The organism is Streptococcus sp. CF8_St5-17, assembly GCF_024295665.1.
Lineage (GTDB): Bacteria > Bacillota > Bacilli > Lactobacillales > Streptococcaceae > Streptococcus.
Window position 1 is genome coordinate 1 of record NZ_JANCOU010000004.1, and the last position, 114,792, is coordinate 114,792.

The 114,792-nt window shown below is 37.5% G+C and carries 121 protein-coding genes, 1 tRNA gene, 6 pseudogenes and 1 riboswitch (1 of these 129 only partly in view); of the genes and pseudogenes, 36 read left to right on the forward strand and 92 right to left on the reverse strand.

From position 1 onward, the window contains the following. Nucleotides 1-1,013: collagen binding domain-containing protein (locus NMM19_RS04420; protein WP_254730159.1), on the reverse strand; the 1,013-nt coding region annotated here is incomplete at its 3' end. Between the two features lie 342 nt (nucleotides 1,014-1,355). After that, a complete protein-coding gene (locus NMM19_RS04425; protein ID WP_254730162.1) occupies nucleotides 1,356-3,452 on the reverse strand; it encodes an Ig-like domain-containing protein in 2,097 nt (698 codons plus the stop codon). A gap of 532 nt (nucleotides 3,453-3,984) precedes the next feature. Between NMM19_RS04425 and NMM19_RS04430 the strand changes: the two genes are divergently transcribed. The 12 genes from NMM19_RS04430 to NMM19_RS04485 all read left to right on the forward strand — a co-directional run bounded on the left by NMM19_RS04430 (nucleotide 3,985) and on the right by NMM19_RS04485 (nucleotide 16,373). After that, on the forward strand, nucleotides 3,985-4,677 hold the full coding sequence (locus NMM19_RS04430; RefSeq protein WP_254730165.1) for a YjjG family noncanonical pyrimidine nucleotidase: 693 nt from the start codon (nucleotides 3,985-3,987) through the stop codon (nucleotides 4,675-4,677). A 64-nt stretch (nucleotides 4,678-4,741) separates the two neighbouring features. Then, nucleotides 4,742-5,497 (forward strand): DUF4336 domain-containing protein, encoded by a 756-nt coding sequence (locus NMM19_RS04435; RefSeq protein WP_254730168.1) that lies wholly within the window; start codon nucleotides 4,742-4,744, stop codon nucleotides 5,495-5,497. 11 nt (nucleotides 5,498-5,508) lie between these two features. Then, a complete protein-coding gene (locus NMM19_RS04440; protein ID WP_254730171.1) occupies nucleotides 5,509-6,162 on the forward strand; it encodes a uracil-DNA glycosylase in 654 nt (217 codons plus the stop codon). Between the two features lie 9 nt (nucleotides 6,163-6,171). Next, nucleotides 6,172-6,636, forward strand: coding sequence for an 8-oxo-dGTP diphosphatase (locus NMM19_RS04445; protein WP_254730173.1), 465 nt, complete (start codon nucleotides 6,172-6,174; stop codon nucleotides 6,634-6,636). A 12-nt stretch (nucleotides 6,637-6,648) separates the two neighbouring features. After that, complete coding sequence (locus tag NMM19_RS04450; RefSeq protein ID WP_254730176.1) at nucleotides 6,649-7,917, forward strand: dihydroorotase; 1,269 nt, start codon at nucleotides 6,649-6,651, stop codon at nucleotides 7,915-7,917. A 43-nt stretch (nucleotides 7,918-7,960) separates the two neighbouring features. Beyond that, nucleotides 7,961-9,301, forward strand: coding sequence for an MATE family efflux transporter (locus tag NMM19_RS04455; protein WP_254730179.1), 1,341 nt, complete (start codon nucleotides 7,961-7,963; stop codon nucleotides 9,299-9,301). 181 nt (nucleotides 9,302-9,482) lie between these two features. Beyond that, nucleotides 9,483-10,451, forward strand: a complete 969-nt coding sequence (locus tag NMM19_RS04460; protein ID WP_254730182.1) for a thiamine pyrophosphate-dependent dehydrogenase E1 component subunit alpha — start codon at nucleotides 9,483-9,485, stop codon at nucleotides 10,449-10,451. A gap of 16 nt (nucleotides 10,452-10,467) precedes the next feature. After that, on the forward strand, nucleotides 10,468-11,460 hold the full coding sequence (locus NMM19_RS04465; protein WP_254730185.1) for an alpha-ketoacid dehydrogenase subunit beta: 993 nt from the start codon (nucleotides 10,468-10,470) through the stop codon (nucleotides 11,458-11,460). A 329-nt stretch (nucleotides 11,461-11,789) separates the two neighbouring features. After that, nucleotides 11,790-12,833, forward strand: coding sequence for a dihydrolipoamide acetyltransferase (locus tag NMM19_RS04470; RefSeq protein ID WP_006145563.1), 1,044 nt, complete (start codon nucleotides 11,790-11,792; stop codon nucleotides 12,831-12,833). A gap of 38 nt (nucleotides 12,834-12,871) precedes the next feature. Then, nucleotides 12,872-14,575, forward strand: a complete 1,704-nt coding sequence (lpdA, locus tag NMM19_RS04475; RefSeq protein ID WP_006145562.1) for a dihydrolipoyl dehydrogenase — start codon at nucleotides 12,872-12,874, stop codon at nucleotides 14,573-14,575. Nucleotides 14,576-14,633: 58 nt separating this feature from the next. Next, entirely contained in the window at nucleotides 14,634-15,623 is a 990-nt protein-coding gene (locus tag NMM19_RS04480; protein WP_006145561.1) for a lipoate--protein ligase, read from the forward strand. Between the two features lie 108 nt (nucleotides 15,624-15,731). After that, nucleotides 15,732-16,373 carry a hypothetical protein gene (locus tag NMM19_RS04485; RefSeq protein ID WP_254730188.1) on the forward strand — a complete coding sequence of 214 codons (642 nt, stop codon included), beginning with the start codon at nucleotides 15,732-15,734 and terminating at the stop codon, nucleotides 16,371-16,373. Between the two features lie 75 nt (nucleotides 16,374-16,448). Here NMM19_RS04485 and xerS read toward each other — a convergent pair whose 3' ends face one another. Beyond that, the gene (xerS, locus tag NMM19_RS04490; RefSeq protein WP_049509685.1) at nucleotides 16,449-17,519 is read right to left on the reverse strand and encodes a tyrosine recombinase XerS; all 1,071 of its coding nucleotides are present in this window, start codon (nucleotides 17,517-17,519) and stop codon (nucleotides 16,449-16,451) included. A 336-nt stretch (nucleotides 17,520-17,855) separates the two neighbouring features. Further along, nucleotides 17,856-18,083, reverse strand: coding sequence for a zinc-ribbon domain-containing protein (locus NMM19_RS04495; protein ID WP_178895009.1), 228 nt, complete (start codon nucleotides 18,081-18,083; stop codon nucleotides 17,856-17,858). Nucleotides 18,084-18,235: 152 nt separating this feature from the next. On the opposite strand from NMM19_RS04495, the gene NMM19_RS04500 reads away from it, so the two are divergent. Continuing rightward, nucleotides 18,236-19,258, forward strand: a complete 1,023-nt coding sequence (locus tag NMM19_RS04500) for a hypothetical protein (protein ID WP_178895010.1) — start codon at nucleotides 18,236-18,238, stop codon at nucleotides 19,256-19,258. A gap of 505 nt (nucleotides 19,259-19,763) precedes the next feature. After that, a pseudogene (locus tag NMM19_RS04505) lies at nucleotides 19,764-20,065 on the forward strand (transposase); the annotation flags it as partial. Nucleotides 20,066-20,589: 524 nt separating this feature from the next. On the opposite strand, the gene NMM19_RS04510 reads toward NMM19_RS04505, so the two are convergent. The 8 genes from NMM19_RS04510 to NMM19_RS04545 form a co-directional block, all read right to left on the reverse strand. Then, nucleotides 20,590-21,333 (reverse strand): CPBP family intramembrane glutamic endopeptidase, encoded by a 744-nt coding sequence (locus tag NMM19_RS04510; RefSeq protein WP_254730191.1) that lies wholly within the window; start codon nucleotides 21,331-21,333, stop codon nucleotides 20,590-20,592. A gap of 60 nt (nucleotides 21,334-21,393) precedes the next feature. Further along, entirely contained in the window at nucleotides 21,394-22,944 is a 1,551-nt protein-coding gene (locus tag NMM19_RS04515; RefSeq protein WP_178895012.1) for a ClC family H(+)/Cl(-) exchange transporter, read from the reverse strand. 15 nt (nucleotides 22,945-22,959) lie between these two features. Further along, a complete protein-coding gene (locus NMM19_RS04520) occupies nucleotides 22,960-23,739 on the reverse strand; it encodes a ribonuclease HII (protein WP_178895013.1) in 780 nt (259 codons plus the stop codon). Further along, a complete protein-coding gene (gene ylqF / locus NMM19_RS04525) occupies nucleotides 23,726-24,577 on the reverse strand; it encodes a ribosome biogenesis GTPase YlqF (RefSeq protein ID WP_036754008.1) in 852 nt (283 codons plus the stop codon). The genes NMM19_RS04520 and ylqF overlap by 14 nt, the downstream gene beginning before the upstream one ends. A 148-nt stretch (nucleotides 24,578-24,725) precedes the next feature. After that, nucleotides 24,726-25,700 carry a phosphate acetyltransferase gene (gene pta / locus NMM19_RS04530; RefSeq protein WP_178895014.1) on the reverse strand — a complete coding sequence of 325 codons (975 nt, stop codon included), beginning with the start codon at nucleotides 25,698-25,700 and terminating at the stop codon, nucleotides 24,726-24,728. A 15-nt stretch (nucleotides 25,701-25,715) separates the two neighbouring features. After that, entirely contained in the window at nucleotides 25,716-26,615 is a 900-nt protein-coding gene (locus NMM19_RS04535; RefSeq protein WP_178895015.1) for an RluA family pseudouridine synthase, read from the reverse strand. Then, entirely contained in the window at nucleotides 26,612-27,430 is an 819-nt protein-coding gene (locus NMM19_RS04540; RefSeq protein WP_004252947.1) for an NAD kinase, read from the reverse strand. The genes NMM19_RS04535 and NMM19_RS04540 overlap by 4 nt, the downstream gene beginning before the upstream one ends. Then, complete coding sequence (locus NMM19_RS04545; RefSeq protein WP_178895016.1) at nucleotides 27,414-28,085, reverse strand: GTP pyrophosphokinase family protein; 672 nt, start codon at nucleotides 28,083-28,085, stop codon at nucleotides 27,414-27,416. Before NMM19_RS04545 ends, NMM19_RS04540 begins: the two co-directional genes overlap by 17 nt. A 133-nt stretch (nucleotides 28,086-28,218) precedes the next feature. Between NMM19_RS04545 and NMM19_RS04550 the strand changes: the two genes are divergently transcribed. From NMM19_RS04550 to NMM19_RS04580, 7 genes are all read left to right on the forward strand, one after another. After that, entirely contained in the window at nucleotides 28,219-28,788 is a 570-nt protein-coding gene (locus NMM19_RS04550; RefSeq protein WP_178895017.1) for a CYTH domain-containing protein, read from the forward strand. A gap of 123 nt (nucleotides 28,789-28,911) precedes the next feature. Beyond that, nucleotides 28,912-29,862, forward strand: a complete 951-nt coding sequence (locus NMM19_RS04555; protein WP_016465844.1) for a ribose-phosphate diphosphokinase — start codon at nucleotides 28,912-28,914, stop codon at nucleotides 29,860-29,862. Between the two features lie 15 nt (nucleotides 29,863-29,877). Beyond that, nucleotides 29,878-30,993, forward strand: coding sequence for a cysteine desulfurase family protein (locus tag NMM19_RS04560; protein WP_254730194.1), 1,116 nt, complete (start codon nucleotides 29,878-29,880; stop codon nucleotides 30,991-30,993). 5 nt (nucleotides 30,994-30,998) lie between these two features. Beyond that, nucleotides 30,999-31,346, forward strand: a complete 348-nt coding sequence (locus NMM19_RS04565) for a DUF1831 domain-containing protein (protein ID WP_254730197.1) — start codon at nucleotides 30,999-31,001, stop codon at nucleotides 31,344-31,346. Nucleotides 31,347-31,355: 9 nt separating this feature from the next. Further along, complete coding sequence (locus NMM19_RS04570; protein WP_254730200.1) at nucleotides 31,356-31,571, forward strand: DUF4649 family protein; 216 nt, start codon at nucleotides 31,356-31,358, stop codon at nucleotides 31,569-31,571. An 82-nt stretch (nucleotides 31,572-31,653) separates the two neighbouring features. Further along, entirely contained in the window at nucleotides 31,654-32,295 is a 642-nt protein-coding gene (locus tag NMM19_RS04575) for a redox-sensing transcriptional repressor Rex (protein ID WP_254730203.1), read from the forward strand. A 15-nt stretch (nucleotides 32,296-32,310) separates the two neighbouring features. Then, entirely contained in the window at nucleotides 32,311-33,000 is a 690-nt protein-coding gene (locus NMM19_RS04580; protein WP_254730206.1) for a gamma-glutamyl-gamma-aminobutyrate hydrolase family protein, read from the forward strand. Nucleotides 33,001-33,024: 24 nt separating this feature from the next. Here the strand turns inward: NMM19_RS04580 and radC are convergent, their stop codons facing one another. Together radC and NMM19_RS04590 are read right to left on the reverse strand one after the other, a co-directional pair. Then, nucleotides 33,025-33,705, reverse strand: coding sequence for a DNA repair protein RadC (gene radC, locus NMM19_RS04585; protein ID WP_254730209.1), 681 nt, complete (start codon nucleotides 33,703-33,705; stop codon nucleotides 33,025-33,027). Nucleotides 33,706-33,769: 64 nt separating this feature from the next. Then, nucleotides 33,770-35,050, reverse strand: a complete 1,281-nt coding sequence (locus NMM19_RS04590; RefSeq protein WP_254730212.1) for an O-acetylhomoserine aminocarboxypropyltransferase/cysteine synthase family protein — start codon at nucleotides 35,048-35,050, stop codon at nucleotides 33,770-33,772. A gap of 191 nt (nucleotides 35,051-35,241) precedes the next feature. Between NMM19_RS04590 and NMM19_RS04595 the strand changes: the two genes are divergently transcribed. Further along, entirely contained in the window at nucleotides 35,242-35,937 is a 696-nt protein-coding gene (locus NMM19_RS04595) for a VIT family protein (RefSeq protein ID WP_178895023.1), read from the forward strand. 38 nt (nucleotides 35,938-35,975) lie between these two features. Here the strand turns inward: NMM19_RS04595 and NMM19_RS04600 are convergent, their stop codons facing one another. The 5 genes from NMM19_RS04600 to NMM19_RS04620 all read right to left on the reverse strand — a co-directional run bounded on the left by NMM19_RS04600 (nucleotide 35,976) and on the right by NMM19_RS04620 (nucleotide 41,966). After that, the gene (locus NMM19_RS04600; RefSeq protein ID WP_254730214.1) at nucleotides 35,976-37,967 is read right to left on the reverse strand and encodes an ABC transporter permease; all 1,992 of its coding nucleotides are present in this window, start codon (nucleotides 37,965-37,967) and stop codon (nucleotides 35,976-35,978) included. 1 nt (nucleotide 37,968) lies between these two features. Next, entirely contained in the window at nucleotides 37,969-38,727 is a 759-nt protein-coding gene (locus tag NMM19_RS04605) for an ABC transporter ATP-binding protein (protein WP_006145535.1), read from the reverse strand. A 341-nt stretch (nucleotides 38,728-39,068) separates the two neighbouring features. Further along, nucleotides 39,069-39,341 carry a PspC domain-containing protein gene (locus NMM19_RS04610; RefSeq protein WP_178895025.1) on the reverse strand — a complete coding sequence of 91 codons (273 nt, stop codon included), beginning with the start codon at nucleotides 39,339-39,341 and terminating at the stop codon, nucleotides 39,069-39,071. 59 nt (nucleotides 39,342-39,400) lie between these two features. Further along, entirely contained in the window at nucleotides 39,401-39,850 is a 450-nt protein-coding gene (locus tag NMM19_RS04615; protein ID WP_178895026.1) for a SprT family protein, read from the reverse strand. Further along, nucleotides 39,837-41,966, reverse strand: coding sequence for a Tex family protein (locus tag NMM19_RS04620; RefSeq protein ID WP_178895027.1), 2,130 nt, complete (start codon nucleotides 41,964-41,966; stop codon nucleotides 39,837-39,839). The genes NMM19_RS04615 and NMM19_RS04620 overlap by 14 nt, the downstream gene beginning before the upstream one ends. 155 nt (nucleotides 41,967-42,121) lie before the next feature. Between NMM19_RS04620 and NMM19_RS04625 the strand changes: the two genes are divergently transcribed. The 3 genes from NMM19_RS04625 to NMM19_RS04635 are packed head-to-tail and all read left to right on the forward strand — an operon-like array spanning nucleotide 42,122 to nucleotide 43,971. Further along, nucleotides 42,122-42,253, forward strand: a complete 132-nt coding sequence (locus tag NMM19_RS04625) for an SPJ_0845 family protein (protein WP_148131582.1) — start codon at nucleotides 42,122-42,124, stop codon at nucleotides 42,251-42,253. Further along, nucleotides 42,254-43,159, forward strand: coding sequence for a permease (locus NMM19_RS04630; protein WP_178895028.1), 906 nt, complete (start codon nucleotides 42,254-42,256; stop codon nucleotides 43,157-43,159). It abuts the gene before it with no gap. Further along, nucleotides 43,156-43,971 carry a TIGR03943 family protein gene (locus NMM19_RS04635; protein WP_178895029.1) on the forward strand — a complete coding sequence of 272 codons (816 nt, stop codon included), beginning with the start codon at nucleotides 43,156-43,158 and terminating at the stop codon, nucleotides 43,969-43,971. Before NMM19_RS04630 ends, NMM19_RS04635 begins: the two co-directional genes overlap by 4 nt. A gap of 31 nt (nucleotides 43,972-44,002) precedes the next feature. On the opposite strand, the gene aguB is transcribed toward NMM19_RS04635, so the two are convergent. From aguB to NMM19_RS04705, 14 genes are all read right to left on the reverse strand, one after another. After that, nucleotides 44,003-44,878: an N-carbamoylputrescine amidase gene (aguB, locus tag NMM19_RS04640; protein WP_178895030.1), complete on the reverse strand. Its 876-nt coding sequence runs from the start codon at nucleotides 44,876-44,878 to the stop codon at nucleotides 44,003-44,005. Nucleotides 44,879-44,887: 9 nt separating this feature from the next. After that, the gene (aguA, locus tag NMM19_RS04645) at nucleotides 44,888-45,973 is read right to left on the reverse strand and encodes an agmatine deiminase (protein WP_178895031.1); all 1,086 of its coding nucleotides are present in this window, start codon (nucleotides 45,971-45,973) and stop codon (nucleotides 44,888-44,890) included. After that, nucleotides 45,970-47,097: a carboxynorspermidine decarboxylase gene (gene nspC, locus NMM19_RS04650; RefSeq protein ID WP_178895032.1), complete on the reverse strand. Its 1,128-nt coding sequence runs from the start codon at nucleotides 47,095-47,097 to the stop codon at nucleotides 45,970-45,972. The genes aguA and nspC overlap by 4 nt, the downstream gene beginning before the upstream one ends. Further along, nucleotides 47,097-48,356 carry a saccharopine dehydrogenase family protein gene (locus NMM19_RS04655; protein WP_254730217.1) on the reverse strand — a complete coding sequence of 420 codons (1,260 nt, stop codon included), beginning with the start codon at nucleotides 48,354-48,356 and terminating at the stop codon, nucleotides 47,097-47,099. Before NMM19_RS04655 ends, nspC begins: the two co-directional genes overlap by 1 nt. Continuing rightward, nucleotides 48,353-49,213, reverse strand: a complete 861-nt coding sequence (speE, locus tag NMM19_RS04660) for a polyamine aminopropyltransferase (RefSeq protein WP_178895034.1) — start codon at nucleotides 49,211-49,213, stop codon at nucleotides 48,353-48,355. The genes NMM19_RS04655 and speE overlap by 4 nt, the downstream gene beginning before the upstream one ends. Continuing rightward, on the reverse strand, nucleotides 49,214-50,668 hold the full coding sequence (locus NMM19_RS04665) for an aminotransferase class I/II-fold pyridoxal phosphate-dependent enzyme (protein WP_178895035.1): 1,455 nt from the start codon (nucleotides 50,666-50,668) through the stop codon (nucleotides 49,214-49,216). A gap of 598 nt (nucleotides 50,669-51,266) precedes the next feature. Further along, nucleotides 51,267-52,283 (reverse strand): hypothetical protein, encoded by a 1,017-nt coding sequence (locus NMM19_RS04670; RefSeq protein ID WP_178895036.1) that lies wholly within the window; start codon nucleotides 52,281-52,283, stop codon nucleotides 51,267-51,269. Further along, nucleotides 52,276-52,743, reverse strand: a complete 468-nt coding sequence (locus NMM19_RS04675) for a hypothetical protein (protein ID WP_178895037.1) — start codon at nucleotides 52,741-52,743, stop codon at nucleotides 52,276-52,278. The genes NMM19_RS04670 and NMM19_RS04675 overlap by 8 nt, the downstream gene beginning before the upstream one ends. Nucleotides 52,744-52,786: 43 nt before the next feature. Continuing rightward, the gene (locus tag NMM19_RS04680) at nucleotides 52,787-53,581 is read right to left on the reverse strand and encodes a DUF4261 domain-containing protein (protein ID WP_178895038.1); all 795 of its coding nucleotides are present in this window, start codon (nucleotides 53,579-53,581) and stop codon (nucleotides 52,787-52,789) included. 47 nt (nucleotides 53,582-53,628) lie between these two features. Further along, on the reverse strand, nucleotides 53,629-54,126 hold the full coding sequence (locus NMM19_RS04685) for a hypothetical protein (RefSeq protein ID WP_178895039.1): 498 nt from the start codon (nucleotides 54,124-54,126) through the stop codon (nucleotides 53,629-53,631). 10 nt (nucleotides 54,127-54,136) lie between these two features. Continuing rightward, entirely contained in the window at nucleotides 54,137-54,691 is a 555-nt protein-coding gene (locus tag NMM19_RS04690; RefSeq protein WP_178895040.1) for a hypothetical protein, read from the reverse strand. A 16-nt stretch (nucleotides 54,692-54,707) separates the two neighbouring features. After that, nucleotides 54,708-55,190, reverse strand: a complete 483-nt coding sequence (locus NMM19_RS04695; RefSeq protein ID WP_178895041.1) for a hypothetical protein — start codon at nucleotides 55,188-55,190, stop codon at nucleotides 54,708-54,710. An 18-nt stretch (nucleotides 55,191-55,208) separates the two neighbouring features. Next, complete coding sequence (locus tag NMM19_RS04700) at nucleotides 55,209-56,060, reverse strand: CbrC family protein (protein WP_178895042.1); 852 nt, start codon at nucleotides 56,058-56,060, stop codon at nucleotides 55,209-55,211. Between the two features lie 32 nt (nucleotides 56,061-56,092). After that, on the reverse strand, nucleotides 56,093-56,599 hold the full coding sequence (locus tag NMM19_RS04705) for a YfbM family protein (RefSeq protein ID WP_178895043.1): 507 nt from the start codon (nucleotides 56,597-56,599) through the stop codon (nucleotides 56,093-56,095). A 118-nt stretch (nucleotides 56,600-56,717) separates the two neighbouring features. On the opposite strand from NMM19_RS04705, the gene NMM19_RS04710 reads away from it, so the two are divergent. Beyond that, nucleotides 56,718-57,737, forward strand: a complete 1,020-nt coding sequence (locus NMM19_RS04710) for a hypothetical protein (protein ID WP_178895044.1) — start codon at nucleotides 56,718-56,720, stop codon at nucleotides 57,735-57,737. Between the two features lie 30 nt (nucleotides 57,738-57,767). On the opposite strand, the gene NMM19_RS04715 is transcribed toward NMM19_RS04710, so the two are convergent. The 22 genes and pseudogenes from NMM19_RS04715 to NMM19_RS04820 all read right to left on the reverse strand — a co-directional run. Beyond that, entirely contained in the window at nucleotides 57,768-58,574 is an 807-nt protein-coding gene (locus tag NMM19_RS04715) for a hypothetical protein (protein WP_178895045.1), read from the reverse strand. A 48-nt stretch (nucleotides 58,575-58,622) separates the two neighbouring features. Continuing rightward, a complete protein-coding gene (locus NMM19_RS04720) occupies nucleotides 58,623-58,934 on the reverse strand; it encodes a hypothetical protein (protein ID WP_178895046.1) in 312 nt (103 codons plus the stop codon). A gap of 4 nt (nucleotides 58,935-58,938) precedes the next feature. Then, nucleotides 58,939-59,121, reverse strand: coding sequence for a hypothetical protein (locus NMM19_RS04725; RefSeq protein ID WP_178895047.1), 183 nt, complete (start codon nucleotides 59,119-59,121; stop codon nucleotides 58,939-58,941). 14 nt (nucleotides 59,122-59,135) lie between these two features. Then, nucleotides 59,136-60,020, reverse strand: a complete 885-nt coding sequence (locus tag NMM19_RS04730) for a DUF4300 family protein (RefSeq protein ID WP_178895048.1) — start codon at nucleotides 60,018-60,020, stop codon at nucleotides 59,136-59,138. A gap of 174 nt (nucleotides 60,021-60,194) precedes the next feature. Then, the gene (locus NMM19_RS04735; protein ID WP_178895049.1) at nucleotides 60,195-60,716 is read right to left on the reverse strand and encodes an RDD family protein; all 522 of its coding nucleotides are present in this window, start codon (nucleotides 60,714-60,716) and stop codon (nucleotides 60,195-60,197) included. A gap of 39 nt (nucleotides 60,717-60,755) precedes the next feature. Further along, a complete protein-coding gene (locus tag NMM19_RS04740) occupies nucleotides 60,756-61,637 on the reverse strand; it encodes a diacylglycerol kinase family protein (protein WP_178895050.1) in 882 nt (293 codons plus the stop codon). A 45-nt stretch (nucleotides 61,638-61,682) separates the two neighbouring features. Then, nucleotides 61,683-62,069, reverse strand: coding sequence for a hypothetical protein (locus tag NMM19_RS04745; RefSeq protein WP_178895051.1), 387 nt, complete (start codon nucleotides 62,067-62,069; stop codon nucleotides 61,683-61,685). Between the two features lie 267 nt (nucleotides 62,070-62,336). Beyond that, nucleotides 62,337-62,744 carry a hypothetical protein gene (locus NMM19_RS04750; RefSeq protein WP_178895052.1) on the reverse strand — a complete coding sequence of 136 codons (408 nt, stop codon included), beginning with the start codon at nucleotides 62,742-62,744 and terminating at the stop codon, nucleotides 62,337-62,339. Nucleotides 62,745-62,806: 62 nt separating this feature from the next. Further along, entirely contained in the window at nucleotides 62,807-63,232 is a 426-nt protein-coding gene (locus NMM19_RS04755) for a hypothetical protein (RefSeq protein ID WP_178895053.1), read from the reverse strand. Nucleotides 63,233-63,331: 99 nt separating this feature from the next. Next, nucleotides 63,332-63,574 (reverse strand): phosphohydrolase, encoded by a 243-nt coding sequence (locus tag NMM19_RS04760; protein WP_178895054.1) that lies wholly within the window; start codon nucleotides 63,572-63,574, stop codon nucleotides 63,332-63,334. 105 nt (nucleotides 63,575-63,679) lie between these two features. Beyond that, the gene (locus tag NMM19_RS04765) at nucleotides 63,680-64,246 is read right to left on the reverse strand and encodes a hypothetical protein (protein ID WP_178895055.1); all 567 of its coding nucleotides are present in this window, start codon (nucleotides 64,244-64,246) and stop codon (nucleotides 63,680-63,682) included. A gap of 11 nt (nucleotides 64,247-64,257) precedes the next feature. Further along, the gene (locus tag NMM19_RS04770; protein WP_178895056.1) at nucleotides 64,258-65,043 is read right to left on the reverse strand and encodes a hypothetical protein; all 786 of its coding nucleotides are present in this window, start codon (nucleotides 65,041-65,043) and stop codon (nucleotides 64,258-64,260) included. Between the two features lie 66 nt (nucleotides 65,044-65,109). After that, nucleotides 65,110-65,958 carry an ADP-ribosylglycohydrolase family protein gene (locus tag NMM19_RS04775; RefSeq protein ID WP_178895057.1) on the reverse strand — a complete coding sequence of 283 codons (849 nt, stop codon included), beginning with the start codon at nucleotides 65,956-65,958 and terminating at the stop codon, nucleotides 65,110-65,112. 14 nt (nucleotides 65,959-65,972) lie between these two features. Beyond that, complete coding sequence (locus tag NMM19_RS04780; protein ID WP_178895058.1) at nucleotides 65,973-66,776, reverse strand: alpha/beta fold hydrolase; 804 nt, start codon at nucleotides 66,774-66,776, stop codon at nucleotides 65,973-65,975. Nucleotides 66,777-66,946: 170 nt separating this feature from the next. Next, on the reverse strand, nucleotides 66,947-67,267 hold the full coding sequence (locus tag NMM19_RS04785; protein ID WP_178895059.1) for a TfoX/Sxy family protein: 321 nt from the start codon (nucleotides 67,265-67,267) through the stop codon (nucleotides 66,947-66,949). Nucleotides 67,268-67,636: 369 nt separating this feature from the next. Continuing rightward, entirely contained in the window at nucleotides 67,637-68,080 is a 444-nt protein-coding gene (locus NMM19_RS04790; protein WP_178895060.1) for an SMI1/KNR4 family protein, read from the reverse strand. A 217-nt stretch (nucleotides 68,081-68,297) separates the two neighbouring features. Next, nucleotides 68,298-68,390: pseudogene (locus NMM19_RS04795) on the reverse strand (CPBP family intramembrane glutamate endopeptidase); the annotation flags it as partial. Between the two features lie 39 nt (nucleotides 68,391-68,429). After that, entirely contained in the window at nucleotides 68,430-68,921 is a 492-nt protein-coding gene (locus NMM19_RS04800; RefSeq protein ID WP_178895061.1) for a phosphoribosylanthranilate isomerase, read from the reverse strand. 88 nt (nucleotides 68,922-69,009) lie between these two features. Continuing rightward, nucleotides 69,010-69,762: a CPBP family intramembrane glutamic endopeptidase gene (locus NMM19_RS04805; protein WP_178895062.1), complete on the reverse strand. Its 753-nt coding sequence runs from the start codon at nucleotides 69,760-69,762 to the stop codon at nucleotides 69,010-69,012. 567 nt (nucleotides 69,763-70,329) lie between these two features. Then, the gene (locus tag NMM19_RS04810; RefSeq protein ID WP_001005371.1) at nucleotides 70,330-70,914 is read right to left on the reverse strand and encodes a hypothetical protein; all 585 of its coding nucleotides are present in this window, start codon (nucleotides 70,912-70,914) and stop codon (nucleotides 70,330-70,332) included. 5 nt (nucleotides 70,915-70,919) lie between these two features. Next, nucleotides 70,920-71,807, reverse strand: coding sequence for a nucleotidyltransferase (locus NMM19_RS04815; protein WP_001270697.1), 888 nt, complete (start codon nucleotides 71,805-71,807; stop codon nucleotides 70,920-70,922). 134 nt (nucleotides 71,808-71,941) lie between these two features. Continuing rightward, nucleotides 71,942-72,379 (reverse strand): annotated as a pseudogene (locus NMM19_RS04820) (zinc ribbon domain-containing protein); the annotation flags it as partial. Here NMM19_RS04820 and NMM19_RS04825 point away from each other — a divergent pair. The 3 genes and pseudogenes from NMM19_RS04825 to NMM19_RS04835 form a co-directional block, all read left to right on the forward strand. After that, a pseudogene (locus NMM19_RS04825) lies at nucleotides 72,374-72,550 on the forward strand (DNA polymerase); the annotation flags it as partial. The pseudogenes NMM19_RS04820 and NMM19_RS04825 sit on opposite strands and share 6 nt — an antisense overlap. Further along, nucleotides 72,547-72,915, forward strand: coding sequence for a hypothetical protein (locus NMM19_RS04830; RefSeq protein WP_000567198.1), 369 nt, complete (start codon nucleotides 72,547-72,549; stop codon nucleotides 72,913-72,915). The pseudogene NMM19_RS04825 and the gene NMM19_RS04830, both read left to right, overlap by 4 nt. Next, nucleotides 72,902-73,201, forward strand: a complete 300-nt coding sequence (locus NMM19_RS04835) for a DUF5960 family protein (RefSeq protein WP_070697132.1) — start codon at nucleotides 72,902-72,904, stop codon at nucleotides 73,199-73,201. Before NMM19_RS04830 ends, NMM19_RS04835 begins: the two co-directional genes overlap by 14 nt. Before the next feature lie 117 nt (nucleotides 73,202-73,318). Here the strand turns inward: NMM19_RS04835 and msr(D) are convergent, their stop codons facing one another. The 13 genes from msr(D) to NMM19_RS04900 form a co-directional block, all read right to left on the reverse strand. Continuing rightward, nucleotides 73,319-74,782, reverse strand: a complete 1,464-nt coding sequence (gene msr(D), locus NMM19_RS04840) for an ABC-F type ribosomal protection protein Msr(D) (protein ID WP_254730220.1) — start codon at nucleotides 74,780-74,782, stop codon at nucleotides 73,319-73,321. A 119-nt stretch (nucleotides 74,783-74,901) separates the two neighbouring features. Then, the gene (gene mef(A), locus NMM19_RS04845) at nucleotides 74,902-76,119 is read right to left on the reverse strand and encodes a macrolide efflux MFS transporter Mef(A) (protein WP_000417519.1); all 1,218 of its coding nucleotides are present in this window, start codon (nucleotides 76,117-76,119) and stop codon (nucleotides 74,902-74,904) included. A 385-nt stretch (nucleotides 76,120-76,504) separates the two neighbouring features. After that, on the reverse strand, nucleotides 76,505-76,675 hold the full coding sequence (locus tag NMM19_RS04850) for a hypothetical protein (RefSeq protein WP_000873143.1): 171 nt from the start codon (nucleotides 76,673-76,675) through the stop codon (nucleotides 76,505-76,507). A 391-nt stretch (nucleotides 76,676-77,066) separates the two neighbouring features. After that, nucleotides 77,067-78,422: a 23S rRNA (uracil(1939)-C(5))-methyltransferase RlmD gene (gene rlmD / locus NMM19_RS04855; RefSeq protein WP_178895063.1), complete on the reverse strand. Its 1,356-nt coding sequence runs from the start codon at nucleotides 78,420-78,422 to the stop codon at nucleotides 77,067-77,069. A gap of 74 nt (nucleotides 78,423-78,496) precedes the next feature. Then, nucleotides 78,497-79,471, reverse strand: a complete 975-nt coding sequence (locus NMM19_RS04860; RefSeq protein ID WP_178895064.1) for a DUF1002 domain-containing protein — start codon at nucleotides 79,469-79,471, stop codon at nucleotides 78,497-78,499. Between the two features lie 81 nt (nucleotides 79,472-79,552). Further along, the gene (locus NMM19_RS04865) at nucleotides 79,553-80,155 is read right to left on the reverse strand and encodes a lysozyme family protein (protein ID WP_178895065.1); all 603 of its coding nucleotides are present in this window, start codon (nucleotides 80,153-80,155) and stop codon (nucleotides 79,553-79,555) included. After that, a complete protein-coding gene (locus NMM19_RS04870) occupies nucleotides 80,155-81,129 on the reverse strand; it encodes a nucleoid-associated protein (RefSeq protein WP_178895066.1) in 975 nt (324 codons plus the stop codon). Before NMM19_RS04870 ends, NMM19_RS04865 begins: the two co-directional genes overlap by 1 nt. Nucleotides 81,130-81,135: 6 nt before the next feature. After that, nucleotides 81,136-82,392 (reverse strand): serine hydroxymethyltransferase, encoded by a 1,257-nt coding sequence (gene glyA / locus NMM19_RS04875; protein ID WP_178895067.1) that lies wholly within the window; start codon nucleotides 82,390-82,392, stop codon nucleotides 81,136-81,138. After that, nucleotides 82,389-82,835, reverse strand: coding sequence for a GNAT family N-acetyltransferase (locus NMM19_RS04880; RefSeq protein WP_178895068.1), 447 nt, complete (start codon nucleotides 82,833-82,835; stop codon nucleotides 82,389-82,391). Before NMM19_RS04880 ends, glyA begins: the two co-directional genes overlap by 4 nt. A gap of 1 nt (nucleotide 82,836) precedes the next feature. Next, on the reverse strand, nucleotides 82,837-83,439 hold the full coding sequence (locus NMM19_RS04885) for an L-threonylcarbamoyladenylate synthase (protein ID WP_178895069.1): 603 nt from the start codon (nucleotides 83,437-83,439) through the stop codon (nucleotides 82,837-82,839). Beyond that, nucleotides 83,423-84,259, reverse strand: coding sequence for a peptide chain release factor N(5)-glutamine methyltransferase (gene prmC / locus NMM19_RS04890; protein ID WP_178895070.1), 837 nt, complete (start codon nucleotides 84,257-84,259; stop codon nucleotides 83,423-83,425). Before prmC ends, NMM19_RS04885 begins: the two co-directional genes overlap by 17 nt. Next, on the reverse strand, nucleotides 84,259-85,338 hold the full coding sequence (gene prfA / locus NMM19_RS04895; protein WP_178895071.1) for a peptide chain release factor 1: 1,080 nt from the start codon (nucleotides 85,336-85,338) through the stop codon (nucleotides 84,259-84,261). Before prfA ends, prmC begins: the two co-directional genes overlap by 1 nt. After that, complete coding sequence (locus NMM19_RS04900) at nucleotides 85,335-85,925, reverse strand: thymidine kinase (protein WP_016465889.1); 591 nt, start codon at nucleotides 85,923-85,925, stop codon at nucleotides 85,335-85,337. The genes prfA and NMM19_RS04900 overlap by 4 nt, the downstream gene beginning before the upstream one ends. Before the next feature lie 123 nt (nucleotides 85,926-86,048). On the opposite strand from NMM19_RS04900, the gene NMM19_RS04905 reads away from it, so the two are divergent. After that, on the forward strand, nucleotides 86,049-86,231 hold the full coding sequence (locus tag NMM19_RS04905; protein WP_001117401.1) for a 4-oxalocrotonate tautomerase: 183 nt from the start codon (nucleotides 86,049-86,051) through the stop codon (nucleotides 86,229-86,231). Between the two features lie 114 nt (nucleotides 86,232-86,345). Beyond that, complete coding sequence (gene mnmE, locus NMM19_RS04910) at nucleotides 86,346-87,719, forward strand: tRNA uridine-5-carboxymethylaminomethyl(34) synthesis GTPase MnmE (protein ID WP_178895072.1); 1,374 nt, start codon at nucleotides 86,346-86,348, stop codon at nucleotides 87,717-87,719. Nucleotides 87,720-88,005: 286 nt separating this feature from the next. Here mnmE and hemH read toward each other — a convergent pair whose 3' ends face one another. Then, complete coding sequence (gene hemH / locus NMM19_RS04915; protein ID WP_178895073.1) at nucleotides 88,006-89,100, reverse strand: ferrochelatase; 1,095 nt, start codon at nucleotides 89,098-89,100, stop codon at nucleotides 88,006-88,008. 154 nt (nucleotides 89,101-89,254) lie between these two features. On the opposite strand from hemH, the gene pepT reads away from it, so the two are divergent. After that, nucleotides 89,255-90,478 (forward strand): peptidase T, encoded by a 1,224-nt coding sequence (pepT, locus tag NMM19_RS04920; protein ID WP_178895074.1) that lies wholly within the window; start codon nucleotides 89,255-89,257, stop codon nucleotides 90,476-90,478. Nucleotides 90,479-90,674: 196 nt separating this feature from the next. Here the strand turns inward: pepT and NMM19_RS04925 are convergent. From NMM19_RS04925 to NMM19_RS04975, 11 genes and pseudogenes are all read right to left on the reverse strand, one after another. Continuing rightward, nucleotides 90,675-93,839: pseudogene (locus NMM19_RS04925) on the reverse strand (pneumococcal-type histidine triad protein); the annotation flags it as partial. A gap of 7 nt (nucleotides 93,840-93,846) precedes the next feature. Continuing rightward, nucleotides 93,847-94,776 (reverse strand): metal ABC transporter solute-binding protein, Zn/Mn family, encoded by a 930-nt coding sequence (locus NMM19_RS04930; protein WP_178895076.1) that lies wholly within the window; start codon nucleotides 94,774-94,776, stop codon nucleotides 93,847-93,849. Between the two features lie 138 nt (nucleotides 94,777-94,914). Continuing rightward, nucleotides 94,915-95,874, reverse strand: a complete 960-nt coding sequence (locus NMM19_RS04935) for a hypothetical protein (RefSeq protein ID WP_178895077.1) — start codon at nucleotides 95,872-95,874, stop codon at nucleotides 94,915-94,917. Between the two features lie 124 nt (nucleotides 95,875-95,998). After that, nucleotides 95,999-96,910, reverse strand: a complete 912-nt coding sequence (locus tag NMM19_RS04940; RefSeq protein WP_178895078.1) for a bifunctional riboflavin kinase/FAD synthetase — start codon at nucleotides 96,908-96,910, stop codon at nucleotides 95,999-96,001. A 55-nt stretch (nucleotides 96,911-96,965) separates the two neighbouring features. Further along, nucleotides 96,966-97,949, reverse strand: coding sequence for a dihydroorotate dehydrogenase (locus tag NMM19_RS04945; protein WP_178895654.1), 984 nt, complete (start codon nucleotides 97,947-97,949; stop codon nucleotides 96,966-96,968). Then, nucleotides 97,912-98,712: a dihydroorotate dehydrogenase electron transfer subunit gene (locus NMM19_RS04950; protein WP_178895079.1), complete on the reverse strand. Its 801-nt coding sequence runs from the start codon at nucleotides 98,710-98,712 to the stop codon at nucleotides 97,912-97,914. Before NMM19_RS04950 ends, NMM19_RS04945 begins: the two co-directional genes overlap by 38 nt. 248 nt (nucleotides 98,713-98,960) lie before the next feature. Beyond that, on the reverse strand, nucleotides 98,961-99,650 hold the full coding sequence (locus tag NMM19_RS04955) for a sugar phosphate nucleotidyltransferase (protein WP_006152268.1): 690 nt from the start codon (nucleotides 99,648-99,650) through the stop codon (nucleotides 98,961-98,963). A gap of 12 nt (nucleotides 99,651-99,662) precedes the next feature. After that, nucleotides 99,663-100,541 (reverse strand): DMT family transporter, encoded by an 879-nt coding sequence (locus NMM19_RS04960; RefSeq protein WP_036752746.1) that lies wholly within the window; start codon nucleotides 100,539-100,541, stop codon nucleotides 99,663-99,665. Beyond that, nucleotides 100,531-101,400 carry a phosphotransferase family protein gene (locus NMM19_RS04965; protein ID WP_178895080.1) on the reverse strand — a complete coding sequence of 290 codons (870 nt, stop codon included), beginning with the start codon at nucleotides 101,398-101,400 and terminating at the stop codon, nucleotides 100,531-100,533. Before NMM19_RS04965 ends, NMM19_RS04960 begins: the two co-directional genes overlap by 11 nt. A gap of 12 nt (nucleotides 101,401-101,412) precedes the next feature. Then, nucleotides 101,413-102,435 carry a ribitol-5-phosphate dehydrogenase gene (locus NMM19_RS04970; protein ID WP_178895081.1) on the reverse strand — a complete coding sequence of 341 codons (1,023 nt, stop codon included), beginning with the start codon at nucleotides 102,433-102,435 and terminating at the stop codon, nucleotides 101,413-101,415. 4 nt (nucleotides 102,436-102,439) lie between these two features. Next, nucleotides 102,440-103,147 carry a 2-C-methyl-D-erythritol 4-phosphate cytidylyltransferase gene (locus NMM19_RS04975; RefSeq protein ID WP_036752755.1) on the reverse strand — a complete coding sequence of 236 codons (708 nt, stop codon included), beginning with the start codon at nucleotides 103,145-103,147 and terminating at the stop codon, nucleotides 102,440-102,442. Nucleotides 103,148-103,467: 320 nt separating this feature from the next. Between NMM19_RS04975 and NMM19_RS04980 the strand changes: the two genes are divergently transcribed. Beyond that, nucleotides 103,468-103,767 (forward strand): YbaB/EbfC family nucleoid-associated protein, encoded by a 300-nt coding sequence (locus tag NMM19_RS04980; protein ID WP_142557396.1) that lies wholly within the window; start codon nucleotides 103,468-103,470, stop codon nucleotides 103,765-103,767. A gap of 46 nt (nucleotides 103,768-103,813) precedes the next feature. Here the strand turns inward: NMM19_RS04980 and NMM19_RS04985 are convergent, their stop codons facing one another. From NMM19_RS04985 to NMM19_RS05035, 11 genes and pseudogenes are all read right to left on the reverse strand, one after another. Beyond that, on the reverse strand, nucleotides 103,814-105,577 hold the full coding sequence (locus tag NMM19_RS04985) for a glycerophosphoryl diester phosphodiesterase membrane domain-containing protein (protein WP_178895082.1): 1,764 nt from the start codon (nucleotides 105,575-105,577) through the stop codon (nucleotides 103,814-103,816). A gap of 8 nt (nucleotides 105,578-105,585) precedes the next feature. Continuing rightward, nucleotides 105,586-106,176 carry a 3'-5' exonuclease gene (locus tag NMM19_RS04990; RefSeq protein WP_178895083.1) on the reverse strand — a complete coding sequence of 197 codons (591 nt, stop codon included), beginning with the start codon at nucleotides 106,174-106,176 and terminating at the stop codon, nucleotides 105,586-105,588. Between the two features lie 69 nt (nucleotides 106,177-106,245). Next, entirely contained in the window at nucleotides 106,246-106,737 is a 492-nt protein-coding gene (locus NMM19_RS04995; RefSeq protein ID WP_004252719.1) for a DUF536 domain-containing protein, read from the reverse strand. Nucleotides 106,738-106,930: 193 nt separating this feature from the next. Then, nucleotides 106,931-107,809: a tRNA pseudouridine(55) synthase TruB gene (gene truB, locus NMM19_RS05000; RefSeq protein ID WP_178895084.1), complete on the reverse strand. Its 879-nt coding sequence runs from the start codon at nucleotides 107,807-107,809 to the stop codon at nucleotides 106,931-106,933. A 3-nt stretch (nucleotides 107,810-107,812) separates the two neighbouring features. Beyond that, complete coding sequence (locus NMM19_RS05005) at nucleotides 107,813-108,571, reverse strand: alpha/beta fold hydrolase (protein WP_178895085.1); 759 nt, start codon at nucleotides 108,569-108,571, stop codon at nucleotides 107,813-107,815. A 48-nt stretch (nucleotides 108,572-108,619) separates the two neighbouring features. Then, nucleotides 108,620-109,894: a DUF2130 domain-containing protein gene (locus tag NMM19_RS05010; RefSeq protein ID WP_254730223.1), complete on the reverse strand. Its 1,275-nt coding sequence runs from the start codon at nucleotides 109,892-109,894 to the stop codon at nucleotides 108,620-108,622. A gap of 80 nt (nucleotides 109,895-109,974) precedes the next feature. Then, nucleotides 109,975-110,772: a formate/nitrite transporter family protein gene (locus tag NMM19_RS05015; protein WP_254730226.1), complete on the reverse strand. Its 798-nt coding sequence runs from the start codon at nucleotides 110,770-110,772 to the stop codon at nucleotides 109,975-109,977. Between the two features lie 257 nt (nucleotides 110,773-111,029). Further along, a pseudogene (locus NMM19_RS05020) lies at nucleotides 111,030-111,503 on the reverse strand (formate/nitrite transporter family protein); the annotation flags it as partial. Nucleotides 111,504-111,520: 17 nt separating this feature from the next. Then, nucleotides 111,521-112,168, reverse strand: a complete 648-nt coding sequence (locus NMM19_RS05025) for a hypothetical protein (RefSeq protein ID WP_178895088.1) — start codon at nucleotides 112,166-112,168, stop codon at nucleotides 111,521-111,523. 66 nt (nucleotides 112,169-112,234) lie between these two features. Next, nucleotides 112,235-112,708, reverse strand: coding sequence for a hypothetical protein (locus NMM19_RS05030; RefSeq protein WP_148131272.1), 474 nt, complete (start codon nucleotides 112,706-112,708; stop codon nucleotides 112,235-112,237). Nucleotides 112,709-112,768: 60 nt separating this feature from the next. Next, entirely contained in the window at nucleotides 112,769-113,278 is a 510-nt protein-coding gene (locus NMM19_RS05035) for a QueT transporter family protein (protein WP_004252705.1), read from the reverse strand. Then, nucleotides 113,276-113,373: riboswitch (PreQ1 riboswitch) on the reverse strand. Its footprint overlaps the gene before it by 3 nt. A 28-nt stretch (nucleotides 113,374-113,401) precedes the next feature. Between NMM19_RS05035 and NMM19_RS05040 the strand changes: the two genes are divergently transcribed. The 3 genes from NMM19_RS05040 (at nucleotide 113,402) to NMM19_RS05050 (ending at nucleotide 114,471) form a co-directional block, all read left to right on the forward strand. Then, nucleotides 113,402-113,836, forward strand: coding sequence for a GtrA family protein (locus tag NMM19_RS05040; protein ID WP_178895089.1), 435 nt, complete (start codon nucleotides 113,402-113,404; stop codon nucleotides 113,834-113,836). A gap of 81 nt (nucleotides 113,837-113,917) precedes the next feature. After that, nucleotides 113,918-114,295 carry a large conductance mechanosensitive channel protein MscL gene (mscL, locus tag NMM19_RS05045; RefSeq protein WP_178895090.1) on the forward strand — a complete coding sequence of 126 codons (378 nt, stop codon included), beginning with the start codon at nucleotides 113,918-113,920 and terminating at the stop codon, nucleotides 114,293-114,295. Nucleotides 114,296-114,399: 104 nt separating this feature from the next. Then, nucleotides 114,400-114,471 (forward strand) — tRNA-Arg (locus NMM19_RS05050). A gap of 40 nt (nucleotides 114,472-114,511) precedes the next feature. Here NMM19_RS05050 and NMM19_RS05055 read toward each other — a convergent pair. Further along, on the reverse strand, nucleotides 114,512-114,792 hold the 3' portion of the coding sequence (locus NMM19_RS05055) for an ABC-F family ATP-binding cassette domain-containing protein (protein ID WP_178895091.1). It continues 1,627 nt past the right edge of the window; only the last 281 of its 1,908 coding nucleotides appear in the window; the start codon falls outside the window, past its right edge; its stop codon occupies nucleotides 114,512-114,514.

Sequence of the window (114,792 nt, forward strand, 5' to 3'; positions counted from 1 at the left end):
GTTGTAGTTGTAGTAGTTGAAGTTTGATCGCCATCCACACCACCGTTTGCATTGATGTTTGCCACAGATGCGTTTACTTCTTTGGCCACAACCGCAGTTTCACCTTTGACTTGGTACCAAACTTTTGTGTTGTTCTTGAAGTCTTTTTGCTTTTCATTTTCTAATTTTGTACGATAGAAAATTAGAACGCCAGTCTTGTTGATCAAGTCTTTTGGAATTGTAACAGTGATTTTTCCTGAAGCATCTACTGTAAATGTTGATCCAGGGAAGGCTGTTTTGAAGTCTTCAATAGCTGTATCGCCAGCAAAGTATCCAGGTTTATTACCTGTTGTAGTAATACTGAAGCTATCTTTTACAAGTGAATGACCACCTTGGATTTCATCTTCCACACGAACGTCGCCGTCCACTTCTAAGTTCATTGCGTTGATTGTCAATGTCCAAAGAATGTGTTCAGGATCATTAGCGTGCATATCCCCAGCTTTTAAGTAGAATGGAGCGTGGTTTTCGCCAGTCGCCTCTTTCTTAACGCTTAGATCTACTGTCTTATCTCCACTGATGATAGTAAATTTACCAACATGTTCTTTATCAGTTGCTGTATTATTATGAACTTCAATCTCAAATTCACCCCAACCACGGATGTTTTGAAGGTTTTTGATAGCTTCGTTAAAAGTAACAGTAGCAGAGCCATCAGTAATGACCATGTCACCAACGTAAGTTCCTTCAATGCTTAGAGGAATAGTCTTTTTAAAACCTACCCCATAGACTGTACCAGAACTAGTCCAATTAACTTTTAATGTATCACCTGGTTGGATTTTTTGTGCGTGCTCGTCAAATGTAAACTTAACAGTTGTTTGTCCACCATCTGAGATTTCATTTGATGAAACAGTCAGTGAACTTATATTGTTACTGACATCTCCAGCTTTTACAACATCAGATTTCGATAATACTATGAATATTAATGGTAAAAATACAAGAAAGAAGACTTTAGCAAGTCTACTTAATTTATTTTTCATTTTCTTCTCCTATTTGTCTCAAAAATTTTACTCTTATTTGTATGTTAAAACTTAAACTCACAAATATATGAGTAATTCTATAGGTTGCTTTTTCAAGACAATACAAACTAAAATGCACCTCCTTCTAGTCAATAATAAAAAAAACCTCCTATGTAGTTGATTATATCATAAATATATAAAATTTCAATTATTTAGATGTTTCAAGTAAAAAAAATACCAATTTTACAGAAAAGATTATACATCCATTTTGATTTATGTTTTTAATCAAAGATCCATTAATTTTGTAAATAAAAAAGGACTATTTTTGAAATAGTCCTTTATATAGTTAATCAATCTTTAACCTTATTCTTTTTCATTTTTACGTAAGAATGCAATGGCACCTATTGATGAAATGAGAGTTACAAAACCAATGATAGTAACCAATGTTCCTTTTCCTTCACCGGTATTTGGAAGTCCTGGTTTGTCATTTGTTGTTGTGACTGTAGATTTTGGTTCTTCAGTTGTAGTTGTTGTAGTTGTTGTGCTTGAAGTAGTCTTAGGCTCTTCAGTTGTAGTTGTTGTACTTGAAGTAGTCTTAGGCTCTTCAGTTGTAGTTGTTGTGCTTGAAGTAGTCTTAGGTTCTTCAGTTGTAGTTGTTGTGCTTGAAGTAGTCTTAGGCTCTTCAGTTGTAGTTGTTGTAGTTGAAGTAGTCTTAGGCTCTTCAGTTGTAGTTGTTGTACTTGAAGTAGTCTTAGGCTCTTCAGTTGTTGTTGTGGTTGAAGTAGTTGTAGGTTCTTCAGTTGTTGTAGTTGAAGTAGTTGTAGGCTCTTCAGTAGTTGTAGTTGAAGTAGTTGTAGGCTCTTCAGTAGTTGTAGTTGAAGTAGTTGTAGACTCTTCAGTTGTGGTTGTAGTTGAAGTAGTTGTAGGCTCTTCAGTTGTGGTTGTAGTTGAAGTAGTTGTAGGCTCTTCAGTTGTAGTTGTAGTTGAAGTAGTTGTAGACTCTTCAGTTGTAGTTGTAGTTGAAGTGGTTGTAGGCTCTTCAGTCGTAGTTGTTGTTGAAGTAGTTGTAGGCTCTTCAGTTGTAGTTGTAGTTGTTGAAGTAGTTGTAGGCTCTTCAGTTGTAGTTGTAGTTGTAGTTGTTGAAGTAGTTGTTGAAGTAGTTGTTTCCTCTTTTGGATTCACAATAGTTTTAGTCACAGTTTGATCTGTACCAAAATCTTCCGCATTAACTTCTGTATCTGCAACTTTGATGACATAACCTGATGGTGCTTCAACTTCAGTGATGATATATTTGTCTTTTAACAGTTTGTTAACAGCAATATTACCATTATCATCTGATACGAACTCACCAATAACTTGATTGTTAGCTTGACGAACTACTTTAAATTTAGCACCCTTAAGTGGTTGGTTAGCCTCATCTACTTTATGGATATTGATTGAGTAAACATAACCAACACCAGCACCACCAGCAATTTGAACTGCAGCAGCATTAGTTACGCTGGTACTTTCAATACCAACACCTTTAAGGGTTGCTTCATTTCTCAAGACCTCACCATCTACAGGATCATAATTTAAACGAACCTTATAAGAAATACGATACTGGTCTTCTTCTGTAATGTCCCCTAGTTCAATAACGAAGGATTGACCGTCTTCACTAACGGTAATCTTGTGTTGATCAGTTACGTCAACACTATTCGAGAATACCCAATCACCAGTTTCGAAAGAGAATTTACCTTTGGAAACTTTAATACTATCTTTTACATAGCTAGCATTTGTAAATTTCAAGTGATCCTCAATCGTCACCCCTTTGATATTTTGTTTTGTACGATTGACTGAAATAGTATATTGGACCTCTCTTGGGTCACCAACGTTAACCCAACTAGTCTTTGTTAAAACTTGAGGATTTCCGTCTCCGATACCTTTAAATGTAATCTTCCCGGCAGGTTTTGATTCTTTGTTTATCGTAATCTCAATTGGAATTTCTCCTTGTTGAGGGTGTTTTTTGAAATCGACACGAGCATAGAAGAAGAAAGATCCGTGAGTATTTGAGTGTTTTTCAACATAATCTGTATAAGTTAAAGAAATGGACTTGTTATCCGCACTTACTTTAGCGTGCGCGATAATCTCATTTGTATTGATATCTTTAATTTCGAATGATTGTGAAGTAATCATCAAAGCGTCTGGTACAGTCATAACAGTAGTATCCCCTGCTTTGACATCTTTTTTTCCAGTTAAATCATACTTTGCATCGATACGGAATGTAGCCCATTGCTCTAAATCCCAAGTTAGATCTCCACCTTCATTATTTACAACTTTGACATCTGTAATTGCATCTACAAATTTTCCAGTTACTGAAATCTCAGGAGTTTCAGCAAATGTCTTATTCAAACTAAATATAAAGACAGTTGTCAATAAGCAAATAATAAAAGAAAAGATTCCAAATTTCTTCTTGTTCTTCATTATTTTCCTTCCCTTTTGTTAGATTGGTATTCTTAAGATACAAAAAAATATTGTACTTTAAGTAATACTCCCTGAGTAAATTATTATATATAGGATGATTTTATAGACACCCTTATTGCTGGCCTCCTCCTAGTCTATTACTAAAACTATCCTATAGGTGAATTATATCACATTATAATGTGTACATCAATAATATATATGCAGAATTTGCTATAAATTAAAAAAATCACAAAAACTTATAAATTATCTGTCTCTTAAGAATTAAAACAATATAAAAACCGCTTACATTCTTTGTTTTATCACGTTTAAACTTTTTAGTGTTTTATCTAATGATAATAAAAATCATTTCAACAGTTTACAAAAATCTAAGAATTATCTATTTTTGAATACTAGAAATTTTATATTAAATTTTATTATATTTTTAAAATTACTTATTTGAAAATCAATCGTGTGAGAATTTATTATTCTATCTGTTTGTGCTATACTTTGAAGTATATTATATAAAGAATACTGAATACAGGACAATGAATTGATGATTTATAAATTTTTACTCTTCGACCTCGATCATACTTTACTTGATTTTGATGCTGCTGAGGATGTAGCATTATCGCACCTCCTAAAAGAAGAAGGAGTTGAGGATATCCAAGCATACAAGGATTATTATGTGCCAATGAACAAAACACTTTGGAAGGATTTGGAGCTGAAAAAGATTACAAAACAAGAACTAGTCAATACACGTTTTGCAAAATTGTTTGCTCATTTTGGCATTGAAAAAGATGGTGCCTACTTAGCAGAGCGTTACCAGTTTTTCCTGTCTAAACAGGGACAGATTTTCCCAGGTGTGGAAGATTTATTAAAAAAATTGATACATCAGGGATTTGAACTCTATGCTGCGACAAATGGAATTACCTTTATTCAGACAGGCCGTTTGGAACAATCTGGTATTGCACCCTATTTCAAGGAAATCTTCATTTCTGAGCAACTCCATACCCAAAAACCAGATGCAGCATTTTATGAGAAAATTGGAGCTCGAATCCCTAACTTTGATAAAGATCATGCCCTTATGATTGGCGACTCCTTATCAGCTGATATTCAGGGGGGGAATAATGCTGGCATCGATACTATCTGGTACAATCCTCATCATCTTGAAAACAAGACCCAAGCCCAGCCAACTTATGAAGTCGACTCTTATCAGGCTTTGCTAGAAATCTTAGATAAACTGTAAAAAGTGGTTTAGATAGCCACTTTTTGCTATAATAGAGGCAGTATTAAGGAAGGAGTAGTTAACGATGTCAAGGCCAGAACTTTCTCTTTATGAACCATTGTATACACTAAAGGAAGTTGATCAAAATATCTGGATAGTAGATGGTGATTTGATTCAAATGGATATGAAGATCTTCAAGCTTCCTTTTCAGACACGTATGACGGTGGTTAAGTTAAATGATGGCAAACTTTGGATTCACTCTCCGATTGCGCCAAATAAGGGACTATTTACTGAACTAGACGCTTTGGGCAAAGTCGCTTACCTGATTTCACCAAATAAGATTCACTACGCCTATATTGCAGATTGGAGAAAAAGATATCCTCATGCGCAAGCATGGTCTAGTCCAGGAGTTGAAGAGAGAGCGAAAAGTCAGAATGTCAAGGTAGAATTTGATGCTCCTTTAACAGATATGGCTCCCGACCTATGGTCTGATGAGATTGAACAGCTTATTTTTAAGGGAAGTTCTGTCATTGAAGAGGTCGTGTTTTTTCATAAATCAACTAAAACACTTATTGTAACAGACCTTATAGAGAATTTTGAACCAGAAAAAATAGCTAGTCCAATCCGCAGAAAATTCTATCGTTTAGCTCGTGTAACAGCCCCTGATGGTCAAACTCCTATCGATTATCGGATGACTTTTTTAGGAAGACAAAGGGAAGCAAAGGTTTCCCTTTCCCGTATGTTAAACTGGAAACCGGATAAGATCATTCTTGCACATGGTTTATGCTTTTTTAAAAATGGTACGGATGAATTAAGACGTGCTTTTAGATGGATACTATAAAGGAGATTAAGATGCAACACTCATCCTGGCATGCTTTGATTAAGGAGCAATTACCTGAAGGTTATTTTGGGAAAATTAATCATTTTATGGAACAGACCTATGCTCAGGGAACTGTTTATCCTCCTAAGGAAAAGGTTTTTCAGGCTCTTTTGACGACTCCTCTGGAAGAGGTTAAGGTAGTGATTCTGGGGCAGGATCCCTATCATGGACCTGGTCAAGCTCAGGGATTAAGTTTTTCAGTTCCTGATTCGATTCCAGCACCGCCTTCGCTTCAAAATATTCTGAAAGAACTTTCTGATGACATCGGAGTTAAGAAATCCCATGACTTGACCTCTTGGGCTGAGCAGGGAGTCTTACTCCTTAATACATGTTTAACAGTGCCAGCAGGTCAAGCAAATGGGCATGCTGGTCAGATTTGGGAACCATTTACAGATGCTGTTATTAAGGTCGTCAATAACCTAGATAGACCCGTAGTTTTTGTACTTTGGGGAGCCTACGCCCGTAAGAAGAAGTCTTTGGTTACTAATCCTCAGCATTTGATTATTGAATCAGCCCACCCGAGTCCCCTTTCCGTTTACAGAGGATTTTGGGGTTCCAAGCCTTTTTCCAAGGCCAATGCATTCTTAAACGAAACAGGACAAGAGCCAATCGATTGGCTTAGATAAGGAGAGAATATGCCTCAGTTAGCGACGATTTGCTACATTGATAACGGGAAAGAACTGCTCATGCTTCATCGTAATAAAAAGCCTAATGATGTCCATGAAGGAAAATGGATCGGTGTAGGTGGAAAGTTAGAGCGCGGGGAAACTCCACAAGAATGTGCTGCACGTGAGATTTTAGAAGAAACGGGTCTGAAAGCAAAACCAGTACTAAAGGGAGTTATCACCTTTCCTGAGTTTACACCAAACCTAGACTGGTACACCTATGTATTTAAGGTGACTGAGTTTGAGGGGGAATTGATTGATTGTAATGAAGGGACTTTAGAATGGGTTCCTTATGATGAGGTTTTAAGCAAACCAACTTGGGAAGGAGACCACACCTTTGTCGAGTGGCTTTTAGAAGATAAACCATTCTTTTCAGCCAAGTTTGTTTATGATGGTGATAAGTTATTGGATACCCAAGTGGATTTCTACGAATAAAGGAGAAAGCAGATGTTACTAATTAAAAATGGTCGAGTAATGGATCCTAAGTCTGGTTTGGATCGAGTGTGTGATGTTTTGGTTGAAGACGGTAAAATTGTTCAAATTGCTCCTGAAATCCAGGAAGAAGGCGCTCAAGTAATAGATGCTACTGGTCTTGTAGTTGCGCCTGGTTTGGTGGATATTCATGTTCATTTCCGCGAACCTGGTCAAACTCATAAAGAAGACATCCATACAGGTGCACTGGCAGCAGCAGCTGGTGGTTTTACGACAGTTGTCATGATGGCTAATACCAATCCAACCGTTTCAGATGTTGAGACTTTGCAGGAAGTTCTTCAGTCTGCTGCTAAGGAAAAAATTAATGTTAAGTCTATAGCAACGATTACCAAGAACTTTAATGGCCAAGACTTGACTGACTTTAAGGCGCTTTTAGAAGCTGGAGCCGTTGGTTTTTCTGATGATGGTATTCCTCTTGAAAGTAGTAAAGTAGTTAAAGAAGCATTTGAAACTGCTAAAAAGCTTGGAACCTTTGTATGCCTTCATGAGGAAGATCCAGGTTTGAATGGAATTCTCGGTTTCAATGAAAATGTTGCTAAAGAACACTTCCATATCTGTGGGGCAACAGGAGTGGCTGAGTATGCAATGATTGCACGTGATGTCATGATCGCCTATGCAACCAAGGCTCATGTTCATATTCAGCATTTATCTAAGGAAGAAAGTGTCAAGGTTGTGGAGTTTGCTCAAAATTTGGGAGCCAACGTAACTGCAGAAGTTGCTCCACAGCATTTTTCGAAGACTGAAGCTCTTCTCTTGACTAAGGGAAGTAATGCTAAGATGAATCCACCACTTCGCTTGGAGTCTGACCGCCGTGCAGTTATTAAAGGTTTAAAATCTGGAATCATTTCTGTCATTGCTACTGACCACGCGCCTCACCATGCTGACGAAAAAAATGTTGAGGATATTACCAAAGCGCCATCAGGTATGACAGGTTTGGAAACTTCTTTGTCACTAGGCTTAACTTACTTGGTCGAAGCTGGTGAGCTAAGCTTGATGGAATTATTAGAAAAAATGACAGTTAACCCAGCCAAACTGTATAACTTTGAAGCAGGTTATTTGGCTGAAAATGGGCCAGCTGATATTACGATTTTCGATGATAAAGCTGACCGAATTGTAGACACACATTTTGCTTCTAAAGCAGCTAATTCACCATTCATCGGTGAAACTTTAAAAGGGCAGGTCAAATACACCATTTGTAATGGACAGATTGTCTATAAAAACTAAATAGAATACTGCTCTATAAAATTAAAATTTAGAGAGAGTCTGTATGTATCCAACCCATCATTTTAAAGACAAGTTCATTTTATTTCTTAAGATTTTCTTCCCTATTTTGGTTTATCAATTCGCAAATTATTCGGCTTCTTTTGTTGATACGACAATGACTGGCCAGTATAATACGATAGATTTAGCTGGCGTATCAATGGCGACTAGTTTGTGGAATCCTTTCTTTACTTTTTTAACTGGGATTGTTTCGGCTTTAGTTCCAATAGTTGGACATCATTTGGGTCGAGGAAAGAAAAATGAAGTGGCTTCTGATTTTTATCAATTTCTTTATCTTTCACTTGGTTTATCAATTGTTCTATTTGCATTAGTTTTTCTTGCTGCGCCACTAATTCTAAACAATATGGGGCTAGAAGCAGCAGTGGCAGATATAGCAATTCGTTATCTATGGCTTTTAGCTATTGGAATTATTCCTCTATTACTCTTTAGTGTTATTCGTTCATTACTTGATGCACTGGGATTAACTAAGCTATCCATGTATTTAATGCTTTTATTGCTACCTCTCAATAGTGGTTTTAACTACCTCCTAATCTACGGAGCTTTTGGCTTCCCTGAGTTAGGAGGTGCAGGAGCAGGTCTGGGTACATCTTTAGCTTATTGGGCGTTGTTGGGGATTTCCATACTAGTCCTTCTTAAACAGGAAAAATTGAAAGAACTGCATTTAGAGAAACGATTACCCTTAGACGGAAATAAAATAAAAGAAGCAATCAAATTAGGCTTACCGATAGGTGGAACCGTATTTGCAGAGGTTGCTATTTTTTCAGCCGTTGGCTTGATTATGGCGAAGTTTTCATCGTTGATAATAGCTAGTCATCAGTCTGCCATGAACTTTTCATCTCTCATGTATGCCTTTCCTATGAGTGTTTCAACAGCAATGGCAATTGTTGTTTCTTACGAAGTTGGAGCCAAACGATTAGAAGATGCTAAAAAATATATTAAAATCGGTCGACTATCAGCTATGGCATTCGCAATTTTGACACTTTCCTTTCTATATGTTTTTAGAGAAAATGTTGCCAGTCTATATGGTCATGATCCAGAGTTCATTCAATTAACTGCAAGTTTTATGACCTATAGCTTGTTTTTCCAGTTAGCTGACACATTTGCAGCGCCATTACAAGGAATTTTACGAGGTTACAAAGATACTGTCATACCTTTCTACCTTGGTCTCCTTGGATACTGGGGAGTTGCTATACCTCTTGGTGTGTTTCTAGATTATTCAACAAATCTCGATGCTTACTCATATTGGATAGGTCTCATCGTAAGTTTAATTGTCAGTGGTCTTCTTTATCAGTGGCGTTTGCAAGTTATTATGAAAAGAAATCGATAATTCATTGAAAAAATAATGAAAATTGAGTTTGTGAAATAGTTTTTTTAAGTAAAGAAAAGTCTTGATTTCATTGACTTTTCTTTTTTTATATTGTGAAAAAATAGCAAGCATATTCTTTGACTCTCATTAACCTATAAGTTAGAATAGAAATGTAAGAAATTAAACATAGAAAGGCAAGATTATGTCAACTCTAGATAAAAATCTTCTGCTTGAAATGTTCCGAAAGATGGAAGAAATCCGTCGCATGGACTTGAAGATTGCACAATTAGTAAAAAAAGGGAAAGTACCAGGAATGACGCACTTTTCTGTTGGTGAGGAGGCAGCTAACGTTGGGGCTATGTTAGCTCTTAATGAAGATGACTTGATTACATCAAACCACCGTGGACACGGACAAGCCATTGCTAAAGGAATCGATTTGAACGGCATGATGGCTGAGATCCTTGGTAAGTATACGGGTACTTGTAAGGGGAAAGGTGGCTCCATGCATATCGCTGACCTGGATGCGGGTAACCTTGGTGCCAACGGGATCGTTGGTGGTGGTATGGGAATTGCCGTAGGTGCTGCCCTTACTCAGCAAATGAAAAAGACTGGTAAGATTGTCGTCTGCTTCTTTGGCGACGGCGCAACCAACGAAGGTGTCTTCCACGAAGCTGTTAATATGGCCTCAATTTGGAATCTTCCCGTTATTTTCTACTGTATCAATAACGGTTATGGAATTTCTGCTGACATCAAGAAAATGACTAATGTCCAGCATATTCACGAGCGTAGCGCTGCTTACGGTATTCCTGGTATGTTTATTCCTGATGGAAACAATGTAATTGATGTATACGAAGGATTTAAGAAAGCAGTTGACCATGTTCGTTCTGGCAAAGGCCCTGTCTTAATCGAAAGTGTAACTTACCGTTGGCTTGGTCACTCATCATCAGACCCTGGTAAATATCGTACACGTGAAGAAGTAGAAGAGTGGAAGGAAAAAGATCCAATCGAAAATCTTCGCAAGTACCTTGTTGAGAATAAGATTGCAAGTTCAGAAGAACTTGAAGAAATTCAAGCACAAGTTAAGGAAGCGGTGGAAGCATCTGTTAAATTTGCAGAAGAAAGTCCATTCCCTCCACTAGAATCAGCTTTTGAAGATATTTACGCAGACTAAGGAGAAGTATAGAAATATGGAAACAAAATTAATGTCTTTCCGCGATACCATTATCCTTGCAATGTCTGAGGAAATGCGTCGTGATGAAAATGTGCTTTTGATGGGTGAGGATGTCGGAGTTTTCGGTGGAGACTTCGGAACTTCTGTAGGTATGTTAGAGGAGTTTGGGCCAGAACGTGTACGTGACTGTCCTATTTCAGAAGCTGCTATTTCTGGTGCTGCTGCTGGTGCTGCTATGACTGGACTTCGCCCAATCGTTGATATGACTTTCATGGACTTTTCAGTTATTGCCATGGATAATATCGTCAACCAAGCAGCTAAAACTCGCTACATGTTTGGTGGTAAAGGTCAAGTGCCTATGACAATCCGCTGTGCCGCTGGTAATGGGGTAGGTTCTGCTGCTCAACACTCACAATCATTGGAATCTTGGTTTACTCATATCCCAGGATTGAAGGTTGTAGCTCCAGGTACACCTGCTGATATGAAGGGTCTTCTTAAGTCTTCAATCCGAGACAACAATCCTGTTATTATTCTTGAATACAAATCAGAATTTAACCAAAAAGGTGAAGTACCTGTTGATCCAGACTATACTATCCCACTTGGTGTTGGAGAAATCAAACGCGAAGGAACTGATGTAACAGTAGTAACATACGGTAAGATGCTTCGTCGTGTCATGCAAGCAGCTGAAGAATTGGCTGAAGAAGGCATCTCAGTCGAAGTAGTAGACCCACGTACTTTGGTTCCACTTGATAAAGATATCATCATTAATTCAGTTAAGAAGACTGGAAAAGTAGTTCTTGTCAACGATGCCCACAAAACAAGTGGCTATATTGGTGAAATCTCAGCTATCATTTCTGAATCAGAAGCATTTGATTACTTGGACGCACCAATCCGTCGCTGTGCAGGTGAGGATGTACCAATGCCTTACGCACAAAATTTAGAAAATGCAATGATTCCGACAGTTGAAAGCATCAAAGATGCCATTCGTAAAACTCATAACAAACAATAATGCATAATATAAGTTATGTAAATTAATTGATAAGACGAGAAACTTTGTACTTTTTAGGTGCAGAGTTCTCTGCGTACTTGATATCTTAGATTAGAGCACGGGCTAAAAGCTCGGAAAAAAGATAAATCTCCTTGACTTCATCGAAGTCTGTGTAGATTTCCTATTTTTCAGTCGCTTTTAAACGCCCTTTGCATCATATAATTGAACTCGGGCTAAAGTCTGTGTGAAAAAGATAAACTTTCCTAGAAACTAAAGTTTCTTTGTCAAGTTTCCTATTTTCACTGAGACTTTTGACGCCCTTAGTATCTTATAATAGAATAGGAGAGGTCATGGCTGATGATAAGCTAAGAGCGACTCCTGCGGCTAGAAAATTAGCAGATGATTTAGGGATTAATCTCTACGACATTTCTGGCTCAGGCGCAAACGGTCGTGTCCACAAAGAAGACGTGGAAACATATAAAGACACTAACGTGGTTCGCATTTCACCACTCGCAAAACGAATTGCACTAGAGCATAATATTGCTTGGCAGGAAATCCAAGGAACTGGTCACCGTGGTAAAATCATGAAGAAGGACGTTTTGGCCTATCTTCCTGAAAATATCGAAAATGACACCATTAAATCACCTGCTCAAATTGAGAAAGTGGAAGAAGTTCCAGACAACGTAACGCCTTATGGAGAAATCGAACGCATTCCGATGACTCCTATGCGTAAGGTTATTGCTCAACGTATGGTTGAATCATATTTAACTGCACCAACCTTCACGCTTAACTACGATGTAGATATGTCTGAAATGCTTGCGCTTCGTAAGAAAGTTCTTGATCCAATTATGGAAGCAACTGGTAAGAAAATCACTGTGACAGACTTGCTTTCACTCGCAGTTGTTAAGACGCTTATGAAACACCCTTACATCAACGCTTCATTGACAGAAGATGGTAAGACTATTATCACTCACAACTATGTCAACCTTGCGATGGCAGTTGGTATGGATAACGGTCTTATGACACCAGTTGTCTACAATGCTGAAAAGATGACCTTGTCTGAATTGGTTGTTGCATTTAAAGATGTCATTGGACGTACTTTAGATGGTAAACTAGCTCCTAGCGAATTGCAAAATTCAACTTTCACCATCAGTAACTTGGGAATGTTTGGGGTTCAATCATTTGGTCCTATCATTAACCAACCAAACTCAGCAATTCTTGGGGTTAGCTCAACAGTTGAGAAACCAGTTGTAGTAAATGGTGAAATCGTAATTCGTCCAATTATGAGTCTTGGATTGACAATTGACCACCGTGTCGTAGATGGCATGGCTGGTGCTAAGTTTATGAAAGACTTAAAAGCTTTGATTGAAAACCCAATCTCAATGTTGGTTTAAAATATTTGTTTTAGAAATATAGATAGAGGAAGTAAGATATGGCCTTAGAAGTAATTATGCCAAAAGCCGGCGTGGATATGACAGAAGGACAAATCGTCCAATGGAATAAGAAAGTCGGAGAATTTGTAAAAGAAGGAGAAATCCTTTTGGAAATCATGACTGACAAAGTCAGCATGGAATTGGAAGCAGAAGAAGACGGTTACTTGATCGCTATCCTTAAAGGTGATGGAGAAACTGTCCCTGTTACTGAAGTTATCGGTTATCTTGGTGAAGAAGGGGAAAATATCCCAACAGCTGGAGCAGCTGCACCAGAAGCTAGCCCAGCACCTGCAGCAAGTGCCTCAAACGACGATGGTAAGAGCAATGATGCTTATGATGTTGTTGTAATCGGTGGTGGACCTGCTGGCTATGTATCTGCTATTAAAGCAGCTCAGTTAGGTGGTAAGGTTGCTCTTGTTGAGAAATCTGAACTTGGTGGAACTTGTTTGAACCGTGGATGTATCCCAACTAAGACTTACCTTCACAACGCCGAAATTATTGAAAATATCGGTCATGCAGCTAATCGTGGTATCGTAATTGAAAATCCTAATTTTACAGTTGATATGGAGAAACTTTTAGAAACAAAATCTAAAGTTGTCAATACCCTTGTTGGTGGTGTTGCAGGACTTCTTCGTAGCTATGGAGTTGATGTTCATAAAGGTATCGGTACTATTACTAAAGATAAGAATGTCTTGGTAAATGGTTCTGAATTGCTTGAAACTAAGAAGATCATCCTTGCTGGTGGTTCTAAAGTCAGCAAGATTAATGTTCCAGGTATGGAATCACCACTTGTGATGACTAGTGACGATATTCTTGAAATGAATGAAGTTCCAGAAAGCCTTGTGATTATTGGTGGTGGTGTCGTTGGTATCGAACTTGGTCAAGCCTTTATGACATTTGGTTCAAAAGTTACTGTTATCGAAATGATGGACCGCATTGTACCAGCTATGGATGCTGAAGTATCTAAGAACCTTCGTTTAATCCTTGAACGTAAAGGTATGACGATCTTGACAGGTACTAAACTCCAAGAAATCATTGAAGAAGATGGCAAACTCCGTATCAAGGTTGAAGGAAAAGATGATATTATCGCGAATAAAGCCCTTCTTTCAATCGGTCGTGTTCCAGATCTTGAAGGTATCGGAGATGTTGAGTTTGAATTAGACCGTGGTCGTATTAAGGTTAATGAATACATGGAAACTTCTGTTCCAGGTATCTATGCGCCAGGTGATATCAACGGTACTAAGATGTTGGCTCACGCTGCCTTCCGTATGGGTGAAGTAGCAGCTGAAAATGCTCTTAAAGGAAACCACGTTGTTGCTAAATTGAACTTGACTCCTGCAGCTATCTACACACTTCCAGAAGTAGCAGCAGTTGGTTTAACAGAAGAACAAGCTCGTGAGAAATACGATGTCCAAATCGGTAAATTCAACTTTGCTGCAAACGGACGTGCCATTGCATCAGATGCAGCTCAAGGATTCGTTAAGGTTATTGCCGATAAGAAATATGGCGAAATCCTTGGAGTTCACATCATTGGTCCTGCAGCAGCAGAATTGATCAACGAAGCGTCAAGCATCATCGAAATGGAAATCACTGTTGAAGAAATGCTTAAGACAATCCACGGACACCCAACATACTCTGAAGTTATGTACGAAGCGTTTGCGGATGTTCTTGGAATGGCCATCCATTCACCTAAGAAAAAATAAAAATAGATAGACTAGACTGGAATTATTTTCCAGTCTCTATCGTATTAGAAGGTATCTTATGAAATACATTATCAATCATTCAAATGACACTGCCTTTAATATTGCTTTAGAGGAATATGCTTTTAAACATCTTTTGGACGAGGATCAAATCTTCCTTCTTTGGATTAACAAACCATCTATTATTGTAGGACGTCACCAAAATACGATTGAAGAAATTAACCGTGACTATGTTCGTGAAAATGGAATTGAAGTAGTCCGTCGAATCAGTGGTGGTGGAGCTGTTTACCATGATTTGAACAACCTTAACTATACAATCATTTCAAAAGAAGATGAAAACAAGGCCTTTGACTTCAAGAGCTTCTCTACTCCAGTTATCAATACTTTAGCTGAACTTGGTGTTAAAGCTGAATTTACAGGCCGTAACGATTTAGAAATCGACGGTAAGAAATTCTGTGGAAATGCACAAGCCTATATCAATGGCCGTATCATGCACCATGGTTGTCTTCTCTTTGACGTGGATTTGTCAGTCCTAGCTAATGCACTTAAAGTGTCTAAAGATAAGTTTGAATCAAAAGGTGTTAAATCAGTCCGTGCTCGAGTAACTAATATTATCGATGAGTTACCAGAAAAGATCACTGTTGAAGAGTTCCGTGACTTGCTTTTGGAATACATGAAAAAAGAATACCCTGAAATGACAGAGTATGTGTTCTCAGATGAAGAATTGGCTGAAATCAATCGAATCAAAGAAACTAAGTTTGGAACTTGGGACTGGAATTATGGGAAATCACCTGAATACAATGTCCGTCGTGGAACTAAATTCCCAAGCGGTAAGGTTGAAATCTTCGCTAACGTCATTGAATCAAAAATCCAAGACATCAAGATTTATGGTGACTTCTTCGGTATCGAAGACGTTGCAGCAGTAGAAGATGTTCTTCGTGGTGTCAAATACGAACGTGAGGATGTCCTCAAAGCCCTTCAAACCATTAACCTAGGTCGTTACTTCGCAGGAATCACTGCAGAAGAAATTGCTGAAGCAGTTGTAGAATAAAATCAAAAGAGATCCATATGCTATGGATTTCTTTTTTTAAAACTTGATAATCAATCATTATGAGAGTATAATGTAGTGGAAATTTAAAATAAAAGAGGCCTAACATCAATGATAAAGATTCCAATTGAAAATCTCGGACTATTTGAACAGTTAGATCGTACTGTGGTAGCTTTTTTTAAAAACCAAGAATCTACAAATCCTTACGATTTGCATATTAGTATCACACAAGAACACTTCGATAAGAAAAGACAAGAGTTAGAACCTTTAGGTTTTCAAGCTGTACAAATCCCTCTGGGAATGGCCTTAGACAATGTTATTCAGCAAGCTCATTTTAAAGACTTGATTATTGGGGGTCTTACTCCTGAGGAAATCATCGTGAGCAAAGAAGCGTTAATGCCAATGAAAGACATCGTGGATAGTTTTTGTATTATGTACGCAGCAGCGAATAACCGACTTGAAAGTTGTAAAGCTTATGAATTAATGAAAGATAAAACGGTCTACTTTATTGGAAAACTTCTTACTGACAGTCCTCAAAAAGGTGATGAAATTGCTTATATGGGTATTGATCGTACAGCTAGTGATGGTACGCGATATGAAGCTGTTAAATGTTTTTTAACGAAAGAAAGTGCTGAGAAGTACAACGAAGAGAAAAGACCTGTTAGCCCTGCGAATCTGGCTTATCTAAAGTCATTTTGGGGAAAGCCAGTCATAATTGAGCCACACAGAAATTATTGGATTGAATTTTTATAGAATAATAAAAGAGCGTTAGATAATCAAAAATCTATCGCTCTATTTTAAACATTACATAAATTATATTATGTATTATTATAAACTATCCAAGGCATTTTTCTGCTCATCATTAACGATATGGGTATACAAGTCGGTAACTTGTGTGCTAGCATGTCCTAGCTGGTGACTGACCAGAACCTGTGATTTGGTCGCATCATAGAGACGAGTTGCTAGTGTATGACGCAGTTTATGGGGTGTTACGCGTACTTTGAAGTCTTCTGAATACTTGGCTACCATCTTTTCGACACTAGAAGCGTCAATACGGTTTGGAACACCTCTATATAAAGTTAGAAAGAGAGCTGTATCAGTCTTTTCTGTCTTATAACGTTTGTCTCGAATAGCGAGATATTGCTCTAAATAAGGTTTAGCAAAGGCAGCAACATTGACCGAGTCTCGTTTTCCACCTTTTCGAGTTACATCAATCACCATCATCTTGAGATTAAGGTCTCGAAGATCCAGATTTACTGCCTCAGAGAGACGTACACCAGAGGCAAGAAGGAGTGCAATAATTGCCAAATCTCGCTCTTTATTCTTATTAAAAGAGGATAGGGCACGATTTGAGAGAGTTTTGGGGTATTCCTCATCGATATAATTCAAAAAACCCTCTGTTTCATCGCCTAAAAAGAGCTTTTGCTTGATATTTTCGGCTCGAGCAGCCAAAGTTTCTTTCTTTTTCTTGGTAGCAACTTTCTTCATAACATTGCGGTAGAAATAAGGTTCCCCTTGCTCGTTTTCAACCTCCTCAGTCAAATACTTATAAAGGCTAGAAAGTGCTGATAAAGTTCGGTTAATAGTTGTTTGGGAGACACCATTCTTTGTCGTATTAGCATTGAGTAAAGGACGTTCACGTAAGTAAAGAATAAAAGATTCCATGTCTTTCTTGGTCATGTTCTCAAGAACATCCAAAGGAATATTTGCCATAGTATCAGCATCCGATATACCAGATTCCAAGACCCAGGTAAAAAATCGATCGTATTCCTTTAAGTATTCGTACAAGGTCGTAAAACTGTATGGAACAGCTAGTTTTGATTGATAGTATTCCAGAACATACCAGGGCATGACTTGTTTAAGTTTATCAATCCGTTCTAATAATATTTCACGTTTCATCTTTTTCTCCAAATCTTTCTATACTAGTAGTATAGCATAGCTAGATATATTTTTCAAGAAAATTATAGTTTTTCGGAAAGATGTTATAGGGGATATATGCAATATCTAAATCTTTGCTAGTATAACCAAAAATTTTTTTAGAGCTAATTATTCTTAATTATGTACTTTATTTAAGTGAACACTGAAAATTTTGACTACTCTCAATTCAGACGAAAATGTACTTTATTTAAGTGAAAACTAAAAATTTTTAAAATGTACATTTTGACAACAAAAAACACTCTATAATCAATTTAATGAACTTTAGAGTGTTTTTACTTTGTTTTATTTTAGTATTCTCTAGTATATCTTTAATCTAACAAAATGCTCCTGTTTTCTTCTTAAACCTTTGCAAATTGGGCAACTTATTAATGAGCGCTTTTTATACTTAATTTTTTCATTAATTTTAAGTTTGTATCGATGATTTGAGTTTTCTTTACATATCCACCATACATTAGTATTACTTAATTCAGTTATTTCAGTTGGATTTGCTATTAGGAGGTTATTTAAATAATCCCACTCATGCATTAGAGTTTGTTGTGTCGTTGCTAAGTCGTTAAATCCTTTTAAAACTTTTTGATTCGTGCACAAGTATGTAAATATTGTAAAACAATTTCAAAATGTGGTAGACTAGATATGAATTTTGATGAACGATAATTAGGTCAGAGAAAAGGTTACAGATGGAAAGATTAGTTTTTATTGGGTTGCTAGTGTTCTTGGCAGTTGTGTTTATTGGAATATTGTTTTGGCTGCGTTTTAGAATGAAGAACACCTTTGAGAACGGTGTTCCAGTGTACGATGCCCCAGCAAATAATCAGACTAGGACGAGTAAGCTAAGCGTAGGAGAGTATGCAGTGCACATAGTTTTAATACTAATTAGCGCTGTAATTGCCTTTAAGGTCATGGGCATGTTCCGTCATGGGGCGGCGCCAATTGGTGCTGCTATAATCACGCCTTCTATAATGGCGCTTTTCAATGCACGAAAGAGAACCGGGAAATCTTGGATAGGTATCGTTGCAGTTCTTATGATATTCGTGTTTTTGATGTTTGTATATATAATTATAGGTCTACCTGATAACGCACCTCCACTTAAAATTGACAGAACTGAAATTCATCTTACAGAGACTAAGATTTCGGATTTGATAGACCAGGGGTTTGAAATCTATGTGTCAAATGGTAGACATGATTATCCTAATTATAATGAGCTTTTGACATCGGGAAGCTATTATAAATACCAAGGTTCCGGTGTAACAGTGCCAAGCGGATTTAAGTCATATGACTCTGCAGTCACACGATCGACTTATCTTCTTGTAAAGAAGAATGTAGTAGTTGGCTGCATAGGTGTTTACGGGCATAAAAAGAGGTATGAGGAACTGAAGGACTGTGTAGTTACGCAGGTTTGCTTCGATTCTGAATGCACAGCTGCTGCTAAAGAATATGGAATCTCATATAATATAGATGGTATAGATTTGCTAGAGAAGCTTGATGAAAATAAGTTTAAGGAAGTATTTGGTAAAAAAATATGGCTGACTCCAAGCAATCCGAGAGGTGAATATTTGGGACATTACGGTGTGCAGTGGGGAGCAGGTAACAATGAATTCTTTTGGAATCATTATTTTATGAATTTAGACCTTGATTCGAATAATAATATAGTTAATTTTAGTTTTAAAGTTCATATTGCAGGTGAACGAGAGAATAATTAGCAAGGATAGTTAGATAAAATGAAAAAGAAAAAAATACTGAGCAAGACAAAGTATGCTATTTATCTTCTAGTGGTCCACCTTATATGCATACTTTTCACTATAAGCAAAATAATGATACCTTCATGGGGGCACTGGTTAGAGACGACACGCTTTCTTTGGACAAGCTTTCCTACCTATGTATGCGTGTTAATAGCCGTTTTCCCAATGATATGCTTTTGGCCATATTTGATTAGTGCAGATTTTAAGCCGGGTACAGCAAATACCTTGCTTGCGACTTTTGGTCTAATAGTAGGTAACGTGACTCTGATTTTGATATATACGACTATTTTGCACAAGGTATTATAGGTATAAAAAAATCCCTTTATAGGGATTTTTTGATTGCTTCAAGTAGCTCGTCATATTCTTCAAATGCTGGAACCTCTGGGTGATCCTTCTTGATTGATTCGGTGCTTCTAAACAAGAATCCTTGTGGGTGTCTCCTTGAAAGAAGTCGGTTTAATCGACGGTCAAGGCAGTTGATGACTTACTAGAAAATTGTTCTCAACCCTATGTTTTAGCTGATTTAGCTTATCTTAGCTATAAACTTAGAGAACAGTTGAAACAGAAAGGTTACCATCTATGGCAAGAGCTAAACAACATAATCATTGGAAACTAATGGCTATGAGACGGATTATTGAAACTCGATTTTCAGAACTTTGTACTTTTTTTGATGTCGAACAAACACTAGCTAGAGGCTTAACAGGATTGCAGTTGAGAATGGAGCAAATTATACTGACTAATAATCTGATATACTTTGAGATTAACTAGCACCACGAGTAAAAATCTATATCTTACTATCAATAAGACCTTAAATGAGTAGACAAAAATGTACAATTGAACCACTACTTCTTCTGCACCTATTAGAGTAAAAATGTACAAATCAATTCCTTAAATCAGATGATGTGATGAACTAGAAAATATACAAAATAACACTTCAAAATAATGTACAAAATAAAAATAAAGTACACTCCTTAAAGAATGTACTTTATGATTTTTATGATTCTAATTCAGTTGTATCAATAGTTTAGCTCACGTTAAGTCAATTGTACATAAACTTTTAGTTTTGCTAGTGTATAGTTTGTAACCAAAAATTTTTTTAGTATTCTTTTAATTAATTTATTATGATTAAAATTTTTTATACTTTTTGCTAAATGTTCCTTCGTCATCTTCAACTCTAATAAATGTAATTCAAGTAAAATTTGATTCTTATTATCATAAAAACCAAATCATATTTGATTTGGTTTTGGAGTTTTATATTTCATTTTATTAAAATGAAAAGTTTACCAATACAATCAGTTACGACTATATTCTTCTTTTTTATTCATTACCATATAGCACGAAACTAAGATGACGAAGATTTTTATCAAGAAAGTTTCGTATTGATTAGTATCTATGGTTAGTTGAGACAAGACATTAATAATTGAATGAGTCATTACACAAATCCAGAGATTGTTTGTTTTAATATAAAGTGCTGATAGTATGAAAGAATTTGTCAGTAATCCAAATAAAAACGGCGTCAATTGTAATATTGCCAGAGAACCATCTATGTAAAAGTACAACAGATGCCAAATAGCCCAACTAAAAAAGGTTAAGATTGTTGAGAGGAAATACGGCAAATTTTCTTGTAAAATTGGTTGAAATACATATCGCCATCCAATCTCTTCTATTCCTCCAAATAAAATAAATTTGAAGAACATCAAAAAAGGGAGATACCAGTTAAATTCTAACATTTTCCCACCAAACAATATGAAAGAAAAATCAAATATAATTAGGAAGAAAGATAATAAATAGTGTTTATAACTAGTATGAATGTTAAAAAAATCTTTTAAAATCTTCTTAAAATGAATATGAAAATATCGATTAGCAACAATTATTCCCCAAAGAGCTGAAGAAATTCCACCTAGAATGATTCCTGAAATAGTTAATACATTAGACTGAACAGAATAACGATTCAATAGAAAGAAAACTAGACAAACTGATACTAATTGGATAAATGTTCCTAGCAAATATACCAAAATTGCCTTATTTTTTTTCATAGAAAACCTTTCAAAATATATTATAACTTTTCGTAATAAAAATTATGTAAATCAATACTTCTATAAAAGCAAATCTTTCACTTTTCCAATTTCACTTTTTGGAATCACGAGATGGATCATATCACCTAGATACATCCTTGTAGAACCATTAACTGTCTTACTTTTACCGTTATGTACCTGGGTTGTGATAAGTACATTATGTGGTAAATTGAGTTCATGTACCTGCTTACCAGCTATCTTATCAGAAACCGGGATTTCTATCAGTGTAACTTCTCCATCATCAGTTGCTGATTCAGGTAGCATTTTTTCTAGCATGGCTTCGTAAACAGGTGCTCCTTTGAGCATATCCATGACAATATAGGCAACTAGGGTCACCATGCCTAAAGGCATGAGATTTCGGATGTCACCAACCATTTCAGTCACAAGTATCATAGCTGTCAAAGGTGCTTTTGAGATAGCCCCAAAATAACCGCTCATTCCAAGAATTACAAATATAGGAAATTGCTGTTGGGTAACAAGGCCAAGATTGACACAAATAACGCCTACTAGGGCACCAAGTAAGGATCCTAAAGCTAAAATCGGTAAGAAAATACCACCTGGCAGTCCACTTCCGTAACTGATCATGCTCCAGATAAAGCGAATGATAAAGTAAATTAAGAGAATTTGAAAACTATAATCTTGTTCTGTTAAGGATAAGACAACCTGATTGCCCCCACCAAGTATTTGTGGTAGAAATATTCCTACTGGAATGATTAGGATAAAAGCAAAAATTGGATGATAAGCTTTATTAATGTGAACCTTTTGGCCAATCCAATCATAGACTTTTCCGACATTCAGAACGGCTTTTTCATAAAGGAAACCTGAGAGTCCAAGAAAAATCCCCATAACAAGATAAATCCAATATTGACTCAAACTCATGAGAGGGATGTCATCCGGCATATCCAAAACAGGTGTTAAGCCAAAGATGAGAAGGGAAACGAAGTTTGCTACTAGACTAGCAGCCAAGGTAGAAACCCAGAAGAATCGTGAAAAATGGTGATACACTTCTTCTACTACAAATAATAACCCCGCAATCGGTGCATTAAAGGCTGCAGCAAGACCAGCCGCAGCTCCGCTAGCAATCAAAGAACGCTCCTCAACAGGGCTAGACTTGAGCCATTTGGCAATTCCTTTTCCTCCAGCGGCACCTAGCTGAATACTGGGACCTTCACGCCCTAACATGAGTCCACTAGCAATTGCTAAAATACCAAGAATATATTTCTTCCAGAGGACACTCCACCAGTTGAGAGACATGAGACCTTTTAACTCGGCTTCAACTTGAGGAATACCAGAACCTTTGATATCTTTTTCTGAACGTGTTAATTTGGCACTAAGTAAGCAAATGAGGATATAAAACAATAAAATAATCAATAGATTCCGTATCAGATTCACTTGGTCTTGATAAAATCCTTGAACGATATGAAAGCCTTTTTCGATCAAAAATCGAAATGATCCGACAATAATTCCTACGACTAATCCGACAATAATACCTCGCCCTACTTGAGCTAAGATCGTACTGGACGCGAAGGCAAATTCTTTCTTGGAACTAAGTATTTCCGATTGTTCCTCCATAATTCTCTCCTTTAATTATCTTTTACTAGTTTCTGAAACGATCGTTTTAATCGGTTCAAAACTGGTGCGATGAATAGGTGTGACACCGTGCTTTTCAATTCCTACGAGATGCTTAGCAGTTCCATAGCCAGCATTTTGAGCAAAATCATAGCCTGGAAATTCTTCGTCATAGTTAGCCATGATCTTATCTCTGGTAACTTTAGCTATAATCGATGCTGCTGCAATAGATAAGGAATTCGCATCTCCTTTGATGATGGATGTCTGAGAAATCGGCAAGTCCAACTTCATAGCATCAATCAAGAGGTGCTCTGGTTGAGGTTCAAGTTGAGAGATAGCTTCCTTCATGGCTAGTTTCGTCGCTTCGTAGATATTGACTTGATCAATGACTTGATTGTCCATAATTCCAATACCGATTGCTAGTGCATTGTCCTTAACGGCCTGAAAAATCTCTTCATGTTTTTTCTTGGGAATCTTTTTACTGTCATTCAAGCCTTTAATTTTACAATTTTGAGGTAAAATCACTGCAGCAGCCACCACTGGACCAGCTAGCGGACCACGTCCAACCTCATCTACACCTGCAATTAGAGATATCCCTTTACTATATAGATCTTTTTCATAGCGAAGCATGGCTTCTAAGCGAAGATTTTCATCAATTTCTGCTTGAAGGGCTTTTTTCCGCTTTTCAATTTCTTTTTGGACACCTGAACGAGAATCTTTTTCAAATTCCTTAAACAAAGGACTTTCAAGATCAGTTATCTTTGCTAATTCTTCTTTGATTTCTTTAATCGTTGCCATTAAGATCATCCAATGTATCTAAGGTATAGTTACCAAGTTTTCCATCACGAACTTCTTTGACAAAGAGGTTGTAAAAACGGTCGTAATCATCACGAAAACCAAGGATACGTGTCATATCCATAATAATTTCAGGAGCTTCATCGTCCAGATTCATTTGTTTGAAACGTTCTTGAAGCTTTTCAGGATAATGCGTTTTAAAGTAATTGAGACCGAAAATCGTTACCTCATCCATTGGAAGTAACTGATCCTTGATTGCTCCCGTAAGCGCAAGTTTGAGTGCTACGGTTTCATCTTCAAATTTTGGCCATAGAATCCCTGGAGTATCCAAGATTTCCAAATCTTTATTTGTTTTGAGCCATTGTTGGCCTTTTGTCACACCAGGTTTATTACCAACTACAGCAATTTTCTTACCTGCCAAACGGTTCATCAGCGTTGATTTACCAGCGTTTGGAATCCCGATAATCATGGTGCGTAAGGTTTCAATTTGAATCCCACGTTCCTTTTGACGAGCTATCTTATCTGCCATAAGTTTCTTGGCGGCATCCGTTACGACTTTTACAGTAATTTGTTCTTTAGAATTAATGGCCAGTGTTTGAATGCCTTGTGATTCAAAATGTTGACGCCATTCTTTTGTTAATACTGGATCTGCAAGGTCTGCCTTGTTCAAAATTAATAGTCTTGGCTTATCTCCGATGATTTTAGTCAGCATCGGATTTTGACTAGACAAGGGCAAACGTGCATCAACTAAAACCGTCACAAAATCAACAAATTTTAAATTTTCCTGAACTTGACGACGCGCCTTAGACATATGTCCAGGAAACCATTGAATAGTTGCCATTTTATTTCCTTTTCTTCATACAAACTTATTCTATAAAACAAAGATGATTACTGACTATTTTACCATATTTTGGCTATTTTTGCAGTTGAATGATATCTCAATAAAAGGGAAATCCCCCTTTACCAAGAGGAAAAGAGGGATAAAATTCTTATTGATGAACAGCTTGAGCTGCTGTGATTAGAGTTAGTTTATAAACATCGTCAGAGTTACATCCGCGAGAAAGGTCATTTACAGGTTTGTTAAGTCCTTGCAATACAGGTCCAACTGCAGCAAATCCGCCAAGACGCTCTGCCATCTTGTAACCAATGTTACCAGCTTCAATACCTGGGAAGATAAAGACATTAGCTTGTCCAGCTACATTACTTCCTGGTGCTTTAAGAGCTGCAGTTTCTGGAACGAAGGCAGCATCAAATTGCAATTCCCCATCAATTTCAAGGTCTGGACGAAGCTCATGAGCGATTTTTGTTGCTTCAACAACCTTATCAACACTTTCACCAAAACCTGAACCTTTAGTTGAATAGCTAAGCATAGCAATTTTAGGTTCGATACCAAACATCTTAGCTGTGATAGCTGAGTTAATCGCAATTTCAGCTAGAGCATCAGCATCTGGGTTGATGTTGATAGCACAGTCACCGAAAAGGTATCGTTCTGTTCCACGAACCATAAGGAAGGCACCTGATGTACGGCTAACATTTGGACGAGTCTTGATAATTTGAAGAGCTGGACGAACTGTTGAAGCTGTAGAGTGAATAGCACCTGAAACCATACCATCAACCAAGCCCATATAAACTAACATAACACCAAAATAGTTTACATCGTTGCTGAGCACTTCTCTCGCTTCTTCTTCAGTCATTTTTCCTTTACGACGTTCAACGAGTGAAGCGACCATATCTTCAAATTGTGGGTAATGTTCTGGATCGATGACTTCGTAACCTTCTGTAATTCCTTCGATTTCGAGATAGATTTTAATCTTGTCAGGGTTTCCTAGAAGAACTGGGATAACTTCTGTTTCTTTAACCAAACGCTTCGTTGCTTGTAGGATACGTGGTTCTTCACCTTCAGGTAGAACGATGCGAGCATTTTTACCAACTAGGTTGGCTTTCAAACTTTCAAAAACTTCCATGAGTTTTGACTCCTTTTAAGATAAATTATTATTTGATAACTGTGTAATAAGTGTTTCGAAATCATCCGGCAGCGGGCATTCTAGCACTAACTGTTCTTCTAAGAATGGATGATAGAACGATAAGTAATGACAATGAAGCGCTTGACGCTCTATGCCGTGGTCTAAACTTCCACCATAAAGGTCATCTCCGAGCAATGGAAATCCAATATGAGAGAAATGAACCCGAATCTGGTGAGTTCTCCCAGTATGGAGACGAATATCAACTAAGTGAATATTCCCATAAGATGCCACGATTTGATAGGACGTATGGGCATATTTCCCACCCTTTGCTACTCGTCGAGTGATGATAGAATCTTCATCTCGGGCTATCGGAGCGATGATTTCTTCCTGAGGTTCCAGATGACCATCTCCCTTGACTAGGGCGTAATACCGCTTTTCAATAGCCTTTCTTTGCAATTGCTTGTCTAACCTAGCATGCGCATAGCCGTGTTTAGCAAAAAGCATCAAACCTGATGTATCTCTATCAAGCCTCGTCACAATGTGGACCTGCTGATTCTCATAGTTTTGTTTTACATAATAACCTTTGATAAAGTTGGCAATGGTATTGGAATGATTGACACTAGGGATTGAAGCGACTCCAGAGGGTTTGTTAATAATCAAGAAATGATCATCTTCGAATAGAATATCTAGAGGATAATCAATTGCTTCAAGTGTCTCGAATCCTTCCTCTGGCGGAATATCAATGACGACCTCATCTCCGATATCTAAGAGATAGGTTGCATTCTGCGGATGCCCGTTGACTCGAATATCACCACCTCGAAACTTAATCTTGGCAAGTAACCCTTTTGAAACTTCATGTTTTTTCAGAAAGGTTTTGACCTTGACATGTTCGTCGGCAATAAACTGAAACCTCATTCGTCCACCTCGCCAATAAAGGCATCTTTAACACGATTCCAAAAACTGGTGTGGCTTGGTGTGGCTACAAAATGAATCTTGTGGTGATCAATCTGATACTCTATTTTCTCAATATTTCGGAAAGAATAGATACTATTATCGATTGAGATTGTGTGATAGTCATTTCGAGTTGGTATCAATTCAATCTTGTCTTTTTTAGGAACAATAATTGATGAACCAAGTGTTCGGTAGATTCGATTGTTCAAACTGGCGATTTCAGCTAATTGAAGGGCTTCTATGGTAGGATGCAGTACTGCTCCACCAAGTGATTTATTATAAGCTGTACTTCCAGTCGGCGTTGAAACTGTTAGGCCGTCACCACGGAAACGTTCGAAGGGAACATGGTTAATAATGACATCAGCAACCATAGTTCGATCCGCTCGACGAATGCTAGCTTCGTTTAGTGCTCGGAAAGACTTGACTTCACCGTTTTCAAGAAAGATTTTAACACTTAGGAGTGGATAAGAAACTTGAGCTCCATTATCCAACTGTAAATTTGTAACCAATTGGTCCAACTCAAAATCACGATAATCCGTATAAAAACCTAAATGTCCCGTATGAACCCCAACAAAACGAACCTTATCCAGTTGGTTTTCATACTTATGAAAAGCAGATAACAACATGCCATCACCACCAATAGAGACGACGATATCTGGATTTTTATCGTTCAGAATAAAATTATTCTTTTTTAATCGTTCTTTTAACTCGAATAGAACTTTCTGACTCTGAGGCTTACGGTTGGCAATTAGGTCAATTCGTTTACCTGTATTCTTCATCGGTATCGTCACTGTTTCCTACCCCGTCATTTAACTTTCTGTGCAAAGGATCAAAGAGCGCTTGTGCTTCCTGGATATCAGCACGTATTTTACTCATTTCTTCATCAAGCTGATGTGAAATTCTGGCTGTAATCTCAAGTCGTTCCTTGATTTCTTCTGGGAAATCTCCTTGATATTTATAATTGAGAGAATGCTCGATTGTAGCCCAAAAGTTCATAGCCAAGGTACGAATTTGAATCTCAACTAGAATAGTTTTCGCACCGTAAATCGTATCAACCGTATACTCAATAATCACATGGTAAGAACGATAACCCGATGCCTTTCGATGAGTAATATAATCTCGTTCTTGAACAACTCTCATATCCTGTCTTTTACGAAGGATAGAAACAACCTCGTTTACGTCGTCTACGAATTGAACCATGACACGTAAACCTGCAATGTCTTGCAAATCCTGTTCAAGTGTGTCATAGCCAATACCCCGGCGTGCCATTTTTTCTTTGATACTTTCAATCGGTTTAACCCGACCCGTGACAAACTCAATAGGAGAATGTTTATTTTGTTTTCGATATTGTTTTCGGATACCTCGGAGTTTAATTTTCAATTCTCCGACAGCTTGAATGTAAGGATCTAAAAATTCTTCCCATTCTGTAATCATATAACTCTTACGTCCAATTCTCTATGCAGTTTAATTTATCTAATTTTTGATTTTCTCATGAAAATCATATACAATAAATACAATGCTTATTATACCATAAATCGCTTTCAAATATAAAGAAAAGGTTGTAAAAATGAAACATTTAGAAATTGAAATGAAAACACTTCTCAGTGAAGAAGAATATGACCGTTTGCTAGCTCAGTTTTCAGAAGTCACTCCTATTACACAAAAAAATTACTACCTCGATACGCCTGATTTTTACCTTCGACAGCATAAAATCGCTATTCGCATTCGTACATTTGAAAATAGTGCCGAATTGACCATAAAAATCCCACAAACAGTTGGAAATATGGAATACAATCAAGCTCTCACTCTAGAAGAGGCAAAGAAATGTTTAGAAGAATGTAAACTTCCTCAGGGAATGATTTTAGAAGAACTTTCAAATCGTGGTGTTTCACCAAGTGGCTGGGTTGTCTTAGGTTGTTTAACTACTGTTCGTTATGAGAAAGAGACGTCTATCGGACTGATGGCACTTGATCAAAGTAGCTACTTCGATGTTGTTGATTATGAACTAGAGTTGGAAGTCGAAAATGGAGACCAGGGAAGTCTTGATTTTCAGGAGTTTTTACAGGCAAATGATATCGAATATAAGAAAGCACCTTCAAAATTAGTTCGATTTATAGAAAATATGAAAAATAACTGAAATAATCAACTTTTTTTGATAAAATATAAGAGATAAAAAATAATAGAATCTGTAATGGACTACAGTTGTTAATAAAATGTTTCCTTTTACTGATTCACATAGTTTATAGAGGACGGTTTATCAATGTCAGATACAAAGAATATGAAGCTTTTTTCACTTTCATCAAATCATGAAATTGCTCAAAAAATTGCGGATGCTGCAGGTGTTCCGCTTGGAAAATTATCATCACGTCAATTTTCAGATGGTGAAATCCAAGTTAACATCGAAGAAAGTGTTCGTGGCTATGATGTTTATATCATCCAGTCTACTTCTTATCCTGTTAGCAATCATTTGATGGAACTTTTAATCACTGTTGATGCCTGTGTTCGTGCTAGTGCAAATACAATCAATGTTGTCATGCCTTATTTTGGTTATGCTCGTCAAGACCGTATCGCTTCTTCTCGCGAACCTCTTACGGCTAAACTTGTTGCAAATATGTTGGTTAAAGCTGGAGTTAGTCGTGTATTGACACTTGATCTTCACGCTGTTCAGGTTCAAGGTTTCTTTGATATTCCTGTTGACAACCTCTATACAATTCCTCTTTTTGCAAAACATTACTGCGATAAAGGCTTGACTGGTTCAGATGTGGTTGTTGTCAGCCCTAAAAACTCAGGTGTAAAACGTGCTCGTAGCCTTGCTGAATACCTTGATGCTCCGATTGCTATCATCGACTATGCTCAAGATGATTCTGAACGTAGCCAAGGATATATTATCGGTGAGGTTGAAGGCAAGAAAGCAATCTTGATTGATGATATTCTAAATACAGGCCGGACTTTCTCTGAAGCTGCTAAAATCCTAGAACGCGATGGAGCGACTGAAATCTATGCAGTTTCAAGTCACGGACTATTCGTTGACGGCGCTGCAGAATTGCTTGATGCAGCTAATATCAAAGAAATCTTGGTTACAGATTCTGTTGTAACAGAAAGTAAAAAACCTAAAAACGTACAATACATTACTGCAAGCGAATTAATTGGTGATGCCATGGTTCGTATTCATGAAAGAAAACCAGTTAGTCCACTATTTAAGTTTAAATAGAAATTAGGTGAGTTTTTGATATATTTAGATAATGCTGCTACGACTCCAATGTCACCTGCAGCTATCTCAGCGATGACTCAAGTCATGCAAGAAACATATGGGAACCCTTCTAGTATTCATAGTCATGGACGCCAAGCAGGTAAATTATTACGAGAAGCGCGTCAAGAGTTAGCGAGTTTACTAGGAACAAAGCCACAGCATGTTTTCTTCACCTCTGGTGGTACAGAAAGTAATAATACTGCAATTATCGGCTACTGCCTTCGCCACCAAGGGCGTGGGAAACACATCATTACTACTGCTATTGAGCATCACGCAGTTCTTGAACCAATTGAATATTTGGTTGAAAATTTCGGGTTTGAAGTAACTATTTTGAAACCTGTAAATCAAGAAATCACAGCAGAGCAAGTCAAAAATGCACTCCGTGAAGATACCATTCTAGTTTCAACTATGTTTGCAAACAATGAAACAGGAACTCTATTACCGATTGCTGAAATTGGTGAGGTTTTAAAAAATCATCCAGCTTCTTATCATGTTGATGCAGTTCAGGCGATTGGTAAAGTAGAGATTCTTCCCGAAGAATTGGGAATTGATTTTCTTAGCGCTTCTGCACATAAATTCTATGGTCCCAAAGGCGTAGGTTTCCTATACGCTTCTTCTACAGATTTTGATTCTTATCTACACGGTGGAGATCAAGAACAGAAAAAAAGAGCAGGAACAGAAAATCTTCCTGCAATTATAGGGATGGTCGCGGCACTTAAGGATGATCTTGAACATTTAGAAAGTAATTTTGAAAAAGTTCAAAAGTTACAAGAAACATTTCTAACTGAAATGGATGGATTAAACTACTATCTAAACCAAAGTAAAGAGCAACTTCCCTATGTCCTCAACATTGGTTTCCCAGGACAACGAAATGATCTGCTACTACTTCGCCTGGATCTAGAAGGCATTTCTATTTCAACAGGTTCAGCATGTACCGCTGGTATTGTTCAGGTTAGTCATGTTCTTCAGGCTTTTTATGGAGAAGACTCGCCTCGCTTACACGAGTCTGTTCGCGTCAGCATTTCACCTCAAAATACAGAACAAGAAATGATAACTCTTGCTAAAACTCTTAAAAATATCATCGGAGGATAAACTTAATGGCATTTGAACAAACGATTAAACTAAAAAATTGTCGTTACGATTACACACTTAGCCCAACTGTTAAAAAATTTACACTTAAAGATAATACTTTTTTTGAAACTAAAGTTGGTAACTATGAATTAACACGTCTTCTTGAAAAAGTACCAAATAGTGGAGATGGATTCCAACTTAAGATTATCATTAACAAAGACTTAACAGGTGCAAAAATCAATATTACTGATAAATTTGGTCTACGTTTAGTTGATATCTTCAAATCAGAAGAAACTCATATCCACCAAGAGAAATTCTACTTCTTGATGGATAGTCTTGTTGAGCGTGGCGTATTTACAAAAAGTGAAAGATAAAAGGTCGTTATGTTTCGATTAACTTACAAGGACTCCTATCAAGTAGAGCGTGTGCAAGAATATGAAGATTATGAAGCACTCATGCTCTCTCTATCGGGTTGTGTAACCCTTCCTGATACGACTCTTATCACTTCATTAACTCACAATGGAGTTGAAATCTATCAAGGGCTTCTAGGTAATCTCTACCGCTTTTTAAGGACTTACCACGAAACTAAGATAAACTAAGATTTTTTCTTAGTTTTTTTTCGTTATTGTTGCAATTTTCACAAACTTTCTATAAAATAGTAAATAGAAAGGTTGTGATTTTGTGAAAGAAAAACAGTCTGCTATTCCTAAAGCAACAGCAAAGAGACTTTCTCTCTATTACCGTATTTTTAAAAGATTTAATGCTGAGAAAATTGAAAGAGCCAATTCAAAACAAATTGCAGAAGCGATTGGAATTGATTCTGCCACTGTTCGCCGTGATTTCTCTTACTTTGGGGAACTTGGACGTCGTGGATTTGGCTACGATGTCAAAAAGCTCATGAACTTTTTCGCTGATCTTTTAAATGATAATTCTATAACTAATGTTATGTTGGTAGGTATCGGAAATATGGGGCATGCCCTCCTCCACTACCGTTTTCATGAGCGTAACAAGATGAAAATCATCATGGCTTTTGACCTAGATGATCATCCTGAGGTTGGTACCCAAACTCCTGATGGTGTTCCAATCTATGGAATCTCACAAATAAAGGACAAAATCAAGGATAGTGATGTTAAAACTGCTATTCTTACTGTTCCTAGTGTTAAATCTCAAGAAGTTGCAGAACTATTAGTCGACGCCGGTATCAAAGGTATTCTTAGTTTTTCTCCTGTTCACCTACATCTTCCTAAAGACGTAGTTGTTCAGTATGTCGATCTTACAAGCGAACTTCAAACCCTCCTCTATTTCATGCGTAAAGAGGATTAGAAAGTGTAAATATTTATGAATAAACCAGTTATTGGGATTACAGGAAATGAAACCCCGCATCCAGATGATGATCTTATGATGAGTTATGCTGCCAAAGGCTTTGTTGAAGGAGTTAAGGAAGCTGGAGGTATCCCCATTATCCTACCAATTGGTGATGAAGAAATGGCCAGTTACTACATTAGTTTAATTGATAAACTTATTCTAACTGGTGGACAAAACGTTGACCCTAAATACTATGGTGAGCCAAAAGCCATTGATAGCGACGACTACCACCTTCAACGTGATATTTTTGAGTTAGCACTCATTAAAGAAGCAATCAAGCAAAATAAACCAATTTTTTCTGTCTGTCGTGGTACTCAACTTTTTAACGTAGCCATGGGCGGGTCTCTTTATCAAGATATTGAAGATCATTGGCAAGATACTTCCGCTGAATACACCACTCAGCGGCTTGTTACCGAACCAGATACTGTTCTTCGAGAAATTTATGGAGAAATCTCTCATATCAATTCTTTCCACCATCAGAGCATCAAAGATTTAGCTCCTAATCTTCAGGTTGTAGCACATGATCCTAAAGATGGTATTATCGAGGCTGTAACAAGTACAGATGGTTTCCCTTATCTCGGTGTTCAATGGCATCCAGAATTTCTCTTTGAAAATCGCCCCAAAGATAAAACGCTTTTTGACTATGTTGTCAATGAATTGTGAAACCTGTATATGATGCAGGTTTTTTTATATCATATCCGTCTTCTCACGGTAACTAAAATAATCTGAATGTGAGACAATTAGATGGTCCAATAAGACCAATCCCATTATCTCGCAGGCTTCTTTAACAAGCTTGGTAACATGGTCGTCATTGGGGCTAGGAACTACTGCACCTGATGGATGATTGTGAACCAGAATCACAGATGTTGCCATGTGCTTTAGGGCATAGTGGAGAATTTCTCTCGGTTCAGCAATGCTTCTTGTTGCAGACCCTATAAAAATAGTCTTCTGGTGAATGATTTGATTTTGTGAATTCAGATAGAGCGCCACTAAGTGCTCTTGTTTTTTATCTCCAAGCTCAGCTTGCATCTTTTTAGCTAATTTACGACTGCTAAGAATGCTCTCCATTTCCACTGTTTCCCTTTTATGGATACGGTAGCCTAATTCGATAACAGCTTGTAATTCGATTGCCTTTACATGTCCAATACCCGATAGAGTCTGCAATTCCTGTAGACTCATTCTTTTTAGGTCGGTTAAACATGTTAACTGATTTAAGACCTTCTGTGCTATTTCAAAAACATTGGCCTGTTTTGTTCCTGTTCTTAGCAAAATAGCTAGTAATTCTTGATTGCTGAGAGCCTCTACTCCTTCCCTAACAAGTCTTTCTCTTGGTAAGAGCGAATCTTCCTGAAATGAAATACTATACATAAAAAATCCTCCTCACTTTATTATTCGTGAGAAGGATCTTAAATCAGATAAATTTTAAGTGTTTTTAAATCTTTTCAAGAGCTAGTCGCAAATCTTCAATCAAATCATCGACATTTTCAAGACCGATTGAGAGACGGATTTGATTTTTAGTTACTCCTGCTGCTTCTAGATCAGAGTCTGACAACTGAGCATGTGTTGTAGTTGCGGGATGAACCACCAATGATTTAGCATCTGCTACATTGGCTAAGTTTGAAAAGATTTCCAAGTTGTCAATCACTTTACGAGCTTCTGCTTCTCCGCCTTTAACATGGAAGGTAAAGATTGAACCAACACCTTTTGGTAAATATTTCTCAGCTAATGCGTGGTAAGGGCTATCTGGAAGTTTTGGATAGTTGACCTTTTCAACCTTTGGATGGTTCACAAGGAAATCAACGATTTTCTCAGCATTTTGAACATGGCGTTCAACTCGAAGAGAAAGTGTTTCAAGACCTTGTAAGAGTAAGAATGAGTTAAACGGTGAAAGGGCAGCTCCCATATCACGAAGCAATTGCACGCGAGCAGCCACGATAAAGGCTGCAGCACCAACATCACGAGTATAACTGATATTGTGGTAGCTTGGGTCCTCATCGACCAATTGAGGGAATTTCCCTGAAGCAGCCCAGTCAAACTTACCACTGTCAACAATGACACCACCAATAGTTGTACCGTGACCACCGATAAACTTAGTTGCAGAGTGAACTGCGATATCTACACCGTGAGAAAAGACATTGATAAGATAAGGTGTTGCGAAGGTATTGTCAGCAACCAAAGGAATCTGGTGTTTGTGAGCAATTTCAGCGATTTTTTCGATATCTGGAATATTGATAACTGGATTTCCCAAAGTTTCAATCAAGACAAGCTTGGTATTATCTTTAATCGCTGCTTCTACTTCTTCTAGATTATCAATATCAACAAAAGTTGTGGTGATTCCATAACGAGGAAGTGTTTCTTTCAAGAGGTTAAAGGTACCACCATAGATGGTTGATGCTGCAACGACGTGGTCTCCTGCGTGGGCTAGAGCTAAAATTGTGTAGGTAATAGCAGCCATACCTGATGCAGTTGCAAGTGCACCTACACCACCTTCAAGAGCTGCGATACGCTCTTCAAAGGCTGATGTTGTTGGGTTAGTGATACGAGTATAGATATTACCAGCCTTTTGAAGGGCAAAAAGTTCAGCTCCTTCTTGGGTATCTTCAAATACAAAAGATGTTGTTTGGTAAATAGGAACAGCACGAGATTTTGTAGTCGCGTCTACTACTTGACCAGCATGCAATTGAAGTGTTTCAAATTTAAATTCACGAGTCATTGTGAGTCCTCCAAAGATTTCATTAGGTTCATTGTATCACCTAATTCGTTCAGTTACAAATACAACTTTGTTATATATTGGCATAAGAAATAGCTATTGCTATTATTAGAATTGTAGAACTTTTTTCAGATAGTTTAAAATGTTTGTCTTCACTGCTCATATACTTTATAATGTTTAGAAAGGAGAAAACTATGTCAGAAATTACTCATGAAATTGATGCAAACTTTGCTGGTCGTTTAAATATCTTGCGTGCTGGTGTACTGGGAGCAAATGATGGAATCATCTCTATCGCTGGAGTTGTTATCGGGGTAGCCAGTGCTACAACGAATATCTGGATCATCTTCCTCTCAGGATTGGCTGCTATTCTTGCTGGTGCCTTTTCTATGGCTGGAGGCGAGTATGTATCTGTATCTACTCAGAAAGACACGGAGGAAGCTGCTGTAGCTCGTGAACAACTACTTTTGGATAAAGATATGGAGGCTGCTAAAAAATCACTCTACGCATCCTATCTTCAAAATGGTGAGTGTGAAACTTCAGCTCAACTATTAGTTAACAAAGCTTTTTTGAAAAATCCACTAAAAGCCTTAGTCGAGGAAAAATATGGTATCGAGTATGAAGAATTCACCAATCCATGGCATGCTGCAGCATCTAGCTTTATTTCCTTTGTCCTCGGAAGTCTCCCGCCAATGCTTTCAATAACCATCTTTCCAAGTGACTATCGAATCCCTGCTACTGTTATCATTGTAGCAATTTCACTTCTAGTCACTGGATATACAAGTGCCAAACTTGGAAAAGCCCCAACCAAAACAGCTATGATTCGTAACCTTTGCATCGGCCTTTTGACCATGGGTGTTACTTATCTATTTGGACAATTGTTTAGCATTTAAATCATAAAAACACCTCGAAAATATCGAGGTATTTTTTATTATAGCTGGATAATTTTGCGATAACTTCTTGAAGTAATCATAAAGATTAGTACGTAGATAAGGGCAAAGATACCACAAATAGAAAGTGTTACACTTAACATCATAGCTGTATCTACTACCCCAATGACCTTAAGAATCAAACTCAACATATGATAGGCAAATGCTAAGTGAAGAAAGGCGAAGATTACTGGAAGGAAGAAAACAGTCAAGACTTGCTTGTTAATGGTTTGCTTGATTTGTTTTTGGTCCAAGCCAACTTTTTGCAGGATGACAAAGCGTTCACGATCCTCATAACCTTCTGAGATTTGTTTATAGTAGATAACAAGTACTGTTCCCATCATAAAGATGATAGAGAGGAAAATACCAATAAAGAGAACTCCTCCAAAGAGAGCATTCATTTGTGCAATTGCATCACTTGCAGTGCCTCCACCATAAACCATACCGTCTTTATTTTTGAGATTATGACTAAAATTATTTGCAAACTCCTCAAAATCATCAGATAGCTTTAACTGTTCCTCTAGACTAGCTGTTACATCCATACCACCGTAGAGCTGTGTGTATATAGCTGAATCCTGGTACTGTTCCAAAAAGCTTTGAATATCAGCTACTACAAGATAGTTATAATCTGACACCAATAGTACATAAGGATTGGAAACATGATTAGCAATAAAATCCTGCTGGATTGCTTCCTTGATCGTATAGTTCTGATTGTTTAGACTAAATGCTCTCTGTCCTTTAAGTTGGTCATTTCGAGCCCAAAGCCCTACTTCATCTCCAGTGAGATTTAATTTCTGACCAGTCATCTTTTCGTAATCTTTTTGGTCGAAAACTAAGAAGACAGTCTTGGGCATAACACTATTTTGCCCTTTTTCAAAGATGGTTAATTTGGTCCCATCTTGACTAGAAAGGCCGAAGCTAGCATAGCTGAGTACATCTTTGTTACTAATCGTTAAGCTCTTTTCACTTGCATACTGAGTCAAAAGTTTGTCTAAATCCTCAACTTCTACATTTTGCCCCTTGACATCAAAATCGTGAGGATATAGGAGTTTTTTCATATTTTCAGAACCGTTGTAGATGCTGGTTGCTGCTGACATGGTGATTAAAACCATGGTTGAAAGGATAGCAATGGTTGCTAATCCGACAGCATTTTTTTTCATACGGAAGATGAGGTTAGAAACAGAGATGAGGTTGTTGGGTTGGTAGTAATATCTCTTGTTTTTCTTGAGCAACTGTAAGAAGACTGTAATACCAGCATTGAATAAGAGATAGGTTCCTACAATAACTAACATGACCGCAATAAAGAAAGTAGCGACAGCTTTAAATGCATCTGTTACGCTTAGTGCTAAGTAGTAGCCACCACCTAGTGCAATGAGCCCTACTAAAGTTTGAAGAACTAGGAAACGCCCCTTCTTCTCACCTTTTGCTTTCTCACGAGAGAGTTGGAGAGCATCCATACGGATGATACGTATAGCGTTTAAGAAAACGATAACTAAAAAGATAAAACCGAATACCAGAAGGATTGAAAGCACTACGGACCATTGGAAAGTTGCAACTAACTCTACCTTCATCTTCGCAAGTTTAAGCAATAATGCAAAGATGAGATTATCAAAGAGGGCGCCTATCCCAATACCGGCAGTGACTGTTACTAGCCCAAAAATCAAGAGTTCCTTGAAGGTCATACCAATCAAATGGCGTTTTTCTAAGCCCAACATGCCATATACACCCAGTTCTTTGGAACGGTTTTTCATGACAAAACTGTTGGCATAAAGCACGATAATGGCAGATGCAAGTGTCACTACGACAAGCCCTAGTTGTAGGGTAAATTGTATAGCAGATGCACCACGCAAATCCACAATTTTTGGATTAAAAGCTAGGGAGTAAAAGAGATAGCTAATCGTGACTGCCAAAATGACAGACAAAGCAAAAGGGTAATAGAGTTTGCGGTTTTTGATTAAGTTGGATATGGCCAACTTATTGGTTAATCGAAACATACTAGTTCACCTCACTTGCCATAACAGTTAAGGTGTCAGAGATTTCTTGGAACATCTGACGATCAGTTTTTTCACCACGGTAGATTTGGTTATAGAGAATGCCATCCTTGATGAAAAGGACACGTTTTGCACGGCTAGCTGCTGCTGTTGAGTGGGTTACCATGAGAATGGTTTGCCCTTGCTCGTTGATCTGATCAAAGATATCAAGGAGAGCTGCAGACGATTTAGAGTCTAGGGCACCTGTTGGCTCGTCCGCAAGGAGAATTTCTGGGTCTGTGATGATAGCCCGTGCAACTGCAACCCGTTGTTTTTGCCCTCCAGAGATTTCATAAGGGTACTTCTCCTGCAATTGATTGATGCCAAGATTTTCAGCCGTCACCACCAATTTTTTCATCATTTCTGTAATAGGCTTTCTAGACAATACCAAAGGGAGTAAGATATTGTCTTTAACAGAAAGCGTATCTAACAAATTAAAGTCTTGGAAGACAAAGCCTAACTTTTCACGACGGAAACTTGATGCTTCAGAATTTTTAATGGTAGCTGTGTCTGTTCCGTTAAGGAAAACCTGGCCACGAGTTGGCTTGTCTAGCATGGCGAGAATATTGAGTAAAGTAGATTTCCCAGAACCAGATTCACCCATGATAGCAACGTAATCGCCTTTTTCTACAGTAAAGTGAATATCTTTCAAGGCTTCTACTTGGTTGCCTTGAAAGCGAGTTTTATAAATCTTTTGAACGTGTTTTACATCTAATAGCGTCATTTTAACATCTCCTTTTTAATATCCCATTAATTGAAACTGAGCCTGCATAATAGCGCAACCGAGCTGAACTCGCTCGATATCCTTTGGACTCGGCTTACTTGTATGTTTCTTCTGTAAAATATTTTTCATAGTTTTGCTCCTTTATCTTTATGATATAAGTGTACTCTAAAGAAAGAGTTGGTTCCATAACATAACCTTACAAATGGAGCTTTAATCTTACATTTTTGTAAGATAGAGATATTTTTTGAAATCAACTACTATTAGTTTACCACAAATTTTCAAGCAAAAGAAAAACCCTTGTAATTACAAGGGTTTAATACTTCAAATGAATGGTAAGATGGTTACCAAAACCAACCTTTGTCATCATCGATTGGCTCAGCTTCTTTCATTTTGCGTGGGCCTGTTCCGTACATGTCAGCTTCGATATCTTCCTTAGTTGGTAGGATATAAGCTAGGATAATGTAGATGATGATTCCGAGTCCAAAATTTGCGATTGTAAAGATAGCAAAAATAAAGCGCACGAGTGTCACATCAAGATCCCATCTATCAGATAGTCCAGCAAGAACTCCTGATATCATCCGATTTCGTCTCATTTTGTAAAATTTTCTATTCATGATTTGTACCTCTTTCGGTATTCTTGAAACAAGTATAACATGAACTTAAACACCCTGCATCAGTCCTTAGGCGGATTTTGTAGGATAAGTTTTCCATGACATAGACCACAACGATAACGTTTGGTGTCGATTTGTCGTTTTCTTTGATAGGGTTGGCCACAAGAGTAACATTTATAAACCAAAGCTGGTTTTTGACGAACGCTTGATAAGGGAGGAACAAAGCGGAGCCCATCTACTTCTTTTAACAGTTCTTTAAAAGCTATATCTTTATGCTTATAACCCTTACCTTCATAGTATAGATGGTAATGACAGAGTTCGTGACGGACAATCTTCCGAAAAACTTCTACCCCTAGCTCTTGATAGACTTTTGGATTAAAATCCAAATGCCCATCCTTAGGGAAAAATCGTCCACCTGTCGACCGCAGACGAGTATTCCATTGAGCTTGGTGTTTGAAAGGTTTTCCGAAGTCTTCTAAAGAGACTTGTTTAACGTAATCAGTTAGATTCATCTGGTGCAAGGAGCGACAGATTTACTTTTTCACGTTGGACATCGATTGTCTTCACCCATACAGTTACCAAATCCCCAACGGATACGACTTGACTTGGATGCTTGATAAATTTCTTACTCATGTGAGAAATATGAATGAGACCATCCTCATGGATACCAATGTCAACAAAGGCACCAAAGTCTACAACGTTCCGAACGACCCCTTCAAGCTTTTGACCGACTTTTAAGTCCTTGATATCCAAGACATCCTGACGAAGAACTGGAGCATCAAAAGAATCACGGAAATCACGACCTGGTTTGAGAAGATCAGCAATAATATCTTTAAGTGTTTCTTGACCAAGGTCTAGCTCTTGAGCCATTTCTTTGATTGATACAGACTTGAGCTTAGCTTGTGCTTCTTCGTTTACGTCCTTAATGTCCAAACGTTTGAAGAGTTCTTTGACAGCACCATAGTTTTCCGGGTGAACACCTGTGTTGTCAAGGATATTGCTACTTTCAGGGATACGGAGGAAACCGGCAGCCTGTTCAAACGCTTTAGCACCTAAACGAGGAACTTTCTTGATTTGGGCCCGTGAAGTGATTTTACCTTCTTCTTCACGATACTTCACGATATTTTCAGATATCGTTTTGTTAAGTCCTGCGACATGTGAAAGTAAGGCTGGACTAGCTGTGTTGACATTGACACCGACTTGGTTAACGACTGTATCTACGACAAAGTCCAGACTTTCAGACAATTTCTTTTGACTAACATCGTGCTGGTATTGACCAACACCGATAGATTTGGGATCAATTTTAACCAATTCTGCAAGTGGGTCTTGCAAACGACGAGCGATAGAAATGGCTGAACGTTTTTCAACGGTTAAGTCAGGAAACTCTTGACGAGCAAGTTCACTAGCTGAGTAGACAGACGCACCGCTCTCATTAACGATGACATAACTAACTTCTGGAAAATCCTTAAGCACTTCAGCAACAAAAGCTTCGCTCTCACGACTGGCAGTACCATTTCCGATAGCAATAATTTCAACACCGTATTGGCCAATCAAATCAGCCAAATCACGCTTGGCTTCCTCAATCTGACGAGCTGAAGCTGGTTTGACTGGATAAATGACCTGCGTTGTCAACATCTTCCCAGTTGCATCAACGACTGCAAGCTTTGCACCTGTACGAAAGGCAGGGTCAAATCCAAGTACCACGCGCCCTTTAAGAGGAGCAACAAGGAGAAGATTGCGAAGGTTTTCTGAGAAGAGTTGGATAGCTCCTTCTTCTGCCTTTTCTGTTAATTCTGTACGAATACGACGCTCAATAGCTGGTAATACTTTTTTCTTAACAGATTGCTGAATAACTTCGTCAATATAAGCATTCTTAACCTTGAAACGAGCAGCAAAGAATGCTTGGATACGATCAACTGCATGCTCAAATCCAATCTTCAAAATGCCTAGCTTTTCACCACGATTAAGGGCAAGCGTACGGTAACCTTGCATGTTTGCAACTGTTTCTGAGAAATCGTAATAAATCTGAAAGACTTGTTTTTCATCAAGACTCTCATCTTTGACTTGAGAAGTAATCTTAGAGCGTCTATGTACCTCTTGATATGTCATTGAACGCAAATGAACATCCTCGGATAGTGCTTCAACCAAGATGTCTACAGCCCCAGCCAAAGCTTCTTGAGGAGTTTCGAAACCTTCGCAGACAAATGCTTCTGCTTCTTTTTCTAGGTTAGAAACATTTTGTAAAATTAAACGAGCAAGTGGAAAAAGTCCAGCCTCACGCGCAATCGTTGCCTTGGTCCGACGTTTCTCCTTATAGGGAAGATAGAGTTCTTCTACATCTGCGAGTTTTTCAGCTGCTAAAATAGCTTCTTCCAATTCCTTTGTTAGCTTACCTTGCTCTTTGATTTTTGCTAAGACCGCTTCCTTACGATCATTTAGAGCAGTTAAACTCTTATCGAGGTCGATAATAGCCTTAATGGCTACTTCATCTAGACTTCCGGTCATATCTTTCCGATAACGGGCGATAAAGGGGATAGTTGCTCCTTCTGCTGTCAAAGACAAGACAGTATCAATCTGCTTTAAAGTTACACCCAAATCTTGGGAAATTTTTTCATATTTTTTATCCATGAAACTATTATACCATAAGCAGGAAAGCTTGTTTTCATTAATTTGTTGCTTTATTTCAACTTTATAAAGATAAAAGCTATGTTTATTTTAAAATCCAACTATTTCTTAGAAATAATAGTATAATAGTGATAACTAAAAGAATCGAGGTATGCCTTATGGCTGTTAAATTTACAAAAACTGATGACTTAGATAAGATGTTCGAAGAATTCGCTAAACTACCTGATTTAAAGCAAGTAACATTTCCAGATGACAAAGAAAAGAAAGAAAAAGCAGAAAAGAAAAAATAGATGGATCTCTTTCAAAACCTACCTTCAAGTGTTTTACAAGCTGGTGCCATTTTTCTATCAATCATTATTGAAGCCCTACCCTTTGTCTTAATTGGTAGCATCATCTCTGGTGCTATTGAAGTCTACATCACTCCTGAGAAGGTTTATACATTTCTCCCTAAAAATCGCTTGGGGAGAATCTTTTTTGGTACCTTCATTGGTTTTCTCTTTCCCTCTTGTGAGTGTGGGATTGTCCCTATCATCAATCGTTTCTTGGAGAAGAAGGTTCCAAGCTATACAGCTGTTCCCTTTCTAGTAACGGCTCCAATCATTAATCCCATCGTACTTTTTGCGACCTATTCAGCTTTTGGTAATTCATTTAAAATGGTCTTACTCCGCGCTTTAGGTTCGATTCTTGTTGCTACTATTTTGGGTATCTTTCTTGGATTTTTCTGGGAGGGACCTATTCAAAAGGAATATAGATTGGCTTGTCATGAGCATGATTTTTCTCACTTGAGTAAAGGTCAAAAAATCCTTCAGGTCTTTATCCAAGCTATTGATGAATTCTTCGATATGGGGCGTTACTTGGTCTTTGGCTGTCTTTTTGCAAGTCTAGTTCAAGTCTATGTACCAACTCGAATCTTGACATCTATCAGCTCTTCCCCACTGCTTGCTATTGTTCTATTGATGCTCTTATCCTTCCTACTATCACTCTGTAGTGAGGCGGATGCTTTTATCGGCTCTTCGCTTCTCTCCAGTTTTGGCTTTGCTCCAGTTCTTGCCTTTCTGGTTATAGGTCCTATACTTGATGTTAAGAACTTACTCATGATGAAAAATTATCTCAAAACTCGCTTTATTTGGCAGTTTATGACTATTGTAACTCTCGTTGTACTTATTTATGCTTATCTAGTCGGGGTGATGCTATGATACGATTTCTTATTTTGATGAGTTATTTTTTCTTAACCCTTTATCTACATCTATCAGGTAAGCTCAATCAATATCTAAATCTCCACTACTCTTATCTGGCTTATATCACCATGGTTTTATCTTTGATACTAGCCATCGTTCAAGCCTATATTTGTTTCAAACGTTCGAAAGAACATAGTCACTTACAGAGTTTTTCAGCCAAACTTGCTAGTTTTGTCCTCTTAAGTTTGCCTTTGTTAGTTGGATTCACTTTTCCAACAGTTACTCTGGATTCACAAACAGTATCGGCAAAAGGATATTATTTCCCTTTGTCGGAAGGAACTGACAAGGCAATCCAAGCAAGTGAAGGTACTAGCAGTCAGTATCTCAAGCCGGATACCAGTCGGTTTTATTCAAAGACAGCTTATGAAAAAATTGTTAGGAAATCTGCTGATAAATACTTAGCTCAATCTAGTATTGTCATCACCGATGATAATTACTTAGAAGTCATGGAAGCTATTTATGACTATCAAAATGAGTTTGAAGGTAAGGAAATCGAGTTCACAGGCTTTATTTACAATGATCCCAGTCACAGCGATAGTCAATTTGTTTTTCGCTTTGGTATTATGCACTGTATAGCTGATTCAGGGGTTTTTGGGCTATTGACCATAGGAAATACCAATCATTATGACAATAACACCTGGGTGAGAGTTAAAGGAAAGATTAGCAATCGCTACCACAAGGAACTTAACCAAGTCCTTCCAACAATCGAAGTCCAGTCTTTCATAAAAGTGGACAAACCAGAGAATCCTTATGTTTATAAAGAATTTTAAAAAAGTAGCCTGAGCTGGCTACTTTTTGTTATTATCTGACAATATCTTTATACATATCTGGTCTTCTATCTCTAAACAAGCCCCAGTTTAGGCGTTCATTTGCTCCCTTGTCAAGGTCATAAGTTATTAACAAGATAGCTTCGCCTTGTCGTTCTGCTTTGGTCAAGATAGCTCCTGTTTCATCGGTCATAAAGGATGAACCATAGAAGTTAAGGCTAGAACTTTGTCCCCCATTTTCCTCGCAAGGTTGGACTTCTTCCAAGCCATAACGATTAGCAGCAATAACTGGCACAATATTTGCTGCTGCGTGCCCTTGCATCGTACGTTGCCAATGTCCACAACTATCTGTATCCAAAATTGGTTCCGAACCAATGGCTGTTGGATAAAAGAGAAATTCTGCACCATTTAAGGCAAGGCAACGGGCTGTTTCAGGGAACCACTGATCCCAACAGATCCCAATACCGATTTTCGCATAGCGAGTATCCCAAACTTTGAATCCTGTGTTGCCAGGCGTGAAATAAAACTTTTCTTGATAATAATGGTCATCTGGTATGTGTGTCTTCCGATAAACGCCTAGCACTTCTCCATCTGCATCAATGACAGCTATCGAATTATATAAGACATTACCATCTTTTTCATAGAAACTGATTGGTAAAACGACCTTTAATTCCTTGGCAATCACTTTGAAATGCTGAATTGCCGTATTTTCTGACACCGACTGGGCATACTGGTAGTAGTCATATTGACGTTCCTGACAGAAATAGGGACGTTCAAACAACTCAGGTAAGAGAATAATTTGCGCACCTTGATCTGTAGCTTGACGGACCAAACGTTCAGCTGTTTGGATATTCGTTTCCACATCCTTAGCGCATTGCATCTGAATAGCTGCAACCTTTACATTTCTCATCTTTTTCTCCTATTCTGGAATTTGTTGGGTAATACAGTGGATATTTCCACCACCTAAAAGAATATCTCTTGCAGGGATTCCGACAACTTCACGGTCTGGGAAACACTTACTCAGGATATCCAAGGCCACTTGGTCGTTTTCATCCTGAAATTGTGGCACCAAGACAGACTTATTAGCAATATAGAAGTTCACATAGGATGCTGCTAAACGCTCACCAGCATAGCGTTCCTCTTCGCCTTCTTCATAAGTATAGCCCGGCAAATCTTCTTCCGTCACTACTTGATGGATAGCTGGAATCGGAAGTTTATGAATGGTAAAGGAACGCCCCTTTGCATCTGTTTCCGTCTCTAAAAGAGCTAAATCGGCCGCAGACATGGCATACTGGGGATCGTCTTGGTCGTCCGTCCAAGCTAAGACAATCTCTGCTGGGCCAACAAAAGCTGCTACATTGTCGACGTGTTCATTGGTTTCGTCCTGATAAATACCGTAAGGTAGCCAGATGACTTTTTCAGCTCCAAGGCTCTCTAGTAAGGTATTTTCAATCTCTTCTTTAGTCATATGAGGATTGCGACCCGGACTGAGCAAGCAGCTTTCTGTGACAAGTATGGTTCCTTGACCGTCACTGTGTATAGCTCCACCTTCTAGTACAAATGGTTTTGCATCGTAAACAGGTACCTCTAAGAATTCTGCAAAACGACTGGCCACTTGGTCATCTGCTTCATAGTCTTGATAGAGTCCATCCACAGAACCTCCCCAAGCATTGAAAGACCAATCTACCGCTAATTTTTCCCTTTTATCATTAAGGAGAATGGTCGGACCTGTATCACGAGCCCAGGCATCATTTGTTGGGATATCTAGATAGACGACCTTGTCTCCAAGATAGGATTGGGCTTCAGATAGATAGTCCTCCTCCACCAAAAGGTAGACTGTTTCCCCTTGAGCAATGGTTTTAATAATCTGACTAAAAGCTGTTTTTGCAGCCTTGCCTTGAAAAGGCCAAGACCCTGGTCGAGTAGGCCATATCATGAGAGTCCCATGATGGGGTTCATACTCTGCAGGCATACGATAACCTAATTTCTTTGGGCTGTCCATCATGATAATCTCTCCTTAAAGTCTTGGTAGCCAAATGATTTGACTAGACTGCACTCACCCTCTTTATCCATGAGATATAAACTGGGAAGTCCAATCCCGTTAAAAGTATTATTTTTGACAAAGGAGTAGATTGCCATGTCTTCAAAATAGAGGCGATCGCCGATTTCAATCGGTTTTTCAAAGCTGTAATCCCCAATGATATCACCTGTTAGGCAAGTATTTGAAGAGAGTCTATAAGTATAAGGTTTTTCTTGCGGTTCAAAACCATCTCTCAATGGAGGACGATAGGGCATCTCAAGGACATCTGGCATATGACAACTTGCTGAAGCGTCTAGCACTAAGGTCTCAATCCCATTTTCAACGATGTCTAAGACTTCAGTAGCTAGATAGCCCGCATTAAGAGCAATCGCTTCTCCGGGTTCGATATAGACGTCAAGGTTATAAGTTTCTCGAATTTGCTTAATCTCAGAAATCAGTAAGTCCACATCATAGTCGTCTCGGGTAATGTGGTGTCCGCCGCCCATATTGAGCCATTTGACCTCATGCAAATAAGGCCCAAACTGCTCTTCTACTGCTTTCAAGGTTGTCGCTAAATCATCTGCCCCTTGCTCACAAAGAGTATGAAAATGAAGCCCATCCACCAAGTCCAGCAAATCACTTGGTATCTTATCTGAAGTCACTCCAAAACGGGATCCAGGAGCGCAAGGGTCATAGAGCGCGTGATCTCCCTGAGTAGAATACTGAGGATTGAGGCGTAGACCAACACTGATACCAGCTTCACGACAAGTTTCACCGTATTTTCGTAATTGTCTCTCTGAGTTAAAAACAATATGATTAGATATTTGAAGCAACTCTTCCATATCTGCTTCCTTAAAAGCAGGCGCAAATACATGGACTTCCCCCGGAAATTCTTCCCTAGCCAGCTTCGCTTCATAGAGTCCACTAGCTGTCGTACCAGAAAGATACTGGCTAATTAAAGGATAGGTTTTATAGAGGGAATAAGCCTTTTGGGCAAGCAAAACCTTGCAACCAGCTTCTTCTTGAACATACTGTAGAATACGGCAGTTGGCTTCTAACTTTCCCAAGTCAATGATATAAGAAGGTGTTGGTACTTGTTCTAACTTCATTAGTCCACCATTTGTGGATTTTCAACCACAACCCATGGCAAACCGTATTTATTTAAAGCTTCCATGAATGGGTCAGGATCCAACTCTTCAAGGTTATAAACTCCAGGCTGTTTCCATGTACCATCCATCACTAATTTTGTCCCAATCATAGCAGGAACACCTGTTGTATAAGAAATTGCTTGTGATCCTACTTCTGCGTAGCATTCCTGATGGTCGCAAACATTGTAGATGTAGATGGTCTTTTCAACTCCATCTTTGACACCAGTAAAGATACAACCGATATTGGTTTTTCCAACAGTGCGTGGTCCAAGGCTTGCAGGATCGGGAAGCAAAGCTTTCAAGAATTGGATAGGAACAATTTCTTGTCCATTAAAATTAATGGCATCTGTACGAAGAAGCCCGACGTTTTCCAAGCATTTCATGTGCGTTAGATAAGATTGGCCAAAAGTCATAAAGAAACGAATGCGTTTAACACCTGGAATATTCTTTGCTAATGATTCGATTTCTTCATGGTGGAGGAGGTACATGTCTTTTTGACCAACTTGAGGGAAATCATACTCACGTTTGATAGACATAGCTTCGACCTCAACCCATTTTCCATCTTCCCAGTATGAACCTGGTGCAGAAACCTCACGTAGATTGATTTCTGGGTTAAAGTTTGTCGCAAATGGATAACCGTGGTCACCACCATTACAGTCTAAAATGTCGATATAGTGGATTTCATCAAAATAGTGTTTCAAAGCATAAGCTGAAAAGACACTGGTTACACCTGGGTCAAAACCAGAACCAAGAAGAGCTGTCAAACCTGCTTCCTTGAATTTTTCTTGGTAAGCCCATTGCCATGAGTAATCAAAGTAGGCTGTAAAACCAAGTTCCTTGCAACGTTTCTCATAAATAGCACGCCATTCAGGGTCTTCTGTATCTTCAGCCTCATAGTTGGCTGTGTCGATATAGTGAACTCCCGTTGCCAAACATGCATCCATAATGGTCAAATCTTGGTATGGTAAAGCTACGTTCAAAACGGCTTCTGGTTTGTAGCTTTCAATCAAGGCAATCACTTCTTCTACCTTGTCTGCATCAAGAGCAGCTGTCTCAATCTTAGTATTTGTTTTGCCTTCTAATTTAGCCTTCAAGTCATCACATTTTGACTTGGTACGGCTAGCAATCATAATTTCTTTAAAAGTATCGCTATCTTGGCAAATCTTTGATATAGCAACTTGGGCGACTCCCCCACATCCAATAACTAATAAACGACTCATTTTTTTCCTTCCTCTTCTTCTAAAATGTCTTCTACATACTTAGGCAACATAAAGGCACCCACATGTAAGTTTGCAGTGTAGTATTCTGTGAAAAGCTGGCGTTTTTTCCAGCCTTCCTTATCAAAATCTTTGACAGGGTGATATTTTTTCGAAGCAAATCCAAACAACCAATAACCAGCAGGACTAGTTGGGATATGTGCCTGGTAAACCCGGCTGATTGGAAAGGCTTGATTGACCTTGCGGTGCATGCTTCGGCAAGCCGACTCATCTTCGTCAAAGAAGGGACTACCATGCTGGTAAATCATAATACCGTCTTCTTTCAGAGCACGGTAACTATTGCCGTAAAATTCCTTGGTAAAAAGACCTTCTGTATGTCCAAATGGATCTGTCGCATCATTGATGATAATGTCATAATCATCTTCACAATTTCTCAAAAAACGAAGTCCATTTTGATAATAAATGGTAACACGAGGATCATCTAGCCCTGCAGCAAAGTCTGGAAAATACTCACGACAGACCTCAACTAACATCTCATCCGGTTCCACGATATCAATTTGCTCCAGCTCTGGATATAGAGTTAATACCTGGGCAACACCTCCGTCACCACCCCCGATAACCAAGACTTTCTTTGGATTAGGATGGACAGCCATGGGCACATGAACTGTCATTTCATTGTAGACAAAGTCATCTGCATCTGAAAATAGGACATGCCCATTTAAAATCAATATCTTCCCAAAAGCTGGTGTATCTAATACTTCAATATCCTGCCATTCACTTTGACCAGAATACAGTTGCTTGGCTGTTCTCAAGGACAATTTCACATCTGGAGTATGAACTTCAGAAAACCATAAATCCATTTAGTTCTCCTTTCTCTCAATAACATTGATGTGATTGACCTCTGGATCTTCCGTTCCTTGGAGGGAACAACCACGTTCTTTGGCAAATTGGATATAATCAACAATTTCGCGTGTGATCCGTTCACCTGGCGCTAGAATTGGAATACCTGGAGGATAGCACATGACAAATTCCCCACAGACTTGCCCCACAGACTCGTCCAAGGTTAAGCTTCTTCTCTCTGAATAAAAGGCTTCCTGAGGAGACAGCACCAGCTCAGGCTGAATATATTCTCCAGCAATCAAGTCCTTCCCATCTCGTGAGTAGAGTCTCTTGATATCAGCTAGAGCACCGACCAAGCGTTCAATGTCTTGGATACGGTCACCAATCGAAATATAAGCTAAGATATTGCCAATATCACCAAACTCGATCTGAATATCATATTCATCCCGTAAGAGATCATAAACTTCAATACCTGTTAGGCCAATACCTTGGGTGTAAACTGACAGCTTGGTCACGTCAAAATCGCAAACGGACACACCGTCTACTAACTCTTTTGAGTAGGCATAGTAACCACCGATAGCATTGATTTCACGACGAGCGTACTCAGATAGCTCAATGACCTTCTCAAAGGACTCTTTCCCACGAAGGGCTAAGTTTCTACGAGAAACATCCAGACTAGCCATTAACAGGTAAGATGCAGATGTTGACTGGGTTAGGTTAATAATTTGACGAACGTACTCAGGATTCATCTGATCCCCAACTAAAAGAAGTGAACTTTGTGTCAAGCTGCCACCAGACTTATGCATGGATACAGCTGACATATCAGCTCCTGCGTCCATAGCAGATAGGGGAAGTTTATCTGTAAAATGTAGATGGGCCCCGTGCGCTTCATCTACTAAAACTTTCATTCCTGCAGCGTGAGCCATCTCTGTTAGCCCCTTAAGGTCTGAACAAATCCCATAATAGGTTGGATTGTTGATTAGGATTGCCTTGGCATCTGGATGTTCTTGAATAGCATGTGCTACACGCTCATTTTCAAGCCCCAAAGCAATACCGATTTTTGGATCTACACTCATCTCGATATAGATGGGAATAGCGCCACACAAAACGAGTGCATTAATGGCTGACTTATGAACATTTCGAGGAAGAATGATTTTATCACCTGCTTTACAGGTGGAGAGAATCATGGTTTGTACTGATGATGTTGTTCCCCCAATCATTAAAAAAGCATGAGCCGCTCCAAAAGCTTCTGCAGCCAGTTCCTCAGCTTCTCGGATAATCGAAATGGGATGTCCCAAATTGTCCAAGGGCTTCATAGAGTTAACATCTATACCTACACATTTTTCCCCTAAAAGTTCAACCAACTCTGGGTTACCGCGGCCACGCTTGTGACCAGGTACGTCAAATGGTACAATTCTTTTCTTTCGTAACTTGACCAACCCCTCATAGATGGGAGCTTGGTTTTGATTTAACATTATAAAGACATACTCCTTTATCATATTTTTTACACCTTAACCATGTAAGGCTCTAAAGGATACTTATGAAAAAAGAGCAGGTTGGCACCTGCTCTACAATCTACTGACGTGTTTATGTTTGTTTCTTTTGAGTATGTCTGTTCCTGATGTTTCCTAACTCTCTAGTAGCAAATATTACGTACTTTATTGATCGTTTCACAAGATGACGTGTGCTTTCACCACACTAACAAATCTATACGAATTAGAACTAATGTCCTAACATCAACTTATAAAAGTAGGCTTTTAACCCTATCAATAATGTGGCTTTTCAACCACGCTTCGGCATTCAACCCTGCCTGTCCGTAGGCATTTTTTACTCGGGTTTATATTTGCTAGAAAACATCATCTCATTTTCTAAGCTTAATTACTATATCATGTTTTCGTATTCTTGTAAAGTATTTTTAGAAACTTTTTTAAATAAATTCATTTTTTTGTTCGTGAAATTTATTTAACTTAAAAATGGAAATCGTTTTAAATTTAAATCAAAAAACAAAAAAGAAACTAAATAGATTAGTTTCTTTAATGAATCATAAGAATAATCAACTATTCAAAATCCTATCTAGTCATCTCGTGCTACTTGAACAGCTAGCTCAAAATCAGTCATCAAGTAATTTTCATCCAGACGGATAAGACTGTAATACTCATTCCAAAATAGAGAGTCACTGTTACTTGACCACTGTAATCCATACCACAATTGAGTGACATCACTTGTATGTGATGGGGGGATTGACCATAGATGCTTTTTGAAAGTTTCTTGAACAAGCGGGATATCAAGTCTAGTAGTCAAGTCAAGTTCATCTAATTTCAAAGTGATAGAATGTTTTTTTGCCGCCTCAATACTTTCCTTGTTAAATCGAACCTGAATAATCTTAGAATCTTCTAAAGCCACATTCTGGTCCTCAGCACCGTAAAAGGAAATACTACCCAGTACTATGCCATCTTTTGCAAGAAGATAGGGAGCGTAAGGGATCGCATTGCTATCAAGTCTGAAACCTTTTTCGATAGTGACTGATTTATCTCCTGAATACTTTTGGAAATTGCCATCTGTCAGGAGGTCTTCGTAGTCGCTAGCACCATCCCCCTGTCTTACATAGATATCAAATCCAGCTTCCATCAGATCACTTGCTTTGGTTTCTACTAAAATGATTTTACTTTCATTAATTTGCAAAATTGGTGCTTGAGGTGGCAAACCAATCGTGAGATTAAACATGACTCCTACTAAAAAGACCATAAAGGTTATAAGGAGGGCAAGCATAGACTTCCCAGTTCGTTTTCTTGCATTGAAAAGAGCCATTAGTGCAGGTAAGAGAATCATTTTGGCTAAAATAGAATTCCCAACACCACCTCTATTTAAGGTCTGAAAAGCAAAGATCCCCGCGATGGCAATCAGGGACAGGTAGACTAAAATCTCGCCTAGACCCAGTTTTTCTGTTCGAGTTTGTTGATTTACAGGGGTTTCGTACAATGACTGCCCATTCTCTTTCCTCTTTTTTAGAAAGAGATAAAACCCCAGACCAAGTAGCAGATTAAAGATTGCAAAAACTATTAAAGTACCTATTATCGCCGTTCTAGCCATGGCTCTCTACTCCTTTATGTTCTCTCTCAAACCTTATCTTTCTCTTTAGTACCCAATTCCCAATCAATAAAACCAGCAAGAAGAAGGGGCCACCTTCTATCAGCACAATCGGTAAAGCCAGTAGAGCAATCATCAAAAAACTAGCTTTCTTTTGACGCCAACTACCACCCCATTCTCCGTTTATCAGTACCCCCAAATAGTCGATGTAGTCAGTAAACCAAGTCACTAAGGGATTTTGAAAATCATTGAGCCTAAGGTAAATGAACATAGCAGAATTAAGCAAAACATAAAGAATTCCTAAGACTAGAATAATCTTTTGACTAGTTCGAGTAGCCTCTAGAACGATTTTTTCTCTCTTCTCTGACTCTATTTCCTTGAGACTTGGATTCTTACAAGAGAGTTTTTCAAATCTATAGACCAGAAAACGGTAGAGATAATACTTTTTTATATCAGGATTCATAAAACCTCCAATCTAGGTAGGACACTTATTTATAAATCATGGTCTAAACATCTAATTTCAAGGAATTACCTTCCAAATAGACGGCTTTTGACTCAGTGATTTTGATTTTTTGATCTTCTGAAAAACCAATGGTTTCACCGTCCTTTAAGGTGACATCACTGCCTAAAACATACTGAAGAATAGACAAGAGAAAATAATATAAGTCATCGCTATCCATAGGGGAGTCGATAATTTCAATCTCAGTTTTTCCAAACTCTTTTAAACCATAAGTGTAAATGCTAGTTTTATCTCCTTGGTTGATAATCCCCATATAGATCCAGAGTTGAAGGGGAAGCATTTCTGCTTTCAAAAGGTCAGCTAGGTCTAGATAAAGATCTTTGGGCAAGAGCAAGGTGGTAGAACCCTGATAAATACCAATAGCTGATGGACTTGTTTTTAGGATAGAGGCATTGACTTTAGTCAATAAGGAATAAGTCTCTACTGGCGAAAGATTGTCAGACAAAATAGAAACAATGGCGTGTTGTGTGTGCTCCTGCGTTTCCTTCTCAACATCCTGCCAGAGGTAAGAATAGGCATACAATTCTTCAAATTCTTGACTTGGGATAGGAAGATCCATCAATGCTAAAGCAACGAGAGCACCATCAATCACAAAGGTTGCACTAGAATCATCCCCAGAAACTTCAGAAATTTCAAGCCCCCAGTGAGATTTTAAATCCTGAACGACCTGGTCTAAAGAATAAGCCTGCTTGCCTTTGAAGAGGGGCATGGACAAGATAAGTTGTTTTTTCTTCTCTGACTTTTCTTTCTTACTAGCAAATAGATTTTTCAAAAATTTCATAGGACTTCTCCTTTTTTCATATCAGTTGGGAAGCATAGCTATCTTGGTCAAATTGAGTCGAGATACCAAGTTTCTTCATCCTCAAAACCGTAGAATTTCTGGTCAAGCAACCAATTTCCATCCACCAATCTAAGTACAAACTGATGCTTCATTTCTAAAGCTTCTTGAAAATGGGTGATAATTCTTGCTTCTTCAGCTTTTGTCATGATGAAATCTACAGAAAAATCATTCCTTTTAACATAGTTATACTCACTTGGGGAGCCATAAGAATTTCGAACTCCTCCTTCCAAGCATTTTTGAGTCACTCGTCCAGTTAGAAGTTGCATTTGCCTCTGAAAATAGTCATCCATAAGTTCATTCCACATAGGATGAAGCTGATTTGCTGGGATGCCAAGGCCTTCTTTTTTCTTATCCAGTGCTCTGTTACGATCAAAAATTTCCTCTTCTAACATGGTTAAACTTTTGAGTAAATCAAGCAAGGGTGGGATGATAATTTCTGCAAGAGTTTGATATTTTTCAGGGGTATTTTTATAGTTCACTCTCATGATTACTCTCTTAACTCTCCTGGATTAATTGCTTTAATTCTAAGTCTGAAAGTTGTCCTTCCATGTAGAGTTTCCTAAGTAAATCTTTATCTACGGTAATTTCATAATAGTCAGTCACAAACTCATGAAATCTCTCAAAGCTATCAAAAAGGTATGAAAGCAACCATTCTCCGCCATCCTGGTCTTGGTAAGTCTGTTGATGTGCGTGACCGTCATACCAGATAAAGAAGGTTGTTTCATCTTTTTGGTCTTCGGAATAAAGCGAGATATACTTCTCATCCAGTCCTTTATAAAAACCATCAATGACGTCTTGATTCCACTCGTCAGCAGCAAACTGGCTTAAACTACTTTCATGATCAAAGCCTTTTATAAGAATCATTTTATCAGTCAAAATCACATCTAGAGAATCACCAGAGCCATTGTCAATAAGGTAGCGGAGTCCATAGTCTTCCTCAGTCTTAATCACGAGTCTGAGCCAATCCTCACTCGGATCTGTCAAATACTCATCAATGACCAGCAAGGCATCTAAGCGAGTTTTTATCTTGTCCCAATCAATCTTTCTCATCCTAAAAACCTCCTTCTTATTCTCGCAATTTATCAAGTTCACAAGCCCTATAACGAGCTGTTAAATAGCCTGAAAAGCTAATCTGAGGGATATTCCACTCATTAGGTAAATAAATTGAACAATCTACCTGATCACCTAGAGAGGAACTTGCTGAAAAGACATATCTTCCCAAATCCTCATTATTAGGATTTCTTTCAACCAGACTCAATCTGCTAGCATTGAACCAGTCTTTAAACAGTAACCAGATTTGCTCGGCATCTTCGTTTAATAGGGATACTTTCAAGTTGTAGCTGATTCCGACCCTACATCTTTTTTTGAATCCTGACTCATCAGCCCTACAAACTTTTATCAATCCCTTATCATACTGCCAGTTATCACTATCTAATAAGGGAAATTGAACAGATAGATTGTCTTTAAATCCCTGCATAGTATCAAATAAATCTTTGGAGGCAGCTTCGAATAATTCTAGTTCTTCCATAGTCTTCTCTTTAATTTTCATAGCGAATCAAATTTCGATTTAATCTGCATCAACCCAGATCTGGTATTTTTGACAATGGAGACATCTGAAAAGGTAACCACAGATAGGCCCGTCTTTGACCAAGTAGTCTTCTACCTCTTGATATTCTTCACGCGCTTCATAGTCTGCCAAGACTTGCTCAGCGATTCCCATATCCTTCAATTCTCGAGTTCCAACTGTACCCAGGTAAGCACAATAATCTTGGCAACAAGAAAGCCAATATTCTCCCTGCCAACTAGAGTAGCCTGGGGTCTGACAAAAAAGCAGCTGATTCTTTTCTGGATCCAATTCACCCTGCCACTCGGCATCTTGGATAAATTCTGCATCGAATTTTTTGGCTGCTTGACCGTTTGCAATACAAAATGGACAAAGGTATTCTATATCCTCTATACTATAAGGTATAAGGGCATAATAAACATTGCTTTCTTTCCCACAAGATGGACAAACCTTAGCTTCTCCTTCAACAAATGAACCTGTAGCCAAGGGATCTGGATGATAGAGAAAATGAGGCAAATTTTTTAACAAGTCCTGTCTTTGCTTCTTCTCTTCTTTTCTTAGAGGACGAGGAAGGGCAAAACGATTGCCATGACTCTGACTCATTTCTTGTAAACGGCTCAGTTTCTTTATCTGTTTTCGATCAGGTTTGTCTAAAATTTCAGTAAATAAGCTATAGGCACTAGTGTAGAGACCCAATTGTTCATAGAGGTCAACTAAGACTTTCTTAGCTTCTAAATCATCAGATTTAGCTAATTCATCAGCCAAATCATAGAGAGCCGCAACACTTGAAGGCTTTCCATCTTGGTCCAGATATTGCTTTTTTAAAGTGATATACTTTTGTAGAAATGGATTCATGGAACTACCTTTCTAATGGATGACATAAAATCTTAACAAATGGTAACAAGGACATTTCCATTGAGCTCCAAAATCTTTTTGTAAAACTCTTTCATATTTACAAAGCAGGTTAAAATGTCATCCTTGATTTCTTCCTCTTCCTCAAGATAATCCCAAATATCAGGATACAAGTCGGCTTTCTTACAGGCTTCCATACTAAAGTCAGTCATAGCCCTATCCATGTCAAAACTTTCTAAAGCTTCTACAATCTCGGCTATCCTGTTTTTTTCAGTATAGGCGATATATTCAGATACATCCTCTAGAGGAGTCACCCCTAAAACAGCCTCTCTCAAGGGATTATCATCCAAAAATTCTGAACTACTAAAACCTGTCAAGACAAAGACCAAGGCATCCCACATTTTGTCGATATCTATTAAGATATCATGACTATCAGAGGAATCCTCAGCAAAATCTAACGAGTCATCTTCTTGATTGGAAAGACCTTTTAATTGTTTAAATTCATCGTCTGGTAAATATTGATAATTGGCAATCATTCCCATGATTTTACTCCTTTTAATCAGTTAGTATCATACGGATATTTTTAGCTCTATTTCCCTAGAAAATGCTATAATGGAGCTAAGAAATTGTTTTATTGAATGTTAATAGGGGGAAGTAGTCATGTTCACTAGTATTGTTTTAGGTTTTTATGCTCTTTTCTTTCTATCCTTGTCCTTTAGCATCTATCTCTATATTAGACTTGTAGTTGCGGTTAAAAAAGGCAAAGACATTCCCAAATGGATTTATAAACTTGGCCAAGCTGTTCAAGGAAGAATTCACGTCGACTATGAAGAAATCACTGATGCTAATGCCCTTAAAGAGATTCATTGGTTCTTGCTGATCTATTTAATCGTAAATCTACTCGTATTGGCTGGTTTCTACTATCATGTTAATAGCTTTCCTCAAGCCATTTATGAATGTTTGAAAAAACAATTTTTCATCGTACTTGTTAGTATGGTTTTAAAAAGTCTTGGAAAATTTGTTGTACTAGCTATAAGAAAAAACTTTCATAACAGTCATGTCTATGCATCAACCAACGCTTTTATCGGGACAGCTTTTTTAACGAGTTATGTTTTTATGTTTTGCATGATGATGAGTGGCCTTCCAGCTCAACCTGTTCCAGTAACCATTCAAGATACCACTATCATTATCGGGGAGACCAAGGCTTCCGAGCTTTTAGACCAAGGCTATACCTTTGGAGATAAAGGCGCAGAGAGCTCCATCACCAATCCCAAAAACGACCACTTCTACTACGGTCAGCTTCTCGAAGTCAAGCGGGATAATCAGTCCTTTGGCTTTATGAGCCTCACTCCCACAGGTAAAGATACTGATCAGCTCAAAAATTGTGTCATCACCTATTACAGAACACCTAAGGATAGTAATCAACTAGAAGAAATTTCCATCAATCATATCAAGCTAGCAAATCTCAAGCTCCAAGACTTTCAAACACGAAAATTTATCGATATCTTTGAAGTCAATCCTGCTGATTATAATGTCTCTGATAAGGATACCAACTTTATCCTAACCATCCAAACAGCAGATTACGACCTCTGGAAAAGGTACCGTATTGAATCCAAGTTCAATTCAGATGGTTCCCTAGATAGCTATGGTGTTAGAGCCCAGCACAGCATGTGGGAATGATTGACCATCTCCCCCTTTATCACATAAGCATTAAACTGGAAAAATATCGTCGACAAGTTTATAGGTTTCGATGAATCGAATGCCAGAGGAACCTTTATCTCTAGTGATTTCTTGATAAATATCTTCTAAATTTTGGGCAGGTGCCAGCATCCAAAGACTAAAAGGTCTGAGTTCCACCTGTCCAATTTTTTCAATATTTTCTAATAATTGCCCTAAATCTTTGTGATTGAACCAGCAGTCTGTAACGAGAGCAAACTTTGTATTTTCCATCTTACAGGAGATTTGACTGGTCAAAAAATCATCGATGGTGGGCTTTTTTGTCTGTAAGAGGCGCGTGCAAGCCAGATGATACTCAAGCTTTCTAGGACTCTGATCAACCATAGATACAAAGATAAGACCATACTGGTCTTTGAACTTAACAGCAAGGAGATCCCCTTCTACAAAGTAGGGTTTGCGTTTAGCTTTGGTCTTGAGGACCTTTAGAGGTCTAGGATTTTCAGTTTTCAACTGGATAGCAAGTTTATACAAGACCTTTTGCCTTTGCTTCAAAGCCTTTGAATCTATTTCCAACCAAAATGGATCAGCCCCTTTTTTGATAAGCTCCAAGGTTTTATCTCTGATATCGTCTGTCAGGTGACCAATCTTCCACAGTGAGTAGGCAAGAGCAGTCCAATAAATTTCTGTAAAAAAGTCTGTTTGACAGTAATCTTTTTCTGCATCGAGGATATCCTTGATAATATCGGACACATGATCACCGTCTCTATAGCGACCGACTACTTCATTATAAATATCATAACCTTGATCACTGTCAATGATTTTAACGCCATCAATAGCCATACTAAACTCCTAATGCTCAATCGACACCTTATTGATAAATCTCAAAACTTATTTAATCTTATGCTTGTTCATTTTTTCTTGGAAAATATCTGTAAGAATTTGGCGCAATTCTTGGGCTTCTTTTTCAGGAAGTTGGCCTTCTTGTTCAGCTACAGCATACAACTCTGGATACTCTAGCGAGATTCTCTTAACAGTACGAGTAATGGCATGTTTTCTAACAAAAAATGGAATCAGTTTAATCATATCCTGAGGGATTAAGGCGATAATCTTATCGGCTGTTTCCTTATCGTTCAGCTTAGAGAAAGTTAGTCCCTTTTTAATCATTTCTTGTTCTTTTTCTGTAAAATCTTGTAATTCCATATGTCTACTCCTCATCTTCTGTCACTTCCCAAACTTCAGCTTGGTAAGGTTCTCCATCTTCATCGTATCGATTGATATAACCAATAAACCTCTCATTTTTTCTTGGTCTCTGCTGATTTCCTTTGATAACCCAAACAGCCCATACTCCGACTAGGACAAAAATTATGAATGTCAGTACTTCTTCCAATTCAGTGCCTTCCTTTAAAATTGAACCCACTTATCATTATCCATAATAAATGGTTTAGCTAGACCTTCACCTGTATAGTTTTCATATTTTGTATCTAAATATTTGTAGCAATCTTCCTTGGTCGCAAATTTGATGGCTTGATAAGGTTCCTCAAAGGTCAACTTTTCGATAAAGAGGTAGCCATCCTCGCTTGGTACAAGAATCCCAACATGGCCTATAAAGAGAGATTGACCATCTAAGTCATCATGGACAACTACGGAGAGCATTCTTGCATTCTCATTAAACTTAAATTGAGAGAGGAATTGTTCCATCTTTGCTGCATGAACCTTAACATCTGTCGTTGCTTCGGTCTTGACTCTTGAGAATAAAATATCGAAGGCGTCCTTATCTTCTGTACCAAAGACCTTTCCTTTATCAATGGCGTCATTATCGACAAACAAGAGGGAATCATCTTTCTCTAACTTAGGAATTTCGATGGAATTTTTTAATAAGCAATAACTGTTAATACGACAGTTAGTACCGACAAAATCACCTTTTTTGGGAGTCCATAGGTGACTAATTTTTTCCACATCATAGTCTGTTTTTGTAAAGGTAGAAAAATCTCCAGTTAATCCAACTGAACCGACAGTATTGTTATAATCATTTACAAGGTTGAAAAATGCATCCACACTGTCCTTATCCAAATGTGCAGCCAAGGCTTTTCGAACTTCTTCTTCGCTTGCCTTGCTATTGAGATTGCTATAGGTTCCTTTATAGCTTTCTTTATCTGAGCTAACCAACTTAGTAGTTGAACCATTCTGTTGTTCCATAGATTGGTTTTGGTTTGTACTACAGGCAGCTAAAGTAAAGATAGCTAAACCACAGCAGCTCATTAATCTAATTTTTTTAGATACTTTCATAAAATGTTTCCTTTTTAACTAAGATTTTTCAAGTCGATTAGCTTCTCCTATATTATAGTTCAAATTTATTTTAAGTCCAAGCATTTTGCTAAGAAAGTAATTTTAAATCATTAAAAAGGAAGCTGGCACACAGCACGCTCCCTAATAATTGAAATAACTATGAAATATTTAATTTTAATCACCTTTTAGCTGTACCTGTGTATGAGCTATAAGGTCACCTAGATGTCGCTTATCTTTCCTGAAAACCTTCATTGCTAGTAAGGCAACTGCGAGGAGAGTAGCTAAAAACGAGAGGATAACAGATAAGAAATCAAAATCACTATAGAAACCATGTATCGTGCCCATATGACCTATTTGCCAAGGTAAAAATTTAATGGTGTTTCTAATCAAGCTAGCTTGCACTGTTTTTTTCTTGTAAACCAATTGAAGTCCTGCTTTCGCCTTCCCAAAACTCCCATTCTTTGTATAATCTAAGAATGTAAAAAGTAGAGTGATTGGCAAAACAGAGGTAAAAAAAACAAGACACTGCGACTGAATTTCTGTGAACTCTGGGACGCCATTAAAAAGAATAATGTAAATAAGCATCGAACCTAAAAACAGAAGTACTAAATAAGCTAGAATGAAAAGATAATCAAATAGTAATTCAATCATTCTTTTTTTAAACGAAATAGAATTAATTACTAAAATCTTCATCATCATCAGCTCCTTTATTATCTACTATTCTTTTCAAAAGTTTTATTCTTTCGGTTGAGAATAAACTTCGATATGCTGCCCTAGTACCTTAATTTCTACTGGTAAGTCATCAGATTTGTCACCATCAACATCCGTTTCTAATTCACTATCTGAAGAGATTTTGATGTGACGAGCTTTCATATATTCGATATTCTCATTCACGACAACATCCCCTTTTAATAAATCAGGGATAACTGACAATTTGGTAAGAATAGATGCATCTTTTAAAATCAAAATATTAGCATAACCATCTTTGTCCTCATCAAAGATTTTTTTGTCAGCGAAATAATTGGTGAGGAGAACTAAAACATGACTGGCTGGTCCAATGTAATTTCCATTCTCAGTCTCAACTGTAATGTTAAATGCTTGATCTGTAAGCACAGACTTCATGGTATTAATCGCATAGGCGAGCATGCCAAACTTTGTTTTATCCTCTATCCCAACGTTATGGATGGCTTCTGGTAGTGAACCAATACTAAAAATATAGCCAAAATAGTTTCCATTTGATTTTCCGATATCAATCTTATTGGTAGAACTAAAATCAAGCTCGTCAATCGCACCGTCAATATCTTGATCGATTTCTAATAGTTTCGTAATGAGATTTCCAGTTCCTCCTGGAATAATCGCAAGTTTTGGAATGTAGTCTTTTTCCGCGATACCAGAAATTACTTCATTAACAGTACCATCTCCACCGAATACAAGAACTGCATCATAGTGCTCCCGAGACGCTTCTTCTGCAAAGTTTGTGGCGTCTTGCGCTTTTTCCGTAATATTAATCTCCACATCTTCAAAATAGTCTCTAGCTTTATTCTCCAGCTTCACCTTATAATCCAAAGCTTTTTCGCCACCAGAGGTTGGATTGATGATTACCATGATTTTATTCATTTATAATTCTCCTGTCATTAGATTTCCTTACTTTAACTAGCTTTCTTAAGTTTCTTCAAGATACATTTTGACTGCTAGGTATTCCTGTTCTTTAGCATAGGCAAATACTTCTGAATTTCTAATGTAGTCAAAAATATTTTCCTCTAAATCCTCATCCCAGGTTGATTCATGAAATATTTCATTCTCTTGACATGCTTCATAGAAAACATCGAGGTGAACCTGATAAAACTCTTCATCCTCATCAGGGACTTGCCTTACTAATGATAGTTGAAACAAGGGTTTATCAGATATACTTGTAAATGTCCCTACTTCAAACAAAATCATTTCATCATCAATTGGCTCACGACACAAATCTTCAAAGATTGCGACCATATCCTCCAAGGGCATTTTATCGGTGATTCTTTCTCTTAAAAATTCAAGTGATTGCTTCATATTTTTTCTCTTTCTAAATGTTTTCGTTCTTAGAATAATCCTATTAAAAAATTGAATCTCTACACCTTTTATTATACTACATTAACAGAAAAAAAGACTGAACCAGACGGTTTTCACCTTGGTTTCAGTCTAGTTTTTTTATAATCGGTCTTGCCTCTGTAAGGACGTCTATCCCAAAATTAATTCCCTGTAAAAAGGTTAATAAATACATATGCTAGGAAGCTATGGAAATCATAAAATCTCCTAAGAACTAACCTGGCTCATCTTTTAATCTAACTTGATAGTTTCAGATAGGATAATTGCCCCAGTACCACTGACATCGAAAAATCCCACATCATGTTTTAAGGCTAATATGAGCATTGTATTATAGGCTGTTTCTGCTTGTGACCATGCAAATCCTGCATAGATAAGATTCTTACCAATACTGTAGTCAGTAAAACGACTTTCCAGCTCTTGGTCATTCTCTAAAGCATCATCCATATCAAAGTCACCATTCATAGGAGGAAATAGTTTTATCATGTCCAGAAACCAACTTTTTAGTTTGCTTGAACTAACTTCAATTGAATCATAATCGTGGTCTTCCTTCCACTCCACTTGCTCCTCATACCATTCTAAAAATTCAGCTTTACTAGCTGGTGCGATTGATTTCTCAAATACTACTAAATCATAAGACATAGCTATACCTTTCTCTTTTATTATCATTACGCATATTTTCTCAATATCCTATACACCTTCTCTCAGCAATGCAAACTTTCAATCATGATTAAAACTAGAGATTGGGGATTGATTTCAAAGTCATCAGCAGTAATTCTGTCATTAAAATACTTGACCGCTTGATCATGATCAAGAAAGCGATTGCTACTAAGATACTGTTCAATCTCATCCAAGAGAAAAGCACTTTCTTTTAAAGATTTATCTTCAAAACCATTCGCATAATGGATGCTCTTCATCATTCGTTTGAGCTTCGTTTTAGGATAGCATTCTTTAAGTTTATCCCTTAAAGAAAGAACAAGTTCCTCAAAAGATTGACTATCTATACCATCCTCTAACAAACCTGATATTATATTCTTTTCGTACATATCTTCGATTAGTTCTTTCAAAGCCTGTTTCAGGACAAGATTGCTTTCTTCAGAATCTGGTGTCATATAAAATTCTTTATCCATTATCTTTCTCACTAAATATATTAAAAATTATGATTTCCCACAAAAATATTTCAGTAAACTTTTTAAAAGCGAGAATTTTCAATTTGCATCTCACATTCTTTAGAAATTTTCGTGAGCGACTTCTTCAAGATAGTCATCCAGATGATGGTAAATTTGCATATCTTCTTCTGAACTATCTTGTAAAACTGCAAATACCTTCACTTTCTCATCATTGACAAATACGAAATTATGTTCACCAAAATAAGCCTGATAACCCTTGTCAACTAAGGTCCAAAGTTCATCTTTTTTTAAACCAAAAATATCTTTTTTTACAAGATAGGTTTTAGCGATTTCCATTTTCATGATAGATATTTCTCCTTAAGAAACTAGCAATGCTAAAGGTTTACTATTTGATGGTCAATCAGCTCACACAAAACGTGATAGCAACTCAAAACGAACTTTGGTTGGCTATTGAATAGCATTCATCTCTTCTTTCACGTATCGCTCTACATCTTCAATCTCTACAAACAGCGGGTCTAAGTGACACAAGAAGTGCCAATCTTCGGTTTCTCGTCTTCTGTAGAGAATCGCTTCGCCGTCTTCACTTCCAAAAAAGCTTCTATCGACTTCGTACCCTTTGCTTTCTAAGAAAGATTTTGCCTGACGATACTTGGATTCTCTTGCTTCGACATAAGCTTTGACTTCATTGTTGTTAATGACATAGGCATCTATTTTTGAATACCCTTCGATTACTTGATCGTTTTTTACGGATAGATTCGAAATTTCTTTCCAAATAATGTCCACATTTTCCTCAGAGTTGAACATAAACTTAGAAAAGGGCACAATATTTCCCTTATAGATAATTTCCATATAATCCGGCAAGTGTTTAGGGTTAAAATACTCCACTTCAAACCCATCTTCTGTTTCTAAAGTATAACCAGGAATTTGAGCTACAAAAGCTTTACCCTCATCTAAAGAATCAAAAGCAACCAAATCTTTTGAATAATGATTTTGATACAATTCCAATATAAGCATCGATCCCCCTCCTAGCTTGTTTTTTCAATTACGCTCTCCAAATCACGCTTTTCCACACTCATGTATTCAACTTCTTTTGTTCCGTTATTGTAATGATAGCATCTAAAAATCAATTGATTCCCTGTTTGAAAGAGCGTGTCTATCCCAGAGGATTCTCCTGGGTATTTATCTAGTACCATTTCATCAATGAGCTCTAATGTCTTTAAACGAAACACGAACCATCTTTCTTCCGTTGTAGAGAATACACCATAAGAATTGTTAATCTTCCAAACGTTTGATAACCCGTCATTTTCAAATACTGAAAATCGTTGGCTAGACTTTATTTGAAAATCATGATTCGTTATTTTATAAATTTCAGTTGTGTAAAAATTTACCAACAACGAACTTTCCTCGTCAATCGTAAAAACATACGCTAAATCTCGTGGAAATTTATGTCTCATACTCAGCCCACGATTCAATAATTCAAGGCAAAAATCCTGTGAGCCGTCCTGTCCCGCTGTTAATGAAACGATGATTTTACTATCAGAGAAGCTCTTAAAAGTCACCTCAGAATCAAGAAAGCTATCTTCCAAATCTAAATAGGAACTTTGAAGATTCTTTTCGTCTCTCACTTCAATCCGGATCTCATGGCTACTTTTTCGATAAGCAAACCAAGTTAAGTTATTTTTCTGAGATTGATGGCAGCCAATGATTGTACCTTCTTTTGTACTTATATTTTCAAACCTCTTATCAGATGAGTGGTGATAGTCTATTAACCCATTTTCCTTCTCTTTTTTTAAACCGCTAAGTTGAATCACTCGTTTCACCTCCATCTGGTCTTAGAAATTTAACTATTATCGAGCGCTAGCCTTATTTCTATAAATTCAGCCAACTTCCCTTTCCCATCGTCTGAGGACATCCTTTAAAGGCTCATCTAGATAGGTATAGGCTTTTTTCTTAATCCAATCAGGAATACCATAAGCTGCTTCGGCTATACTTCCTGTGATAGCAGCAAGAGTATCACTGTCCCCACCAAGAGAAATCGCATTTCGAATCGCATCTTCAAAATCTGTACTTTCTAGAAAGGCAACGATGGCCTGAGGAACGGTATCCTGACACGTTTCATTGAAACGATAAGTAGGACGAATTTCATCTAGTGTTTGAGAAAGATTATATCCATACTCTTGTTCTATGTGTTCCTTGATGAGTCTCTTACACTCTGTAGGATTATCGTTGATCGGTTTTCCATAGTCGCCACTGTAACCTCCAAAGTAATAACGACACATAAAGATAGCATCAGACGTCGCCATAGCTCCCTTGACCCCCTCTGGATGGTTATGAGTCACCTCTGCAGAAAGTCGTGCAAGAGCTCTTCTGGACGGCCAGGCTCCCGTTCGTGCACAAAAACTACAATCCATGGCCCAGGCACATGGAGAAACACGCATTGCTGAGCCATTGCCGAAGCTATTATAAGGTTCTCGATCGTCGCCATCAATCCAATTGCCAAATCTTGCACCGTAACCTGCATCGGGATACATCCTACCATATTTTTTCATGGCATCAATAAAGTCATCCTTCTGACCGCCATTCATAATGGCTTCAGCAACGGCACAGGTCATAACCGTATCATCTGTGAAAAAGCAGTCCTCACGAAATAAAGGAAAGTTCTTCGTTTTTATATTGTCCCATTCATAAACAGAACCTACAATATCTCCAACTATTGCTCCTAGCATAAGATTCCTCCTTGTTATATATCAGATTCAATACACATTTCCAATGATTCGCGCTTTAAAAATGGCTCAACCAAATCAATCCACTCTTGAGGCAGATAAGCTGACAAATAGCCATGATTATAACCCTTTGCTTCATATAAAATCGTATTTGGATGCAGTTGCTGAAATAATTTAGACGATGCTTTCACACAGTTCAATTCTTTTTCACCATAAATATACAGAACCTGCGCCTTGCTATCAGAAATCGTATCCTTCAGTTTGTAACGCCCCATATAGGTATTGTAAATAGTCACTAATGTTTTGATAGGCGTCCTTGGCAGATCCTCTAAATAATAAGCTTTTAGTTCATCTGGATAAGCGAGTTTAGGATAGATTTTGTCCATCATGCCTAATTGGAGTTTACATGAGAATTTACTAAACATCAGTTTACCAAATAAACGTACTAGAAAGATGCTGATTTTAGCCAACTTTGGTTGAGGAATACAGAGGCTACCGTCTATGATGACTTTCTCTGCTATATCGCCGTCTAAAGACAAAAGCTCCATAGCAATTTGGCCACCAAGTGAAACACCACCAATCGCAAACACCTTCCCCCCATAATTCTCTTTGATAAAGTCCAAGATTTCCAAGGCAGAATCTTCAGTAGAAACATAATCGAGTTGATATTCTTCGCCGTGACCATTCAAAGTAGGTAAAATAACACGGTATTTCTCCGACAAGATTCGAGCTTGACGAAGATAGTTCCACCAAGAGCTACCGCCACCGTGTATGAGAAGGATAGGAGGCAAATCCTTATCCCCAAATTCATGGAATTTCATATTTGAACTCCTTACTGTAGGATTTTCACTAGGTTCATCATTGTTCAATCAGTTTGAAGAAGCAGTAATATCGGTTCAACATCCTCAGTCATAGAGAACATATCCACATCCCTTTTAACAATAGCAAAGGTTATCGTAAAAAGGTATTACCTAGATAAACTGAGATTTTATTATTTCTTCTTCTTTGGTTTTGGTGCAGGTAACTCATCATACATTGAATTAAATAAGCCAGTTAAATATTCTTTGTTGTCAACATCATCTACCAATAGCATTTCCTTTGCACCTTCATACGGCAATTCGTATTCTACATTCGGCATATACGATATTGCAGATTTGACAGGCTTCACTAAAAATCTATCATCATAAATTCCACCCATGATTTTCCCTCGATAATAAATTATATATTCACCCATCATTGCTCTATATGATATTTCTTCCAACTCGGACAATTGTTCTAAAATGAAATCTAAATATTCTTTACTTGAAGCCATAATCTACACCTCGTCAAATTCTAAGTTGTATAGAACAACTAATACTATAGCATTTTAATTCAATTTTAACTTATCAAACAATCTCATTGTGAACCTCTTTATTAAATCCAAATCTATATAATGACCATTGTACATATTTTACGCTAAACTAGAATCTATCAAACTAAGTCTGTCCTGCCACCATACTGTTTTTCACTCTATCATTTGCTTCTTCAGTCCAAATATTGGTTTTATCACACTTATGATAAATGTCACTAATTCCTACATTCATATTTCTCTTTTCGATCAATTACCTTCTTAATACATTCCATATCTTAATCATATTGTAGATGCAACATTTAATACATACTCCCTATAGAATATATTGTATCAAGAAAAGCTTTCTACCTGTTCTACTAAATCTAAAACAAGTTCCGAAAAGTTCTCCGCAATTTCCTCAAGGTCAACATAGTCATTGTTATATCCACGAACCTTACCGCTTTTCAGGTCTATAAATACGATGCTTCCATCACCTAAACCTCCGATAGGAAACACTGGGCCGTTTTCACATTCACTCATATACTCCTCGTATGCCTTTTCAAAGTATGTATAATTTTCCTCCAACTCCTTCAAGTTAAAAATCCATGGTTCTACCAAATAGCAACCACCTAGGTTAAGTAGCAGCCAGCGGTACTCTGCTGGTATGGAGGCATAATTTGCTTCAAACTTTTTTATATCCTCCTCTGACTCAGGTCGAATACCGTCTGTAAAGGCACTCGTTTCATAAGCTATCCCAATTCTATCAAGGTGTTTTTCCAAATCAACATTACACATTTTGCCCTCCTAGTAACTTCAATTTACTTGCTAGAAATCCTTTCATTTCAATACATTAATTAAGCAATAGGTACAACCCTTGACATCAACACAATTGTCTCACAATGTGGTAATATTCTGCTTTTATACTAATAAACAAAAGGCAAATAAAAACATTTTAAAATGATACTGTGGAACGGAAAGTTGATCACTTCTTCCAAAAGAAACATCATCCATTCTATAATTTAAAATCCTTTTCTTTACTAATTCTATTACTAGCCAATATCGTATAAATTAAATAAGCAATAAAAATGATAATAAAAATAACATGACAACCAGTCTTACAACTTACTACTTTTCATATGATAATTTACAAATGTCTTTCCAGCCACTCGATCTTTTTAAAATCCTTATTGTTATTTTGTTCATTTCGATAAGAATCTTGGGAAGAAGCCTTGTAAATACTTAAAAACTGTTCCAAGCTTGGAAGACGAAAAGTGATGTCATCGAGATGAATCAGCTCTATATCCAATTCCGAAACTCTTGCAAAATCAGGTAAAGAATCAATACTTCCGAATTCAACGCTCAGACCATCCTTTTGGAATTCATGCTCATGAATATCTATTAAGACGTAGCCTAAGTCTTTCATCACTTTCATTATCTTGTCCCAGTCATAAATTCTGAGATGATCAGGTGCTTCCCAACCTCTAGGGTCACCAGGTACATGAATGTCAATGTCAGACGGCCCCCAATTTTCTTTCGTTCTAAACTCAAATCCCAAAGAGCCCATCAGTGTCGGTGTAATTCCGACTCGATTTAAATGGAAACAAATGGTTTTAAATTCTTCAAATAAGAGACTCATATTTACTCTAAACCTTTCATATAGATTTTCGTTATTTCTACTATATAACCTTGAACAAAATCATCTTCATTTTCTAGAGTATAGCCAGTTATTTTGGATACAAATTCTTTTCCTTACTAATTCTATTACTCGCCAATATTGTATAAATTAAATAAGCAATAAAAATGATAATAAAAGAAAGATTAATCTTCAACACAAAATAGAGATTTAACAAATTTGCGAACGCATGAAATAATAGACAGTACCCTACAGATTTCGTTTGACGATAAAGAAGCCCTAAAACGAAACTTAAAAATAATGTATATATAAAAAATAAAATAAAAGGAAATCCTTTATGGCTTTCTCCAACTATAAGCCATAAAGGCAGATGCCAAATCCCCCAAATTGATCCTACAATCAAATTAGATTGCCAATAAGTATATTTTTTATCAAGTAACGGTTGTAATATACCTCTCCATCCTAATTCTTCATGTCCACCACCAAAAAAAATTAATTGTATAAAGAATAGCGGCATTAGATAAATTGATACTCCGTTTAATTCTAAGGAAGATACTGAGAATAGTATCAAAATTGCTAACAAATGAATAATGAAATAAATACTACTATTTTTTCTTTTATTAAATACAAAATGTTTAAATTTTATATTATTACTTTTCAAATAAAAACCACTTGCAATAGCTGGACCAAGTGCGCCTACTATATGTAGTGTTCTCCCTATAATCGTTTCTAATCCCAAAATATGAGATTGCGTAATTATGGCGAGAAGCCCCCATGTTATATAAGTAATTCCAAATGTACAATAAAGATAATTTTTTAAATTCTTTTTATCAATTTCTGTCATTTCATTTCCATATCTTGATTATTTTAAATGTAATATTTGTTACTGCTTATTAGTTGGTCTTGATTATAACCACCTATATTTTATCACAAAAATACAAAAAAAGCCTTACATTCAAGGCTTTACATTATTGATTCATATCAAGATTTCTAGGCTTTTACGAGCAACACTACACACTAGGAGCTTCGCTGTTACCGTATCGTTTCGTCGTAAACTCCTCACTCTACGACAGCTATACCATGGGCGGAAATCTGCTTCTACTTTGCTGATGTCTCAGCTTGTACAAGCAGTGATACTGCCTCAACATGATGCGTTTGTGGGACTCAAAAGGTTTGGGTGAACCTTTTGAGGATTAAGCACGTTTCACTAACAAACTCACGCACTCAACATGTCTTGACGGTTACTACCTATACTGTGAAACGAAATCAAAGCTGCTGAATATCCGTATTAAACTATTAAACGTAACTAATGCGAGTATTTACGGCTTCGTTAATATACAGTATTGTTACATCTATGCCAAGTTTCCGATAGTTAGTTCTTCTTTCTTTATTTAAATCTTTACAAATCCAACTAGCGAGAAGGGTTGTTTATCTCAAAACTCATTGAACCTTTGGTTCCTCGATTAGTATAATAATTTCCTTCTAGTTGATTTGGATTATCAATATCAAGAATTACCGTCCCATAATGTATAGGACTTTGCAATTCAGCCCTTGGGCTATTTAAATATGTATAAATTAATTTTTGTGTTCCATTATCATTGATAATTGATGCTGTAATGCTATGGCTCGAACTTTCACCCGTTTTAAACTTAACTTTAATAGTCGTAAATGACTGTTCAATAGTAAGTTCACAATTTCTTTCATTCTGATCATAGTCCGTCTTGAAACTACCTACATAATTCGCAAATAAAATTGGAACATTATGAATCTTAGATAGTAATGGCCACCGCCATGCTGTTTTTTCAAAAATAGCCATAATAATTGCTGTAACTGATATAGCTTCACCAATATACCCAATGGCTGAATATACCAATGCCAAAATATCAGATTTAAGATTCACTGCAATCTCTTGGCCACTTATTAACAATCTTAATAACAAGCAAATTGCAAAAACCCATATTGTAATATTCAAAAATTTTTTCTGCTGTTCATTCATAAGTTTTATTTATAATCCAAAAATTCAATCATTCTAACTAAAAAAGTTTTTGTATCCTGTAAATTCCATTTCTGCTCTGAACGAAAAAGGTAATACATTCCACTTACTTCAACCCAATTTAAATTCACTTGAGACACTATGTAATATAACGCTTGCTGTAACAACCCTGTGTAGCTATTACTATTGAAAAACATCTGTTCAGGTATATTCCAGACCAAACATTCTATCAAATATGAAGAAATGCGTTCGTTTGTCAATCCTAGCTCCTGCATCTCGTTCTTAATATGCTTCATAATCCTAACTAAATATTTATATTTATAGTGAGTAGATTTATTCTTAGAGATACCATTTTGTATATGAACTTTAGGATAATTAATTACTTCATAATTTCCGTTTGAGGTAAAAAATTTGATGCCTTCAACAAATTTTTCAGATGACCTGCTACCAATATATCTATAATTTCGATATTGAAAACATGGGACTACATCTGCATTTACGTGATATGAGTTAGAATTAATATTGATACACTTATTGCCAATAGAAACTGATTCTGCACCAAATTTTGAAATTAACGCTTTAATCACTTCGTTTTTAAATACATTAGCATTGGTGCTGCTACTAGAGTAATTATAGTCTAGGTCCGATAACCCATCTACATACTCACAATAAAATAAAGATTTCACCATGATACAGATATCAATGTCGCTATTTTTCTTTACATTCGTATTATTTGCATAAGAACCTTGGGCAAAAATTTCATATTCATACTTTGAAGAGAGCCCACTCCTTTCTATTGCATCTTTAATCATTCCAATAGTATTTTCAACCCGTGTTTCTTCAGTGGCAGATAACGGCTTAATCCATGATTGTAATGCTTCTTCAGAATATCTCATTATAAAACAACTCCATTTTAGTTTTTTGGTTAATTCATAAAAAGTAACCGATATTAAAAAAATCCTACATATAATTATACCACTAAACAAGAAAAAAGGCTGCAAACATAGTGAACTATACTATGCCTACAGCCTTATAAATCAACTTCTGTTCCTTCCAAAAATCTAACGGTTATCTGTCCATCCTCCGAAATCAAAATACTATCTAGTACCTGACACATCTCAAAGGAATCATATTCCCAACACTCCTTATTTATCAATTCAGCCAGTAACACACTGTAATGCTTTTCTAATAACTGGTTTTCTTCCAAGATCTTATTCCACTTTCCATGCAACAAATCCATATTCTCACTCAGTAGTTTAACTGCCATCATTACAGCTTTCTCTAGTGTTCCCTCATCGATATGGTTATTCTGACAACCAATCTGTCCCTTTACCTTATAACGGTTGTTACACTGCCAAACTTTACGTTTGCCACGACTGGTCGTCCAGTTCTTACGTCCAAAAGCTGAACCGCATTCTGCACAGAACACCTTGGTAGTAAAAGGGTTGTCCTCATTTTGCATGATGTAGAAGAAATTGAAAAAGAAAATAGACTTCAGACAGCTATTGATGTTGTCAGAGAACAGTTTGGCTTTTTAGCCATACAAAAAGGAACCGTCCTAACTGAAGGTTCCTAAAATATTGAACGCAGTAAACTTATTGGCGGTCATTCCGCTGGTGGATTGGAGGGATTAAAATGATTGACCGTTCATCCTTACCATTTCAGTCAGCAAGAGAGTACCAGGATACAAAGATGCAAAAATGGATGGGCTTTTTCCTATCTGAGCATACATCAGCACTCTCTGATGATACAAACAAAGTAACGTACATGTCAGATTTGTCAATGGAGAAGAAATTATTACTCCTCAGTCAAGTATACGCTGGGCAGCTACACACACGCATTCAAGTGATTGAAAAAAACAAGCGTGTTTCCCACACTGGAACAATACCAAGTCTGAATAAGGATTTCATTTTGATAAAAACTACAACAGGTCACATCAATTTGAAATTGAAAGACATTATTAGTATTGAACTTGTTGAGGAGGTGCTTTATGAATCAGCTTAAGTTTCAGCGTAACCAACTGCAAATGGACTACTACAGCGAGAGCTACCAAGATTTTGAATGTGACTTCTACCGCTATTCCAACATGAATATTCCATTGACCTTCCTAACTGATGATATCCTAAAAACAATGGCGACTTCACGTAAGAATTACTTTGTCCTCAATAAGGAAAAGTCCAGAGATAACCGCGATCACTTCTTCATATTTGAAGTAAGTACCGTAGATGAGAATCCGCTAATCTATCATTATACATATAAGAAAACTACAATATATTTAGCAGAAAAATAGGAGCAGTTCAATTGACTGTTCCTATTTTTAATATTCATAAAATCTAAAGTCTTTATACTCTTTAACAATGGAGTCGCCAACCAGAACAGACTATACTGACCAGCGACTACCTTAAATTTAATGTTTCAGATTTATTTTCTTATCTCTAATTTCATAAACTACATCTGCTACATTTTCGAGTAATCGTTTATCGTGGGTGATAAACACGATAGTTCCGGTGTACTCCTTCATTAGTATTTCCAAAGCCTCTAAACTTGGTATGTCAAGGAAGTTACTGGGTTCATCCATTATTAGGATGTTATATCTACCCATGAGCATTTTAGCAAGCAACAATTTTATAATTTCTCCACCGCTTAAAACAGATAAACTTTTTCCAATATCGTTCTGTTTGAACCCCATAGATGCTAGCACTGAACGAATTTCTGATATATTGTAGTCACAATCCTTCTGCATAAACTCCATAACATTCTGATTACTGTTGTACTTGTAACCATTCTGTGCAAAGTAACCTATTTTTGCCTTAGGCGAAATAGAAATTCCTTCTTCATGGTTTAAGATCATTTGGATTAAAGTTGTTTTTCCGATTCCATTACCACCAGTTAACGCCACTTTTGCTCCTAACGGAATTTGAAAAGATGCATTTTCAAACAGAGCCTTATCCCCAAATACTTTATTAATTTCTGCACCGACTATAGGGTATGGATTATGGAGCTCCAATGCTTTACTTTGCCTGAAACGAATTCTGCGAATGCCTTCCGGAGCTTCTACTTTTCCTAAGGCCGCAATCCTGTGCTCTAGGGTTTTAGCAGCATTATACATCTTTTTTTCCTTACTTCCTATTGATTTTTGATGAGCTAAACGCCCTCCGTCTTCAGTTCTTTTTTTCTTTGAAGAACCTTTTGCCTTCTGTTCTATTTTACGAGCCTGTTTTCGCTTTTCCTCCGCAGCCCTTTCCAATCGGGCACGTTCCGCAATAAATTGTTCGTATTCTGCAGCTTGGCTCTTACGTTCTTCCTCTTTCTGACGAAGATAATCAGAATAGTTTCCCCAATACTCAGTGATTTTGCCATCTTTCAGTTCCCATATTTTATCTACTATTTCATCAAGAAAATAGCGGTCATGGCTAATAACTAACAGTGCACCTGTAAAATATTTTAGCTGTCCTATTAGAAAATCAATTCCTTCACGGTCTAAATGGCTCGTAGGTTCATCCGCTAAAATACCATGAACCTGTGCCGATAAGGCCTGTGCTATTTTAAGCCTTGTTTCTTCACCACCGCTCATAGTCTGTATATTTAATTGCTCAACACCTAGCTTGCCTACAAGTGCAAAATCTTTTTCCTCCTGCAGAGTTACTTCGTCCAACTGGGGAATATAGGCAAGTTCACCCAGACGATTCATTTTACATCCTGGGGGAGTTAATTCTCCTAAAAGTACCCTGAGTAAAGTGCTTTTTCCAGCACCATTTGCTCCTACTAAACCAATACGGTCATAATCATATACTTCTAATTCATTTATATCTAAAACATCGCGTCCTTTGAATTCCACACGAATGTCTTTTGCTTTTAATATTAATTCCATAACATTTCCTCCTGTCTATAATCGCATGCTTTCATTTGCTTGTATGCAGGGAAAACCCTGCGATTTTAGCAGGAAGAGTTACATGAAAATAAGATACATAAATATTCCTCCAATATTGTTTATTTTAAATCTAATTTTCTAACCTCAGTTATCATTTGGCAAACTATAGCAATGCCAATAATTAAAATACCTGATAGTAAAAACCAATGATTTACACCGATTTTATCAGCAAAGAATCCAGAAAGAATTAACCCAATTGGCATAGCAAGTGACATGATACTTCCGATCAAAGAAAATACACGTCCTAAATATTCAGGCTTAATTTTCTCCTGAAAAAGAGCTGTTTGCACACCGCTATAAAATGGCACCGAAAGCCCCATTATTGCACAGCAAACTACGAATATTACAAATCCATTTGGAGGAAGTATTCCCGAAACGGCTAAACTGGTCCCCATTATAAAAAATGAACTTGTTATTAGTAATACATGCTTTTCGAAGCCCCCTAATCTTCCTAATAATAAGCCTCCTGCTAGCATCCCAAATGCAAAGGAAATTTCCGTAATAGAAATATGCACAGGCGTTCCATTAAAGTGTTCCATGCTTATTAAAGGAAATAGTGCATTGATTGGCATATAAACAAAAGTATATAGTGTTCCTAAGAGTAATAAGGCAAACAATCCTTTGTTTTGTCTCAGAACCACAACTCCTTCTTTCATCTCCCTTATGAAATTTGGTTCTAAACTTTGCACTTGATTACCCAGCTTAGGTATACGTACAATTGCTACCGTAATAGATGCAATCACAGCACCCAATACGTCGATGGCAATAATAGCATTTAAATCCCAAACGGAGTATAAGAGTGCTGCAACTGCCGGACTAACAATATAGCTTATAGACTGCAAAGACTGACTATAGCCTGCGCATTTCGTTAGCTGTTCTTCTGGTACTAAAAGTGGTGTAACCGCATTGAGTGCTGGGGTATGAAAAGCTGTTCCAATGCTACGGATAAACAATACTATCATAATCATCCAGACAGGTAGCTCCATACAGAATGCAACAATAGCAAGCACTGCACCAGCTGCTGCGATAATTAAATCGGCACCAATCATTATCTTCTTCCTATCATGACGATCCACTAGCACACCAATGGCAGGTCCCAAAATCGCATAGGGTAAAAAACCTACTAATGAAGCCATAGACAAGACCATCGCAGATCCTGTTTTTTCTGTAAGGTAAAAAATAATCGCCATTTGCAGGATGGCACTAGTGATTAATGATACTGCTTGCCCTGCCCATATTGCATAAAATTTTCGTTTCCAATTGTTGTATTTTTCCATTTATATTATCTCCTGCATATTATTTTGCTTGAATTTCTATTTTGAATAGCATTCTAGGCAATAAAAAATGCAGGCCAAACCCCACAATGTGGCTTTTGGTCTGCATACATACAATTTGGAAACATTCATATTAAAGACATAGTTAAATAAAGGTATAGTTAAATAACCAATATCCTCACCGTAACTAATGAATGCTCAATATCGTATAAATAAGCACAACAAAAAAGCCTATCATCGGGTATAGATTCTGCTTTTTTTATTGCCAGCTTATCTTAAACGCATTGAGGCTGTCATAGTTTCGGTTCCTCCTACATCTTTGTTTATATCAATTTATAGTATAACACAACAAGATGATATGTTCAATATAAAAGTTATGGAATGAGACTCATACTTCCAATTCGATGCCAGATTTAAAGGATATGACGAAGTTTTCTTCATAGACTGTAACGCTCTGGATTATCTTCCTTAGTAGCAAGCGATTAGCTTTCACAAAATCTTCTGTTTGTAGTTTTAAAAATTCATCAGGATTTTCTAACTCAACCTCAAAATATTTCATTTTACATTCCCTCATTTCATTTATTGATAAATTGAGTTTGCAAAAAAGAGTGGACAATTTTTGTCTACTCTTAACCTTTAAAATAGTTTTTTTTAATCGATTTGAAGTTGCCTAAATTATTACTTATTCGGTAAAATGAAGTATTGCTTTCAACAGATTTCCTTCAACTACACTTCACTTGATTCAAACAAGGTGGGTACATTTCTATTCCCACAAACTCCTTGTCAATGGAAACAAACACGTACCCACAGGGTAAATGGAAATAGAAACTGATAATTTCTAGCTATCACTTCTATTCATTCCAAAAATTTTCTCACTCTGATACTTCCCCACGCCAATACAAAAAGCCTTGCAATCAAGGCTTTTCGTTATCCCTTTCATTCAAAGGTTTCTAGGTTTTTACGAGCAGAGCAACACACTCCACGTGGTGCGTCTGCGGAAATAAATCCACAGGCTGGACTTTCTTCAATTCATAACCCAACTCTTGATAGAGTTTGATATCACGCGCCATGGTGGCGACATTACAGGAGATATAGGCGATGCGGTCAGCGCCTGTTTGGGCGCTTGCTTTGATGAAGCTTTCGGTCAATCCCTTGCGTGGTGGATCGACTAGGATAGCAGTTGGTTGAACGCCTTCCTTGAGCCAATTCTTCATGGCATTTTCAGCAGCTTCACAGACATAGTGGGCATTGGTGATGCCGTTCAATTCTGCATTCTTCTGGCTATTTTCTACTGCTTCTGGGATAACCTCTACGCCATAGACTTCCTTGACATGCTTAGCGACAGATAAGCCGATAGTCCCTATTCCTGAATAGGCATCGATCACCACATCATCTTCTTTTAACTCCGCAAAGTCAATGGCTGTTTGATAGAGTTTCTCCGCCATTTCTGTATTGACCTGGTAAAAGGCTGGTCCAGAGATTTGGAAATCATTGCCCAACATTTGGTCGGTAATGTAATCTTGACCATAAAGTGTACGCCATTCTTTCCCGAAAATCGCATTGGTGTTTTGGTCATTGATGTTCTGCATGACAGACACAATCTCTGGGAACTGCTTGATGACTTGTTCAATCAACTGTTCAACTCGGAAAATTTTAGGACGAGTTGTCACCAAGATAACCATAATTTGACCTGAATGATGGCCACGACGTACAACAAGGTTACGAATCAAGCCAGAATGTTCCTTTTCATCATAGGGTTTTAAGTCATAGCGACGAAGCAAATCACGTAGTGCAAGAATAACCTGGTCAATGACTGGATCCTGGATATAAAAATCTTCCAAGGGCATAAGGTCGTGAGAATTCTTACGGAAGAAACCAGTTTCTAGAACACCATTTACTCGGCGAACAGGTACCTGAGCCTTGTTACGGTACTTAATCGGATGTTCCATACCAAGAGTATCAGCAACCTCTACATCCGTGATACTAGCAATCTTGTATAGGCTGTCTTTTACTTGCTTCGTTTTGAACTTGAGTTGCTCTGGATAAGCTAGATGACCTAGGTCTGCAATCCCTGAACGCAGGTAAGCCAAATCTAAGTCTTGATTACGATGTGGAGATTGAAGAAGGTATTCCTCGACCTTACCAAAACCAACCTTTTTATTAACTTTAAGGACACGCATGAGGATTTTCTCAGTCGGTAGAGCATTCTCAACAAAAAAGACCAAGCCATCTACCTTGGCAACTCCTGCTCCTTCATGTGTCAAATCGACAATCTCTACTTCTACAATATCATTTTTCTTTAACATATGTTTCACTTTCTATGAGCCGACAAAAAAAGACGGCAACAATCCTGTTACCATCTATTATACCATGAATTGACCTAAGCACCAAAACTCTTGAAGAAATCAAGGATGGCTTGCCAAATAGAGCTAAGGATATTCCCACCGTCTTGAATAGCTTTATTGGCATCAAAGTTAAGGTCGATATTACTGAAGCTGTCACCAGCTTGCGCAACGATACTTTGTTTCAAATCTTTTAGAGTCTTTGTAAAGTCTTCATTGTTGAGAATATCGCTCTTTGATAGATTGAAGGCAAAGTTGATAATGACATTGACCTGGTTGCCTGTAACAACTTGATCCAGTTTGTAGTTCTTCAAAGTATCTTCGACAATCTTACGAACATCGTCTTCTGTAAGTTCACCTTTGGACTCTTTTGCCTTAGCGACTGCAGCCTTGATATCAGCAAGTGCAACGTTCAGTTTATTGGCATCGAATCCTGATTTGTCCTTGTTTTCATCGTTAATATCAGACAAGGCCTTGAGCTCTTCCTGAGCCAAGTCTTTATTTTCTTGTGGTAATTTTACACCATTTGACTCAAGGGAATAGTAAATACCTGCTAGGGCACTTTCCCCAGTAACTGGAATTGGAGCTGCAACGGTGATACGCGCGTGTTCGACACCCAAGGTAACAGCTGCATTACGGTACATGTCTTGGGTTACTTTTGTGATATTTTCAGGTGTTTCAATCTTGACTTCAAGTGGAGATTTATCTCCTAATTTTTGAATTTTTGCTGATGAATAAAGCTGAAGACTAGAATCGTTTGCGACATTCATAATCTTTGAATAGACATCGGGTGTCATTGTCTTCAAGTCTTTAGTATCTTTAGAGGCATCATAGCCTAGTTTTTTTAGTGTTTGATTTTTTTGATCTTCTGTTAGTGAAGAACCCAAGACGTACTCAGGTTGAACATAGGTTTCATCAATTACTTTTTGAACATCAGTTGCTGCATAAACGTTTTGCAATGTTGCAACCGCCAAAAGAACTGCAGCACTCGTCAGAAAGAATTTCTTTCGCATGATACGTTCCTCCTTTTCCACTCTAGCATATTAAAGTATCCTTAAAGAAAACTTATAAAAGCACCTAGAATTTCTAGAAGCTTAAAATAGATTAAAAATTTTCATGATATAGAGATTTACTTGAACCTGTCTAGAGTAATAATAGTTTCCCCCATCGACATAGAGTTCTCCACCCTGAAAAATGGAAATAGGATTGATGTAGCGATAGGTTTTTCCTGTTGTATTCCCTAATGTCGGCGCAACTGTATCTCTAGAATATTGTTTAGCTAGAGCAATCGTGTTTTTCTTGCCATTTTGGGCGATAAAATCAATATAAGCAGGTCCAAAGTTATAAGCTTGAATGGCTGTCCAGACATCCACTCCTTTTTCTTGAGCCAGATAGAGATTTTCTGTCAAAGTTTGAACACCTTGACGAATACTACTTGCATTATCGTTAATGGTATCAGTGGAGCCGCTAGCAGATTCACTTGACTGCATCACGTCTCCTTCTTTACCTTTGGTTTCTGTATAGATCATGGCGAGCACAAGCTCTTCGTTTGCTGGAGTATCTCTTTCATTCAAGATTTCACGAACCATCGGTTGATACGTCATGACTTGTTTGACATCCTGACGAATGAGATAGGCTTTGTATCCAGCGAAAAGGAAGACTGCTAGCACCAGCACTCTTCGTATGAATTTAAACATTATTTATTTTGAATATCCTCGATGTTTTTGATTAAGATAGAATAGGTTCCATTATCGTTTTGGATGAACTCAACAGATTCCGCATCTTGATAGACATTGTTTGGTACGATTAGTTCAATCCCGTTTGACAAGGAAAGTTTCTGATTTTCAAATCTCTTCAACTGACGACTAGCATCAATCTCATCAAACTGTACAGGCTCTGGCACTGCTTCTTTGACCTGGTCAATAAAACTGAGACGAGCTGTTAGATTATTATCAAAGAGATCATTAGCTAATTTTTCTGGAGAGAGCTCATTGTTTTCCTCAAGATTGTTGAAAATCGCAGATTTTACTTTTGATTGAAATTGAAAATCATCCGTGTTAAAGGTTTCGGCAATTTTCTGAGCAGTTTTTTCAAGTTCCTTGATTGATTTCTTAGGTGAAATCTTTGGTTGAGCTTGAATAAGATTCTCAGAAAAATAGTTTAAAAAGGCTCCATTGTACTTGATCCGTTTTTCAATCAGGTGATACTTGCGGTTTTGAAGATTAACCACAAGGGCTTCATCAGCTCCAGTACCAAAACCTGGTAGATTATTCTGAGTCAGTTTGATTGGATTATCAACTTCACCACCTAGGTGTGTTAAGGTTTCTCGCAATGCAATTCGAAGGAAGGCAAAGTGTCCCACTCCTTCTTTTGAAAACTGTACAAAGACTAAATCGTTTGTCTTTTGATTTTCAGATACAGAGAATTCCTCTTTCCAAAGATTGGCAATCGTCACAGATGTTTTCATTAAATCTTCTGTAATGTTGTTGAAAAATGGGTTATCCTCTTCAAAAATACCAGTTTTAGCATCATCAGAATACACACGCTCCACTTTTTTACGCAAGTATTCCTCTATTTTTGGAGTGATATTGAGAAACTTATCCGCTAGGAACAACTCTGTGTCATCAGGACTGAACTGATGGATAATGGCTTTCTTAATATAAATATCCATAAAATATTAGTCCTCGTATAATGGGAAGGCATCCGTCAAGGTTCTGACTGCACTTCTCACTTCTTCTAAGACAGCTTCGTTTTCTGCATTCTTAAGGGCTTTAATAATAAGTTCAGTAACTTGACGACTTTCTTTTTCACCAAAGCCACGAGCAGTAATTGCTGCCGCTCCAATACGAATACCACTAGTCTTAAATGGTGACAAGGTTTCATAAGGGATAGAGTTCTTATTTAGGGTAATATTAACTTCATCCAGCAAGTTTTGAGCTACTTTTCCACTTTCTACAACCTTAGTAACATCCACTAGGAAGAGGTGGTTTTCAGTGCCACCAGAGATAATACGGAAATCAGGATCTTTCAGGAATACTTCAGCCATAGCCTTACTGTTCTTGATGACCTTAGCAGCATATTCTTTGAAGGCTGGATCCAAGACTTCTTTGAAGGCAACAGCCTTAGCAGCAACAACATGCTCTAAAGGACCACCTTGGATACCCGGGAAAATAGCAGAATTAATCTTCTTAGCTAAGTCTTCATCATTGGTCAAAATCAAACCACCGCGTGGCCCACGAAGGGTTTTGTGGGTCGTTGTAGTTGTGATATGTGCGTATGGCACCGGGCTTGGGTGAAGACCAGCAGCGACCAAGCCGGCAATATGAGCCATATCTACCATGAGTTTAGCACCAACAGCATCAGCAATTTCACGGAATTTTGAAAAATCAATAATTTGAGAATAGGCTGAAGCCCCTGCTACGATTAGTTTGGGTTTCACTTCTTGAGCTTGTTTCAAGATGGCGTCAAAGTCTAAAAGTTCGGTCTCAGGATCAACACTATAAGAAACAAAGTTGTAGGTTTGACCAGAGAAGCTTACAGGAGCTCCGTGAGTCAAGTGCCCGCCTGCTGCCAAATCCATCCCCATGACCGTATCACCTGGCTCAATCAAAGCCATGTAAGCTGCACAGTTGGCTTGACTTCCTGAGTGAGGTTGGACATTGGCAAATTTAGCATCAAAGATTTCTTTCGCACGTTCAATAGCTAGAGTTTCGATAACATCTACTACATCTGTACCACCGTAATAACGACGTCCTGGATAACCTTCGGCGTATTTATTAGTCAAGATAGACCCTTGAGCAGCCATAACAGCCTTAGAAACTACGTTCTCTGAAGCGATTAATTCAATATTATTTTGTTGGCGTTCCTCTTCTTTGGCAATGGCATTCCAAAGATCCGCGTCATAGGCTTTAAAATCATCTTTGTCAAAAATCATAGGTCTTCTCCTTTTATTAATTTAATGAATCGTTTCTGCATTTTATCGCAGGTATAACCAACTCTTTCATAAAATGCATGCGCACCTGTACGATGGTCTGCAGAATTTAAGCGAATAAAGTTATAGCCACGTTTTTCTGCTTCCTGTTCTAATCCTTCAAGCAAAGTTTTACCGATTCCTTTACCTTGTGTTTGAGGTAAAACAGCTAAAGCTAGGATATTAAAACCTGGTTTTGAATAAAGGGATTCATAAACCTCAGCATGAACATAACCAAGTAAGTCATGGCTAATTGAATCCTCAAAACCAAGTAGGAAGTGATGGGAGTCTTGTGTCAACTTAGCTAGTTGACCAGCCGTTTCCTCTGGACTAAAAGCATAACCTAGCGCTTCTTTGTTAATGACACAAATTGTTTCGACATCTGTCGCTTTCAAATAACGTAGCATATCATACCTCTTCAAAAGAAATTTCACGTATCTTGGCAAGAATATCTTCTTGTTTAATTGATCCTTGGCGTAGAATCTTCACCTTGCTGCCAGATAAGTCTATAATAGTCGAATCTTGACCTGTTAAAAAAGCATCATCTTCTATTCCCAGAACCTCTTGTCCTAAGTCTTTTAAAATTTCTTTAAAGCTAACTCCACTTGTATGTCCTGAAATATTTGCAGACGGGCCGATTAAGGGACCAAACTCACGAATCAATTCTAGAGTGACGGGATGACTCGGCATGCGAAATCCAACAGTCGTCAAGTCTGAATTAACCCAGTAAGGGACCTTGTCATTAGCTTCTAGGATAATGGTCAATGGACCAGGAAGAAAACTATCAACAAGTTTTTGTAAATAAGGTGGCTGATTCTTAGAAAAGTTCAAAATATCGTCTAGATGAGCGACATTAAGATTAAGTGCCTTGTCTCTTGGACGACGTTTAAGCTGGTAGACAAGATTAACAGCTTTTTTATCTAGCGCTTTTGCAAAGAGACCATAAACTGTTTCTGTCGGCAAAACTACAGCTCCACCTTTTTCCAACTCTTGCTTAATTTTCTCCATCATCAATGACAACCATCCTATCTTGACCAAATTGGTCTTTCAGAGTACGAACTCGTTTCTCTGGAAGATTTTCCATAAAGAGAGCGGGTACACTTTGACCTTGTTTGTAGCCAATTTCAAGATAAATCTTACCACCATCAGTTAGATAGTCTTTGGAACCTTCCGCGATTTTGCGATAGATTGCGAGACCATCCTCGTCAGCAAAAAGTGCCAAATGTGGTTCTGAATGCAAAACATTCAAACCAACCTCTGTTTCATCTGCTCGAGAAATGTATGGTGGATTGGATACAATTATATCATATTTTGAAGAAATTTCGGAGAAACAGTCAGATTTGATAAAAGAGAGATTTAGATTTTGAGCGTAAGCATTCTCCAATGATAAGTCTAAAGCATCCTGTGAAATATCTGCAGCCGTAACTGACCAATCTGGTCTATTTTTCGCTAAAGCAAGGGCTATCGCTCCGCTTCCTGTTCCGATATCAAGTACCTTGAGATTTTTCTCAGGATTTTCAGTCAAAATGAGTTTCACTAACTCTTCTGTCTCTGGTCGAGGAATCAAGACTCGCTCATCTACTTTTAACTGCATCCCATAGAATTCAGCATGACCGATGATGTACTGGGCAGGTATGTGGCTAGCTAGCTTGATGTAAATATCCTCTACAAATTTGTAATCTTCATCAGTGACTTCTTGCTGAAGGGCAAAGACAAAGTCTGTAAAAGATAGATTTTTTAGACTACGATAGACAAAAGAGAGGCTTTCTGCTTCCTCTCCTTGTGCTATCAACTTTTCCTCAAAATCTTTAAATATTTGAGCTAATTTCATTATTTGTTTAATTCTTCCAATTTTTGTGTTTGGTCAAAAAGAACCAAAGCATCTACAACTTCATCTAGTTTACCAGCTAGAATTGTATCAAGTTTTTGTAAAGTCAAGCCGATACGGTGGTCCGTCACACGGTTTTGTGGGAAGTTATAAGTACGGATACGTTCAGAACGGTCACCAGTACCGATAGTAGACTTACGCTCAGCGTCCTGCTCGTCTTGGGCAATCTGTGCAAAGTGGTCAGCAACACGCGCACGGATGATCTTCATAGCCTTCTCACGGTTTTTCTGCTGGGTACGTTCTTCCTGCATTTCAACCTTGATATTGGTTGGTAAGTGAACAATACGGACAGCTGTCGCAACTTTGTTGACGTTCTGTCCACCAGCACCAGATGCGTGGTAGATATCCACACGAAGGTCTTTTGGATCAATATCGTATTCTACTTCTTCGACTTCAGGCATGACAAGGACAGTCGCTGTTGAGGTATGCACACGACCTTGACTTTCTGTCACAGGGACACGCTGTACACGGTGAGCACCAGACTCATACTTGAGTTTAGAGTACACTGACTGACCAGAAACCATGGCAACTACTTCTTTAAAACCACCAACACCGTTCATTGAGGCTTCCATAACTTCAAAGCGCCAGCCTTGCGCTTCAGCATACTTTTGGTACATTGTTAGAAGGTCACCAGCAAAAAGTGCTGCCTCATCTCCACCAGCAGCTCCACGGATTTCAAGGATGATGTTCTTATCATCGTTTGGATCCTTTGGAAGGAGCAAGATTTTCAATTTTTCTTCATACTCTTCTTTTTCAGCCTTGGCATCTTTGAGCTCTTGCTTGGCCATTTCTTCCAAGTCCGCATCTCCGCCTGATTCTTTAATCATTTCTTCAGCATCGACGATGTTTTGAAGGACTTGTTTGTACTCACGGTAGGCTGTTACTGTGTCACGAGTTGAAGCCTCTTCTTTTGAAAGCTCCATGAAACGCTTGGTATCTGAAACGACATCAGGGTCACTCAGCAATTCTCCTAATTCTTCATAACGGTCTTCTACAGCTTGTAGTTGATCATAGATATTCATTCTGTGTTATTCTCCTTATTGATTTCAGGGGCAAAATAATGCTTACGGCAAACTGAGATATAGGTTTCATTTCCACCAATCTGGATTTGTTCACCATCATAAACAGGCAGTCCGTCCTGCGTACGCAAAACCATAGTCGCTTTTTTCTTGCAATACTGACAAATGGTCTTAATCTCATCAATCTTATCTGCTAAAAGCAAGAGGTGTTTGGAACCTTCAAACAGCTCATTGCGAAAGTCATTCTTCAAACCAAATGCCATAACAGGTATATCTAACTCATCGACAACACGAGCTAAATCGTAAACATGATGACGTTTTAGAAATTGAGCTTCATCAACAAGCACACAGTAAGGCTTTTCAGGCAAATCCCGGATAAACCCAAAGATATCTGTTGTTTCGTCAATGGCAATTGCTGGTCTTTTCATTCCAATGCGACTAGAGACATAACCGACACCGTCACGTGTATCCAGAGCTGAAGTCATAATCACAACTCCTTTTCCTTGCTCCTCATAGTTATAGGCTACCTTGAGAATCTCAATCGTCTTACCTGAATTCATGGTCCCATAACGATAATACAACTGTGCCATGCTTCTATTTCACGTCCATTTCTAATTTTTTGCTACATTCTAGTATACCATAATTTCTCAAAGCTTTAAATGGCAAAATGTGGTAAAATAGAAGAAATCAAATAACTAGTGGAGGACGCAATTATGCCATTTGTACGCATCGATTTATTTGAAGGACGCACGCTAGAGCAAAAGAAAGCCCTAGCTAAGGAAGTTACAGAAGCTGTTGTTCGTAACACAGGAGCACCTCAGTCAGCTGTTCACGTTATTATTAACGATATGCCTGAAGGAACTTATTTCCCACAAGGTGAAATGCGCACTAAATAAAGCTTAAGCAATCTGCTTAGGCTTTTCTTTATAAGTGGCATTCGTTGAATAAAACGCTATATTTTGTTACAATTTTAAATGATATTTGTATATAAATTGTAAAAAGGAAATGAAATGATTACACGTGAATTTGATACCATCGCAGCAATCTCGACACCGCTTGGTGAAGGGGCTATTGGGATTGTTCGTTTAAGCGGAACGGATAGTTTTGCCATTGCGCAGAAAATTTTTAAAGGCAAGGACTTGAGTAAGGTTGACAGCCATACACTTAACTACGGCCACATCGTTGACCCACAGACAGGTAAGGTCATGGATGAGGTTATGGTGGGAGCTATGAAGTCTCCAAAGACCTTCACTCGTGAGGACATTATTGAAATTAATACCCACGGTGGAATCGCCGTAACTAATGAAATTCTCCAGCTAGCTATCCGTGAAGGTGCTCGAATGGCAGAGCCTGGTGAATTTACCAAGCGTGCCTTCTTGAACGGTCGTGTCGACTTGACTCAAGCTGAAGCTGTTATGGATATCATCCGTGCCAAGACAGACAAGGCCATGAATATTGCGGTCAAACAACTAGATGGTTCACTATCTGATCTTATTAACAATACGCGCCAAGAGATTCTCAATACTCTGGCACAAGTCGAAGTCAATATCGACTACCCTGAGTATGACGATGTGGAAGAAGCTACTACTGCTGTTGTCCGTGAAAAGACTTTAGAATTTGAACGATTATTGACCAATCTTCTAAAAACAGCACGCCGAGGTAAAATCCTCCGTGAAGGGATTTCAACTGCCATCATTGGTCGCCCCAACGTTGGGAAGTCTAGCCTACTCAATAACCTCTTGCGCGAAGATAAGGCCATTGTAACTGATATTGCAGGGACAACTCGAGACGTCATTGAAGAATACGTCAATATCAACGGTGTTCCACTGAAATTGATTGATACTGCAGGTATTCGTGAAACGGATGATATTGTCGAGCAAATCGGTGTTGAACGCTCCAAGAAAGCCCTCAAGGAAGCTGACTTGGTACTACTAGTACTGAACGCTAGTGAACCTCTTACTGCTCAGGACCGACAACTTCTTGAAATCAGCCAAGATACCAACCGTATCATCCTACTGAACAAAACTGACCTACCTGAGGCTATTGAAACTCAGGAACTTCCTGAAGATGTCATCCGTATTTCAGTCCTTAAAAATCAAAACATCGATAAGATTGAAGAGCGCATCAATAACCTCTTCTTTGAAAATGCTGGCTTGGTCGAACAGGATGCAACCTACCTATCCAATGCCCGTCATATTTCATTAATTGAAAAGGCAGTTGAAAGTCTGCAAGCAGTTAACAAAGGTCTTGAACTGGGCATGCCAGTTGATTTACTTCAAGTTGATTTGACACGTACTTGGGAAATTCTTGGGGAAATCACCGGTGATGCAGCGCCAGATGAACTCATTACTCAATTGTTCAGCCAATTCTGTTTAGGAAAATAAGAAAAAACTAGTTTAGAAAATGTTAGTCACCTAAAAAGAGGTTGGGACAAAAAGTTCCCGACCTCACTTTTTATTATCAATCATAATTTGACGCGGTAGCTTATTGAACTTTTTGTTCGTCTTTTAGACTCCAAAAAGTTCCTAATCATCCTCGCGGGGCTGGGACTACGAAATCAAGACTTTGTCTATCGATTTCTGTCCCACCGCCTTTTCTTTCACGTTCTAAGTTATATCATGCCTTAGCAGATATTTGAAACAAAATTTACCAGTTCTTTTCTATTTTCACTTAGTCTTTAGGTAATTTGCCAGCTTTTTCAAGCATTTTTTTGATTAAATAAGGCATCTTGACATTTTCACGACCTTTTTTCTCAATTAATTTTTTAACAAATTCTGGCATTTGTAAGTCTTGTGATTCATCTAAAATATCCTTAGTTTCCTCCGAAGGGACTAATTCATCAAAAGTTTCTTCTTCTGGGAGGAATTCTCTAAATTCTTTATGTTCATTAGCTCGAATAATATTGCCCAAGGCATCAATCAAACGAGAATCTGTATTTGGCATTGGTGGACGATGGTAGTTCACACCCAATTCCTGACATAAATCATAACATTCCACATCATTATCAAACAAAACTTCAATGTGCTCACTAATAAAACTAATAGGTACAAAAATATAATGCTCTGGATGTTCTTCCTGTTCTCTAAGATATTCCAGAACATCTGGTTTAATCCAAGGAATACCAATATCACTTTCACTCTGCCAAGTGTTGGTATATTGGTCTGGATTTAAGTCTAATTTCTCAGCAATTAACTTGCTATTTTCGAAAATCTGGTCGATATAGGGATCACCAAAATCCAAGGCAAAAATGGGCACACTGTGGGCAGAGAAGATGACTTTAAAGCTATCCTTTTTCACCTTTTCTTTTAAAATCTTAGCAATTTCATCTGTCCAATAGTTTAATAGGGCTTCTTCTTGATACCAGTCCTTAATAACTAAAAACTGAATTTGTTTGCTTTCCAAAAACTTTTCATAACCCATGACAGAGTAAAAGGAATAGTGTGGCTCCAAAATCAAGCAAATACACTTTTCAATTCCATCTGCTTCCATTTGCCGAATCACGTCTGGAATAAAGGGAGTTGAAAATTTATTGGCAAAATAGACACTATATTCATTTCCCAATCTAGCTTCTACTAAGGCAACTTCTTCACGGGTAATTTTTTGTAGTGGAGTTCCTCCAATTCGAACATAATTATCATAAAGTGTTTGAATCTCGTGATCTTGAGGTCGAACTCCACGACGAATGTTAGTAAAAAAGTCGGCTACTCCTTCAAAGGTAATCTCTTCTGGGGAACCAAATGTCATCATTAAAATCGCTTTTTTCATCTCTGCATCCTTGTGATATTTTTATCTTTTTTATTGTATCACTAAAACAGCCATAAGTAAACGCTAACATAAGAATGTTACCTCCCTTCTGACTTTTGTTTTTCTCTTCTTTCTATGATACAATGGTTTTAAAAGAAGGAAAAAAGGAGTTACGATGAAATATCCAACATTGTTGGAGCGTTTTTTGACTTATGTCAAAGTCAATACTCGTTCTGACGAACATTCAACCACTACACCAAGTACCCAAAGTCAAGTAGACTTCGCAACTAATGTCCTCATCCCTGAGATGAAACGTGTTGGTTTGCAAAATGTTTACTACCTACCAAACGGTTTTGCTATCGGAACCTTACCAGCCAACGACCCAAGTTTGACTCGTAAGATCGGTTTTATCTCTCACATGGATACAGCTGATTTTAATGCTGAAGGTGTCAATCCACAAGTTATTGAAAACTACGACGGTGGTGTTATCGAGCTTGGCAATTCTGGTTTCAAGCTTGATCCAGCAGATTTTAAGAGCTTAGAGAAATATCCAGGACAAACCTTGATTACTACTGATGGAACTACTTTGCTCGGGGCTGATGACAAATCTGGTATCGCTGAAATCATGACCGCTATCGAATACTTGACTGCTCATCCTGAGATTAAACACTGTGAAATCCGTGTTGGCTTTGGTCCTGATGAAGAAATCGGTGTTGGTGCTAATAAATTTGATGCAGAAGACTTCAATGTTGACTTTGCTTATACAGTTGACGGTGGACCTCTAGGTGAATTGCAGTATGAAACCTTCTCTGCTGCAGGAGCTGAACTTCACTTCCAAGGCCGTAATGTTCACCCAGGAACAGCTAAAGGACAAATGGTCAACGCTCTCCAGTTAGCCATCGACTTCCACAATCAACTCCCAGCTGGTGACCGACCTGAGTTGACTGAGGGTTACCAAGGTTTCTACCATCTCATGGATGTAACCGGAACTGTCGAGGAAGCGCGTGCTAGCTACATCATTCGCGATTTTGAAAAAGAAACCTTTGAAGCGCGTAAGGTTGCCATGCAAGCTATTGCTGATAAGATGAACCAAGAACTTGGTAGTGATCGTGTAACCTTGACTTTGACAGACCAATACTACAACATGAAAGAAGTTATCGAAAAGGATATGACTCCAATCACTATTGCTAAAGCAGTGATGGAAAATCTTGATATTACTCCTATTATCGAGCCTATCCGTGGAGGAACAGACGGTTCTAAAATTTCTTTTATGGGAATTCCAACTCCAAATATCTTCGCTGGTGGTGAAAATATGCATGGACGTTTTGAATATGTCAGCCTTCAAACTATGGAGCGTGCAGTTGATACAATCATTGGCATTGTAGCTTATAAAGACTAAAGAGATCGGGAAAAAATTCCCGACCTCTTTTTTTATCAGCATCTACTTTTGACACGGTAGTTGACTGAACTTTTTGTTATTCTGCTACTTTTTCTCTTGTTTCTGAAGATGTAGTTGCAGGAGTTAAGGTTGACTCAGCTTGTTTATCGTTTGTTTCTTTATTGGCTGTTTCGGTGTTAACTTCAACTGGCTTGACTTTAGATTGAAATTCCTGATTTAATGAGACAATTTCTTGCGCAAGAGCTAGAAGAGCTTGCTTGTCTTTACTTGCAGCTGATAATTTATCAAACAAAGCATCCACTTTTTCAAAGTCCGCATCAGAACCATTATTCATTTCCAAATAAGTATGTAGGGCAAGGACTCCATTATATAATTTTTGATAGAGAAGCAAAACCTCTGGGTCTTGATTAGCATTCTCACGTTCAGTCTGAATGGTTTGTGAAATACGTTTTATAAGATCTTGGACTTGTGTGTTTAGTTCATCAAGGTCTGCATCGTCTTTATCTAGAGCAGCTTTCAGGTTTTTCACCTCGTCAGCGAGTGAAGCTTTTACGCCTTCTTCTTTGACTTGAGCAACTAATTCTTCAGCTTTCGTTAAGAGTCCTTCTACTTGAGCTTTTCGAACATGATTGCTTTGTTCCTCAGGCTTAATATCATCATACAAACCTTTCAAGAACTCATAGACTGCTGTTTTAGCACTATGGCCATCCACTTTTTCTGTATCTAAAATCGTTTCAGAAGGCTTACTTGTAACAGGTTCATTCTTCAGAGCTTCTTCAACTTCCAGTTTTGTTTGATAGATTTCTGGGAATAGTTTGTTCAAGTCAGTCGCCTTAAGGAAGGATTGTGATTGATAAAGTGTCCAAGTTAAGTTAGCAATTTTATTTCTAAGAGTGTCATTTAAGTGATTATCAGATAAATGTTGATAGAAATACTTAATGTACTCGACTGTTGTAACTCCAGTACGGTCATTAAAATCTTGCAAAGCTTGTAGCTTAGCTTCAACTGAATCTAAACCTGCTTCATCTTGGGCTAGTTTATTTTCTTGAAGCTGAGTCAATAAATCCTTCTTAGGAAGTCCGTAAGCATCTGTGTCTAAGGTATTAATCTTATCTACTAAAGCTTGATATTTCTTGTCTAAAGGACTGATTTCTGTTGGTTTGACACTTGAGTCAATGTGAATATACTGTTTGTCAAAGAGATCTAAAGCAGCCAGATAGCCAGCTGTAGAATTGGTTGAAAGCTTCTTCATATTTTCAGAGAATTGACCTAAGGCAAGCTCAATTTGTCTTTGTAAAATAGGTTTATCCTTGTAAACTTCACGACTTTCTGCTAGAAGTTGTTCAACCTTGTTTTGAACAGTCGTTTCATCAAATGCACCTGGTTGGTAGTTAGATTGCAAGGCAGGTATTTTGTTTTTTAGAGCCACTTCATAGCCCTTGGTTTGAACTTTAATATAGTGGTTGTGGTCGCCATGAGGGATAACAAAGCTACCATTTTCAACCTGCAAGCTATAAGGAGAGACTCCATCACGTAGAGCAGTTGTATAGAGTTCGTTTAGGAAATCAAGCTCTGCATCACCTGTTTGAAGCGGAATACGAACGTGTTCCTTACGAACGGCGTAAGGGTGAATGTGAGTTGGGTCATAAGCCTGGTCTGGATTTCCGAATACAAAGAATCCATTTGAAATTCGGATCGCTTCAAGCGGAACACCATAGGTTTTAGAGATATAAGCCATCTTTTCTTCATCGCTGGCATCTCGAGAGAAACTTTCAACAGTCTTGGCAAGAGGTTTTACAGGCTCTGCCTGATGGTGTCCATGTAAATGTTCCTGCGCCGCCTTAATCTGCTCTTTCGACAAATCTTTCTTAAAGAAATAGTGGGCATGGTCTCCATGTGAAACCACAAAACCTTGCTCATCCTCACTAATCACTCGCTCAGCTGCAAAGCCATGATCATGTTCATCTTCATGATGCTCGTGTTTCACTTCATTCTCTTTAGGAGTGTTATGATTATCTTTTGGAACTTCTGTTTGGCTATGCCCATGTAAATGTTCTTGAGCTGCCTTTATCTGCTCTGCTGACAAATCTTTTTTAAAGAAATAATGTGCATGATCTCCATGTGAAACTACAAATCCTTTATCATCTTCACTGATCACTCGATCAACTGCAAAGCCGTGATCATGGTCTTCACCATGATGGTGGTCATGCTCATCTTCATCATGGTCCTCATGACTTGGACTTGGTGTCACTGGTGACTTAGCTTTCAAATGATCTTGTGCTGCCTTGATTTGCTCAGGTGTCAAATCTTTCTTAAAGAAGTAATGATTGTGATCACCATGACTCATGACAAAACCTTCTGAATCTTCACTTATAATTCTATTTGCATCAAAACCATGATCGTGTTCCTCTTCTTCATGGTGAACATGTGGTAACGGATTATTTGGTGTAGAATTAGAAGGACTTTCTAAGTTTGGAGTGTTAGATTGTGCTTGATGATTGTTAAGAGATGATTTAGGGATATAGTGATAGTGGTCCCCATGTCGTACGATATAAGCATCGCCAGTATCTCTGACAATATCATTAGGGTTAAAGACATAACCATCATCTGCTGCAGAAACACCATTATTCGGTGTCAGTGACAAGGGTTGACTGAGAGCTGAACTATTGCCAGATAAATAAGCCTTTGCGGCAGCTAATTCACCCGCTGACAGATCACTCTTAGGAATGTAATGATAATGACCTCCGTGAGGAACGATAAATGCATCACCTGTATCCTCTATGATATCCGCAGGATTAAAGACATACCCATCGTCGGTTGTGTATCGACCTTGTGCTCTAGCAGCAAGAACTTCTGTGCTTACACTACTTTGATCTGAAGTATGTTCTTGTTTTTGGCGCTCAATTTGCTCTTTGCTACGAATATTATCTGCATGACTAGCATCTTTCAAGTAGACATAGTACTTCCCATCCACCTTGATAATGTAGCCACCCTTAATCTCATTGATAATATCTTCATCTTTCAACTGATAGTTTGGATCTTTCATGACTAACTCTTCGCTAAAGATGGCATCATATGGTACCTTACCATTGTAAAAATGAAAATGGTCGCCGTGTGAAGTCACATATCCTTGGTCTGTAATCTTAGTAACAATCTGCTCAGCTTCTATTCCTTCCTTCTTGCTAACTTGGTCCGGTGTCAGAGATTCATTTTTCTTAGCTTCAGATTCTTTTCCATCAACATATGATACACGATTGCTTTCTTTTTTCTCAGGTGCTTGATGTTGATTTAAAGCGTAAGCGCAGACACTTAAGGCAAAGACAACTGCAGAACCTGCTAAATATTTTTTATTAACTTTCATAAACTCCTCATTTCAATTCTTGTGCTAAAACTGACAAATTTTCTTCTAGATTTTCCAAATAAGACTTGTCATTTTGTGGATCTGCCTCTAAAGGATTTAGAGTTTTAAGAGTCACACCTGTTGATTTGACAAGTGTATTAGCCACCTTTGATGAAGCGTTACTCTCTGTAAAGATGGTTTTGACCTTATAAGTTTTTACAAATTCTTGGATTTCAGTCAATTGTCTTGGGCTTGGTTCTTGATCAGGAGATATTCCTGCAATACCAAGTTGATTTAGACCAAATCGTTTTGCTAAATAAGAAAAAGCTGTGTGTTGCGTCACAAAAGTCTTTTGATCAGCATTTTCAAAGATTGGCTGGTATTTCTTGGTTAAGTCATGAGCTTTTGCACTGAAGTTTTGCGCATTTTTCTGATAAGTTTCCTTGTTAGCACTGTCCTGTTCGGATAACTTGTCAGCAATAATTTGTGCTTCTTCTGCAACTTTTTCGGGATCAAGCCAAGTGTGAGGGTCGTACAAGGTCTTCTCATCAACACCATTTCCGGCTTCCATATCTTCCAAGCCAGGCACGCGCTCCAAGGTCATACCATCAGACGCTTCTATGACTTTTACCTTAGATTTTTGCAGACTTGGGTCTAAACTTCCTGCCCATGATTCTAAGGTGTGTGAATGATAGATGAAAATATCCGCATCATAAATAGCTGCAATATCATTTGCGGATGGTTCATAGGAATGAATACCAGAACTAGATTGAATCATCCGAACATCATTTAGGTCACCCGAAACCTCTTTGACCATGGCATAGACAGGATAAAAACTTGTCACAATCTTCATCCCCTTTGTTTCATTACTATTGTCTTGACCAGCATTTTGTCCACAAGCTCCTAAAACGAGAGCAAAGAAGGCAAGCATAAGCCATAGGACACTTCTTTTTTTCATCACAACTCCTTAACTAGTGTTTAACCATTTAATTAACTAGTAAACATTCTACTCCTTAAAATTTAAGATGTCAAGTTATAAATTCACTTTTTTTCCAAAATTTTACCAAAAGAAAAAGCATCTATAAAAGATGCTTTCTTATAAATTACCAATATTTATTTCTGGAAACTTTTTCGGAAGGAGTTGCCAGAATTCTTCTAATTGCTCTTCTACTCTATTAGTATTTCGAATAGTTAGGCTATACTTCTTAGAACTATCCTTTCGAGTATATACAAACTGATAAACTGTTGTAAAACGGCTATAACTTGTACGTACTAAATAGATCCTCCAAACATCTCTGAGATCGACGGCTTGTGTCCCCTTATAATAAGTAATAAGATGATTTTGATATAGAATAACTTTCAAGTCCTGTTCATAAAAATCAGCTTGTGTTTCAAGTAGTTCAAGATTTCCTTCTAATTCAGGATACAAACGATAAATCTCTTTGAACGAATCAATTGTTTTCTTTCGTATGATAAAGGCTGCGACTAAGGTCATTAATCCCATACCAGAGAAAATCACAATACCAAAAATATAGCTCAGGCTGTCTCGAGAATATTCACTGAGACTGAGATAGATTCTTGTATTCATATTTCGTGCAACAACTGATTTAGCAGGAAGTAGCGAACTAATAAACTCGTCAAGATTTATAATCTTGGTATTTTTCGAAGTATTGATAAAATTGGTATTAGTGAGGGGTTCTAACTGAATACCTGTGAGTGTTCCAGGATTATCAGCAAGACTATCTGCATTCTCAAGAAGTTTATTGATTGACTCATCTTTCACTTTAGATTCAACTACAGCAAATTTTCCTTCACCTTCGTTACTATATTGCACAATATAAACAACTGTTCCACCGTCAACTTCACCAACAGGTTCAGGATAGATACCGTAGACTGACATAGTAACTTCTTTTCCAGTATCAGTCGTATCTGCAAACCTCTCTGTAGGTTTCTTATGAATCTGACCTAGGAATCCAGATATAGTAGCGAGTGAGAAAAATACGATTGAAATCAAAAGAACTGCAGTAAAGCCTTTATTTCTTTTTTCTTTAAACATTATAATCTCCTTTAGTCCCTTAATAAAATTATATCAGACTTAAATCCATATCTCATCTTTGATCCTAGTTTTTATAAGATTTTTACAAAAATAAAAAGCTCGAACTTTCATTCGAGCTTCATTTTTATTTTCTTGCAGCTTTTTCATCTTCTTCAAGTTGTTTGACCAGTTGTTCAACACTGTCAAATTTTACCATATCTCGGATACGATCTAACCAATAGACGGTCACAGTCTCTCCATAAATATCTTCATCAAAATCAAAGATATTCACTTCAAAACGCTCTTCCTCTCCATCGAAGGTTACGTTCTTTCCGACACTGGCCATTCCTCTATAGAGTTTTCGTTTGATTTCAATATCAACAGTATAGACACCATCTGCTGGCATATAAGTGCGGTCCAAAAGCACGAGATTTGCAGTAGGATATCCAATTGTACGGCCACGAGCATTGCCATGTACAACAATTCCTCTTGTTGGAAGTGGGCCACCAAGCAATTGACCAGCTTCTTTCACATTCCCTTCTAGAATAGCTTGTCGAATGCGAGTAGAGCTAATCTTTCCTTTTTCATCTTCTACAGGTGGTACTACGACTACTTCTCCATCAAAGATTTCTTTTAAATCTTCAGCTGATTTTCTATCAGAACCAAGACTATAATCAAATCCTACTACAATGGTATCTGCTTTGACTTCTTTGACAAAGGTATCTACAAACTCTCGAGCGGTCATATTGGCAATACGACTTGAAAAATCCATTAAATAAAGATTTTCGACCCCAGCTCGTTTAAACTTTCGTTCACGTTCTTCTGCATTCAGGATATGAAGTAAATTTTCTGGTGAATAGGGTTTTAATGTTAACTTCGGTGATTCATGAAAGGTAATTAAAGCAACGCTTAATCTTTTCTTTGCAGCAATTTCACCAGCAATGCTAAATAATTTTTGATGTCCTAGGTGGATACCATCAAAATATCCTAATACTAGGACAGTCGGTCCTGGTGTTGCAATGTCTTTTTCAGTTTTTATAGGTATTGTTACAATCATAGTCATATTATACCAAAAAGAAGAAGGCATTCAAAACATTACGAATTTAAAAAGACTATAAGCTACTCTTCACTTCTTTCCTAAGTTGTTCCAGACTTTCGATTTGATACTTTTCCATAACTTTTGGCAGATTTTCGATAATATCTGGACAGGCATATGGATTGGTAAAGTTTGCTGTTCCAACACCAATAGCTGACGCTCCAGCTAAGTACATTTCTATAGCAGCTTCAGCTGAATCAACTCCTCCCATACCAATGATTGGTAGATTGGTAGATTGGGCTACTTGACGGATCAATTTGAGAGCTACTGGAAAGACTGCTGGTCCAGACATACCCCCTGTCCCATTTGCAATGATTGGCTTTCTAGTTTTGAGGTCAAAACGCATACCAACAAGGGTATTAATCATGGTGAGTCCACTAGCTCCAGCATCCTCTGCTGCCTTAGCAATAGTTACAATGTCAGTCACACTTGGTGTTAATTTAACGTAAACGGGTACATCAGAAGCCTCAACAGCTGCCTTTACCACATCATAAGCCAACTCAGGGTCCTGTCCAATTAAAAGTCCATGATTTCCATGATCAACGTTTGGACATGAGATATTGAGCTCGATGGCTTTTACATTAGTTGCCTTTGAAATTCCATGAGAAACGGCTGCGTATTCTTGTTTTGAAAATCCAGCAACATTGGCGATAATAGGGAGATTTGGGTATTCTCTTTCAAGCCAAGGTAATTTCTCAGAGAGAACGACATCTAAACCAGGATTCTGCAAACCAATGGCATTGAGCATACCAGCAGGTGTTTCTGCCACTCGAGGTGTTGGATTACCAAATCGTGGTTCAAGGGTTGTAGCTTTAATCATGATAGAACCTAATAGGTCTAAATCATAGTATTTAGCATACTCTTGACCAAAACCAAAACAACCTGATGCGGGAATGACAGGATTCTTTAACTCTAAGCCAGGCAGAGAAACTTGTAATCGATTTGTAGTCATGATATTCTCCTTATAAAACAACTGTTCCTGTTTTAAATACAGGCCCATCTTCACAGACACGTTGACTAACTGTTTCACTATCTGGAACTTTTAGGACACAAGCATAGCAAGCCCCCATGCCGCAGGCCATACGCGATTCTAAAGATAGATAAGCTCTTGGGTGGTCGTAAAAGGTTTGATTGATATATTTCATCATACCAGGTGCACCGCAAGAGTAGATGGCGTCAAATTCAGTGTCTAATTCCTTAATGATAACTGAGACATTTCCCTTGATACCATAGGAACCATCATCAGTTGTCACAAAGACTTTGCTGTATTGGGATAATTCACTTTCTAAAATGACAGCATCTTTAGTAGCAAATCCTAGAACAGTTGTAATTTCCACACCACTCTTATGTAGTTGTTTAGCTACTTCGAGTAAGGGTGGTACTCCGATTCCTCCACCAACTAGAAGAACACGATTCTGCTTGTCTAAATCAGACAAATCAAAGCCATTTCCTTGAGGTCCCATAACATCTAAGCTATCACCAGATTTTAAGGTTGAAAAGATAGCTGTACCAGAGCCTTCGATGCGATAAATCAGATGACATTGTTTCTTAGATTTATCTATGGATGAGATTGAAATTGGACGACGCAAGAGGTGGGCATCATCAGGTACACGTAAATGAAGAAATTGTCCAGCTTTCATAGCTTCAACCATGTCTCCTTCAAGTACTAGCTCAAAGATTGCTGGTGCGATTTCCTCTTGATCAATCACTTTCATATTTTCCAAGCGAATAGCACCCATGCGTTTTCTACAATTTGGATTCATAACTTTTCCTTCTTAAATTTTAAGGGGATCAGATAAAGAAAAACCTTGCTATTGCAAGGTTTCAGTTAAGATATTTACACAAAAGTGGCAAATAAACACCTGCTTACTTGTTTCCATTGTAGCTTCTTTTCTCTGACACCTTGTGAGTCTCTCTGGACTTCCCTTAAAGGTTAAATTTTCACTAGTATACTGTATCAAACATGAAAAGTCAAGTAAAAATAGGTAAGGTATCAGTTCATAAAAGTTGCTTATTTTTGCGAAGAAAGAATTTTTTCTAGTTTTTGATAATCTTTGACACTGTCAATTTCGTAGATAGAATTTTCTTCTAACTCCTCTACATAAACATCTAGTTCTTTGATGTTATCTTTAACCATGTTATCCCAGTAAAGGTCAACAAACTCGCCACTCTCATAGGCTTGGTTAATAAATCCTACAATCTTCTCAGCTGTTGGAGCATCCCAGAACGATACCCCACTCAAGATGCGTCCGTTTTTACTATCGACAATGATATCTTGAACTTTGAAGTCATCCCCATAAACTAGGAACCACTCATTATCACAGTCTTCACGATAGACACTAAAATAAGTTGAACGTTCGATGTCATTACGGAACATATTCTTGAAAAGATAGTTATCCGCATCGATAACGTAGCTATTAGCCAACTCTTCTTTTACCAAGTAAAGAGAGTAAAAGTTGTTGTAATCAGCATACTTATCATTGAAGACCAAACGAACACCGTATTTCTCTTTGAGGTAGTCGAACTGTTCTTTCAAATAACCTACAACGATGATAATATCATCAATACCACGTTCTTTTAAAAATTCAATTTGATATTCAACCAAAGGTTTTTGATTGACTTGTACCAAGGCTTTGGGAGTATTTTCTGTCATAGGACGTAAACGAGTTCCCAATCCCGCTGCTAAGATGATCGCTTTCACGCGTTTTCTCCTTTATTCTTTAATGATAATATAAACACCAGCCATTACAACAAATGAAGTTATAATGGTCAAGACAGTCAGAGGTGTCCCCAAGAACATCGCTGCAAACAGGACAGTCCAAACTACATAACTGACATTTAAACCAGTTGCTTTTGCTGGTTGCAATCGATTGATAGCCATATAGTAAGCAAGATAAGAAATCATATTAAATGCTGCAAAGACAATTAATAGACCAAACAATTGGCCGTTTGCCACTTCTGCAAATGAGTGATGCGAGAAAAGCACAATAACAAGATAAGACAAGAAGGATGTAACTTGACGAATCAAGAGAGCTTCAATTTCGCTGAGGTCACTTTCCATAGCAAAGGAGCTCAGAACACTTTCACTTCCCCAAGCAAAAGCACAAATCAAAGCACATAGAATACCTATGTAGAAAGAATTAACCTGCTCTGCTTTATAGGTCTGAGCAATAATCCCAGCAATGATTAGAAAGATACCAAAAATTGTATTTTTGGAAATCTTGTGCTTCAAAAAGAAGAAGGCAAGCAAGACTGAGACTGCCGGATAAATAGCTGAGACTGACGAAGCTAATGAACTTCCAATATACTTAACCGCATAGAGATTGGCCTGCATACCAATCGGACCGGCTAGTAAAGCTCCGATGATAACACTGACATTTCGAATGTTCAAGAAGATTGAAAAACGAACTCTGCCTTCCTTAACTAGAAGATATCCTAACAAGATAAAAATACTTAGGAAATCGTGTGCTGCTGCTACTACAAAGGGCGATAAATCCGTGAATATTGAAAAGATATAAGCACTAATAGTTAATCCTAATCCCCAGAACACACCTGATAGTAGCCCAAAAGAAACTCCATTTTTAGTTTTCATTTAAATCTCCTTCAGACTCTAATTCTTTTACTGCTCTATTGTAACGAGAGATTCCGTAATCTCCGAAATCTGCACCATTTTCTTCTTTGTAAATAGTCCAAAGACTCCAAATGATATCTTGCAAGATTTTGTAAATACGAATTTTCTCCCTTGAAACTGGAGTCTTGTCACTCTCGTAATGACTTAAAAAGTCTTCTTCTTCTGCACTTGTAAATTCAGATTCTAGGAAGAGGGCTGCCAAATCCCACATAGGATCATTCATAGAAGAATATTCCCAATCAATTAGATAAAGATGTCCGTCTGGACCTTCAATAAAGTTTTCTGGAACCAAATCAATATGACATGATTTCTTATCAATTCCAATTTGTTCAAGCTCTTCCTTCAGAGAAAATACAGCCTTTCTGACAGCTTCATAATTAGGATAAGAAATCTCCCCTTGAATCAATGATTCATATTTTTTAATTTCCTCAAAAGGAGCAAACTCTCCTTTCAATTCTTTACCAGAAGCATGAATCGTTTGTAAAATTGGAGCTATCTTTTCAAATTTAGTTTTAATGGTATTAAAATTAAGTGTCTCAGCATTTTCGATGTACTGATTAACCTTGATACCTGCTTCGATATCAAAAAGATAATTTTCTACATCTAATTTTAAATCTTTCAACAACTCAAGATTGTACTTTTCATTCTGGCGATCGATTAATTTATCAGTACCTTTACCGAAAAACTTAACGATGTACTGGTTTGAGGTTGTCTTAACCAAATAGTTTTGATTGGTCATCCCCCCCAATTGTTCAACGCTCTGAATTTCTTCGTCAGCTGACAATAAGGAAGCAATCTTTGCTTTAACGATTTTCTTCACAATAATCCTCCATTATACTTCCCACTTAAAGACTGTCTTAAATGCTGTATTTAAGTCAGTTGCAAAAACTCGGTGAATATCTTTAATTTCTCTGACTGGTTCTTCTAGATAAATAATATTCTTCAAACGATTGGCAAATTTTTTAATTTCCATCATTTGGATAGCATTTTCAAAGTCAATTCTTCCTGAACGTGAAGATCCGACTAGTAACAAGCCTTTTTCCAATGAATCCCGAGTGTTGATGTTGACCTTATACTCACTAACACCCATCATCAAAATGGTCCCTTGTGGTTTGATGTAACGGATCAAGTCATTAATAGCAGGTCCGCATCCATCACCACCACAGCATTCGAAACCATGGTCAAAACTTAAATCTTCTGGAATACTATCAGTAATGTAAAGCTCTTTTGCAAATGAGAAGAGTTCTAACTTTTCCCAGTGACGACCGATAACAATAATCTCAGCTTCAGGCAGAGTATAGTTAATAATATTAGCCATGACAAAAGCTAAACTTCCATCACCAATGACAGCAATTCGTTGGCGTCTGCTGTGAGATATCGTCATGAAACGATTCATAGCATGCATGCCAACACTGACAAACTCTGTAATGGCGGCAACTGTGTCTTCGATTTCTTCGTAAGATACAACACGATCCTTAGGCAGAGATACAAATTCTCGCATAAACCCATCATAACCACTTGAAAGGAAATATGTTCCAGTCATGTAATTTTCGTAGAATTCCTCATCACTTTGCATAGGTGGTTGATTTGGAATCATAACAACCTTCTGACCAACTTTGTAGGTACCGGTTGGGTCAGAAATGACTGTACCACAAGATTCATGAATCATAGCCATAGGTAGTTTTTGGGCTAAAATTTTTGGATCTCGTTTACCTTGATAATAGCGCTGATCCGCATGACAAACAGCCATATAGTTTGGTCGGATGAGGATATGATTCTCTTGATCAATTTCTTCTTCCTGGTATTTAATATTAATAAACTTTGGTTTTGTCAGTTGATAAATTTGATTAATCATGTCTCTAGTCTTTCTCAATCATGCTTTTAGCAATCTTCAAGTCTGTCACTGTTGTGATTTTAAGATTTGAGTATTCACCCTTAGCCAAGGCTACATCTTTACCCTTAATGACAAAGATCTTACATGCATCTGTTAAAATTTCTTTTTCTTCTGCTGATAAAGAACCATACAAGTCAATAAAGTCTTTACAACGGAAGGTTTGTGGAGTTTGTCCTTGGTATAGATGAGCACGATTTGGAATATCTGTAATGAACTGACCATTTGTACTTTCAACAATGGTATCCACCGCTTCAACCACAGTGTCAACAGCATCATGTTTTTGAGCAAGAGCGATATTGTCTTGAATCATGCGAAGTGTGATAAAGGGACGAACCGAATCATGCGTCACTACGATATCATCTTCTGTTAGTGGACGGTAAGCATCAATTGCTTCAATAATCTTTTCAATACTAGAATTACGATCAGCCCCACCTTTTGTAATGATGATGCGGTCCTTGTGAAGTGGAAGGAATTTTTCAACTAGATCTTCAGCATGTGTAACCCAGTCACCATGAACTCCAACAACAATTTTTTCAATACTTGGTTCTAGGACAAATTTTTCAATTGTATGGATTAGAATTGGGCGGTCTCCCAACTCAAGAAATTGTTTAGGTAAATTACTGATACCCATACGCGTGCCGGTTCCACCTGCTAAAATTCCAGCGTAAATCATATTGATTCTCCTTTGGTTTGTTTTAAAAACTCATTCTTTAGTATTATATCATAATCTAGCACTATCTTGAAATAAATACTAGTTCTCTCTAGTTAGAAACTGATGATGAGAGCATTTCATGCATTGAACATTTAAAACTAATCCTTGCATTATTAACTCTCGGTTAATATAGAGTTCTTCAGAATAATATAGAAAGCTTAAAGAAACCTTAAACCATTGGTTGATATATATATAGCAATCCTGAAATTTTAATTAGACTTTTCCAATTAAAATTGTTAAAATAAAATGGAAAATAAAAGAAAAGGAAGCTAACTACCGCCATGATGAATATGCAAAACATGATGCGTCAAGCTCAAAAACTTCAAAAACAAATGGAGCAAAGCCAAGCTGAATTGGCTGCCACAGAATTTGTTGGGACTTCTGCTCAAAACCTCGTAACTGCTACCTTAACAGGTGATAAAAAAGTTGTAAAAATTGATTTTGATCCCGCAGTTGTGGATGCTGAAGACATTGAAACTCTTTCAGATATGACTGTTCAAGCTCTCAATGCTGCGCTCGAACAAATTGATGAAACTACTAAGAAGAAACTTGGAGCATTTGCTGGTAAGTTACCATTTTAATTAGATTATCAAAAATAGGCTGGTACACAGCCTATTTTAATTTATGTTAAAAAGCAAATAATTCAGTTGCTTTATTTAGCAATAAGTCACTATATTCAGGATCTTCCTGAGCAGTTTCTAGTTCTTCTTTTATTTTTTCCAAGTCATCCGTAATTATTCCGTCAACACCTAGGTGAAAAGACTTATTAAAAGATTCGGAACTATTGATTGTCCATACATAGAGTTTTTGATCAGTATTCCATAGTTTCGTGACAAAATATTCATCCAAAGTAGAGTACTCCATTGTGTAGCCTGTCGCAACCGTTCTAGGAAAAACAGAATTGTAGGGAAGGATAAGATAGATTGGAATATTCTTATCATACTGAGTTACTTTCTCAACAACATGGTAATCCAAGGATTGCATTTGATGACCATAAACCTTAATTTTTGCAGCATACTTTTCGAGAAAATGTTCCATCATCTGCGGGCTATCTTTGTGGCTGGTCTTAATTTCAATGAGTAGTTTCTGATGCAGTTCATTTGCGCGAGTTAGATAATCATCGAAACTTGAAATCTTTGTATCATAACCATTCTCATGAATGTCAATCTGCTTTAACTCTTCTAAGGTCAAATCTTGTGGTGTTTTATTGATACCAGCTAATCCTCTAAGATTAGCATCATGCATCATGACAAATTGTCCATCCTTTGTTTCCTGGATATCCATCTCGATTAAATCTGGTTTTAATTGAGATGTTTTTTCTAGGGATTGAATGGTATTTTGTACACCATTGCCATTTGATACACCACGGTGTGAAATCACAAGTGGTGGATTGACTACAGGAGCTTCTAGATAATTATAGCCTTCAATCGCAAAGAAGATACATGCACACACCATGACACCCCACCTCATGATATGGTCCTTCTCGCGTCTTGGCATAATATCAAGTTCTTCTCCTGTTAAAAAGGACGTAAATTTTACAAGGAAATAGGTTAATGCCATATAGTGGAAATTCTTGATAAGAACAAAATTCAAAATAGCTAGAACCAGAGACTCTCTCTGAGTAAGGCTATCCACTATATACTGAGTAGATAATATTGGGATGAGAGGAAGATAGAAGAATAGATTGGTTTTTACAATAATTAAGAATAAATGCCAGGCGTAAAACCAAAAGTGATCTTTAGTTTTATCCAAACTATAAATGATTGCTTCCTTAACCGTCATCTTTTCATAAAAGACCTTGGGCAGAGTGAATATCAAGCGAACTGAAACATAAAAGAATAAGAGTGATAAGATAATAATGGCTACCCACCACATCCAGTACTTATCTTCCATGTAGGTTTGAATAAACTCTGGAATTACGATTTTATTGAAATAATAAATCTTAAATATCTTTCTGATAAACGGAAATAGCATTGCTACAAATATAAAGATGAACAAAGCTTTTGAAATAGTCAATTCCTTCATAAAAGCAAGGCTTTCACGAAATACTTTTCGACTGTATTCTATAAGAGTTCTTTTTTCGTGATATAGGAGGTGGCGAGCTCCAATAAAGAGAATACTAAGTTGAAAATAGGCTACCAGCAGATTGATGGCTATTAAGATTACGAAGCCAAGACTGACTATAGGTGCGTTTTTTATAATCTCAAAAATATTGTTGTAGGAAATAAACAAATATCCAGTCTGACTTAGTAAAAATCCAGCTATCACTGAGTTTAATGGCAACCAGATATAGTCAACCAACATAAAGATTAGAAAGAATAGAAAGAGGATTTTATCTAGATTTAGGTAAATCTTTTTAAAACCCAATTTTTTCGGTTTTTCAGGTTTCATAAAACCTCCTAATCAAAAAACTGTGATAGATCTAAGGCATCAAATGGATTCGAATTGAGACTACTCTGAGAATTGAGTAACAGCCTACTCTCATCTGACTCAAGAAAAGCTTCATACACTCGAGCAGTCATACGAGCATCCTCTAAACTATTATGAGATCGCCCTTTAAAACCTAGAAAATTAGCCACAGTTTGTAATTTTAGATTAGCAATTCCATGCAAATCAGAACTACGTCGCTCAAGTGCCTCATTATAGAGATCGACTAAATATTGTTCTCGATAGTCCAAACCATGTTCTAGTAAAATCGGTAAATCACTCTTTGCTGCATTATAACCAACAAGGGGTAAATCACCAACAAAATCTTGAAATTTTTGGAGGACTTCTTCTACCTTTGGAGCATTCTTGAGAGTCTCTGAAGTAATACCAGTCAAACCATTAATAAAACTCTTTAAAGGTACATCTGAGTGAACATAAGAGTCAAACGCTTCTACCTCTTCACCATCTTTAAAGTGCACTGCCGATACCTGAATCAAATGAGTCTTATCTTGGTGTTTGTTGAATTCTAAGTCAAATGAGATATAATCTCTTACTGTTTCCATCTTATCATTCCTTATTGATTTGTAAAAAGAAACCACCTGGTCTAATCATAGAAACCAAGCAGTTTTTTCTTATTTGCCAAATAAGCGAGCAAAGAAGCCTTTCTTCGATGCTTGAACTTCTTGCTTAGCTTGATCCAACTCCAACTGAAGAGTTTCTTGGTCCTTCATAGCTTGAAGGGTTAACTGTTGTTGTTGGTCCAATTGCTTATCTTTTTCAGCAATTTGGCGGTCTTTAACACGCATCTGTTCATCTTTTTCAGCCAGTTGCTTGTCTTTTGCTTTCAGTTGTTCATAAAGACGGATGATTTCAGCGTTCTTTTCATCAACAAGAATCTCCATAAGTTCTCGTTGCTTAACTTCATCACTAACTGGTTCATCTTCAAAGATAGTCTTTTTGTAGATTTCTTCAAGTTTGATCAATCCACTACGAGTAACAACAGTAACACCTTTGTCGTTTTTTGTAATATCTTCTTCAGGTAATTCTTTGACACGATTATTGATTGCTTGTCGGGATAGCCCCAAGACTTCAGCAATCTCACTGACAGTCATTTCAATACTCATAATATCCTCTATTTTTCTCTAGCTTTTCTTAAATTAAATCTTATCATAAGTAATTCAAACTGTCAAATAACACTGTATTTTCAATGGTTTTTTAAGATATAAAATTTTAAAACTACTTATTTGCGATATTTTAAAAAGATGAGAAAATCCCATCTTTCGACTAGTAGATAAAAATCATCGGTTGGCCAAATGCTTAATAGAAAACCTTTCTCGGTTTGTAAAGATGTTCTCGTTTCTCTAAAATTGCTAGTAATTTATCATCTTCAAAGCCAGCCAATTCCTTCTCAGTTTGTTCCAATTCAATAAAGCGACCAAAACGAACTTCTTCTGCCTGCTCTGGAGTCAAATTTACCTTTACTAAATCCCCTGTCCCAATCTCTAGAGGATGGAGAAAAACAAAATCTCCAGCTTGAACTTTTTCAGCGACTTCTTCCAAGGTCAAAGCATCTTCCAAGTTTAAACCTGCTGCACTAGTTCGAGTTAAGTGTGACATATGGGCCGCATAACCAAGTTTTTCTCCAAGATCAACAGACAAGGTACGGATATAAGTTCCCTTACTGCATTTGACACGAAAAGAAAATCGTGCAAGATGCCCATCATAAGAAATCGGACTCGTTCTTTCAAACCTATAAATCGTAACCTGACGCTCTGGACGCTCTACTTCTTGACCAGCACGCGCATACTCATAGAGCTTGCGACCATTGACCTTGACAGCAGAGTACATCGGTGGGATTTGAGTGATAGGACCAGTCAAACTCGCAATCGCCTCATCGACAAGTTTTTCATCCAGTGGATTTAAAACAGGAGTCTCTGCAACTACTTCCCCACTAGCATCCTCGGTCGTCGTTGAATAGCCTAGAGTGATTTCTCCCTCATAGACCTTACCCTCGTCCTGCATGAACTCAACCATGCGAGTCGCCTTTCCCACAGCAATGGGTAAAACGCCCACTACATCCGGATCCAAAGTGCCACCATGGCCAATCTTCTTAGTCCCTAAAATCTTACGCAGTTTAAAAACCGCATCATGCGAGGTCATCCCTGCTTCTTTCTTTAAGTTGATAATACCGTTCATTTATTAACTTTCTAAAAATACTAAAACTCTCTTTTGGAAATCCTTATTCTGTTCATAGAGTGCATGCCCGCACTCTGGCAAAATGGTGAGCTGGCTATCTTTGATATGCTGATGCAATACAAGTGAACCATCTACGCCAAGAACATCATCTTTTTCTGCTCCAATGATTAACGTAGGGCAGCTAATTTTTTCGAAAAAAGCTAGACTATCATGCTTCAAACAAGATACAGCCTGAATATCAATACGTTTTTTATCTTTAATGCGACCAAAGATTCCCATTATTCGATAAAGGTATTTAAATCTTCCAAAGGATTTAGTCGTGTAAGAGTGACGAGCAATATCTATCATCAGATCTTTATAAGTTCCTGTTTGACTCAGGTTCAGCCAGCAACTAATTCTCTCCCTGCCTAGATTACTTAGTTTTGCAGTGGTCACGGCTAAAATGAGCTTTTGAACCTTTTCAGGGAAATCCGCCACCAACCATTGGGCAATCATTCCACCTTGTGAAATCCCCATAACATAAGCGGTATCTAGGTTTAGTATCTCCATTGCTTCAGCAACATCTGCTGCCATATCCCGTGTAGTATAACCCTGCCTCAACTCATTGATTCGAGAAAAAACATAAATTTTGTAACGTTCGGCAAGTATACGGTATGTGATTGAAAAAGGCATAGCCATACCTTTAACCGTTTGTAGTCCATCGCCCAATCCTGGTATAATTACTAAAGGGTCCTTTCCTTTTCCAAATGTCACATAGTCCATAGTCTTTCCATTTATAGACAATGTGGCGTTCTTAGCTGAATACAAAGATTATTCTCCTTTCAACGCATCAAACTTCGCTTTCATAGTTGGATTTTTTCTTGTCAATTTTTTGACGGAAACATCATCTAATTTGTTGTTGGCGAGACGGAGTTGATTTTCTGATGTGGTCAAGAATTTCTTAACTTCTTCCATCCGTTTAATAGCCTTGTCAATTTCATCGATGGCCTTACCGAAGTTGACAGAAGCTGAATTGTAGTTCTTAGCAAAGGCTACCTTGAAAGCTTCCAAATCTTCCTCAAAATGAGTGATATCGATATTTTGCTCACGTATAAGTGCTAGTTCCTGCTTGTATTTTAGAGAATTAAGGGCAGCATTGCGCAAGAGCCCAATCAGTTGGATAAAGAACTGAGGACGCACGACGTACATTTTCTCATACTCATGACTGACATCGACAATTCCAGTATTGAAGTAATCATTGTCAGCCTCAAGCATACTTACCAAAACTGCATACTCACAGTTCTTCTCACGGCGGTCCTTGTCCAACTCTTTGTAGAAATCTGCATTCTTGTGCTTTTTCTCAGTTCCATCCGCTTCATTTTTCATCTCAAACATGATGGAAATGAATTCCAGCCCATTTTCATCAAAATCACGGAAGATGAAGTCTCCTTTAGAACCACGCGCTGAAATCTTGTTGTCCTTTTCAAAATAAGCATTTGGAAAGGCAAAACTACGAACCTTGTTAAACTCGCTCTCCGCATACTGTTCTAGACTTTCACCAATAGCTTTTGTAGATTGTTGTGCCTTAAAATTCTTGTAAAACTCAACCTGCTCATTTGCTGCCTTAAGTTGGGCTTCATAGTTTTGTTTAACAGAAGCAAGAGAAAGCTCGTTTTCTTTTTCTTGTAAAAGGAGCTGATTTTTGACCTGGTCGCGTTCTTTTTCAAGATCAGAAAGAGTTTTTTGTAGTTGGTTCTCATGCTCCAAGCGCAAGGTAGCCAATTGATTCTCAAGAGCTTGGACCTCTTTTTCTTTTTCTAACAGACTTTTGCTAGCACTTTGCTCTACTTCCTTCCTAGCCAATTCTTTTTCAGTTTCGAAATTTTGGATTTGACTTTGTAGCTGGGCAATTTCTTGGTCTTTTTGAGCGAGTTTTGCCTGTTGTTCATTCAAGGCCTTTTGCTCTACCAATGTCAATTCTTGCTTGATTCGTTCATGCAATTCCTTATCAAACTCTACAGTGCGAACTTGAGAAATCAGTTCTGCATATTGACTTTCATTAACTGTAAAAACTTCGCCACAATTTGGACATTTAATTTCGTTCATGATTTTCCTCTAAATTTAACATTACTACTTTCATTATAGCATGGAAAAACAAAAAGAAAAAGTTGGAATCAATCCAACTTTTAATCTACGTATGTATCTTCGTTTTTGTTTAAGAAGGCGTAAGGCAATCCCATCAGTAGACCACCGCCGATAAAGTTACCGATGAAGGTTACACCCCAGTGACGAAGAATATTTCCGATACCAAAGTTTGCGATCGAATCAGCAGCAACACTGAATTTCACAATAGCAAATGAAGCAAAGTTTGCGGCGATGTGTTCGTTTGTTAAGAATACAAACATGTAAATGGCTGAAAGAACCAACCAAAGTTTAGCTCCACCATCTTTAACCAAAACAAATGATAGAATTGCGATATTTACAAAGATATTCGCTAAAATACCTTCTAGCAATACTAATTCATTTGAACGTGCTAGTTTCATTTCTACAACACCAGAAATGAAACTGTCGTGAGTGAGATTTGCATAGGCTGCTGAATGAGCGAATCCCCAACCGGCAATAAGGGCACCGATTAAGTTAAAGAAAGTACAATATAGAAGAATTTCTACTGTTTTTCTCCAGCTAATTTTTTTCAAAAAGCTACCAGCTGTAAGGAACATCATGTTTGATGTTACCAACTCAGCATTCAAGAAGACAATGTAAGCCAATCCCCAAGCGAAAACAAATGGGAAAAGGAATCGTCCGCTACCTGGTGCAATCTTATTAATCAAATCTGCACCAACTGCTCCTGCTGCTGTACTGAAGGTAAGGAATGCACCTGCAAACATTGAACGGATAGCATACTTGAATTTGCTATTTGAATAAAGACTTTCTTTCTTTTTACAAGCAAATTCAATTTTTGAGATAAATTCTGATGAAACCATATAAACTCCTAAAACTTTATTTGTGAATATTATAACATAAAACCGATACAATGGGAAGACTTTCCTAAATCAATTCCTAATATTTTTTAAAAACATCGGAATCGTTTACATCCTTGTAGTATTAAGTTTTTAACCTTTAAATTTTTGTAAAATAATTCCTGAACTTCTAGCTTTATTTCTAATATTTAATATATTTTTTAAAAAAAGAAAAATAAAAAGAGAGAAACCAAGTGAATCTCTCTACTTCTATTAAAATTTTAATCTACATAAGTATCTTCGTTTTTATTTAAAAAAGCATATGGTAAACCGATTAAAAGTCCACCACCTATTAAGTTAGCAACAAAGGTGACCCCCCAATGACGGAGAATATTTGCGATTTCAAAGTGCTGAACTTCATTAGCAACAATGCTGAATTTAACAATACTAAATGAAGCAAAATTTGCAGCAATATGTTCGTTTGATAAAAATACAAACATCGAAATTGCTGACAAAATAATCCAAAGTTTTGCAGACGCATCCTTGACTAAGATTGAAGACAGAATGGCGATATTAACAAACACATTGGCAAGGATACCTTCAAGTAAAACTAATTCACTTGGACGCGCTAATTTCTTAGCTACTAGTTTTGGTAAATAACTATCGTGAGTCAGATGTGAAAATGCTGACGAATTCGCAAAGAACCATCCAGAAATCAAAGCACCTAGAAGGTTAAATAGAGTGCAGTTAAGTAAAAATAAATTTTTGTTCTTTACATTTGATTGTTTTTAGTACTAACAAAATCTTCAATTTCTTCTGCAGTCAACCCTACCAGCTCTGAAACCCACAAGCCGACAATATCTGATAAAACAGAATCGCAGACATATTCATTCTCACCATGACCATATTTACAAGTAAATAGTGGAGTTCTTATCGCTGATTGATAAAAATTGAACGCTAACTCTTGCAGTTTCTCTGGCTGAAATTCAAGTCCCAACTCTTGTGCGAGTCCGGCTCTCACTTTATCCCACAATTCACCTTTTGACTGGTAGTTTTCTCGTGCTTTGTAAATAAATCCCTGACAGAATTTTAACAACAAATCCTTGTTTTGATAGAGCAACCGACAGGAAAAGTCTGAGATAGAACCAGCATGAAGTAAGAAAGTAAGCAATTCATCAAGGCTTTCGGCTACCCGACCAACTTGGCCTTCACTCCCTATAAAACCTATACTCTGATCCTCAAGAATTACATATTCTCCCCCACTACCGTCTTTAGCAAAGGCTATGGGCGAAAGAGAATAAACTTCATTGTTCTTAGAAAATTCAACCTCTTTCAACTGGTCATAAAAGAGAATATCGCATTCTTGCATCAATAAAATTCTTAGTTGTTTATCTTCTCTTATTACTTGTAGTTGATTCATATTAGCTACTCTCCTGGCTTTGACAATTGTCACAAGTGACAACAATTCAATTTTAGCAATCGACTCTTAATAATAATAATAGATTTTAATATGGCACTTCTTGGCCACATTGGCAAGATTTTTCAATAACTCCTCGTTTCTTTTGCTTTTTCCAAAATGAAAAGTAAAAGATTTTCCATCTTTCCTTGTAAAGTACAGATGATACCTGTCCCCATTCATTCTTCTCCCTCGAACGTAATCAATATCAATCTGTCTAATTTCAGCTAGAGGAACAATCCTTTTTCTAAAAAGAATAATCGTGTGAATGTATAATCTTCCCTTTGCAATATGAAAAGGATCCAACATACTCCCACCACTTTTTAAAGATGTCTTAACTCTTTGGAAAAAAAGATAGAAATAAAATAGTGCTAAAAAAATTAACAAAAATCTAATGACCTGATTTTTCCAAAGGACTTCAAAAACTGAAATACGATAACCATACATATTAAAATAATCCCTTTTTTCTTTATTATACCACTTTTGTTGAGCTTCTAGGTTCATGGACAAAGAAAAAAACTGAACAAAGTTCAGCCCTTTTCAATAATATTTCATGTGATATCTTTATCTAGTCAAATCAATACGTTGACCAATTTTACCAATGATAATGGCACCGACAATTAGTGAAGCGAATTCTCCGATACCAGTAGTGAACCAGGTAAAGAAGAAAGGTGCTTCTGCTACGATGTTTAATTCAGCAGCAATGGTGATCATTGAAATTGAAAATAGAATTGAAAAGAAGAAATGATCTTTACGAATCAATCCATTAAAAAGATAGTCTTTACTATATTTACTGAACAACCAAACTCCTAAGCTAAGGAAGACAAGAGTTGAGCCTCCACCTACAGCGACATCAATGAGTCCAAAACTGAAGAAATTAGCAATCATACATCCAAGAGTAACCCCGATAATGTACTTAGGATTGTAAAAAGCTAAGAAGTTCATCATTTCAGATATACGGAACTGATAGGCGCCATAACTGATGGCATTCAGTGGTGGTGTGATTGTCAACACCACATAAATAGCTGCGACAATGGCAATATCTGCCAAATCACGGACAGTAAGTTTTTTCATATTTTCTCCTTTAGCGGCTCTCCCGCGTCTAATATGCTTGGTGAAAGAAGCTAAGCACCAAGGGTTGAGCAAGTCAACTTTATTAGTATAGCACATTTAAATGCTTTATGCTATACTAATCTTATGAAAAGATACATTAAAAAATTCTTCGATAATGAAATTTTGTCTTATTTGTTTTTCGGCGTTGCTACTACTATTGTTTCTGTAGGAACTCGCATGATTATTTTTTACTTGACACAGCAAGAATTAACCGCTACTGCTTTAGGAAATATAACAGGTATTCTATTCGCTTTCTTCACGAATGACACCATTGTTTTTAAACAAAAACGAGCAAATTGGTTTAGACGACTTATCAAATTCTCAGGAGCTAGACTTTTTACCTTCTTACTTGATATGGCATTAACCTTTATTTTTGTTACCAAGTTTCCTCATATAATTGGTCAATTTGTAGGTGATGATATTAATATAATTAATACGATTGAAATAGGGTTTGCTCAAGTTACAATTGTTGTTTTAAATTACCTATTTAGCAAGCTTTTTGTTTTTAAAAATAAATGAGCACTTTTCTTGCATTCAATATAGATTTACGATATAATTTTGTCTGTAAAAATTTGATAAAATTTTGAAAGGAAAAAGATTATGTTAAAGGATCTTAAGGATTTCTTGCTCCGCGGTAACGTCGTAGACCTTGCTGTCGGTGTGATCATCGCTACTGCTTTTGGTGCTATCGTAACTTCATTCGTTAACGATATCATCACTCCACTACTATTGAACCCAGCTTTGAAAGCTGCGAAAGTTGACCGCATTGCTGAACTTTCATGGAACGGTGTTGCTTACGGTAACTTCTTGAGCGCTATCATCAACTTCGTAGTAGTTGGTACTGTTCTTTTCTTTGTAGTTAAAGGAATTGAGAAAGCTCAAAACCTTCGTAAGAAAGAAGAAGTTGAAGCAGCTCCAGCTGGTCCAACTGAATTGGAAGTTCTTCAAGAAATCAAAGCACTTCTTGAAAAAAACTAAAAATGTAAAAGGGTTTAGATATTGCTAAAGCCTTTTTCTTATTCTTTTTATATTTATATTAGTCTTGAGTAAAAGTCCTATTTTTGATATAATGATGAGAGTTTCCACCCTTAGTGTAATGGATATCACGTAAGATTCCGGTTCTTGAGATGGGGGTTCGATTCCCTCAGGGTGGATATATGTAAACAAAAAAAGCAACAAACTTGTTGCTTTTTTCTATTTTAAAACTTTCTCCGACAACTCTTCCCACTCCAGCATAGATTCCTCCTGTCGCTGGCTAATCTTATCCAGTTCTGCTTGTAATTGCATGAGTTCATCCGCATCATTGGTGGTATGCATTTGTTCAGAGATTGATTGAGCTTGAGTTTCCAGTTCTTCGATTTCTGTCTCAAGACTTTCAATTTGTCTCATTAACTTACGAAGTTCTTTTTGACTTTCTTTTTGTGCTTGGTAATCATTAACTGGAGTTTCTTCATTTTTATTGCTATCAACTAACA

Excerpts from the sequence above, each read along its gene's own strand:
- NMM19_RS04425 (WP_254730162.1), bottom strand. The coding sequence starts at position 3,452 with ATGAAGAACAAGAAGAAATTTGGAATCTTTTCTTTTATTATTTGCTTA.
- NMM19_RS04430 (WP_254730165.1), top strand. The coding sequence starts at position 3,985 with ATGATTTATAAATTTTTACTCTTCGACCTCGATCATACTTTACTTGAT.
- NMM19_RS04435 (WP_254730168.1), top strand. The coding sequence starts at position 4,742 with ATGTCAAGGCCAGAACTTTCTCTTTATGAACCATTGTATACACTAAAG.
- NMM19_RS04440 (WP_254730171.1), top strand. The coding sequence starts at position 5,509 with ATGCAACACTCATCCTGGCATGCTTTGATTAAGGAGCAATTACCTGAA.
- NMM19_RS04445 (WP_254730173.1), top strand. The coding sequence starts at position 6,172 with ATGCCTCAGTTAGCGACGATTTGCTACATTGATAACGGGAAAGAACTG.
- NMM19_RS04450 (WP_254730176.1), top strand. The coding sequence starts at position 6,649 with ATGTTACTAATTAAAAATGGTCGAGTAATGGATCCTAAGTCTGGTTTG.
- NMM19_RS04455 (WP_254730179.1), top strand. The coding sequence starts at position 7,961 with ATGTATCCAACCCATCATTTTAAAGACAAGTTCATTTTATTTCTTAAG.
- NMM19_RS04460 (WP_254730182.1), top strand. The coding sequence starts at position 9,483 with ATGTCAACTCTAGATAAAAATCTTCTGCTTGAAATGTTCCGAAAGATG.
- NMM19_RS04465 (WP_254730185.1), top strand. The coding sequence starts at position 10,468 with ATGGAAACAAAATTAATGTCTTTCCGCGATACCATTATCCTTGCAATG.
- NMM19_RS04470 (WP_006145563.1), top strand. The coding sequence starts at position 11,790 with ATGGCTGATGATAAGCTAAGAGCGACTCCTGCGGCTAGAAAATTAGCA.
- lpdA (WP_006145562.1), top strand. The coding sequence starts at position 12,872 with ATGGCCTTAGAAGTAATTATGCCAAAAGCCGGCGTGGATATGACAGAA.
- NMM19_RS04480 (WP_006145561.1), top strand. The coding sequence starts at position 14,634 with ATGAAATACATTATCAATCATTCAAATGACACTGCCTTTAATATTGCT.
- NMM19_RS04485 (WP_254730188.1), top strand. The coding sequence starts at position 15,732 with ATGATAAAGATTCCAATTGAAAATCTCGGACTATTTGAACAGTTAGAT.
- xerS (WP_049509685.1), bottom strand. The coding sequence starts at position 17,519 with ATGAAACGTGAAATATTATTAGAACGGATTGATAAACTTAAACAAGTC.
- NMM19_RS04495 (WP_178895009.1), bottom strand. The coding sequence starts at position 18,083 with ATGCATGAGTGGGATTATTTAAATAACCTCCTAATAGCAAATCCAACT.
- NMM19_RS04500 (WP_178895010.1), top strand. The coding sequence starts at position 18,236 with ATGGAAAGATTAGTTTTTATTGGGTTGCTAGTGTTCTTGGCAGTTGTG.
- NMM19_RS04510 (WP_254730191.1), bottom strand. The coding sequence starts at position 21,333 with ATGAAAAAAAATAAGGCAATTTTGGTATATTTGCTAGGAACATTTATC.
- NMM19_RS04515 (WP_178895012.1), bottom strand. The coding sequence starts at position 22,944 with ATGGAGGAACAATCGGAAATACTTAGTTCCAAGAAAGAATTTGCCTTC.
- NMM19_RS04520 (WP_178895013.1), bottom strand. The coding sequence starts at position 23,739 with ATGGCAACGATTAAAGAAATCAAAGAAGAATTAGCAAAGATAACTGAT.
- ylqF (WP_036754008.1), bottom strand. The coding sequence starts at position 24,577 with ATGGCAACTATTCAATGGTTTCCTGGACATATGTCTAAGGCGCGTCGT.
- pta (WP_178895014.1), bottom strand. The coding sequence starts at position 25,700 with ATGGAAGTTTTTGAAAGTTTGAAAGCCAACCTAGTTGGTAAAAATGCT.
- NMM19_RS04535 (WP_178895015.1), bottom strand. The coding sequence starts at position 26,615 with ATGAGGTTTCAGTTTATTGCCGACGAACATGTCAAGGTCAAAACCTTT.
- NMM19_RS04540 (WP_004252947.1), bottom strand. The coding sequence starts at position 27,430 with ATGAAGAATACAGGTAAACGAATTGACCTAATTGCCAACCGTAAGCCT.
- NMM19_RS04545 (WP_178895016.1), bottom strand. The coding sequence starts at position 28,085 with ATGATTACAGAATGGGAAGAATTTTTAGATCCTTACATTCAAGCTGTC.
- NMM19_RS04550 (WP_178895017.1), top strand. The coding sequence starts at position 28,219 with ATGAAACATTTAGAAATTGAAATGAAAACACTTCTCAGTGAAGAAGAA.
- NMM19_RS04555 (WP_016465844.1), top strand. The coding sequence starts at position 28,912 with ATGTCAGATACAAAGAATATGAAGCTTTTTTCACTTTCATCAAATCAT.
- NMM19_RS04565 (WP_254730197.1), top strand. The coding sequence starts at position 30,999 with ATGGCATTTGAACAAACGATTAAACTAAAAAATTGTCGTTACGATTAC.
- NMM19_RS04570 (WP_254730200.1), top strand. The coding sequence starts at position 31,356 with ATGTTTCGATTAACTTACAAGGACTCCTATCAAGTAGAGCGTGTGCAA.
- NMM19_RS04580 (WP_254730206.1), top strand. The coding sequence starts at position 32,311 with ATGAATAAACCAGTTATTGGGATTACAGGAAATGAAACCCCGCATCCA.
- radC (WP_254730209.1), bottom strand. The coding sequence starts at position 33,705 with ATGTATAGTATTTCATTTCAGGAAGATTCGCTCTTACCAAGAGAAAGA.
- NMM19_RS04590 (WP_254730212.1), bottom strand. The coding sequence starts at position 35,050 with ATGACTCGTGAATTTAAATTTGAAACACTTCAATTGCATGCTGGTCAA.
- NMM19_RS04595 (WP_178895023.1), top strand. The coding sequence starts at position 35,242 with ATGTCAGAAATTACTCATGAAATTGATGCAAACTTTGCTGGTCGTTTA.
- NMM19_RS04600 (WP_254730214.1), bottom strand. The coding sequence starts at position 37,967 with ATGTTTCGATTAACCAATAAGTTGGCCATATCCAACTTAATCAAAAAC.
- NMM19_RS04605 (WP_006145535.1), bottom strand. The coding sequence starts at position 38,727 with ATGACGCTATTAGATGTAAAACACGTTCAAAAGATTTATAAAACTCGC.
- NMM19_RS04610 (WP_178895025.1), bottom strand. The coding sequence starts at position 39,341 with ATGAATAGAAAATTTTACAAAATGAGACGAAATCGGATGATATCAGGA.
- NMM19_RS04615 (WP_178895026.1), bottom strand. The coding sequence starts at position 39,850 with ATGAATCTAACTGATTACGTTAAACAAGTCTCTTTAGAAGACTTCGGA.
- NMM19_RS04620 (WP_178895027.1), bottom strand. The coding sequence starts at position 41,966 with ATGGATAAAAAATATGAAAAAATTTCCCAAGATTTGGGTGTAACTTTA.
- NMM19_RS04625 (WP_148131582.1), top strand. The coding sequence starts at position 42,122 with ATGGCTGTTAAATTTACAAAAACTGATGACTTAGATAAGATGTTCGAA.
- NMM19_RS04630 (WP_178895028.1), top strand. The coding sequence starts at position 42,254 with ATGGATCTCTTTCAAAACCTACCTTCAAGTGTTTTACAAGCTGGTGCC.
- NMM19_RS04635 (WP_178895029.1), top strand. The coding sequence starts at position 43,156 with ATGATACGATTTCTTATTTTGATGAGTTATTTTTTCTTAACCCTTTAT.
- aguB (WP_178895030.1), bottom strand. The coding sequence starts at position 44,878 with ATGAGAAATGTAAAGGTTGCAGCTATTCAGATGCAATGCGCTAAGGAT.
- aguA (WP_178895031.1), bottom strand. The coding sequence starts at position 45,973 with ATGATGGACAGCCCAAAGAAATTAGGTTATCGTATGCCTGCAGAGTAT.
- nspC (WP_178895032.1), bottom strand. The coding sequence starts at position 47,097 with ATGAAGTTAGAACAAGTACCAACACCTTCTTATATCATTGACTTGGGA.
- NMM19_RS04655 (WP_254730217.1), bottom strand. The coding sequence starts at position 48,356 with ATGAGTCGTTTATTAGTTATTGGATGTGGGGGAGTCGCCCAAGTTGCT.
- speE (WP_178895034.1), bottom strand. The coding sequence starts at position 49,213 with ATGGATTTATGGTTTTCTGAAGTTCATACTCCAGATGTGAAATTGTCC.
- NMM19_RS04665 (WP_178895035.1), bottom strand. The coding sequence starts at position 50,668 with ATGTTAAATCAAAACCAAGCTCCCATCTATGAGGGGTTGGTCAAGTTA.
- NMM19_RS04670 (WP_178895036.1), bottom strand. The coding sequence starts at position 52,283 with ATGGCTAGAACGGCGATAATAGGTACTTTAATAGTTTTTGCAATCTTT.
- NMM19_RS04675 (WP_178895037.1), bottom strand. The coding sequence starts at position 52,743 with ATGAATCCTGATATAAAAAAGTATTATCTCTACCGTTTTCTGGTCTAT.
- NMM19_RS04680 (WP_178895038.1), bottom strand. The coding sequence starts at position 53,581 with ATGAAATTTTTGAAAAATCTATTTGCTAGTAAGAAAGAAAAGTCAGAG.
- NMM19_RS04685 (WP_178895039.1), bottom strand. The coding sequence starts at position 54,126 with ATGAGAGTGAACTATAAAAATACCCCTGAAAAATATCAAACTCTTGCA.
- NMM19_RS04690 (WP_178895040.1), bottom strand. The coding sequence starts at position 54,691 with ATGAGAAAGATTGATTGGGACAAGATAAAAACTCGCTTAGATGCCTTG.
- NMM19_RS04695 (WP_178895041.1), bottom strand. The coding sequence starts at position 55,190 with ATGAAAATTAAAGAGAAGACTATGGAAGAACTAGAATTATTCGAAGCT.
- NMM19_RS04700 (WP_178895042.1), bottom strand. The coding sequence starts at position 56,060 with ATGAATCCATTTCTACAAAAGTATATCACTTTAAAAAAGCAATATCTG.
- NMM19_RS04705 (WP_178895043.1), bottom strand. The coding sequence starts at position 56,599 with ATGGGAATGATTGCCAATTATCAATATTTACCAGACGATGAATTTAAA.
- NMM19_RS04710 (WP_178895044.1), top strand. The coding sequence starts at position 56,718 with ATGTTCACTAGTATTGTTTTAGGTTTTTATGCTCTTTTCTTTCTATCC.
- NMM19_RS04715 (WP_178895045.1), bottom strand. The coding sequence starts at position 58,574 with ATGGCTATTGATGGCGTTAAAATCATTGACAGTGATCAAGGTTATGAT.
- NMM19_RS04720 (WP_178895046.1), bottom strand. The coding sequence starts at position 58,934 with ATGGAATTACAAGATTTTACAGAAAAAGAACAAGAAATGATTAAAAAG.
- NMM19_RS04730 (WP_178895048.1), bottom strand. The coding sequence starts at position 60,020 with ATGAAAGTATCTAAAAAAATTAGATTAATGAGCTGCTGTGGTTTAGCT.
- NMM19_RS04735 (WP_178895049.1), bottom strand. The coding sequence starts at position 60,716 with ATGATGAAGATTTTAGTAATTAATTCTATTTCGTTTAAAAAAAGAATG.
- NMM19_RS04740 (WP_178895050.1), bottom strand. The coding sequence starts at position 61,637 with ATGAATAAAATCATGGTAATCATCAATCCAACCTCTGGTGGCGAAAAA.
- NMM19_RS04745 (WP_178895051.1), bottom strand. The coding sequence starts at position 62,069 with ATGAAGCAATCACTTGAATTTTTAAGAGAAAGAATCACCGATAAAATG.
- NMM19_RS04750 (WP_178895052.1), bottom strand. The coding sequence starts at position 62,744 with ATGTCTTATGATTTAGTAGTATTTGAGAAATCAATCGCACCAGCTAGT.
- NMM19_RS04755 (WP_178895053.1), bottom strand. The coding sequence starts at position 63,232 with ATGGATAAAGAATTTTATATGACACCAGATTCTGAAGAAAGCAATCTT.
- NMM19_RS04760 (WP_178895054.1), bottom strand. The coding sequence starts at position 63,574 with ATGAAAATGGAAATCGCTAAAACCTATCTTGTAAAAAAAGATATTTTT.
- NMM19_RS04765 (WP_178895055.1), bottom strand. The coding sequence starts at position 64,246 with ATGCTTATATTGGAATTGTATCAAAATCATTATTCAAAAGATTTGGTT.
- NMM19_RS04775 (WP_178895057.1), bottom strand. The coding sequence starts at position 65,958 with ATGCTAGGAGCAATAGTTGGAGATATTGTAGGTTCTGTTTATGAATGG.
- NMM19_RS04780 (WP_178895058.1), bottom strand. The coding sequence starts at position 66,776 with ATGAAATTCCATGAATTTGGGGATAAGGATTTGCCTCCTATCCTTCTC.
- NMM19_RS04785 (WP_178895059.1), bottom strand. The coding sequence starts at position 67,267 with ATGGCTTCAAGTAAAGAATATTTAGATTTCATTTTAGAACAATTGTCC.
- NMM19_RS04790 (WP_178895060.1), bottom strand. The coding sequence starts at position 68,080 with ATGTGTAATGTTGATTTGGAAAAACACCTTGATAGAATTGGGATAGCT.
- NMM19_RS04800 (WP_178895061.1), bottom strand. The coding sequence starts at position 68,921 with ATGAGTCTCTTATTTGAAGAATTTAAAACCATTTGTTTCCATTTAAAT.
- NMM19_RS04805 (WP_178895062.1), bottom strand. The coding sequence starts at position 69,762 with ATGACAGAAATTGATAAAAAGAATTTAAAAAATTATCTTTATTGTACA.
- NMM19_RS04810 (WP_001005371.1), bottom strand. The coding sequence starts at position 70,914 with ATGAATGAACAGCAGAAAAAATTTTTGAATATTACAATATGGGTTTTT.
- NMM19_RS04815 (WP_001270697.1), bottom strand. The coding sequence starts at position 71,807 with ATGAGATATTCTGAAGAAGCATTACAATCATGGATTAAGCCGTTATCT.
- NMM19_RS04830 (WP_000567198.1), top strand. The coding sequence starts at position 72,547 with ATGATTGACCGTTCATCCTTACCATTTCAGTCAGCAAGAGAGTACCAG.
- NMM19_RS04835 (WP_070697132.1), top strand. The coding sequence starts at position 72,902 with ATGAATCAGCTTAAGTTTCAGCGTAACCAACTGCAAATGGACTACTAC.
- NMM19_RS04850 (WP_000873143.1), bottom strand. The coding sequence starts at position 76,675 with ATGAAATATTTTGAGGTTGAGTTAGAAAATCCTGATGAATTTTTAAAA.
- rlmD (WP_178895063.1), bottom strand. The coding sequence starts at position 78,422 with ATGTTAAAGAAAAATGATATTGTAGAAGTAGAGATTGTCGATTTGACA.
- NMM19_RS04860 (WP_178895064.1), bottom strand. The coding sequence starts at position 79,471 with ATGCGAAAGAAATTCTTTCTGACGAGTGCTGCAGTTCTTTTGGCGGTT.
- NMM19_RS04865 (WP_178895065.1), bottom strand. The coding sequence starts at position 80,155 with ATGTTTAAATTCATACGAAGAGTGCTGGTGCTAGCAGTCTTCCTTTTC.
- NMM19_RS04870 (WP_178895066.1), bottom strand. The coding sequence starts at position 81,129 with ATGGATATTTATATTAAGAAAGCCATTATCCATCAGTTCAGTCCTGAT.
- glyA (WP_178895067.1), bottom strand. The coding sequence starts at position 82,392 with ATGATTTTTGACAAAGATGATTTTAAAGCCTATGACGCGGATCTTTGG.
- NMM19_RS04880 (WP_178895068.1), bottom strand. The coding sequence starts at position 82,835 with ATGCTACGTTATTTGAAAGCGACAGATGTCGAAACAATTTGTGTCATT.
- NMM19_RS04885 (WP_178895069.1), bottom strand. The coding sequence starts at position 83,439 with ATGATGGAGAAAATTAAGCAAGAGTTGGAAAAAGGTGGAGCTGTAGTT.
- prmC (WP_178895070.1), bottom strand. The coding sequence starts at position 84,259 with ATGAAATTAGCTCAAATATTTAAAGATTTTGAGGAAAAGTTGATAGCA.
- prfA (WP_178895071.1), bottom strand. The coding sequence starts at position 85,338 with ATGAATATCTATGATCAACTACAAGCTGTAGAAGACCGTTATGAAGAA.
- NMM19_RS04900 (WP_016465889.1), bottom strand. The coding sequence starts at position 85,925 with ATGGCACAGTTGTATTATCGTTATGGGACCATGAATTCAGGTAAGACG.
- NMM19_RS04905 (WP_001117401.1), top strand. The coding sequence starts at position 86,049 with ATGCCATTTGTACGCATCGATTTATTTGAAGGACGCACGCTAGAGCAA.
- mnmE (WP_178895072.1), top strand. The coding sequence starts at position 86,346 with ATGATTACACGTGAATTTGATACCATCGCAGCAATCTCGACACCGCTT.
- hemH (WP_178895073.1), bottom strand. The coding sequence starts at position 89,100 with ATGAAAAAAGCGATTTTAATGATGACATTTGGTTCCCCAGAAGAGATT.
- pepT (WP_178895074.1), top strand. The coding sequence starts at position 89,255 with ATGAAATATCCAACATTGTTGGAGCGTTTTTTGACTTATGTCAAAGTC.
- NMM19_RS04930 (WP_178895076.1), bottom strand. The coding sequence starts at position 94,776 with ATGAAAAAAAGAAGTGTCCTATGGCTTATGCTTGCCTTCTTTGCTCTC.
- NMM19_RS04935 (WP_178895077.1), bottom strand. The coding sequence starts at position 95,874 with ATGTTTAAAGAAAAAAGAAATAAAGGCTTTACTGCAGTTCTTTTGATT.
- NMM19_RS04940 (WP_178895078.1), bottom strand. The coding sequence starts at position 96,910 with ATGATTGTAACAATACCTATAAAAACTGAAAAAGACATTGCAACACCA.
- NMM19_RS04945 (WP_178895654.1), bottom strand. The coding sequence starts at position 97,949 with ATGGGCCTGTATTTAAAACAGGAACAGTTGTTTTATAAGGAGAATATC.
- NMM19_RS04950 (WP_178895079.1), bottom strand. The coding sequence starts at position 98,712 with ATGAATCCAAATTGTAGAAAACGCATGGGTGCTATTCGCTTGGAAAAT.
- NMM19_RS04960 (WP_036752746.1), bottom strand. The coding sequence starts at position 100,541 with ATGAAAACTAAAAATGGAGTTTCTTTTGGGCTACTATCAGGTGTGTTC.
- NMM19_RS04970 (WP_178895081.1), bottom strand. The coding sequence starts at position 102,435 with ATGATTAATCAAATTTATCAACTGACAAAACCAAAGTTTATTAATATT.
- NMM19_RS04975 (WP_036752755.1), bottom strand. The coding sequence starts at position 103,147 with ATGATTTACGCTGGAATTTTAGCAGGTGGAACCGGCACGCGTATGGGT.
- NMM19_RS04980 (WP_142557396.1), top strand. The coding sequence starts at position 103,468 with ATGATGAATATGCAAAACATGATGCGTCAAGCTCAAAAACTTCAAAAA.
- NMM19_RS04985 (WP_178895082.1), bottom strand. The coding sequence starts at position 105,577 with ATGAAACCTGAAAAACCGAAAAAATTGGGTTTTAAAAAGATTTACCTA.
- NMM19_RS04990 (WP_178895083.1), bottom strand. The coding sequence starts at position 106,176 with ATGGAAACAGTAAGAGATTATATCTCATTTGACTTAGAATTCAACAAA.
- NMM19_RS04995 (WP_004252719.1), bottom strand. The coding sequence starts at position 106,737 with ATGAGTATTGAAATGACTGTCAGTGAGATTGCTGAAGTCTTGGGGCTA.
- truB (WP_178895084.1), bottom strand. The coding sequence starts at position 107,809 with ATGAACGGTATTATCAACTTAAAGAAAGAAGCAGGGATGACCTCGCAT.
- NMM19_RS05005 (WP_178895085.1), bottom strand. The coding sequence starts at position 108,571 with ATGGACTATGTGACATTTGGAAAAGGAAAGGACCCTTTAGTAATTATA.
- NMM19_RS05010 (WP_254730223.1), bottom strand. The coding sequence starts at position 109,894 with ATGAACGAAATTAAATGTCCAAATTGTGGCGAAGTTTTTACAGTTAAT.
- NMM19_RS05015 (WP_254730226.1), bottom strand. The coding sequence starts at position 110,772 with ATGGTTTCATCAGAATTTATCTCAAAAATTGAATTTGCTTGTAAAAAG.
- NMM19_RS05025 (WP_178895088.1), bottom strand. The coding sequence starts at position 112,168 with ATGAATCAACTACAAGTAATAAGAGAAGATAAACAACTAAGAATTTTA.
- NMM19_RS05030 (WP_148131272.1), bottom strand. The coding sequence starts at position 112,708 with ATGAACCTAGAAGCTCAACAAAAGTGGTATAATAAAGAAAAAAGGGAT.
- NMM19_RS05035 (WP_004252705.1), bottom strand. The coding sequence starts at position 113,278 with ATGAAAAAACTTACTGTCCGTGATTTGGCAGATATTGCCATTGTCGCA.
- NMM19_RS05040 (WP_178895089.1), top strand. The coding sequence starts at position 113,402 with ATGAAAAGATACATTAAAAAATTCTTCGATAATGAAATTTTGTCTTAT.
- mscL (WP_178895090.1), top strand. The coding sequence starts at position 113,918 with ATGTTAAAGGATCTTAAGGATTTCTTGCTCCGCGGTAACGTCGTAGAC.